This window comes from Mycobacterium sp. NPDC051804, from assembly GCF_044452905.1.
Lineage (GTDB): Bacteria > Actinomycetota > Actinomycetes > Mycobacteriales > Mycobacteriaceae > Mycobacterium.
In genome coordinates, this window is the sequence record NZ_JBITCD010000003.1 from 634935 (window position 1) to 750277 (window position 115343).

Sequence of the window (115343 nt, forward strand, 5' to 3'; positions counted from 1 at the left end):
GGGTCGTCGCGATCGGCGCGACCATGGTGGTCGCGGTCGATCACCGAGGGGTGCTCGACGCGATCTGCTATCCGCGCACCCGGTTCGTCCGCGACGTGCTCGCTGATTTCGCGGGGCTGTCAGCAGCCGTCATGTTCGGCCGAAAGGCGTTGCCGTGAAAGTGATCACATCTCTTCCGGCGAACACTGAGCTCTTCGATGTGGCCGACGAGGCGCAGCGCGTCGAAGAGATGGGCTTCGACGCCGTGCACATCTCCGAGACCGTGCGCGATCCGTTCTCCGTCTGCACCCTCGCGCTGGAGCACACGACGACGCTGACCGTACGGACCAGCATGGTCGTCGCGTTCGCCCGCAGTCCGATGGTGACCGCGTACGCCGCGTGGGAATTGGCCCGCTACTCAGGTGGCCGCTTCGAGCTCGGCATCGCCACACAGGTCAGGGGCAACATCGTCGGGCGATTTTCGATGCCGTGGACCGACCCTGCCGCGCAGCTGCGCGACTACGTCGCATCGCTGCGCGCGATATTCGCCGCGTTCTCCGGCGGTCAGACCCTCGACCACCACGGCAGCCACTACGCGTTCACCCGGCTGCAGCCGTACTTCAATCCGGGACCCATCGACGTGGCTCCCCCGCCGATCTGGACCGGCGGCGTAAACCGCAGGATGTGCCGGCTCGCGGGAGCCGTCGCCGACGGCTTCGTCGCGCACCCCACGAGTTCGCACCCGGCGGTGCTGCGCGAGTACGTTCTTCCGGCGCTTACCGACGGTGCGGCGAAGGAGGGGCGCACCGATGGCGGCCCGGCTCTGATCGTCGTGCCGCGGGTCATCTCCGGACGTGACGCTGCGGCCGTCGCCGCCGCACGCGATGAGCTGCGGACCGAGCTCGCCTTCCTGTACTCCACCCCCGCGTACCAACGCACACTCGAGCTGTTCGGGATGAACGACATCGCCGCCCGCCTCAGCGAGTATGCCCGTCGCAAGGAATGGTCCGCGCTCGCCGATGTGCTCACCGATGACGTTGTGAGCCAACTCGTTCCGCAGGGGACCTACGCTGAACTGCCGGATGTACTCGCGTCCTGGTACGACGGCGTGTGCGACGGGATCTCACTCGACGTGCCGTCGGATCCGGCCGACGATGATCAGTTCACCGCGATGCTCGGTCGTATCAAGGCGATTCCGGCCCGGGTCACGTGAGCGGCATGAACGATGTGCCGATTCGCGACGAGACGATCCGCTTGGGCCAGTTTTTGAAACTGGCGGGGCTGATCGACAGTGGAGCAGACGCCAAGGCAGTCATCGCCGACGGGCTGGTCATCGTCAACGACACGGCCGAGCGCCGCAGGGGCCGACAGCTCCGCTCCGGCGACACCGTCGAATTCGACGGCCGCCGTGCGCGGGTCAGTTGACCTTCGCGATCTCCACCCGCACGCCGTCACCGATCTCGCTGCCGTCGGCGAGTTCACCGAATTCGAAGCTGGTGGCCAGGATTTCACGCGCGATCAGCTCGCTGTGGGTGGAAGCCCAGTCCTGGTGCGCGGCAGGTACCGACATCACGACAGAGATCCGATCCGAGACGTCAAGCCCGGTCGACTTGCGCAGCTCCTGCAGCTCGCGGATGCGGTCCTTGGCCCAGCCCTCGGCTTCCAGCTCTTCGGTGACGGTGCCGTCGAGCACCACCAGTCCGGCGCCGTCCGGTAGCGCGGCGGTGTACTCAGGGTCGGCCGCGACCAGCCGCGAGCTGTACTCCTCGGGGAGGAGGACCGCGGGCCCCGCCTCCAGTGTGCCGTCGGCGTTCGTGACCGCCTCGCCGCCCTTGACGGCCTTGATGGCGGCCTGAACGTCCTTGCCGAGGCGCGGTCCCGCCACCTTGGCATTGACGGTCAGCTCGAAGCGGCCGTAGGTGGCGATGTCGTCGGTCAACTCGACCGTTTTGACGTTGAGCTCGTCGGCGATCAGATCGCGGAACGCCCCGAGCTGCTGCGGATCATCGACTGCCACTGTGAGTTTCGGCAGCGGCAACCGCACGCGCAACTTCTTGGCCTTGCGCAACGACGAGCCGGCTGACGCGACGACACGAACGAGGTCCATGTCGGCCACCAACTGCGGATCCTTCGGCAGCAGATCCGCGTCCGGCCAGTCCGTCAGATGGACCGAACGCTCCCCCGTCACGCCGCGCCAGATCACTTCAGTCACGAGCGGCAGCAGCGGCGCCGCGAGCCGGCACGCCACCTCCAACACGGTGTGCAACGTGTCGATCGCGTCGGGATCCTCTTCCCAGAACCGCGAACGTGACCGTCGCACATACCAGTTCGTCAGTGCATCGGTGAACTGCCGCAACTGGTCGCAGGCACCGGAGATATCGCAGACGTCGAGTGAATCGGTCAGGTCGTCGCGCAGTACCGCGAGCTTGGCCAGAATGTAGCGGTCCAGCACGTTCTTCGAGTCGGTCCGCCACGTCCCCTTCTTGGGCGCGTAGAGCGTTAGGAAGGTGAAGGCGTTCCACAGCGGCAGCAGCACCTGCCGGACGCCTTCGCGGATGCCCTGCTCGGTGACGATGAGGTTGCCGCCCCGCAGGATCGGCGAAGCCATCAGGAACCAGCGCATGGCATCGGAGCCGTCGCGGTCGAACACCTCGGTGACGTCGGGATAGTTGCGCAACGACTTGCTCATTTTCTGGCCGTCGTTGCCCAGCACGATGCCGTGCGCGACACAGGTTTTGAAGGCGGGACGGTCGAACAGCGCGGTCGCCAATACGTGCATGGTGTAGAACCACCCACGGGTCTGCCCGATGTACTCGACGATGAAATCGGCGGGGTTGTGATCGTCGAACCACTCCGCGTTCTCGAATGGATAATGCACCTGCGCATACGGCATCGACCCGGAGTCGAACCACACGTCGAAGACGTCCTCGATGCGCCGCATCGTCGACTTGCCGGTCGGGTCATCAGGGTTGGGCCGGGTCAATTCGTCGATGTAGGGGCGATGGAGATCGTCCGGCCGGACACCGAAGTCGCGTTCGAGTTCGTCGAGGCTGCCGTAGACGTCGACACGCGGGTACGCCGGATCGTCGGACTTCCACACCGGAATCGGGCTGCCCCAGTAGCGGTTTCGCGAGATCGACCAGTCGCGGGCCCCCTGCAACCACTTGCCGAACTGGCCGTCTTTGACGTGGTCGGGATACCAGGTGATCTCTTGGTTGAGCTCGACCATGCGATCGCGGAAGTCGGTCACCTTGATGAACCACGACGACACCGCGCGGTAGATCAACGGATTCCGGCATCGCCAGCAGTGCGGGTAGGAGTGGTCGTAGGTTTCGTGGCGCAGCAGCACCGCACCGTTGACTGCCGCCGACCGTGCCTGGTTCTTCAGATCGCGGATGATCTGCGGGTTCGCGTCGAACACGTGCTGGCCGGCATATTCGGGCACCGTGGCGTCGAACCGCCCTTTGGTGTCGACGGGTGTGACGGCGACGATGTCGGCCGTCTGAGCCGTCGCCATATCGTCCTCGCCGTACGCCGGCGACATGTGAACGATGCCGGTGCCGTCCTCAGTGCTAACGAAGTCGCCGGGCAGCACCTGAAATGCGTTCGCGGAGTCCATGAAATACGGGAACGGCGGTAGGTACCGCATACCGAGCAGATCGCGTCCGGTGTAGGTGGCCAGGACTTCGGGGTCTTCGCCGAGTTCGCGGGCGTAGGCCGCGAGCCGCCCCTGTGCGAGGACGTAGCGGCGGCCGTCCGGCGCCTGCATGCACACGTAGGTGATGTCGGGGCCCACCGCGACCGCCTGGTTCGACGGCAGCGTCCACGGCGTCGTCGTCCAGACGAGCAGGAAGACACCATCCAGGTCGCCGCCCGACACCTTGAAGCCGACGGTGAGCGCCGGATCCTGGCGCATCTGATAGACGTCGTCGTCCATCCGCAGTTCGTGGTTGGACAGCGGCGTCTCGTCGTTCCAGCAGTACGGCAGCACCCGGTTGCCCTCATAGGCCAGGCCCTTGTCCCACAGCTGCTTGAACGCCCAGATCACCGACTCCATGAAACCGAGATCCAGCGTCTTGTAGTCGTTGTCGAAGTCGACCCACCGCGCCTGCCGGGCGACGTAGGCCCGCCACTCGTCGGTGTACTTGAGCACCGACGCGCGGCACGCTTCGTTGAACTTCTCGATGCCCATCTCCTCGATCTGCGCCTTGTCGGCGATGCCGAGCTGACGCTGAACCTCGAGTTCTGCGGGCAGGCCGTGGGTGTCCCAGCCGAATCGGCGTTCGACCTTGAAGCCGCGCATGGTGCGGTAGCGCGGCACGATGTCTTTGACGTAGCCGGTCAGCAGGTGCCCGTAGTGCGGCAGACCGTTGGCGAACGGCGGACCGTCATAGAACACGTACTCCGGCGAACCGTCCCGGCGCGCGACACTGGCGCGGAATGTGTCGTCGAAGTCCCAGTAGTCCAGGACGTCGGATTCCAGCGCAGGGAAGTTGGGCGCTCCGGCGGCCGGCTTCGAATAGGCGGTCACGTGTCTCCTGTGCCTGATTGTCGCCTCCGGCGACGGAAGCCTACAAAGTTCAAGGCACGGGGACGACATTCGCGCGGTGCGCGAGCGCCGCGGTACCACCCCGCTTGCGCACATGATGTACGCCGCTCACTTCAGGCGATGACGGACCTACCCGTTCGGTTCTACTGAGCTGGAATCAGCCGTTCTTCCGAAGGCTCCCCGGTGATGGCCGGATCGACGCCCTTCTTGCCAAGTCTAATGACTAGCGCAAATCACGCGAACCAGCGCGAAGGCGGCTTTCAGACCGCGGGCAGCGCGTCCGTGGTCATCTCGTAGAGCGCGCGCGGGAACTGCTCGGCGAGCTCTTCGACGGTGTACGGCTCAAAATGGCTCGTGTCGTACCACCAGTCGATGTGGACCAGCCCCTGTGTGCGGTAAACCCGCATCTCGAGTGCATGCCCCAGCCCGGGGGGTGTCTCCTGAACCGGCACCGGTATGGAGCTGTCCGGCACCTCGCCCAGATAGTTGAGGTACACCTCTGACATCGCGTCGGCGGTGCGCTCGGTGGCTGAAGCCAGTGCGTTGTGCACGCCACGCAGCACATCGGTGGCGTCGGCCTGTGCGGCCGTCACGCACATGATCGGGACCGCGTCGAGCAGACTGCCTCGTTCGCTGGCAACGTCGATGGGCACGATGCCCTCACCGAGCGTTGTTGCGATAGTCCGGGAGAGCGCTGCCAGAAGCAGTTCGTCGCTCGGCGCACCCAGCCATTCAGAGGCTCCGTCGAGTTCGGCGGTGAGCTCTTCGTTGTCGGGAGTCGACAGTCGCACCATGCCCGCAGGACGAGATGCGTCCGGGATGTCGTAATCGACCACGTGGATCGTTGCTAATGCAAATTCAGTTACGGATTTAAAAGCCTCATTAGCCGTCATAGGCAACTGGGAAGCAACCATGAACCCACGATAGCTCAGGTGTCCCAAATTTGGGATAGGCCTCCCGAAACTGTGACGCCAGTGTCAATAAAGGCAAAGGTTTCCGGTTTGCGGTTCGCACTGCCCATTTCATGAGGATTGCTTTATTGTATGAAGCGTGCCACGTACCGACGAGAACGGCAGACAGCTAAAAGCGCTGCTTGACTACTTACTTGACGGCGACGTTGACGCCAAGGACATTTACGACGCGCTCGGTACATCGAGCAGCACGTATTACCGGCGTATCAAGGAAGCCGACTATCCGGACGCCGAAGAATTGCGCCGGGTATCGGACAGATTCGGTGTCAGCTACCCCGACTTGCAGATCAGGTTTGGCCTGATGAGCGAACAGGAGGTCTGGAGCTACATCGAGTCCACGCCGTTCAGGGGAACCGCTCTGCGCGAGGACACCGCCCTCCACACCAGCCATCGAACCCGCGCGCCGAGGCTTTCCGAGCTGAAACCGCGCAGTGACGCGCCACCGCTGTAGCTTTATACTTTGCTGAGTACACCGCAGCTCGAAAGCGACACTCATGGCTTTGACAACTCTTATTGCGATCACGCTTTGCTGTATCGCGTGGAGTTTGTGGATTCGCCGAGTCACGTGGTCGTCCCGCTGGGAGTTCGCCGCAACTCTGAACATCGCTTTGCAAGGCGGAGCGGTGGCGCTCATGTCGCCGTGGGCCTCCGAGACGTTGGGTGTTTTCCTCCACTCCCTAACAGGTAAGTGGAACCTCGAGGACTACATCGGCCACGATCTGTACATCGTCGCGGCGTCCGCAGTGGTGTACAACGCGCTGGGCCGCTTGCAGCAGGATCACGAATTGCAGCGGTCGTTCAAGCAGTACGTCGAATATCCCGCGACGCTGTGTATCCCGCTTCTGCTGGTGGCATTCACGCTCGGCAATGGCGCCAAGATCTACAAGGCCGACTTCTTCCAGGTGCCCACCGACTTCTGGCTGAACATGTACTGGCTGTTGTTGTGCGGCACCCTGATCTACCTACTGGGCTACGGGTGCAGAGCGCTGCTCGTCTTGCGTAAGGACCCGCGCTCTCGCACCGTCGCCAACATCTATCTCGTGTCGTCGGCCGCGGGCATTGCCGCCTGCATTGTCCGGCTGGCCATCTCGTTCATCCCCCAGCTGCAGACGATCAACGCCGGCACCGCGCTGACGTGGATATTCGCCTGTATGTGCGGCGCTGGCTTCGCCATCACCTCGGCCGAATCCTGGCGCAAGAAGACCAAGTGGTTTTCGACGGCCGACCGCTGAGGTCGAGTTCGACCTAACCCGCGACAGGGCGAATGACCTTTTTGTACGGCGCGCCCAGCGCCGGCATCGTGTCATAACCACGCTTGCGGGCGCGAGCGGCGTCGCGGCGGATCAACGTTTGCAGGCCGGCGAACGTCGCCTGATCGAGCACCATCCGTGTCAGCAGCCGGTTGTGTACGAACCCGAACGACATCCCGGATTCCGGATCAGCCCAACCGACGGAGCCGGCCAGACCCGCGTGCCCGAATCCGGGCATCACGCCGGGGATCGGCACGGAGTGGTAACCGAGGTGGAAGGACAACGGCACAAAGATGTTGCGGTCGGGCGCGAAGCTCGGCTCGCCGGCGAGACCGTCGGTGCGCTCGCGTGACAGCAGTTGTGTGCCGTCGACACGGCCGCCGTTGGCGATCGCGCCGTACATCTTCGCCAGTGCGCGCGCCGTCGTGACACCGTTCGCAGCGGGGATCTCGGCGTCCAGGAACGGGGTGTCCCCCTGAACGACGGCCTTCATGCCGGGGAAATACATCGATCCGAACACGCCGGAGACACCCATGGCGGCCACCCGGGGCGCGACGAAATTGAAAATCGGGTTGGCCAATGTGCCCTGGGGGGCGAGGATCTGCGCGGCACGCGTCGGCGCCGTGGCCGGTGGCCGGCCCAGGTGCAATCCGTCGGTGTTGAGCGGTTCGGCCAGTTCCTCACGGATCAGGTCCCGCATGCCCTTGCCGGTGACGGCGCGGCCCAGCCCGGACATCAGCCAGCCATAGGTGAGCGCGTGGTAGGCCTGATGGCCGTACAGCAGCTTGTTCACCGGCGCGGCGGCGATCCGCTGCTCCATCGTGAGATGGTCGAGCAATTCGGACTTGCTGACCCCGTTGAGCTGAGACAGTCCCGCGCGGTGGCGCATGACTTCGCGCACCGTGATGTCGGCCTTGCCGTTGGCCCCGAAATCGGGCCAGTACTCGCTGACGGGCGTGTCGTAGTCGATCAGACCGCGGTCAGCAAGACGGTGGATCACCGTCGACGCCAGCCCCTTGGTGACCGAGAAGACCATCGTGCCGGTGTCGGCTGTCCAATACTCGGTGCCGCGGCGGTCCGAGTATCCGGTCCAGACGTCGACGACAGGCTCACCGTGGAGATAGACACAGAGCGCACCGCCGCCGAACCGGCGTCCGGGGAACAACTTTGAGAAGGCCCGCAGAGTGCAGGCAAAGTTTGAATCCGCTGCGCCTTGAATCCCATGCGGGAGCGCTGCGCTGCGCTCCGCGGATTTGACACCCGTCACAATGCATACAATTTACCTGCAGCCCCGGCAAATAAACCTGGTGTTACCGAAAAGTTAGGTTAGCGCACGTCAGCGGCGTTCAAGATCTGTTGTGCAGCAAGCGCAGGCGTCAGCTCGCCGTCGCGCACCTGACGCTCCACCTCGGCCCGGATTTCCTTAACCGCGGGATGTGACAGCACACGATCGAGCACCGTGTCGCGGACCATCGACCAGGTCCAGTCGACCTGCTGGGTGCGCCTGCGAGCCTCGAACTCGCCGGCCGCGGTCAGCACCTCGCGGTGCTTGAGCACGGTATCCCATAACTCGACGAGGCCGTCGCCGGTCAGCGCACTCATAGTGAGAACCGGTGGGCGCCAGAGTGTTTCGCGTGGATATATCAGCCGGATCGCACCGGTCAGTTCGCGAGCGGCGGCCTTGGCTTCCACGGCGTGCTCACCGTCGGCCTTGTTGACCACCACGATGTCGGCGAGCTCCAGAACACCCTTCTTGATGCCCTGCAGCTGATCCCCGGTGCGGGCCAAGGTCAGAAACACGAAGGTATCGACCATGTTGGCGACAGTCACTTCGGACTGCCCGACGCCGACCGTCTCCACCAGAATCACATCGAACCCGGCCGCCTCCAACAGCACGATCGTTTCGCGGGTCGCCCTGGCGACGCCGCCGAGGGTGCCTGACGTCGGCGACGGGCGGATGTACGCGTCGGGGTGCACCGCCAGCTTCGCCATCCGCGTTTTGTCACCGAGGATTGAGCCACCGGTCCGGGTCGAAGACGGATCGACCGCCAGCACGGCTACGCGGTGACCCAGCTCGATCAGGTGCATGCCGAGCGCCTCGATGGTGGTCGACTTGCCGACGCCCGGTACGCCGGTAATCCCGACATGCATGGCGTTACCGGCGTCCGGTATCAATTCGAGCAGGAGCTGTTGCGCCTGCTCGCGGTGGTCGGTGCGGGTGGACTCGACGAGCGTGATTGCTTTGGGCAGCGCCGCTCGGTCGCCGTTGCGAATGGCGTTCGCGAGTTCAGAGACCGGTTGGTTCATCTACTACTTCAGGTTGTAGCCCAGCCGCTCGGCGAGCTTGTGCAGCAAGCCGATTGCGGCGTCGGCGATCACGGTCCCCGGCGGGAAGATGGCGGTCGCTCCCGCCGCATATAACTCGTCGAAGTCGCCAGGCGGGATCACGCCGCCGACCACGATCATGATGTCGGGCCTGCCGACCTCGGCCAGCGCCTCACGCAGCGCGGGCACCAACGTCAGATGGCCTGCGGCCAGTGACGACACCCCGACGACGTGAACGTCGTTGTCGGCGGCCTGCCGAGCGACTTCCTCCGGCGTGGAGAACAACGAGCCGACGTCGACGTCAAAGCCGATGTCCGCGAACGCCGTAGCGATCACCTTCTGTCCGCGGTCGTGGCCGTCCTGGCCCATCTTCGCGATCAGGATGCGTGGCCTACGACCGTCGGCCTCGGCAAATTTCTCGACGTATTCGGTTGCAGTGGACACGTTGCTGGCCCTCCCCACCTCGTCACGGTAGACGCCGGCGATGGTGCGGATTTCGGCAACGTGTCTGCCATACACCTTCTCGAGCGCGTCGGAGATCTCGCCAACCGTCGCGTGCGCGCGGGCCGCATTCACGGCAAGAGCGAGCAGATTGTTTCCGAGACCGTCTTCGCCCGCCGGCCCGGATTCACCTGCAGCCCTAGTCAGTTCGGCCAGAGCCGCCTGTGTCGCAGCCTCGTCGCGCTCGGCGCGCAGCGTTTCCAGCTTGGCGAGCTGTTCTGCACGCACCCGACTGTTCTCAACCTTGAGGACCTCGACCTCCTGGTCCTCGTCGACCTGGTACTTGTTCACGCCGATCACGGTCTGAGCGCCGGAGTCGATACGCGCTTGTGTTCGGGCCGCCGCCTCTTCGATGCGCATCTTCGGGATACCCTCACTGATCGCCTGCGCCATGCCGCCGTGTTCAACGACCTCTCCGATATGCATGCGGGCGGCCGTCGCGAGCTGGTGGGTCAGCCATTCGACGTAGTACGAACCGCCCCACGGATCGATCGGACGCGTCGTACCCGACTCCTGCTGCAGCAGCAGCTGGGTGTTGCGTGCGATGCGCGCCGAGAAGTCCGTCGGTAGCGCGAGTGCCTCGTCAAGCGCGTTGGTGTGCAGCGACTGAGTATGTCCCTGGGTGGCGGCCATCGCCTCGATGCAGGTGCGTGCGACATTGTTGAACGCGTCCTGCGCGGTCAACGACCACCCAGAGGTTTGTGAATGGGTGCGTAGCGACAGCGATTTCGCACTCTTCGGGCTGAACTCGGCAACCAACTCGCTCCACAGCAGCCGGCCGGCACGCAGCTTGGCGACCTCCATGAAGAAGTTCATGCCGATGCCCCAGAAGAACGACAGCCGGGGCGCGAACTTGTCGATGTCGAGGCCCGCATCCAGGCCGGCCTTGATGTACTCGACACCGTCGGCCAGCGTGTAAGCCAGCTCGAGATCGGCTGTGGCCCCGGCCTCTTGGATGTGATACCCGGAGATCGAGATCGAATTGAACTTCGGCATCTTCGCGCTCGTGTAGCCGAAGATGTCGGAGATCACCCGCATCGACGGCTTCGGCGGATAGATGTAGGTGTTGCGGACCATGAACTCTTTGAGGATGTCGTTCTGGATGGTCCCGGCCAGCTTCTCCGGCGGCACACCCTGTTCCTCGGCGGCCACCACATAGAGCGCGAGGATGGGCAGCACGGCGCCGTTCATCGTCATCGACACCGACACCGTGGACAGGTCGATGCCGTCGAACAATTGCCGCATATCGAGGATGGAATCGATTGCCACTCCAGCCATTCCGACGTCACCCTGAACGCGCGGGTGGTCGGAGTCGTAACCGCGGTGAGTAGCCAGATCGAAGGCCACCGACAAACCCTTCTGCCCGGCGGCGAGGTTGCGGCGGTAGAACGCATTGGACTCCGCCGCCGTCGAGAAGCCCGCGTACTGGCGGATGGTCCACGGCTGGTTGACGTACATGGTCGGATACGGGCCACGGACGAACGGCGGCGCGCCAGGAAAGCTGTCCAGCGGGTATCCGGCATCGACCACCGCGTCACGGTCTTCGGCGATGTACACCGGTTTGACGTCAATGCCTTCCGGGGTGGCCCAGTCCAGCTGATCCGGGGTATAGCCGTGCGCGGTGGCGGCCGCGGCGACGTGCTCGGTGACCCTGGCCTCGGTCGCAGGCTCGCCGGTCTTCTCGCCGTGCAGGGGTACGTCGGCGAAGTTGGTGATGTTGGGCTTTACGCCCGGAGCCGGCTGGCCGGCGACATTGGACATGGTCATGGTCACGCCCCCAATCGGGTGAGCAGAGTCGCCAGCGCGGCGATCGCGTCGATCTTGGCCGTCAGGTATTCGTCCGGCTTGTTCGCGGCTGGGGTGTCTGGGCTGGCGACCGCCTTCTCCGGACCGGCCAGATAGATGTGCGAAACACCGGCCGCCCGAGCGGCTTCCACCGCGCCCGACGCCTCGTCCGCGTAGCGGGCATCGGTACCGCACACCACCGCGACCGCGGCTCCCCCGGCATCCGAAACCGCCTGTGCGATCCCCGCCGCGTCCAGTGGACCCGGATTGACGGCCTCGACGCCGCCCGATGCCAGCAGGTTGGCTGCGAACGTCGTGCGGATGTTGTGTTCTGAGAGCGGCCCGAGCGGCAGCAGCAATGCAGTGGGCCGCTCACCGTGCTCCGCGAGATACGCGTCGGAGCGGTCCCGCAACGCTTCGAAACCTGCCGCGTAACGCTGCACCGCGGGATCCGGTTCCGAATGGGGCAAAGGCATCTCCGAGAGGTTCGGATATTCGTTGACACCGGTGACGGCGGTCCGCCGATGCGCGATGTCGTCGCTGCGCTTCTCGCTGACTTCCGCGATCTGTGCGGTCAGGTAGTCGATGGCCGACGCGAAACCACCTCGGGATTCGATGTCGCGGAAATGCTTCCACGCTTCCTCGGCGAGTGAGCGAGTGAGGTCTTCGATGAACCACGAACCACCGCCGGGGTCGAGCACCCGTCCGATGTGCGACTCCTCCAGCAGCAGCAGTTGAGTGTTACGCGCCATCCGACGCGCGAAACTCGGAGCGGTGCCGGGCCATCCGCCGGGGATGGCGCTGTCGAATGTGTGGACTTCGACGGTATCGGCTCCTCCGACGCCCGCCGCGAAGGCAGCCACCGTGGTACGAAGCATGTTCACCCACGGATCACGCTGAGCCATCATCGGTTTGGATGTCACGGCGTGCACGGTTGCTGCGCCCGCGTCGGCCGCACCAACCACTTCGGCGACGCGTGCCCATAGCTGGCGCGCGGCGCGCAGCTTGGCGATCGTCATGAACTGGTCGTCATCGGCCGCGAACCGGAAACTGATCTGACGCAACGCGTCCGGCGCCGCGACTCCGCTGTCGACCAGCAAGCGCAGATAGCTGACGCCCGCGGCGATCGCGCCCGCCAGCTCCCATGACGCGTTGGCACCGAGGTTGTGGAATGCCGGGCCGTCGACAGTGATCGCGCGGACACCGCCGTCGTAAGCGACTGTCTTGACGGCGGCGGCCAGCACCTCGTCGGTCGAGGGCGCGACGCGTCCGTTGAGCGGTGCGGTGAGGGGGTCGGCGCCCAGGTCGACCGAAAGACGTGCTCGCCGTTCGTCATCCAGATCGGCCACCAACGCCAGCACCGCGTCGGCAGCTGCGGAGTAGTCGGCGCCCGCGTCGAGTACCACCGGAACCAGCTCGAGGAAAACGCCCTCGAGCAGACGGTCGAGTTCGTCGGCACTCACCGCCGTGGATCCGACCTCGATGATCAGCGCGCTGGTGCCTTCGGTGAGCGCCGTCAATACCGCGCCGTTTCCGTCTACCACCGAAACCTGTCCGGGCGCCGGGAACGACTCGGCGACCTTCCAGCCCGACTTGACGTCGCGCAGCCCGTCGCCGCCGCGGATGTAGGGCCAGCTGCCAGGCAGCGGGGCCTCGGGCTGGGAGTCCAGAATCGTGTACAGCGGCCGGATCGGGAAGCCCTCGTACGTCGGCGAGTCGAGAAGTTGTTCGGGCGCCTCGCCGAGGTCTGCGGGATCTTTCCGGCTGCTCTTGGCGAGCACTCCGGCCACGGCCGCGCGCCACTGCTCGCGATCCGACTCCGACCCCACGGGCGTATCTACCGGCACCGGCATCTCCTGTTGTCGCAACGTGTGACCTCTGTGTCTAACACGACCGCTCACCAGGCTAAATGATCCAGGTCACGGCGTTGACTGCCGGGCAGCCAAGTCACGGGATCGCCGACGAGAGGTACCAGCCACCGCAAAGTAGGCTTGGCGGACGTGAATACCGTCGTCAGCACCTTGCGCGCAGTGCGTGACGCGGTGATCGCGACGGTGTCCGTGATGCCGCGACGGCGGGTGTTCGCGATCCTCACCGTGATTGTGATTCTTGTCGCAATCGCGTTACTGGTTCCCCTGCCCAATGCGGTTCAGCTGCGCGATTGGGCGAATTCGGTAGGCCCATGGTTCCCGCTGGCATTCCTCGGCGCGCACATCGTGATGACTGTCTTTCCGTTCCCGCGTACCGCGTTCACGTTGGCCGCGGGCCTCCTGTTCGGCCCGGTGCTCGGCATCCCGCTCGCGGTCGCGGCGGCCACCGTCAGTTCGGTCATCGCGCTACTGCTGGTTCGTGCGGCCGGCTGGCAGCTCCACAAGCTGGTGCCCCATCCGCGGGTCGAGGCGCTCGACGCTCGGCTCCGGGAACGCGGGTGGCCCGCCGTCGTGTCGATGCGGCTGATCCCTGCCGTGCCGTTCTCGGTGCTGAATTACGCGGCGGGCGCGTCGGGGGTTCGGGTACTTCCCTATACGTTCGCCACTCTGGCCGGGCTCATACCCGGCACCTCGGCCGTGGTGATTCTCGGCGATGCGCTGACCGGTAGCGTCAGCCCGCTACTGGTCCTGATCTCGTTCTGCACCGCGTGCGTCGGCGTAGCCGGCCTGGTGTACGAATTCCGCACCCACCGCCGTCATGAGGAGCGTCAGCAGACCGAGGCCAGCTAGCGGGAGTGAGCGCCTCCTGCGGGGCCCTGTGGCGGCGCGTTGTACTGAGAAGGGGGCTGTTGCTGCTGCGACAGCGGCGGATACTGCGGCGGCGGGTCGATCACACCCTGCACGGGGACACGCGCCTCGGCCTCGGCTTTGGCAACGGCCTGCGCGATCGCCGGATCGGTCTCGGTGGAGAACCAGTCGGCGACCTCGTCGTCATCATCCGCGGCCGGACGGGTCTCCTCGACTGGCGACGGGGTGTAGCGGAACACCCCGTCCTCCCCCGGCGCCCCGAGCAGTTTCGTAAAGCCCTGCAGCGCCGAACCGAAGTCACTCGGCACGAGCCACACCTTGTTGGCCTCGCCTTTGGCCATCTGCGGCAGCGTCTGCAAATACTGATAGGCCAGCATCTCGGGGGTGGGACGCCCGTTCTTGATCGCGGCGAACGTCTTCTCGATCGCCTTGGCCTGGCCCTGGGCCTGTAGGTAAGCGGCAGCCCGTTCACCCTGGGCACGCAGCATGCGGGACTGCCGGTCTGCCTCGGCGGCGAGGATCGCCGCCTGCTTGGCGCCTTCGGCCGCCAGGATCTGGGCCTGCTTCTGGCCCTCGGCCTGTTTGATCGAGGCCTCGCGGTTACCTTCGGCGGTGAGGATCATCGCGCGCTTCTCGCGGTCGGCGCGCATCTGCTTTTCCATCGAGTCCTGAATCGAGGGTGGCGGGTCGATGCTGCGCAACTCGACACGCGCGACCCGCAATCCCCACCGGCCGGTGGCTTCGTCGAGCACGCCGCGCAGCTGGCCGTTGATCGAGTCGCGCGATGTCAGGGTCTGCTCGAGGGTCATGCCGCCCACCACATTTCGCAGCGTGGTGGTGGTCAACTGCTCGACGCCGACGATGTAGTTGCTGATCTGGTAGACCGCCGCCTGCGGATTGGTGACCTGGAAATAGACGACGGTGTCGATGTTGACCGTCAGGTTGTCCTCGGTGATCACCGGCTGGGGCGGGAAGGACACCACTCGCTCACGCAGGTCGACGCGGGCACGAATCTTGTCGACGAACGGCAGCAGCAGCGTCAGCTGCCCCGACACCGTCTTGCTATAGCGGCCGAGCCGTTCGATGACCGCGGCCTCGGCCTGTGGGATCAGCGCGATGGATTTGGCCACGATGATGGCAGCGAACACCACCAGCACAGCCACCAGAATCAAGCCGGCGACAGCACCATCCATTGAACGTTCCTTCCTTAGTTGTCCAGTGTTCTCTAGACGACTTTCTGGACGACGGCGGTCGCGCCGTCGATCTCGACGACCGTCACGTGGTCGCCGGGTTCGTAGACGTCGTTCTCGTTCAGCGGGCGCGCGGTCCAGACCTCGCCATCGAGTTTCACCTGTCCTTCATGGCGGGCGACCCGGTCGAGCACCAGCGCACTTTTGCCCTCTAACGCCTTCGCCCGTTCGGGCAGCCCGGTGCCCGAATTGAAATGCCTGCGCAATGCGGGCCGGACCAGCACCAGCAGCAGCACGGATACGACGGCGAAAACCGCGCCGTGTACCCACAGGTCGTCGAAGACGAGACTCGAACCGGCCGCGGCGAGGGCACCGCCCCCGAGCATGAGCAGGAACAGGTCGCCGGTGAGCGCCTCGGCCCCGGCGAGGGCCAGCGCGGCGATTAGCCAGATCAACGCAGCAGGCATGACGTCAGCCTAGCGCGTAGCCGACTCGATGAGCGGCTAACAACTACACTGCGGGAATCATGTGGTGTCCGAGTGTGTCGTTGTCGATTTGGGCTAACGCCTGGCTTGCCGGTGCCGCCGCGCCCGACGATGTCCTGGATGCGCTATCACAGTGGGCGCCAAGACATTCCGTCACCGCATACGACTCGGTGGCAGCCGGACGCACCGGGCTGCCCTGGCCTGATCTGACCGACGCGGGCGCGGTGTCCCTTCTGCAGACGCTGCGCACCTCGGTGGGCCGGACCAGCGGAGCGCCCGCGATGGGTGTTGCGCTGCCGGTCCCCGGCGATGTCCGCGGGCTGCCTGCGGGCACGCAGTTCCAGCGTGACGCCATCGCCGCGGGCGAGGCGCTCATCGTGGCGGGTGACCCTGCCGAGGCCATCGGCCTGGTGCCCGATTTCGAATACCCCGATATCACCGACGGCGACGACGAACCCGATCTCGAAGCCGATCCGTGCGCGATCTCATGGACGGTGTACTCGGCACCCGGCGCCACGCCTACCGAGGGTCACGACCTCGGCGAGGCGGAGTACGCCATGCGCAACGCGGTCCGCTCCGCCGCCGACGCTTTGGGCGCGCTACACGCCGAAGCGGCAGGCGGGGACATCGAAGACCCACGCAGTCTCGTCGAACAGGTCGTGGAATCCGAACGGCGGCACAGTATTCCGGATCATGCGCCGACACGGGCCCTGCGAGTGCTGGAGAACGCCGCGTACATCGACGCGATCATCACCGTCAGCTCAGGTCTGATCCCGATCGGACTGAACAGCTCGGCGGACGTGCAGACGGCCAGCGAAGCACTGCGACCGCTCAACGGTGTCGTACGGTCGGCGCGGTTGGCCGCCGTCAGCGCGATTCTGCACGCCGCCTGGCAGCACTGACGCTCACCAACGCCACGGCCACCAGGGCCGGTAGAAGCCGTAATCGAAGCCCGGACCGCGGTAACCGTGGAATCCGTGGCCGTAACCGTGGCCGCCGTACCCGTGGCCCCCGTAACCACCGCCACCGTGTCCGCCATAGCCGTGACCGGCCGGAACGATCACCACCGGCGAGGCGGGCGCGGGTTCTGCCACGGCAACGGGGGCCACCGCGATCGTCAACGCCGCGGCGCCCGCTGCAACGCCAGTCGCTATTCGCTTGCACACTGGTCGCATAGCGAAACTCCTTTGAGCATCTATGTTTCTCTTGCTCTTCCAGAGTTGCGCGCCGACTAACCCGCGTCCTTGCGGCAGACACCCAATACGAGCCTCCGGCTAGCTGCTAACGCAGTGGGGTGTGCAGACCACGCCGTCGATCGAGTAGCCCTGTAGCGGCGGCGATTCCGGATCCGGAACACGAATGGGGTCGCGGCCGTTGCGTAGTTCGTCGAGAAGGTCGGCGGCCACGCGCGCAAGATGGGCGTTGGGTGTCGCGGCCCTGGCGAATGCGATGCCGGAGTCCTCCGCCTGTAGGCGCAATTCGTGGTCGAGATCCCACACCACCTCGATGTGGTCGGCGACGAAGCCGATCGGGCATACGACCACCGCGTCTGTTCCCGTTTTCGCCAAAGCCGCGAGATGATCGGCGACATCGGGTTCCAACCACGGAACCTGCGGAGGTCCTGAACGCGACTGCCAGACCTGGTCGTAGTCGTCGTAGCCTGCCGCTGCCGCGACGAGCTTGGCGGCATGCCCAACCTGCCGTGCATAGAGATCTGTGCCGCACCGAGATCTGTTGGACAACGGAATGGAATGCGCGGTGAACACCAAGCGCGCGTGATCGGGCACAGTCTTCGCGGCCGCGATGATCGCGTCGCTGAACATCTGCACGAACAGCGGATGGTCGTAGTACTGACGCAGTTTCACCATCCGGGGCGCCCTCTCACCGGCGGCCTGCCTGGCCCGCGCGATGTCCTCGACGTACTGCGTGCAGCCTGAATAGCCGCCCCACGCCGACGTCGCGAAGACCGCTGCGGTACGCACCCCGTCGGCTGCCATGGCGGCGACGGTGTCCTCGGCGTACGGCTCCCAGTTCCGGTTGCCGAAGTAGACCGGGATGTCGATGAGTCCGCGCAGCTCGTCGATCACCGCGCGGTTGATGCCATTGATCGGCGACACGCCGCCGAAATGCTGGTAGTGCTCGGCAACGGAGGCAAGTCGTTCCGGTGGAATCCCCCGGCCCCGGGTGACGTTCTGCAGGAACGGCATCACCTGATCCGGTCCCTCCGGCCCACCGAACGACAGCAGCAGGACGGCGTCCACCGCGGAGCGATCCATCTAGAGAAGCTGTGTGCTGGCGCCGCCGTCGGCGTAGATGATCGTGCCGGTGGTCGCGGGCAGCCAGTCCGACAACAGGGCGCAGACGGTCTTGGCGACCGGCGTCGGGTCCTTCATGTTCCACCCGATAGGCGCCCGCTGATCCCAACCCTCTTCGAGCAGCTTCATCTGCGCACCGGCCTCCTCGCCCAGCGCGCCGCCGACGATGGCGCTCATGGCCAGCGTCCGGATCGGGCCTGCGGCAACAAGATTCGAGCGCACACCATGTGGACCCGCTTCGCGCGCCACGAACCGGTTCACGGACTCCAGCGCGCTCTTGGCGACCGTCATCCAGTTGTAGGCGGGCATCGCACGCGTCGGGTCGAAGTCCATACCGACGATCGCGCCGCCCGGATTCATGATCGGGAGCACCGCTTTCGCCAGCGAGGCGTACGAATAGGCCGAAATGTGGATGCCCTTGGCGACGTCCTCGTACGGCGCGTCGAAGAACGGGTTGATACCCATGCCGGTCTGCGGCATGTAGCCGATCGAGTGCACGACGCCGTCCAGCTTGTTGCCGTCGCCGATCACCTCGGTGACGCGGTCGGCCAGTGTGCCGAGGTGCTTTTCGTCCTGTACGTCGAGCTCGAGCAGTGGCGCCTTCTCCGGGAGCCGGTCAGCGATGCGCTGGATCAGCTTCATCCGGTCGAAACCGGTGAGGACCAACTCCGCGCCCGCCTCCTGGGCGACCTTGGCGATGTGGAACGCGATCGAGGAGTCCGTGATGATCCCCGTTACGAGGATCCGCTTGCCTTGCAGAAGTGTCATGTGAAGCGCCCTGTTCCTTTCTAGTGGCCCATGCCCATGCCGCCGTCGACCGGGATCACCGCGCCGGCGATATAACTCGCATCCTCTGACGCCAGGAAGCTGACCGCCCCGGCGACCTCCTCGGCCGTGCCGACGCGCTTGGCCGGGATGAAGTCCAGCGCGCCCTCCTGGATCCGCTCGTCGAGCGCGCGGGTCATCTCGGTGTCGATGTATCCGGGCGCAACGACATTCGCGGTGACGCCGGCCTTGGACATCTCGCGGGAGATGGAACGGGCCATACCGATCAGGCCGGCCTTGGCGGCCGCATAGTTGGACTGGTTCCCGATCCCCCACATGCCCGAAACCGAGCCGATGAAGATGATCCGGCCGAATCGCTTGCGCTGCATGCTGCGCGAAGCCCGCTGCGCCACCCGGAATGCACCGGTGAGGTTGGCGTTGATGACGTTTTCGAAGCGCTCTTCGGTCATCCGGATCATGAACGCGTCCTGGGAGATGCCGGCGTTGGACACCAGCACCTCGACCGGACCCTGGTGCTCCTCGACCTCTTTGAACGCGCGGTCGACGGCTTCGTTGTCGGTGACGTCGCACACCACACCGAATAGACCCTCGGGCGCACCCGATCCTCGGTGTGTGATGGCCACTTTGTGCCCGTCGGCTGCGAGACGCTGAGCTATCGCAAGACCGATGCCGCGATTACCACCGGTGACGAGTACGGAGCGGGATACGAATTCCGGCATGCCCGCCAACCTATCGCCTCAACAGCATTCTTAAGAAATCGCCTCAGAGTGGCAGTCGGCGGTTGATCAACAGGCTCGCCACCGCTGCGGCCGCGGCAGCCAGCGCGGCGAGCCGCAGCCAGCCGGTCGTGGCCTCACCCCGAACCGTCTCGTAGCCGATCTGATCCTGCAGCGTGGAGTAGACCTTGTTCAGTTCGTCGATGTTGGAGGCGGTGTAAGCCTCACCGCCGGACAGCTGGGCGATCTTCTTCATCATCGCGTCGTCGACGGGCACCGGCACCTTCTCGTCGTTGACCTCGACTTCACCGTGTTCGGTGCCGAACGAGATCGTCGAGATCGGTACGCCCTGATCCTTCGCGGTGCGTGCTGCGGTGAAGGCACCTTTCGGGTTGTCGGGGTTGGACGGCACGGTCTCCTTGCCGTCGGAGAACAGCACGATGCGCGCGGGCGGCGGTGTGTCACCGCCGCCGATCACGGCGCCAACGGTGGAGATCGACGACAGCGCGGTGAAAATCGCTTCACCGGTGGCGGTGCGGTCGGCCACCTGCAAGTTGTCGATAGCGCGCCGGCTGGCGTCGCGGTTCGTTGTCGGGGAGACGAGCACGGTGGCGGTCCCGGCGTAGGCGATCACGCCGAGGTTGATTCCCGGAGTGAGCTGATCGACGAACTTCTTGGAGGCCTCCTTGGCCGCGGTCAACCGATCAGGTTCGACATCGGTGGCGCGCATCGACTGCGACACGTCGATGGTCAGCATCACGACCGCGCGGTTTCGTGGCAGGCGCTGGTCGTAGGTGGGCCCGGCCAAGGCGATCGTCAAGAACAGCAACGCGATTCCCAGCAGTGCGGCGGGCACGTGGCGCCACACGCTCGGACGTCTGGGCGCCACGCTGTCGAGCAGCTCCGTATTCGCGAACTGCTGCAACCGCTTGCGCCTGGCTCGCTGGGCATAGAAGTACAGCCCGGCCAGCCCCAGCACGATGACGAGGAAGAACAGGAACCAGAAGATGTGGGAAAAGCCGGTGAGAGAGACCGGCCCCAGCAGCGGAAGGTTCATATCAGCTCGTCATCCCTAGTTCGGCAAACGACGGTTGATGAGCAACGCCGACAGCGCGGCTAGCGCCAGCGCCAGCGCACCCAGGCGGAGCCAGCCCACGCTCGCATCGCCCCTGATCGTTTCGTAGCCGATCTGCTGCTGCAGGTTCGCATACACCTGGCGCAGCTGTTCGAGGCTGGACGCGGTGAACGCCTCACCGCCGGACAGGTCGGCGATCTCCTTGAGCATCTCGTCGTCCACCGGCACCGGCTGACGCTGGTCGTTGATCTCGACGTATCCGTACGGCGTCCCGAACGAAATCGTCGAGATCGGCACGCCCTGATCCTTGGCGGTGCGGGCCGCAGTGAACGCGCCCTTGGGATTGTCCGGGTTCGACGGCACCGTCTCCTTGCCGTCGGAGAACAGCACGATGCGCGCGGGCGGCGGTTCGTCGCCACCGCCGATCACCGCTCCCACGGTGGCGATCGCCTGCAACGCGGTGAAGATGCCCTCACCGGTGGCGGTGCGGTCGGCGAACTGCAGCTTGTCAATCGCGGCCTTGGTGGCCTCGCGGCCGGTGGTCGGTGAGACGAGCACGGTGGCGGTGCCGGCATAGGCGATCAGCCCGAGATTGATTCCGGGAGTGAGCTCGTCGGCGAACTGCTTGGACGCCTCCTGGGCCGCGGCCATGCGGTTAGGCGACACGTCGGTGGCGCGCATCGACTGCGATACGTCCATCACCAGCATCACCACGGCGCGGTTTCGCGGAATTCGAACGTCGTGCGTCGGGCCCGCCATCGCCACCGTCAGGAAGACAAGCGCGATGACGAGCAGGATCGCGGGCAGGTGTCGCCTGCGCGTAGGCCGTTTGGGCGCAACACTTTCCAGCAATTCCATGTTGGCGAACCGCAGCATCCGCCGGTGCCGGGCCAGCTGCACGAAGATGTACAGCGCAATCACGCCCAGCACAACCAACAGGAACAGGAAGAACCATGCGTGCTCGAATCCCGAAAGCGTTATAGGTCCAAGTAGCGGTAATGTCATATACGACTAATTTCTTCGCATCCGAGGCTCTTAGGCGCGGCCTGCGAGGGCCAAGCGGCGGGTGGCGACGAACCGAACCACGTCGGCGATCCAGTCCCTGTCGGTGCGCAGCGACAGCAGCGGTGCATCGCAGCGTCGCAGCGTCCGAGCCACCTCGGCCCGATGCGCCGCCGCGGCCTTCGCGAAGTCGTCGCGCAGTTGTTCGTCGATGGTGAACTCGCGAGTCCGACCGGTCTCGGTGTCCTGCAGGATGACGTCGCCGACGGGCGGCAGTTCCACGTCGCGCGGATCAAGCACCTCGATGCCGAGCACCTCGTGCCGTCCGGCGATGGCCCGCAGCGGGCGCATCCAGTTGATGGGGCCGAGGAAGTCGCTGATGATCACGGCCATACCCCGCCGGCGCTCGGGCCTGCGCAGGGCGTCGATGGCGGCGGCCAGATCACCGCGGACCCCCGCGGGCGCCTTCGGCATCGTGGCGATGGCGCGCAGCATCTCCTGCTCGTGCATGCGGCCCGACAGCGCGGGCACGCGACGCACGGTGTCACCGTTGGCGATGATGGCACCGATCCGGTTGCCACCACCGCTGTTGAGGAACGTGATCGCAGCGGCCGCGGCCACCGCCAGGTCACGCTTCTCGCAGCCCACGGTGCCGAAGTCCAGGCTCGCCGAGACGTCGACCACCAACCAGGTCTCCAGCTCGCGGTCGGCGATCATCTGGCGGACGTGCGGATGTGTGGTGCGGGCGGTCACCGACCAGTCCATCCGGCGCACATCGTCACCGGGCTGGTAGAGCCGCGACTCGCCGGGCTCGGACCCCGGCCCCGGCAGCAGGCCCAGGTGGTCACCGTGCAGCACACCGTCGAGCTTGCGGCGCACGGTCAATTCGAGCTTGCGCAGCGCCGCCGTCAGCGCGGGATCGCGGATCTCCCCCCGCTTGAGCGACGGCAGGTCGACTCGCCGCGTCGGTCGGCCCGGTGTCGGAGTCACCGACCGCTAGCCGCAGCCGCAGCGGCAGGCATCACGGGCGGCACCGAATGACCTTGCTGCGGAATCGCATTCACCTGCGGTAGTCCAACGGTCTGCAGAATCCGGTTAATCACCGTCTCGGAGGAGATCTCGTCGGCCAGCGCGTCGTATGTCAGCACGAGGCGGTGGCGCAGCACATCGGGGATGACCTCGACGACGTCCTGCGGGATGACGTAGTCACGTCCGCGCACCAGGGCGAGCGCACGCGAGGCCGCGATGATGCCGAGTGAGGCACGCGGTGAGGCGCCGTAGGCGATCCACGCCTTCGCATCGGGCATACCGAACTTCTCGGGCTCGCGCGTAGCGGTGACGACGCGCACCACATAGTCCACCAGTGCGTGATGGACGAAGTTGTTCGCCGCGACGTCCTGCAGGCGGAGGAGGTCGCCGGGGCCGAGCACCTGCTTGGGCTCCGGCGGCTTCACGCCCATCCGGTAGATGATCTCGCGCTCTTCCTCCGGCGTCGGGTAGTCGATGTTGAGCTTGAACAGGAAGCGGTCGCGCTGCGCTTCCGGAAGCGCGTACACACCCTCCTGCTCGATCGGGTTCTGCGTCGCCATCACCAGGAACGGCGCGGGCAGCGGGAAGGTCTTGCCGCCGATCGAGATCTTGCGCTCGGCCATGACCTCGAGCAGCGCCGACTGGACCTTGGCCGGCGCGCGGTTGATCTCGTCGGCGAGCAGGAAGTTGACCACCACGGGGCCGAGTTCGATGTCGAACTCCTCCTTGCCCTGACGGTAGATGCGGGTACCGACGATGTCGGTGGGCACCAGGTCGGGGGTGAACTGGATACGCGCGAAGGTGCCACCCACGACCTTGGCGAACGTCTCGACGGCCAGCGTCTTGGCGACACCGGGGACACCTTCGAGCAGGACGTGGCCTTTTGCGAGCAGACCGACCAGCATGCGTTCGACAAGCTGGTCCTGGCCGACGATGATCCGCTTGACCTCGAAGATGGCTCGCTCGAGGGTGTGTACCTCCTGCTGGAGGCCTCCGTTGTTGGCCGGTGCGGCGTGCGTGCCGCCCTGTCCCGCGGGGTAACCCTGCGCGGGGCCTGGTCCGGACGGGGCCTGTCCAGGGAACCCTCCGGCGCCCTGCGGCGACCCACTCGGTGACGTCATCAACGGTCCTCCCACATCTGTATTGGCCGATCTCCTGGCCTCTGCGACACCTTGTCCGCCGCACGCTCGTCGTCAACTATTCCAGGCACTCAGGGATACGTCGACGTTGCCCGGCCGCGTGCCGTCCACATGACCAGCATTGCTAGCAGGAGCTCAGGCTTTGCTCAGCCCCGGCTCAGGTTTCGATAATTCGCGCGACATACGGCTGCAGGCCAGCCCTACGCACCTGGCTGACCCCTACCCCGCCCGCGGTGCCGCCGGACTCCAGCATCTTGTCGCCGCCGAGATAGATCGCGACGTGCTGGCTGCCGCCCGGACCCCAGAACAGCAGATCGCCGCGCTTCGCCTGGTTCAAAGGAACCTTTCGACCAGTGTTGTACTGATCGCCGGAATACTTCGGGATCAGCACACCGACACCGGCGAACGAGTACTGGGTGAAGCCCGAACAGTCGTAGCCGACGATGTTGGCGCCGGAGTCGACGCCGGTGCTCGGGCCGGTGGGCTTGCCGCCACCCCAGGAGTACGGGGTGCCGATCTGGGAGCCGCCGCGACGGATGACGTACTCGACGGCCTGCGGGCCGCGCACCCGGCCGGGCGCAACGCTCGCCGAGGCCGGCGGGCCGAAACCGAGGGAGGACAGGAACGAGCGGCCGAGGTTCAACGTCGCTTCGGTGGCCTGAGCGGTCGCCGCCAGTGACGCGTTGGCCACCGACAGTGGATCGCCCGGCGCGCCCGCGGACAGAATCTTGGGCAGAGTGGGGTCCCATTGACCGTCGTCGGGTGCGGCGGTGGCGGGCATGGCCGCGCCGATGGCCACGGCAAGTGCCGCGACCATCAGCAGAAGGCCGCTGAGGAGCCGAAAACGCCTGAAATGCAAAGTAATCCTTCTCGTCACCATTCGATGAGACGGGTTGCGTACGGGGTCATACCGCTGGTGCGGACCGGTGAGACCTTCACGACCGACCCGGTGTAGGGCGCCTCGAGCATCTGCCCGTCGCCGAGGTAGAGGGCTACGTGCTGGCTGGCGTTGGGTCCCCAGAAGAGCATGTCGCCACGGCGAGCCTCGGCCGAGGGGACCTTGCGGCCCGCGTTGTACTGCGAACCCGAGTAGTGGTCGAGTTTGATGCCAACACCGGCGAAGGCGTAGAGCATCAGTCCCGAACAGTCGAATCCGACTGTGTTGGAACCGGAATCGATACCGGTGCTCTTGCCTGCCGCGTTGCCGCCGCCCCATGAATACGGCACACCCCGCTGCGACATGGCGCGCTGGATCACGTACTCGGTGGCCTGCCTGCCGTAGACGCGGGGAATGGCGCCGTTCGTGAAGCCCGAGGCGGGGGTCGGCTGCGGCAGCAGGCCCAGCGATTGCAGGAACTTGCGTCCAAGGTCCTGGGTGACCTGTGCCGAGGTCGACGCATAACCGAGGACCGTGTTGATGATCGCGATCGGATCGCCACTGACGAAAGCGCTCGGGATCGCGGGCAGGGTCGGATCCCAGCCCGTGGCCCAGTTACCGGTGGCCGCATCGACTTTCTGCGGCGCAGCGTCCCAGTTTCCCGCGGGATTCGACGACGGTCCCGTCGGCGCGGAGGCCGGCTGCGCCGGAGCACCCGACGCCGGCGCCGACCACTGGCGAGCCGCGTTCAGCTTGGCCTGGGCGGCCTCTCGTTCGGCCGTTAGCTTGTCGAGTTCGGCCTGCTGGGTGCGGAAGGTCTGCTGAGCTTCGGTCAGCGCCGATACCGCGGTCTGCTGGCTGGCCTCGGCATCGACGACTGCCTGGTCCGCATTCTGCTTGGCCAGCCTCGCTGCGGACTCCTTGTTCACCTGTTCGGTACGCGCCCGCTGCAGATCGCTGATCACCTGCTGCGTGCTCACCGCAAGCGTCTCGCCGGTGGTCGCGGTGTTGAGGATGTCGCTCGGGTCTTTCGCGGTCAGGTATGAGCTGGACGGACCGTTGACATAGGTTGCGACAGCGAAGGTGTCGAAGCGATCCTGCGCCGCCTCGATCGCGGCGTTGGCATCTTTGACGCGCTGCGCGCTGGCGTCGAGTTCGACCTGCGCGGCTGCGGCGGCATCGCGTGCGGTCTGCACGTCGAGGATCGCCTTGTTGACGCCTTCCTGCTTCGCCTGGATCGCGGCACCAAGATCCTGCAGCTTCTGGTTGACGTTGGCGACGGCGGCGACCAGCGCCCCGACGCTGTCCGGGCTGCCCGGTTGAGAAACGGCCAAACCCGGTGTGACAAGCAGCATTCCGGCCGTGAGCGGAATTGCGCAGACCCGCGTGCAAAGCCGCGACGCAGAGGCGCTAGAGGTGCGTCTCATTCGACAAGGTCTCCTATGGCTCACGCGAACGTGCGGGCACATTCGTCGGTCGCTAATGCACAGAAGCCACTTAAGTCACACCTGCAACATCAGCTACAGATTGCACCGTACGTCACATCTGACGCCAAGGAAACTTTAGTCACAAACTACAAGTTTGTAATTGCGAATAGCGTTATGCGGCCGTGACATTACGCTGGCGGCAATTTCGCAAAACCCCAGCGCCAGGCGACTTTTCGCGCGTGTTTACGCGTTCTGTCGTTTGGCGCGGTTTTGCAACATTCGCGTTGCCACTACGGCGGCAATCACTGCTAGAACGACCACAATCGTGAATGTCGTCCAGGGGAAATGCTGATTGGTCAACTCGCTCACGAAATTCTTCGAGCCCTGCACCGGTCCGCGCCCCTCGGCGACATCCTGACCGGCCTCCAGCGTCATCCGGTCATAGGTCGTGCTGAACGTGCCGGACTCGGTCGGGCTGAGCACTAACACCGTCGAACCCGGGTATGCCTCCCCCACCTCGGTGGCGATGTCGCGCAGTGGGGTGTCGATGGGCGGATTGCGATCGACGACGACGATCTTCAGATCGATGCCCTGCTGCTTGGCCTCGGTGACGACGTCGGCCAGGCCTTCGTTCTCCGGCGTGGGCGCGGCGCTCACACCGCCGTCCCTGATATCGGCGATCACGAGGTTCATACACTCGTCGACCGGTGTGGTCGCGGGATCTTTTCCGACCGCCCCGCACACGTCTGGCGGGATATAGGCCGGCAGGAACGGCATGACTTGCGGTCCGATCACAGGTGAAACCGTACGCGATGGGTATCCGACCGGGGTGGCAGCACGCGCACGTTAGGACAAGACTGAAACCACCCCTGGGTGGTTTACAGGACAAGCGTACTGTTAGAATCGACAGCGCCGCCGACACAGCCCGTCGCGGCGATATCTAGCCGGGAGTTGATGTGAGCAGCAAAGATTCGGTCAATTCATTTGGAGCCCGCGACACGCTGAAGGTCGGAGACCAGAGCTACGAGATCTATCGCCTGGACGCCGTGCCCGGTACCGAGAAACTTCCCTACAGCCTGAAGGTGCTCGCCGAGAATCTGCTGCGCACCGAGGACGGCGCCAACATCACCAAGGACCACATCGAGGCGATCGCGAATTGGGATCCTTCGGCCGACCCCAGCGTCGAGATCCAGTTCACCCCGGCCCGGGTGATCATGCAGGACTTCACGGGTGTGCCGTGCATCGTCGACCTCGCCACCATGCGCGAGGCCGTCGGCGAACTCGGCGGCGACCCGGACCAGGTCAACCCCCTGGCCCCGGCCGACCTGGTGATCGACCATTCGGTGATCGCCGACCTGTTCGGCACCGCCAACGCCTTCGAGCGCAACGTCGAGATCGAATATCAGCGCAACGGCGAGCGCTATCAGTTCCTGCGCTGGGGTCAGGGCGCGTTCAACGACTTCAAGGTCGTGCCTCCGGGCACCGGGATCGTGCACCAGGTCAACATCGAGTACCTGGCCAGCGTCGTGATGTCCCGCGACGGCGTTGCCTACCCGGACACCTGCGTGGGCACCGACTCGCACACCACGATGGAGAACGGGCTGGGCGTGCTGGGCTGGGGCGTCGGCGGCATCGAGGCCGAGGCGGCCATGCTGGGCCAGCCGGTGTCGATGCTCATCCCGCGGGTCGTCGGGTTCAAGCTGTCCGGTGAGCGCCCGGCGGGCGTCACCGCGACCGACGTGGTGTTGACCGTCACCGAGATGCTGCGCAAGCATGGCGTGGTCGGCAAGTTCGTCGAGTTCTACGGCGAGGGTGTCGCAGAGGTACCGCTGGCCAACCGCGCGACTCTGGGCAACATGAGCCCCGAATTCGGTTCCACCGCAGCCATTTTCCCGATCGACGACGTCACGATCGACTACCTGCGGATGACCGGTCGCAGTGAACAGCAGCTGGCACTGGTCGAGGCCTACGCCAAGGAACAGGGCATGTGGCACGACCCGTCGCGCGAGCTCGAGTTCTCGGAGTACATCGAGCTCGACCTCGGCGACGTCGTCGCATCGATCGCCGGGCCGAAGCGTCCGCAGGACCGTATCGCGCTTTCCGACGCAAAGTCGGCCTTCCGCAAGGACATTCACAACTACGTGGAAGGTGAAGCGGAGAACCCGCACACCAACCTCGACGAGGTGGTCGAGGAGTCATTCCCGGCCAGCGACCCGGCCTCGCTGTCATTCGCCGACGAGGACGCCGTCGTACCGTCGGCAGCGGCCGGTTCGAATGGCAGGCCGAGCAACCCGGTCGAGGTCAAGAATTCCGAACGCGGCGATTGCATCATCGACCACGGGGCGGTGGTGATCGCGGCGATCACCTCCTGCACCAACACCTCCAACCCCGAGGTCATGCTCGGCGCGGCGCTGCTGGCCAAGAACGCCGTCGACAAGGGTCTGACCTCGAAGCCGTGGGTGAAGACCACGATGGCGCCGGGCTCCCAGGTGGTCACCGACTACTACGACAAGGCCGGACTGTGGCCATATCTGGAGAAGCTGGGCTTCTACCTCGTCGGCTACGGCTGCACGACGTGCATCGGCAACTCTGGACCGCTGCCCGACGACATCAGCAAGGCGATCAACGACGCCGACCTGTCCGTGACCGCCGTTCTGTCGGGTAACCGCAACTTCGAGGGCCGGATCAATCCCGACGTCAAGATGAACTACCTGGCGTCACCACCGCTGGTCATCGCGTACGCGCTGGCGGGCACCATGGACTTCGACTTCGAGTCCGAAGCGCTGGGTAAGGACGAGTCCGGTAACGACGTCTTCCTCAAAGACATCTGGCCGTCGCAGAAGGACATCGACGACACCATCGCGAACGCGATCAACACCGAGATGTTCGTGCAGAACTACGCGGACGTGTTCAAGGGTGACGAGCGCTGGCGCAACCTGCCGACGCCGAGTGGCAACACCTTCGAGTGGGACGACAAGTCGACGTACGTAAGAAAGCCTCCGTACTTCGACGGGATGCCCGCCGAGCCCGAGGCCGTCACGGACATCTCTGGCGCCAGAGTGCTGGCGCTGTTGGGTGATTCGGTGACCACCGACCACATCTCCCCGGCGGGCAGCATCAAGCCGGGAACGCCGGCGGCGCAGTACCTCGACTCCCACGGCGTGGAGAAGGCGGACTACAACTCCTACGGTTCGCGGCGAGGCAACCATGAGGTGATGATCCGGGGCACCTTCGCCAACATTCGGCTGCGCAATCAGCTGCTCGACGACGTATCCGGCGGATACACCCGAGATTTCACCAACGGCGGAGAGCAGGCGTTCATCTATGACGCCGCACAGAACTACGCCGAAAAGGGCATCCCGCTGGTCGTGCTGGGTGGCAAGGAATACGGGTCGGGTAGCTCGCGCGACTGGGCCGCCAAGGGCACCAGCCTGCTCGGCGTGCGCGCGGTGATCACCGAGTCCTTCGAGCGCATCCACCGCAGCAATCTGATCGGTATGGGCGTCATTCCGCTGCAGTTCCCGGAGGGCGAGTCGGCGGCGTCGCTGAAATTGGACGGCACCGAGACGTTCGACATCACCGGCATTGAAGCCCTCAACGACGGCAAGACGCCGAAGACGGTGAAGGTGAGCGCTAAGAAGGAGGACGGCGACACCGTCGAGTTCGATGCGGTCGTGCGCATCGACACCCCCGGTGAGGCGGACTACTACCGTAACGGCGGCATTCTGCAGTACGTCCTGCGCAACATGCTTCGGGGCTAAGGCCGACGAGCGCTCGCGCGAGGAGTCGAAACAATGCCCCGGGTCACCGATGGCCATTTGGCGGCGCGCCGCCGTCAGATACTCGACGGTGCCCGGCGGTGTTTCGCGGAGTACGGATACGACAAGGCGACCGTGCGACGGCTCGAACAGACGATCGGGCTGTCGCGCGGCGCCATCTTTCACCACTTTCGCGACAAAGACACCTTGTTCTTCGAGTTAGCGCGCGAGGACGCCGAACGCATGGCCGACGTCGCTTCGCGGGAGGGTCTCGTCCAAGTGATGCGGGACATGCTGGCGGCGCCCGAGCAATTCGACTGGCTCGCGACGCGGCTGGAGATCGCGCGCAAGCTACGCAACGACCCTGAGTTTCACCGAGGATGGTTGGAGCGGTCGGCCGAACTCTCGGCGGCCACCACCGCGCGATTACGCCGCCAGAAACAGGCTGGCAGGCTACGCGACGACGTGCCGAGCGCGGTGCTGCAGACTTACCTCGATCTCGTACTTGACGGCCTGGTCGCGCGGTTGGCTTCGGGTGACGATCCCGAAAAGCTCAGTGGCGTACTGGACCTGGTCGAGGCATCACTGCGCCAAGCCCAGCCCGACGGTCAGGTGTAGTGTCTGCGGCTGCGGTGGTTCGGGCCGCCGCGACTGCGCATCGTGGTACCCGACTCACGCAACATGCTGTGAATCGATCCGTAAGAGCGACCGGTCGACGCCACGAGCGTTCTGATACTCGCGCCGCCTTCGTAAGCGCTCCTCAGCTCGGTGAGTAGTTCGTCTCGGGCCTTGGTCAGTTTCTTCATCGGCACCTCCCCGCGCGTTTGATTCCCCGACGGATACCCAGCCTAGGAACCGGTTACACCAGCGGGTGAGATTTCGGCGAAACTGTTTGCTCGACCGGCTCAAGCGAGCTCGATGAGATCCCGATAGTCGTTCGACCAGAAGTCTTCGGTGCCGTCGGGCAGTAACACCACGCGTTGCGGATCCAGTGCCTCAGCCGCCCCTGGGTCGTGCGTAACCAACACCACCGCGCCGACATAGCTTCGCAATGCGTCGAGAACCTGCTCGCGCGACGCGGGATCGAGATTGTTGGTCGGCTCGTCGAGCAGCAGCACATTGGCCGTTGACGCGACGAGCCCGGCCAGCGCCAGCCTGGTCTTCTCACCGCCGGACAGCGTGCCCGCGGGTTGTTCGAGCTGCGGACCGCTGAACATGAACGCGCCCAACAGACCCCGCAGATCCTGCTCGCCGGTGTCGGGTGCCGCGTGGCGGATGTTCTCCCACACCGTCGCACGGTCGTCGAGCGTGTCGTGTTCCTGCGCGAAGTAGCCGAGCTTCAGTCCATGACCGGGTTCGAGCGTTCCGGCATCCGCGGTTTCGGCACCTGCCAAAACCCTCAGCAGCGTCGTCTTGCCCGCGCCGTTCAGTCCGAGCACCACGACGCGCGACCCACGGTCGATCGCCAGGTCCACACCGGTGAACACCTCGAGCGACCCGTAATTCTTCGTCAGACCCTTGGCGACCAACGGGACGCGACCGCACGATGCCGGCGTCGGGAACTTTATCCGCGCCACCTTGTCGGCTACCCGTTCCTCGTCCAGCGCAGCCATCATGCGGTCTGCCCGGCGCAACATATTTTGCGCGGCAACGGCTTTGGTGGCTTTCGCCCCCATCTTCGCGGCCTGGGTCCGCAGAGCGCTGGCCTTGCGTTCGGCATTGGCGCGTTCCCGGCGGCGACGCTGCTCATCGGTGGCCCGGGCGTCGAGATACTTCTGCCAGCCCATGTTGTAGACGTCGGCCTCACCGCGCACCGCGTCCAGGAACCACACGCGGTTGACGACGTCGGCAAGCAGATCGACGTTGTGGCTGATGACGATCAAGCCGCCCTTGTGCTGCTGGAGGAATTCGCGCAGCCAACCGACCGAGTCGGCGTCGAGGTGGTTGGTCGGCTCGTCGAGCAACAGCGTGGTCGACGAGCCGGCACCGGATTCGGACGCGGCGAACAGGATTCGCGCGAGCTCCACCCGACGACGCTGACCGCCGGACAGCGTGCGCAGCGGCTGCGTCAGAACACGCTCCGCCAGACCGAGACTCGCGCAGATACGGCCCGCTTCGCTTTCCGCGGCGTATCCGCCGAGCGCGGCGAACCGCTCCTCGAGCTGGCCGTAGCGGCGCACCGCCTTGTCGCGGGCGGTGTCGTCGGCGACCTCGGCCATCAGCGCCTGCTGCTTCTCCAGATCCGCCAGCAAGGAATCGAGGCCGCGTGCCGACAAGACGCGATCGCGGGCGAGGACGTCGAGGTCCCCTTCTCTGGGATCCTGTGGCAGATAACCGACGTCTCCCGCACGAATGATCGTGCCCGCGTAGGGTTCGCCCTCCCCCGCCAGGATGCGCATGGTGGTGGTCTTGCCCGCCCCGTTACGCCCGACCAAGCCGATACGGTCGCCGGGCTGCACCCTCAGCGCAGCGCCTTCAGTGGAGAGCAGCGTGCGCGCGCCGGCGCGGACCTCCAGGTCCGTTGCGGTGATCACGCTGCATTCTCCTCAGTTCTTACTTGTCGTCAGAGGCCGTCGCCTCCTCGCGCTAGCGTTCGTCGGTGAAGACCGGGGCACGCTTCTCCGCGCGCGCTGCAACCGCTTCCTCGAAATTAGCGGTGAGCAATCGGACGAAGAGTTGTCCTAGGCCTTCGGCCTGCATATGTGCCTCCAGGCTACCGGCGTCAAGTCCACTCCAAAGCGTGCGCTTGGTCAACTCGATTCCCGGGCGCGAGAACGAGGCGATGCCCTCGGCCATGTCGTAACACGTCTCGAGCAGATCGGCCTCGGGTACCGAGCGCGATACGAGGCCGATGCGCTGAGCTTCGTCGGCGTCGACGTCGCGGCCGGTCAGCATCAGCTCGAACGCCCGCGAGGTCCCGATCGCGCGAGGCAGGAGGTACGACAGGCCGAGCTCGCTCGCCGTCAGTCCGTTGTTGATTCCTGCGGCGCGAAAGTACGCCCCAGCTGCGGCAACGCGGATGTCACAGGCGAGGGCCAGGCACAGTCCCCCGCCGATTGCCGCGCCGTTCACGGCGGCGATGACGGGCTGGTGCATCTTGCGCAGCGCCAGAATGACGTCATCGAGCACCTGCATCGATCGCAGAGCGAAGCTCGGACGGGTGAGCCCGTCGATGTGGGGCACGGATCCGGCTGACTTGTGATCGGCGCCGGACGAGAAGCCGCGGCCGGCTCCTGTGAGCACGATCACCCGAACCTCGTTGTCGTAGGTCAGCTCGTCGAGCACCTTTTTGAGCGGGACCATGACGTCGAACGCCATGGAATTCATTCGCTCGGGACGGTTCAACGTCACCAATGCCACGCCGGGGCGCGGACGGTCTACTAGGACGAATTGTTCGCTCACGGAGTGCACGCTATCGCGTGCACTCGTTACTCCGGCTGACCGTTCTCCTGCGCGGCCATCGCCGCGTCGACGTCGAACTCCTTGACCTTCTGGACCAGGTCTTCGAGAGCGGCCGGCGGCAACGCTCCAGCCTGGTTGAACACCAGCTTGCCTTTCTTGAAGACCATCAGGGTCGGGATCGAGCGGATATCGGCAGCCGCGGCGAGCTCCTGCTCAGCCTCGGTGTCGACCTTCGCGAACACGACGTCCGGATGCTGCTCCGAGGACGCCGCGAAGGTCGGGGCGAATTGCTTACACGGCCCGCACCACGACGCCCAGAAGTCGACCAGCACGATGTCGTTGTCCGTGATGGTCTCGTTGAATTGTTCGGCGGTGATGTCTTTCGTAGCCACGTTTCTCCTAACGTCAGGCTCCGACAGTCTGTTCCCAGTATGTGGTCATGGCAAAACAGTCGATAGTTCACGACGACCGCGTTCGAAGAATTCGGCTATGCGGCTGGTCAACCTGTCGACATCGAAGCTGCGGTCCAGCGGGTAGCGCGCGCCGAACGACGCGTTCCAGAAGTCGCCGGTGGGCACCGACCCCGGGCCCACGTACGCGTAGGGCATCGGGTGCTCGTCGTCGCCGGCGGACACGCCGTAGTTCACTTCCTCCTCGGTCACCGCGACGTCGAAATGTTCGGGCCACAGCACGGGATGGCAGTCGGGCAGAAAAGTCTTCAGGGCATACCCACCCGCATAGTGGCTGCGGTTGATCCACTCGGTGGCGTGGGCGTCGAGTCTCAGATCGGTGTTGGGCGGCAGCGGGTCGACGATCGTGTAGACCCCCTCGGGTGGGCCCGCGACGATGCCCGCGGCCTCGGCGACCAAACTCATCGGCCCCTCCAACGGCACCGCATCATTCGGTAGCACCAGTTCGGTGCCGTGCACCGCGACGGGGATCGTCATCGCGGCGAAGCCGTCCTGGCGCACCGCGAGCCGGATCGTGCCCGACGATCGGTATTGCGGGCCTGCTATCAGACTCTCGGCGACACCGCGCAGCTGTCGGCGGGTGGCGACGTAGCGATCGTCGAAGCTCACACTGACTGGGTTACCAGATAGGTCCGGCGTTACCGAGACTTTCGTGCCAATGTCGCTGCCTTATCCGCATTGGCCAACAGCCGAGCTTGGTACTTCGGCAACCAGAACACCTCGACGACGAGTGCCACCAGATAGATGGCCGATGCGACCACGTTGCCCCACGCGCCGTACTCCCAGTCCCACACCGCCGTCGCCATCGCGACGACAAGGACGAAGATGAGCACCCAGCGCACCCACCGCCCCGTCTCGGCGGCCGCGTGCAGTCCGCGGCTGTAGTCGATGGCGGACTGTGAGAGGCGGTCGTCGACCGCCTCGCCCTGCCGAACCGCTCGCGCCACCGCGAAGCGGTCATCGCCGGTGAGGTCCTTCGCACTCGGCCAGTACCGGGCCATGCGGCGCGCCATGAAGATCCCGTAGGTCGTGCCGACGATCACGAGCACGATCACGCCGGAAATCCAGAACCCCGAATCGAGCCACGCCAACACACCGACGCACAGGCCGACCGCGCAGCCGGTCGTCAGTGCACGCGACGCGAACCCACCCCGCCACACAGGCGCTGGAATAGTGACCACGCGACACAGTGTGACGGAAGAGCCGTCGGCTCACAGGTCCAATACGACGCCCAAAGTCGGTTTCGCCGAACAGATCAGCACGGCCCCCTCCTCGGGTAACTCCAGTGGCGGCTGCGGGTAGGTGATGGTCCCATCCACCAATGGCGTGACGCAGATGTGGCACACACCGCTGCGGCAGGAGAAGCGCGTAGGAACGTCACACGCCTCGGCGAGTTCGAGAATGCTGCCGTAGTCGTCCGACCACTTGGCGGTGATCCCGCTGCGCGCGAACGACACAGCCGGCCCGGTGCCCGGCAGACCGTCGGGCAGATGCGGTGCCCGGTGCGGCGCATCCGTGATGCCGGGATTGATGGGCGGCAGCGCGCCAAACAGTTCGGTGTGAATGCGGGCCGCGTCGATCCCCGCGCCCGCCAGCGCACTGCGGACGTCGGCCATGAACTGCTCGGGCCCGCAGACATACGCGATCGCGTCACGAGGCAGTCCCAGCGCGGCGACGGCCTCCGCGTCGGGTCTGCCGGTCTCGGCGGTGTAGAACACTCGCTGGCGGGCGTTGGGCAGCGACTCGATGAGCTCGCCGACTTCCGCGCCGAAAGCCAGGCTTTGCGGGTCACGAGTGACGTGTAGCCACCAGACCTCTCGCTCACTGCGCTGCGCCGCCAGGGCGTGCAGCATCGCGAGCACCGGGGTGACGCCGATGCCCGCCGAGGCGAGCACGACCGGACCGGTCTCGTCGCCTAGATAGAAGTCACCACGTGGCGCGGCCGCCTCGAGCACGGAGCCGGCCCGGAGCTTCTCGTGGATCCAGCGGCTCACCCGGCCGTGTTCTTCACGCTTCACGCTGATGCGGTACCGCGTGCCGGCGCTCGACAACGAATAGCTGCGCAGTGGCGCGGGGTCGCCGGCGGATACCCGCAGCGTCAGGAACTGGCCCGGGCGCGGGGCAGGTAGCGCCGTGCCGTCGGTGGTTTCGAACTCGATCGAGACGACGGACGGGCTTTCGCGGCGAGTTTCGGCCACCCGCAATGGGCGGAATCCGTGCCAGCCGGGTTCGACGCCGATCGGCGGCGGTGTTGCGCCGGAGGGGTTTTCGTGGGCGGCGAGTAACTCGACGAAGGACTGCTGCCAGCCCGGGCTGAGCGCAGGAACATCGACCGCCTTGCGCAGCATGTCGATGTCGCGGCCGGGTAGGTACAACAATGCATCGACGTCGGCGACGCTGAGTTCGTGGCGTCCGCGACGTGTCCGCACGATCTGGTCGCCCGCCGCGACGACGCCTTCTTCGATGACGCGGAAGTAGAAGCCTGGACGGTGATGGGCGACAAGGAGATTCGGCATCTCGGGCTCGCCCAGACGCATCCCGACGCGAAAGCACGTCACCCTCGGTTGAGTGACCTCGAATTCGGCCTCCCCGATGCGATACCTGTCCCCGATGCACACGTCCTCGTCGCTCAGACCTGTGATCGTGAAGTTCTCGCCGAACGTGCCCGGCACCAGATCGTCGCGTCCGAAGTGACGCCGCCAATGGTCGTAGGACTCGGTTTGGTAGACCATGACCGCGCGTTGTTCGCCGCCGTGCCCGTTGAGGTCGCCCTGGCCGTCGCCGTCGATGTTCAGTCGTCGCACCATCACCGAACCCTGCACCGGATTCTTGTCGATGCCGGTGTGGACCGTCTTGCCCCGCCACGGCACATCGGCGGGCATACCGACGTTGAGCGAAACCAATGTGGGGATGGCGCGATCGTTCACGCCTCTGCCGTCCGGGCGCGGCGATAGTGTCTGCGGGCTTTCATCCGGTTGCCGCATATGGCCATCGAACACCACCTGGCGGTGTTGGGCTTGCTGCGGTCGATGAGGAACAGCCGGCATTCGTCGTTCGCGCACGGCCGCAGCCGGCCCGGACTGGAGATCCGAAGCGCGTCCCAGGCCAGCACCGCACGGGCCGCGCCGCCCGCACCGTCGACGTCGACCCGCCAGTCCAATCCGTCGGCACCTGCGAGCGGACGCAGGCGGACACCGTCGACGAAACGCTTGAGCGCCCTGGGGCCCGTCTCGCCTCGCACCACCTTCTGCAGCACCGGGCGCACTTCCAGCAGGGCCGCGAGCTCCGCCTTGGTGTCTGCGACGTCGTGTGCGCGCATCCAGGCTTTCGCCGCCGCCGAATCGACGAGGCCGTCGTGCACTGTGCCGTCGACAACAGGCGTTGTGTTGAGCAGATCGAGCAGAAACGCCTCGTCGGAGGGGGCCGCCGCCACCAGATCCATATCTAACCTCCAAATTAATATTGACAGGTTACATCAGAAAGGGTAAGCCTGTCACTAACCGATAAAACCGATCAAAGGAGTTAGTCATGGGAGTCCATGTTCACCACCGCTACGCCACCGTTGACGGCCATCGGATCTTCTATCGCGAAGCGGGTCCACAGGGCGCGCCGACGCTCGTCCTGTTGCACGGATTCCCGACCAGTTCGTTCATGTTCCGCGACCTGATCCCCCGGCTCGCAGACCTCTATCACGTGATCGCGCCGGACCACCTCGGCTTCGGACTCTCCGATGCCCCGTCCGTCGACGACTTCGACTACAGCTTCGATGCGTTGACCGATCTGACCGAAGGACTGCTCGACCAGCTGGGCGTGACCCGATACGCGATATACGTCCAGGATTATGGCGCCCCCATTGGATGGCGCCTCGCGCTGCGGCACCCGCAGGCAATCACGGCGATCGTCACCCAGAACGGCAACGGCTATGACGAAGGCTTCGTCGACAGCTTCTGGACGGCGGTCTGGGACTACCAGCGCGAGCAGACCCCCGACACCGAAGCCGGGGTTCGTGCCGCACTCGACGTCGAGGGCATCCGATGGCAGTACCTGACCGGTGTCGGCGACGAATCCCTCGTCAGCCCTGACACGTGGATCCACGACGCTGCACTGGTGAGCCGACCGGGCAACGACCTGGTTCAGCTCACACTGTTCCGCGACTACGCGACGAACGCGCCGATGTACCCCGCACTGCACGAATACCTGCGCACCAGCAAGGTGCCCGTCCTCGCTGTGTGGGGTTACAACGATCCGATCTTCGGTCCCGACGGCGCCCGCGCCTTCGGCAAGGACGCCCACGACGCCGAGATCCACCTTCTCGACGGCGGCCACTTCCTGCTGGAGACCGCCGGCGAAGAAGTCGCGGACCTCATGCGTTCCTTCCTGCAGCAAACCACCGCATAACGAGAAAGGAGCACGACGATGGGATTGGCATGGCAACAAGGCCCTTTGGCCGCAGGAGCGGTTGGCCGCTTCCTGACCGCGGCATCGCTACCCGAGAAATTGCTGTTCGCCGAACCGCTACGGCGGCGGATGCGGGTGCGCGTGGGTGACGAGTGGATCGCCGACAGCGAGACCGTGCTGGCGCTGCACGAACCGGGCCGCTACCCCGTGGCGTACTTTCCGCGATCCGATATCCGCGAGGGCATCCTCGTCGACGAAGACCGTGTCACTCAACATGGCGATCTGGGCGACATGCGTTGGTACACCGTCGCGGTCGGCGATCGGCAGATCCCGCACGCGGCGTGGCAACACACGTCTCTTCCGGCCCACGCTGCGGAGTTGACCGATCGTGTCGCCTTCGCATGGCGGGCCATGGACGCCTTCTACGAAGAAGACGACCGCATCGTCGGACATGCAGCCGACCCGTACCACCGCATCGACATCCGCAACACCTCACGCCATCTGGTGGTCCGCGACGGCGACCGCGTCGTCGCCGACACCAACCACCCGGTGGTCCTGTACGAATCGGGTTTCGCCCCACGCTGGTACGTTCCCCGCGATGACGTCGACGAGACGCTACTCGAGCATGTCGACGGCCAAACGTTCTGTCCGTACAAGGGTTTGGCCGACTACTACACGATCGGTGAGCGCAAGCGCGCGGCGTGGTCGTACCTCAACGCGTGGCCGGAGTCCGGCCGGGTCAGCGGGCTGGTGTCCTTCGAACCCGACAAGATCGAGGTCTGGCTCGACGATCAGCGGTTGCATCTGGAACCAGGCCAGACCGTGGTCGCCCACGGCATCGACCGCGGCCTCGACTCCGACGAGCTCCTGCAGAACGCGTCGCGGAGCACGTCGTGAAGGCGACACTGGAAGTCGTGATCCTGCCCGTCTCCGACGTCGATAAGGCGCTGGACTTCTACCGCGACAAGGTCGGCTTCACCCTCGACGTCGACTACGCGCCCGCCACGGACTTCCGCGTCGTCCAGCTCACGCCGCCGGGCTCGGACACGTCGATACAGTTCGGCATCGGACTCACCGACGCGCACCCCGGTTCGGTGCATGGTCTGTACCTCGTGGTCGACGACATCAGCGCGGTGCGCGACGAACTCGTCGCGCACGGCGTCGGCGTGACGTCCATCCGGCACAAGGATGTCGACAACGGCCAGTGGCGCGGCCGGTACCGCCTCGGCGCCGATCCGCACAGATCCGACTACGCCAGCTTCGCCGACTTCAGCGACCCCGACGGCAACACGTGGGTGCTTCAGGAACGCGGCGACCGAAATGATTGACCGTCCAACGGTGCTGGTTTTCGACGTCAACGAGACGCTGATCGACATCGAATCGTTGGCCCCGCACTTCGAGCGGATGTTCGGCGATCGCCTGGTCCTTCGTGAGTGGTTCAACCAGCTCGTCATGTATTCGATGGCAGCCACCCTGTCGGGCAACTACGTCGACTTCTTCACCCTCGGTCAAGCTGTTCTACACATGATCGGCGGCAGTCGCCGAGTACCGATCAGCGAGGGCGACCTCGCGGATTTCGCCTATGGCATGCGCACCATGCCCGCACACCCCGACGCCGCCGAGGGGCTCGCCGAGCTACGTGCGCGGGGTTATCGGCTTGTCACCCTGACCAATTCGCCGCCGAAGCCGGGCGTGCCGACACCACTGGAGAACGCCGGCCTTGCACAGCACTTCGAGAAGCAATTCAGTGTCGACACCTGGCGCGTGTTCAAGCCGTCCCCTGAGCTGTATACGGGCGTCGCCGAAGAGTTAGGGGTCGAGGTGTCGGACTGCATGATGGTCGCCGCACACGTGTGGGACACCATCGGCGCTCAGGCGGCGGGGTTCCGCGGCGCGCTGATCACGCGCCCGGGCAACGCACCGCTGCCCACAGTCGCGCTGCCTCAGCCGGACCTTGTCGTCGCAGACATGCTAGAGCTGGTCGGGCGGCTTTCTACAACTTGGGATCGGTAGTACGACTGGCAGTGTGTACTTCGTGCAACGACGCCGCCAACCGGCGCGGCGCACAAACGACAGGACGTACGCAGTGTCAACCAAACGGATTCTCGCGGGGGCGCTGGCCTCGGTCGGTCTCGCGGCGGCAAGCCTCGGCGTGGGCACGGGCACCGCTGTGGCTTCGCCATCGGTGCCGCATCAGTGGTGTCCGGGACAGTCGATGTATCCCCCGAGTGGCCCTGGGGCCGTCTATGTGTGGGATATGAACGTGTGCCACACCTGGCAGTACGTACGCATGGGCATGGGCAATGTCGCCACCAAGAACTTGGACGGCTCTATCGACTACAGCCCCAGCAATGTCTTTGACGGCCCAGTCATCCCGCCAGGCTCGGCTTTCGAGTGCGGCACCGGCCTCTTCGGCGGTGGCATCGTGTGCTGATCACCGACGGGGCGGCCGCCGACCTCAGGGCCTCAGACCGTAAAGCCCAGCGCGCGTAGCTGTTCGCGGCCGTCCTCAGTGATCTTGTCCGGACCCCACGGCGGGTTCCACACCCAGTTGATCTTGATCTCCTTGACCAGACCGCTGCCGACTAGCGCGGTCCGCGACTGGTCTTCGATCACGTCGGTCAGCGGGCAGGCGGCCGACGTCAGCGTCATGTCAATCAACGCGACGTCGCCCTCTTCACCCTTCTCGACGTTCAAACCGTAGACGAGACCGAGGTCGACAACGTTGATCCCGAGCTCCGGGTCGACGACGTCGCGCATCGCCTCTTCGAGGTCGGCGAGCATTTCGTCGCTAGGCACTGCGGTGTCGCTCATCTGAAATCTCCTCATTCATTGGAGCTAGTACTCCGCTTGATGCGCTCGCCTCCGCGAGCGCGGCCTTGAAGGCCATCCAACCCAGCAGAGCGCATTTCACCCGCGCCGGGTACTTCGAGACACCGGCGAACGCGATGCCGTCTCCGATCACATCTTCGTCGCCCTCGACCGCACCGCGCGACGAAATCATCTCGGTGAACGCCGCGATCGTCTTGAGCGCCGTTCCGATGTCCTGCCCGATCACCTGATCGGTGAGCACCGACGTCGAAGCCTGGCTGATCGAGCAGCCCTGCCCGTCATACGAGATGTCGGCGACCCGCTCACCGTCGTCGGACAGCGTCACGCGCAATGTCACCTCGTCGCCGCACGTCGGGTTCACCTGAAAGGACTGCGCGTGGTACGGCTCGCGCAGCCCCCGGTGATGCGGGTGCTTGTAGTGATCGAGGATCACTTCCTGATACATCTGCTCGAGTCTCACGCGAAGAACTCCACCGCGCGTTTGACGCCGGCGATCAGTCGGTCGACCTCATCGTGGGTGTTGTAGACCGCGAACGACGCCCGCGCGGTCGCCGCGATGCCGAACCGGCGATGCAGCGGCCACGCGCAGTGGTGTCCCACGCGCACGGCGACACCTTCGTCATCGAGGACCTGACCGACATCGTGGGCGTGCACGCCGTCAAGCACGAACGCCACCGGCGAGCCTCGATGCTCCATGGATTTCGGCCCGATGATGCGCACGCCGTCGATGGTTGCCAGTCCTTTCAGCGCTGCGGCCACCAACTCGGCCTCGTGCGCCTCGACGGACGGCATCCCGATCTTCGTCAGATAGCGTGCGGCCGCGGCAAGTCCGACGACCTGAGACGTCATCGGCGTGCCAGCCTCGAACCGTTGCGGTGCGGGCGCGTACGTGGTGGCCTCCATCGTCACCGTCTCGATCATCGATCCGCCGGTGATGAACGGAGGCAACTGGTCGAGCACCTCGCGACGGCCGTAGAGTACGCCGATGCCGTTGGGCCCCAGCATCTTGTGGCCGGAGAACGCCGCGAAGTCGACGTCGAGCGCATGGAATTCGACCGGCTGGTGCGGTACCGACTGGCAGGCATCCAGCACCGTCACCGCGCCGACCGCATTGGCCCGCGCCACCAGTTCGGATACAGGTGCAACAGCGCCGGTGACATTCGAATGATGGCTGAAAGCAACCAGTTTCACGCGCTCGTCGAGCTCGAGCGAATCGAGGTCGATTCGGCCGTCGTCGGTGACCCCGTACCACTTGAGCGTGGCACCAGTCCGACGCGCCAGCTCCTGCCACGGAATGAGGTTCGCGTGGTGCTCCAGCTCGGTGGTGACGATGACGTCGCCGGGACCGATAGCTCTTGGGAACCGGTCGTCGCCGACCGCGTAGGACACCAGGTTGATGGCCTCGGTGGCGTTCTTCGTGAACACCAGCTCATCGGTATCGGCGCCGACGAAGGCCGCGATGTCGGCGCGGCCGTTCTCGTAGGCGTCGGTTGACTCCTCCATCAGCTGGTGCGCACCGCGATGCACCGCGCCATTCGACGTGGTCAGAAATTCACGCTCGGCGTCGAGGACCTGCAGCGGTCGCTGCGAGGTGGCGCCGGAATCCAAATACGCCAGCTGGTTTCCGCTGCGCATGACCCGCTGCAGGATCGGGAAATCCGCCCTGATCCCGTTGACATCCAACGTCTTCGTCGACTTCTCGACCGACGTGGTCATGTCAGGCTCCGACCGCCTGGGTGAAGCGTTCGTATCCATTGGCGTCGAGTTCGTCGGCCAGCTCGGGTCCGCCGGATTCGACGATGCGACCGTTGACGAATACGTGCACGAACTGCGGCTGGATGTAGCGCAGGATGCGTGTGTAGTGGGTGATGAGCAGCAGCCCACCGTCGTTCGCCTCGGCGAAACGGTTCACACCTTCGCTGACCACCCGCAGCGCGTCGACGTCCAGACCGGAGTCGGTCTCGTCGAGAATCGCGATCTTCGGCTTGAGCAGTTCGAGCTGCAGGATCTCGTGGCGCTTCTTCTCGCCGCCCGAGAAGCCTTCGTTGACACTGCGTTCGGAGAACGACGGGTCGATGTCGAGGCCTTCCATCGCACCCTTGACCTCTTTGACCCAGTGCCGCAGCTTGGGCGCCTCACCGCGGACGGCGGTGGCGGCGGTGCGAAGGAAGTTCGACATCGACACACCGGGAACCTCGACCGGGTACTGCATCGCGAGGAACAGGCCAGCGCGGGCGCGCTCGTCAATGCTCATCTCGAGCACATCCTGACCGTCCAGCGTGATCGAGCCGGAGGTCACCGTGTACTTCGGATGACCAGCAACGGCATACGACAGCGTTGACTTCCCAGACCCGTTGGGCCCCATCAGGGCGTGCGTCTCCCCCGAATTCACGGTGAGCGTCACGCCTTTCAGGATCGGGATGTCGGTCCCGTCTTCCTTGGAGACGACGCTGACGTGCAGATCTTTGATTTCCAGTGTGGTCATGAGGTGGCTGTCCTCGATTCTGTTATCTCTAGTTCATGTTCGATGGCCTCGGTGAGGCGTTCTCGCACCGCAGGCACAGCGATCTTCTGAATCAGCTCGCCGAAGAAGCCGCGGACGACGAGGCGCCTGGCCTGGTCTTCGGGGATACCGCGCGCCTGCAGGTAGAACAGTTGCTCGTCGTCGAAACGTCCGGTGGCGCTGGCGTGTCCGGCACCGGCAATCTCGCCGGTCTCGATCTCGAGGTTCGGCACCGAGTCGGCGCGGGCGCCGTCGGTGAGCACCAGGTTGCGGTTGGTCTCAAAGGTGTCGGTGCCTGTCGCCGCGGCGCGGATCAGCACGTCACCGACCCACACGGTGTGCGCGTCGGGCTTGGCGGAGTCCGGATCGCCTTGCAGCGCACCCTTGTACGTGACGTGCGAGCGACAATTCGGCTGGGCGTGGTCGACGAGTAGACGCGATTCGAAGTGCTGGCCGTCGTCGGCGAAATACAGGCCGAGCATCTCGGCGTCACCGCCCGGTGCACAGAACCTCGTCCGTGCGGTGAGCCGCACGAGATCGCCGCCGAGGGTGACGGCCACGTGCCGCAGCACCGCGTCCTTGCCGAGGGCGGCGTGATGGCTGCTGACATGTACCGCGTCGTCGGCCCAGTCCGCGATCGAGACGACGGTCAGCCGGGCGGAATCCTCGACGACGAATTCGACGTTGTCGGCATAGGTTCCGCTGCCGCGCTGGTCGATGACGACAACGGCTTCACCGAGCTCGCCCACCCGCACCTGCAGGTGGCCGTAGGCCGTAGCGCCCTCGCCGGGTCCCGTCACGTCGATCTCGATCGGCGCTTCGCAGACGACATCTTTCGGAACGGTGACCACCGTGGCGCTGTTGAAGGACGAGAATGCCTGGGCGGCAACCCGGTCGGCGGGCACACCGCCCTGTCCGAGACGCTCGTCGCCGCGGCGCACCGACTCCACTCTGACACCCGCGCATTCGGAAACCTCGATGCTCGCAGTGCCGTTCGCTAGAGCTGACCCGTCGTGCAGGCCGCGCAGGCGCTTGAGCGGGGTGAAGCGCCAGATCTCGTCGCGGCCGCCGGGCACCTCGAAAGCCTCGACGTCGAACGACGTGAACAACTCCCCTTTGTTGGCGCCCTCGACCGCATTGGTGAGGTTCTGAGTCATCTAGCCGACCGCGCCTTCCATCTGCAGCTCGATCAGACGATTCAGTTCGAGCGCGTACTCCATCGGGAGTTCCTTGGCGATCGGCTCGACGAAGCCGCGAACGACCATCGCCATCGCCTCGTCCTCGGTCAGGCCACGGCTCATCAGATAGAACAGCTGATCCTCGCTGACCTTCGACACCGTCGCCTCGTGCCCCATCGTGACGTCATCCTCGCGGATGTCGACGTACGGATAGGTGTCGCTGCGGCTGATGGTATCGACAAGCAGCGCATCGCATTTCACGCTGGACCGCGAGCCGTGCGCACCCTTGTTGACTTGAACCAGGCCACGGTAGGACGCGCGGCCACCGCCGCGCGCGACGGACTTCGACACGATGTTGCTCGACGTGTTCGGCGCCAGGTGGAGCATCTTCGCGCCGGTGTCCTGATGCTGACCCTCGCCCGCGAACGCCACCGAGAGCACCTCGCCCTTGGCGTGCTCGCCGGTCATCCAGACGGCGGGGTACTTCATGGTCACCTTCGAGCCGATGTTGCCGTCGACCCACTCCATCGTGGCGCCGGCCTCGGCACGAGCCCGCTTGGTGACGAGGTTGTAGACGTTGTTCGACCAGTTCTGAATGGTCGTGTAACGGCAACGCCCACCGGGCTTCACGATGATCTCGACGACCGCGGAGTGCAGCGAGTCGCTCTTGTAGATCGGCGCGGTACATCCCTCGACGTAGTGCACGTAGGCGTCTTCGTCGACGATGATCAGCGTGCGTTCGAACTGACCCATGTTCTCGGTGTTGATGCGGAAGTACGCCTGCAGCGGGATGTCGACGTGGACACCCTTCGGCACGTAGATGAACGAACCGCCCGACCACACCGCGGTGTTCAGTGCGGAGAACTTGTTGTCACCGGCGGGGATCACCGTCCCGAAGTACTGCTTGAACAGTTCGGGATGCTCACGCAGACCGGAATCGGTGTCCAGGAAGATGACGCCTTGAGACTCCAGATCCTCGCGGATCGAGTGGTAGACGACCTCCGACTCGTACTGCGCGGCGACACCGGAGACCAGGCGCTGCTTCTCGGCCTCGGGGATGCCGAGCTTGTCGTAGGTGTTGCGGATGTCCTCGGGCAGGTCATCCCACGTCGCGGCCTGCTTTTCGCTGGACCGCACGAAGTACTTGATGTTGTCGAAATAGATGCCCTCGAGGTTGGAACCCCAGTTCGGCATCGGCTTCTTGTCGAACGTGCGCAGCGCCTTCAGCCGGGTCTCCAGCATCCATTCGGGCTCGCTCTTCTTGGCGGAGATGTCGCGCACCACTGCCTCGGACAGTCCGCGCTGCGCGCTGGCGCCCGCGACGTCGGAATCCGCCCAGCCATAGCCGTATCGACCCAGCGACTCAATGGTCTGCTCCTGGGTCAGGGCCTCTGGGGTGGTCGTCATGTCGACGCTCCTAGCTTGCTGGTGGTGGTTTCGGCGCGGGCTGTGCGCCGAACTGTGGTGTCGGTGAGCGGCACGTGCGTCGTGCACGCGCAGTCACCGTTGACGATCGTGGCGAGCCTTTGTACGTGCGTACCCAGGATCTCGGCGAACGCCTCGCGCTCGGTTTCGCACAGTTCCGGGAATTCCTCGGCGACGTGCGATACCGGGCAGTGGTGCTGGCAGAGCTCTATTCCATGCAGCGGGGCGCTCACCTCGGTGGCGGTGGCAGCGTACCCGGCCGTTGTCAGTGCTTCTGCCACGCGATCGACAACGGATGCAACGTCGTCGGGTCCCTTCGTTACTCCCGAAAGGATGGTGTCGATGCGGCGGCGCGCGAACGTCCGCACGGCGTCGTCACCACCGATCTCGCGCAACTGGCGCATGGCCGCGGACGCGAGGTCGTCGTATGCGTGGCCCATCTTGGCGCGCCCAGCCGACGTCAGGCGGTACCGCTTGGCCGGCCTGCCGCGACCGCTGTGCTGCCACGCCGCCGCGGCGCTGGACTGCGCGTCGCCGGCGTCCATCAGCGCATCGAGGTGCCTGCGTACCCCAGCGGCGGAAATCCCCAGCTGATCGCCGATCTCTGTCGCCGTGATCGGCCCTGCCTCCAGCAGCAGCTGCACGATTGCGCCACGGGTATGGCCCTCCGAACTGGATGTCGCCGCCGTAGCGGCTCCAGCGCTGTCCGGAACGAATTTCACAACACCATTGTGACGGAATTCCGAAACCGGGTCTAGCAAGGGGACCCTTACGTGAGCGCCGTCATACGATCGGCCTGTGAGCAAAGCGAACCGGCGTTTGGTGCTGGCCAAACGCCCCACCGGACTTGTCGACGACGACACCCTGCGCCTGGAGACGGAACCCGCACCAGAACCCGCCGACGGTGAGGCCCTGGTGCAGGTCCGATACCTGTCGATCGACCCGACGATCCGCACATGGATGGACGACGTGCCCAGCTACCTGCCGCCGATACAGATCGACGAGGTCATCCGAAGCGGCGGTGTCTGTGAGGTCATCGAGAGCCGCACGGACGCCTACCAGCCTGGTCAAATGCTGTTCGGCATGCCCGGCTGGCAGGACTACGCGATCGTCGACACGGGCGAGCGGGCGATGCAGGTGCTGCCCGATGGTGTGCCTCCGGGGATCGCCATCGGGATCCTCGGCGTCACCGGCATGACCGCCTACTTCGGCATCACCGACGTCGGCCAGATCAAGGAGGGCGACGTCGTGGTGATCTCGGGTGCGGCGGGCGCCACCGGCTCGGCCGCCGGGCAGATCGCCAAGCTCAAAGGTGCCAAGAAAGTCGTCGGCATCGCGGGCGGCGCCGAAAAGTGCGCCCACATCGTCGGGGAACTCGGTTTCGACGAGGCGATCGACTACAAGAACGAGAACGTTGCGGCACGGCTGCGCGAAGCCTGCCCCGACGGCATCGACCTGTACTTCGACAACGTCGGCGGCTCGATCCTCAACGACTGCCTCGCGAACCTGGCGCTGCGCGGCCGCGTTGTGCTCTGCGGTGCGATTTCCACCTACAACGACGACGGTCCGCCGACGGGTCCGAGCAACTATCTGACCCTGCTCGTGCGTCGTGGGCGCATGGAAGGATTCATCATCCTCGATTACCTCGACCGCTTTCCCGCCGCGCAGCTGGAGATGGCGGGCTGGATCGCCGAGGGCAAGATCAAGTCGTCCGAGCACATCGTCGAGGGTCTTGAGAAGGCGCCCGACGCGCTGAACCTGTTGTTCAGCGGCGGAAACACCGGCAAGGTGATCGTCGCGCTCTAACGATTACGCTGCACTGATGGCCGCGCGCCCCGGCTCCCTCAGCTCGTCGATTGCCAAATGGCACGCCGACGAGCGTGCGGTGGGCTCTCCACTCAACGATGCCGAAGTCATCGCGATGCGTCGGACTCGTCTGTTCGGCGCCACCGGCACGGTGCTGATGGCGATCGGTGCGCTGGGTGTCGGCGCCCGCCCAGTGGTGCAGGATCCGACCTTCGGCGTGCGTCTGCTCAATCTGCCGTCGCGGATTCAGACGGTCTCACTGACCATGACCACCACCGGCGCGGTGATGATGACGCTCGCGTGGCTGATGCTCGGACGATTCGCGCTCGGCAAGCGTCGCATGTCCCGCAGCCAATTGGACCGCACGCTGCTGCTGTGGGTGCTACCCCTGCTCATCGCGCCGCCGATGTACAGCCGCGACGTCTACTCCTATCTGGCGCAGAGCGAGATCGCCGCGAAGGGCCTCGATCCCTACCGCGTCGGGCCCGCGCCCGGACTCGGGCTGGATCACGTCTTCACGCTGTCGGTGCCGAACATGTGGCGCGATACCCCGGCGCCGTACGGACCACTATTTCTGTGGATCGGTGAGGGCATATCGAGCATCACCGGTGAGAACATCGTTGCCGCGGTGCTTAGTCATCGTCTGGTGGTGCTGCTCGGTGTCGGCCTGATCGTTTGGGCCACACCACGTTTGGCGCGGCGATGCGGTGTCGCCGAGGTGAGTGCGCTGTGGTTGGGCGCAGCCAACCCGCTGCTGATCATGCATCTGGTCGCGGGTATCCACAACGAGGCATTGATGCTGGGCCTGATGCTCGCGGGCACCGAATTCGCATTGCGCGGGATCGATGCCGCCCGGCCATTGATTCCCAAGCCGCTGGCTTGGCCGCAGGGCCCGGAAGCCTGGGCCCGGTGGCGACCGTCCCTGATGCTGTTGATCGGCGTTGTCCTGATCACGCTGTCCTCGCAAGTCAAGCTGCCGTCGCTGCTCGCACTCGGCTTCGTGGCGATGGCGCTGGCCTGTCGATGGGGCGGCACGATCAAGGCGTTCATCCTCGCCGGCGGATCGCTCACGGCGGTGTCGGTGGCGGTGATGGCCCTGATCGGCTGGGCCAGCGGCCTTGGGTTCGGTTGGCTCTTCACGTTGGGTACCGCGAACGTCGTGCGCAGCTGGATGTCGCTGCCTACGCTGGCCGCACTGGGCACCGGACAGGTCGGCATCCTGCTCGGGCTGGGTGACCACACCACCGCGATCCTCGGCCTGACCCGTGCCATCGGTGTCGTCATCATCGCGATCCTGGTGACATGGCTGTTGCTCGCGGTGCTCCGTGGGCGCCTGCACCCGGTCGGCGGTCTAGGCGTCGCCCTGGGACTGACGGTGCTGTTGTTCCCGGTGGTTCAGCCCTGGTACTTACTCTGGGCGATCATCCCGCTGGCGGCGTGGGCCACCCGCCCCGCGTTCCGCACGACCACCATCGTGGTCACGCTCGTGGTCGGCATCTTCGGCCCGACGGCGAACGGCGACCGCTTCACTCTGTTCCAGATCCTGCTGGCCGTCGTCGCGAGCACGGTCATCGCGCTGCTGCTCATGGCGATCACGTACAACCATCTGCCGTGGCGCAGCATCCCCCGGGATTTCCACACCGACGACAGCGCCGTAGACACTGCCCGGCCGGCCTCCGAGACGCCGCAACCACCGCCGACCCCACCGGTGAAGCCCGACGCCTACGCTGAATCCCCGTGACTCACCCAGGATCAGGGGCTTCCTCCGTCCCCGTGCGCCTGCGCGGGGTCACCAAGCGGTATGGGTCGACGACGGCGGTGGGTGGTCTCGACCTCGACGTTGGGACGGCCGAGGTGCTGGCGCTGCTCGGCCCCAACGGTGCGGGCAAAACCACAACAGTGGAGATGTGCGAGGGGTTCATCAAGCCCGATTCGGGCACGATCGAGATCCTCGGACTGGACCCGTTCGGTGACAACTCCGCAGTGCGAGAGCGGATCGGCGTGATGTTGCAGGGCGGCGGCGCATACCCCGCGGCGCGGGCGGGCGAAATGCTCGACCTTGTCGCGTCCTACGCCGCGAACCCGCTGGATCCGAAATGGTTGATGGACACGTTGGGTCTGACCGACTCGGCACGCACCACCTACCGCAGGCTTTCGGGTGGCCAGCAGCAGCGACTGGCCCTTGCGTGCGCCGTCGTCGGCAGACCCGAGCTGGTGTTCTTGGACGAACCGACCGCAGGCATGGATGCGCACGCCCGAATCGTGGTGTGGGAGTTGATCAATGGACTACGCCGCGACGGTGTGACGGTGGTGCTGACCACCCATCAGCTGAGCGAGGCCGAGGAGCTGGCCGACCGCATCGTCATCATCGACCACGGTGTCGCGGTGGCCAGTGGAACGCCCGAAGAGCTGATGCGCAGCGGCGCGGAGAACCAATTGCGGTTCCGCGCACCGCGCATGCTGGACCTGTCACTGTTGGTCTCCGCGCTTCCCGAGACGTACAAGGCGACTGAGACGGCCCCTGGCGAATACCTCGTCGAGGGTGACATCGACCCGCAGGTGCTGGCCACCGTGACGGCGTGGTGCGCGCGCGTCAACGTGCTTGCCACCGACATGCGGGTGGAGCAGCGCAGCCTCGAGGACGTGTTCCTCGACTTGACCGGCCGGGAGTTGCGATGACGAATCGCTTTGCGCCAGGGACTTTCACACCGGACCCGCGGTCGGCCACGGTGCAGAAGATGTTGACCGCGCAGTTCGGCCTCGAACTGAAGCTGCTGCTGCGCAACGGTGAGCAACTTCTGCTGACGATGTTCATCCCGATCACCCTGCTCGTCGGCCTCACGCTGCTGCCGTTCGGAACATTCGGCGAGAACCGCGCGGCGACGTTCGTTCCGGCAATCATGGCGTTGGCGGTGATCTCGACGGCCTTCACCGGACAGGCTATCGCCGTGGCATTCGATCGCCGTTATGGCGCCCTCAAACGGCTTGGCGCGACGGCGCTGCCGGTATGGGGCATCATCGCGGGGAAATCGCTGGCGGTGGTGGCCGTCGTGTTCCTTCAGGCAATCGTTCTGGGCGCCATAGGTTTTGCGCTCGGCTGGCGTCCACCCATCGCAGGGCTGGCGCTGGGCGCGGTGATCATTGCGCTGGGGACGGCGGGGTTCGCCGCACTCGGCCTGCTGCTCGGCGGGACGCTGCGCGCGGAGATCGTGCTCGCGGTGGCGAACCTGCTGTGGTTCGTCTTCGCAGGCCTCGGCGCGCTGACGCTGGAGGGCGGCATGGTGCCGACGGCGTTGTCCTGGATCGCGCGGCTGACGCCCTCCGGAGCCTTGACCGAAGCCCTGTCGCAGGCGATGACGCCGTCAGTTGACTGGTTCGGCCTGGCGGTGCTTGCGGTGTGGGGCTCCGTTGCGGCCCTGTGCGCGCTGCGCTGGTTCCGCTTCACCTGACGATTCCAGTTGCGGCAGCAGGTATTCCAGCTGTCCAACCTCTTCTATGTTGTGCTTGACCCAGGCGTGAGCCTTGTCTTCGGAGAACCGGCGACGCAGGATGCGGTTGACCGGCGCCAGCACCGCCACCCGTGGCCCGAGGTCCATCACCGTGACGTAGTGAGCTCCATCGGCTCCCGCTGACCACGTGTGTTCGAGTTGGAAGACGATGACGCCTGCGATCCGCACAACGAGCCGAATCCCCGTCTCGTCGAGTTTCTCTACGCGCGCGATCTCATCGACCAGATACTCGGGCTTGGCGCCGAACGCCTCGACCATGTGAAATCGCGCGCCCTCGGCGGCTCCCCCCGTCGGGGCCGATCGCGCAAGCTCCCACTTGATGTGATCGATGGGGTGCCAGGCCAAATACCTGTCGATGACGACGCCGCCGTAGGACATCGTGCCGCCGAGATGGGTGAACCAGTCGAGCAGCATGGCGGGCGTGACGCCCGCCAACGGCCGATGGTCGATCGTGATGCGCCGCCGGCCGTATGGATGGTCACTGTAATGAACCGTCGCAGTGTCGACGGACCGCAACGGATAAAGCACCGGACGAGCCATGATTACCTCCAAGATACGGTATCGTTTCTTATATTTCCAGACTAAGCTGCTGGCGTAAGATACGCAAGCGTTTCTTTGTTGGGAGGTTCCATGCGGCGACGTCGCGGCGACGAACTGGACACGGCGATCCGGGCCGCGGTCCTGGCGCTGCTGGCCGAACACGGGCCCGCAGGGGTGACCATGGAGGCCGTTGCCACTGCCGCGCAGACCAGCAAGCCGGTGCTGTACCGGCGATGGCCCGATCGCGGCGCGCTGTTGCGCGACACCCTGCTGAGGATCGCAACCACGGCGATCCCACATGAGGACACCGGCAGCTACCGCAGCGACATGCTCGCGATCCTGCGCGGGTGGGCGGCGCTCTTCACCGGACCCGAGTCTTCCGTGCTTCGGGCCGCCGTCGCGGCCGCGGCCCACGATCCGGAGCTCACGGCGGCGTTTCAGGAAGACGTCATCGGCTGGCGCAAACAGGAGATGGCCGCATTGCTGGCCCGCGGTATCGAACGTGGCGATGTGCGGGCCGACGTCCCTGTCGAGATCGCGCGGGAGCTCGGCCAGAGCGTGCTTTGGCACCGGTTGCTGATCACCGGCGACCCGATCACCGATGATCTGGTCGTGCAGCTGGTCGATGAGGTCCTGGTGCCGTTCGTCGCGCCGCGCGAACAAACCGGCCCTACTACAGCGCGTAGTTAAACCTGCTCTACCATCGAGGCCGTGCCCGTCGGACGAATCTTCCTGCGACTGGTCGACCTTCTGCCGTTGCCGAGCCTGCGGGTCCAGCGCGCCATCGCCGCTGCAGTGATCCTGACCCAGGGCGGTATCGCGGTGACTGGCGCCATTGTCCGCGTCACCGCCTCGGGTCTCGGCTGCCCGACCTGGCCACAGTGCTTCCCCGGCAGTTTCACCCCGATCCCCCACCCCGAGGTCGCGGGCATCCATCAGGCCGTCGAGTTCGGCAACCGGATGATCACGTTCCTCGTGGTGCTCACCGCTGCGCTCGCGGTGCTGGCCGTCACGCGCGCCCGTCGGCGCCGCGAGGTGCTGATCTACGCGTGGCTGATGCCGGCCTCGACCGTCGTTCAGGCCGTGATCGGCGGCATCACGGTGCTCACCGGCCTGCTGTGGTGGACGGTTGCCATCCACCTGCTGGCGTCGATGACCATGGTGTGGGTTTCGGTGCTGCTGTACGTGAAGATCGGCGAGCCCGACAGCGGCGTCGTACGACCCAGGATTCCGAAACCGTTGCGTCAGTTGACGATCCTGAGTGCGGTCGCGCTGGCGGCCGCGCTGGTGACAGGAACCCTGGTCACCGGCGCGGGTCCGCACGCCGGCGACAAGAGCATCACTCAACCGGTGCCACGGCTACAGGTCGAGATCACGACGCTGGTGCACATGCACTCGTCGCTGCTCGTGGCGTTCTTGTCGCTGCTCATTGCGCTGGGCTTCGGACTGCTCGCGGTACGCGCCCCGCGGCCGGTCATGCTGCGGCTTGGCGTGCTCGTCGGCCTGGTGTTCACGCAGGGACTGGTCGGCACCGTGCAGTACTTCAGCGACGTGCCCGCGGCGCTGGTGGCCGTTCACGTCGCCCTTGCGGCCACGTGTACCGCAGCGACCGCCGCACTATGGGCGTCGATGCGAGAGCGGGCCGAGTCCGAGCCGCTCGAGGGCACCCTCGACCCCGGAGACGAAGTCGCGTTGCCTACGGCTCCGAGTGGCGGCGTCTAGCTGGCGCCAGCCCAGGGACGGTTCGACGAGTTCGAGTTCAAGCACTTGCGGATCGGTTGGGCCACCGATCACATCGACCCGCGCATACAGCAGTTCGGCCACGTCGATGCGCAGATAGGCGCCCGCGGCGGCCAGCGCCGCATGCCCGATATCCCACAGCTCGAAGTCCGGCTCAGCCGGGGTCAGCGACTCCTCGGCGTAGGTACCCGAGTCGTCGAAGGCGGGTCGGCTCCCCGGTGACGGCAGGATTGGCCCCTTCGTGAACGCGTGCGACTGACGACCGCCCAGAAAGACCATCGCCGTCTCACCGTCCTCGACCCGCCGATCGTAGGGCTGCACCAATGCGGTCCGCCCCTCAACGTGCAGCGCCGCGACATGCCGCCGGGCCGCATCGCGGTCACCGAACCGTTGTGCACCAACAGATCCCGCGCCAACCGAAGGCTTGACCACGACCTCGCCGCTGGGGATGTGCACCCGCTGTCCCGGCTCGATGAACCGGCCGGGGACGACAGGCACGCCGGCCTCGGCGAGGTCGGCCAGATACTTCTTGTCGGTGTTCCACGCCACCACCGCGGGAGCGTTGACGAGATTGCGGACCCTGGTCGTCCAGTCCAGGAACTCGTCGAGCCGCTCAATGTAGTCCCACGTCGCGCGCAGAATCACCAGGTCCGCCCTCAGCGTGTCCGGGTCATCCCAGGGCAACCAGCGGGCATGCAGACCGTGTTTGCTCAGCGCCGCGACCAGTTCGGCATCATCGCCGTCGCCCTCGGGTAACGCCTGGCAGCCGGCCAGCACGATCCGTGGATGGAAGACGTCCGGGCGCGCGAGTTTCATACCAAGGCAGGATAGAAGGATGTACGCCATCGAAGTCGCCGAGACCGGCGGACCAGAAGTGCTGACCTACCGCGAGAAGCCGCAGCCGGCCCCCGGGCCCAACGAGGTACTGATCAAAGCCGAAGCGATCGGCGTGAACTTCCTCGACACGTACTTTCGATCGGGGCTGTATCCGAGGGAGTTGCCGTTCGTCCTCGGCAACGAGGTGTGCGGCACAGTCGAGGCTGTCGGCGACGAGGTCGCGGCCCTGGCGGTCGGCGACCGAGTGGTCACCGCCCAGGCCAACGGCGCGTACGCCGAATATGCCTTGGCGACAGCGGATTTCTGTGCCTACGTGCCCGACGGCGTCAGCGCCGATACGGCCGCAGCAGCCCTGCTCAAGGGGATGACCGCGCACTACCTGATCAAGTCGACGTACCCCGTGCAGCAGGGTGACGCCATCCTGGTGCACGCCGGCGCGGGAGGTGTGGGGCTGATCCTCACGCAGTGGGCCACCAGCATGGCTGCCCGCGTGATCACCACAGTGTCCACGCCGGAGAAGGCAGAGTTGTCACGGCAGGCGGGCGCCGTCGAGGTCCTCGACTACCCCGACGATCCAGCGGAGTTCGGCGCCAAGATCAAGGACCTCACCGATGGCGGAGTTGCCGTGGTGTACGACGGCGTCGGCGCCAATACCTTCGACGCCAGCATCGCCAGCCTCGCCGTCCGCGGCACGCTGGCACTGTTCGGGGCATCCAGCGGACCCGTGCCGCCGCTCGATCCGCAGCGCCTCAATGCCGCCGGCTCACTGTTCTTGACCAGACCGACGCTCGTGCACTACACCCGCACACCTGATGAGTTCGCTTGGCGTGCAGGGGAATTGCTCGAAGCCATCGCCGACGGAACCATCAACGTGACAGTCAGCGAGCGGTATCGTTTGGAAGACGCCCAGCAGGCGCACCGCGACCTACAGGGCCGCAAGACCGTCGGCTCAGTGGTGCTGGTGCCCTAGGCCGGCTCGGCGGCCGGGAACGTCCACGACCCGTCGAGGATCTCCTGCCGCGGACGGTACAGCCGCACTAGGTAGTTCCAGCCGGGCGTGATGGGCAGACAATTGGGTGCGGATCCGTCGCAGCCGCCGAACTGGATCTGCACCGAGCCGTCGTTGTTCTTGGCCGCGGTGATGTTGTTCAGCGAATAGGCGTTCTGTTCGTTGGCGGTGAAGTAGCCGTCCGCGGTGTAGACGGTGATGGACCAGAATCCGTCGACGGGCACATCTGACACCGTGAGCCGGAGCACGGTGGTGCCGTCGTTCTGCGGCGGAGTGACCGGAAGGTACAACGCTTCCTTCTGGGGGTTGCCACCCCAAGCGGCAGCCGATCCGATCAATCGTCGCACCGCGTCCGTGTCCTCTGCGGTGCCGAACATGCCCTTGCTGTCCGGCAGTGTCGCGAACAGGTCAACGAGCGCGTCGCGAACCTGCTTCTGGCTCACCGGGTCCCAGTCGGGGACCTCGAAGCTGCCTTGATCACTCTGGACGGCGGTGATCGCGTCCTGCAACGCGTGCACCTGGCTCATATCGGCGGGATCGTTGGGATCGACGAGCGTGCGTACCGCCAGCATCACGTAGCGCGTGCCGATCTGTTCGCGTGTGTAGGTATGGGCGCCGGCCGCGTAGCTCACCTCGGGCACGTAGTGGTCCTCGGTAATCACCTGCAACGACATGAACCGGCCGCCGGAGTCCGGCAGCGTGACGGTCAGATCCGAGGCGTCGAGGTCGAACACCCCGGCCGAGTACAGGGTGTCCCGGTTCTGGCGAACCACCAACTGGTTGTTGATGGGGCCGAGATCGCGAAAGTGATGGAACGTGCCGAAACCGTCGCCCCTGACAATGTTGCCGAAGTAGAGGTCGCTCTCCGCCCGGATGAAGTTGTCCGGGGATACGTGTGTGGGCACCGTCAGACTGTAAACAGCGTCGGCAGCGCAAGAGCCGAATCGACCGCCAGCGCGAGGAACACCACTGCGAGGTAGTTGTTCGACTGCAGGAACAACCGCAGCGGCTTGACCGGCTCGCCGCGGCGCACGCCGCCGTAGAGCTGGTGGGCCATCACCAGGAACCACGCTCCGGCCAGGATCGCGACGGCGGCATAAAGCCAGCCGGTGGTCAGCGCCAGCGCGAGCGTGGCCGCCACCGTCAGCCACGTGTAGATCAGGATCTGCTTGGTCACCTGCTGTTCGGTGGCCACCACGGGCAGCATCGGCACGCCGGCGGCCGCGTAGTCCTCCTTGTAGCGCATCGCCAATGCCCACGTGTGCGGCGGCGTCCAGAAGAAGATGATCAGGAACATGACCAGTGCGGGCCATTGAATGGTTCCGGTGACCGCCGACCAGCCGATCATCACCGGCATGCAGCCGGCCGCACCGCCCCACACCACGTTCTGCGTCGTGCGGCGTTTGAGCAGCAGCGTGTAGACGAGCACGTAGAACGCGATCGTCGCCCCGGCGAGGTGGGCCGACAGCATGTTCGTCGTCCACCACAGCCAGAAGAACGAACCGGTCGACAGCACGAGCCCGAAGACCAGTGCATGGCTGCGCGGAACGATGTCGCGGGCCAGCGGCCTGCGCTCGGTGCGCTTCATCTTCTTGTCGATGTCGGCGTCGGCCACACAGTTCAAGGTGTTGGCCCCCGCCGCTGCCAGCAAGCCACCGACCAGCGTGTTCAGGATCAGCAGCGGATCGACGGTGCCGCGGTTCGCCAGCAGCATCGCCGGAATCGTGGTCACCAGAAGCAGCTCGATGACGCGCGGCTTCGTCAGCGCGAGGTAGCCCAACAGCGTGGTGCGCACCCGGCCGTGCGTCCCGACGGGGAGCTGGCTCTCGCGAATATCCACGCAGTAACTCCTTGAAATGGCTGCAGCGCGCGCGGCGTCTACTACAGAGGATGGTAGACCGCTGCTGAACGGCCGCCTAATCGTCCCCCAAGCAGCCTGCAACGGATGACGATCCCGCACTAGGGTGGTTGACGAGGCAGCTTTGCCAAGCTCACCCGTCGACCAGGAGAGGGCGCCTGTGACCACGCTCGAAGAGATTTCCACCCTTACCCGTCCCCAGCATCCCGACGATTGGGCCGACGTGGACTCGGTGGCGGTCGACACCGTTCGGGTGCTGGCCGCCGATGCGGTGCAGAAGGTGGGCAACGGGCACCCCGGAACGGCGATGAGCCTGGCGCCGCTGGCCTACACCCTGTTCCAGCGGCAGATGCGCCACGATCCCAGCGATGTGCACTGGCTCGGCCGGGACCGCTTCGTACTGTCCTGCGGTCACTCCAGCCTGACGCTGTACATCCAGCTCTACCTCGGCGGCTTCGGCCTGGAGCTGTCCGACATCGAGTCGCTGCGGACGTGGAAGTCCAAGACGCCCGGCCACCCGGAGTTCCGCCACACCAAGGGTGTGGAGATCACGACCGGCCCGCTGGGTCAGGGCCTTGCTTCGGCGGTCGGTATGGCGATGGCGTCGCGTTACGAGCGCGGGCTGTTCGATCCCGACCCGGCGTGGGGTGAGAGCCCGTTCGATCACTACATCTATGTCATCGCCTCCGACGGAGACATCGAGGAAGGTGTGACCAGCGAGGCTTCCTCACTGGCGGGCACCCAGCAGCTCGGCAACCTGATCGTGTTCTACGACCACAACCAGATCTCGATCGAGCACGACACGAATATCGCTCTCTCCGAGGATGTTCCGGCCCGCTACCGCGCCTACGGCTGGCATGTCCAGGAGGTCGAGGGCGGCGAGAACGTTGTCGGTATCGAGCAGGCGATCGAAGAGGCCAAGAAGGTCACCGACAAGCCGTCGTTCATCTCGGTGCGCACGATCATCGGCTACCCCGCGCCCACCAAGATGAACACCGGCGGGGTGCACGGTTCGGCGCTCGGCGACGACGAGGTGGCCGCCACCAAGAAGGTGCTGGGCTTCGACCCCGACAAGACGTTCGAGGTGCGCCCCGAGGTCATCGAGCACACCCGCAAGCTGGTCGACCGCGGTCGGGAAGCCCACGAGAAGTGGCAGCCGGCCTTCGACGCGTGGGCCGAGCGCGAACCCGAGCGCAAGAAGCTGCTCGACCGGCTGACCGCCGAGGAGCTGCCCGAGGGCTGGGACTCCGACCTGACGTACTGGGAGCCCGGCTCCAAGGCAGTCGCGACCCGCGCGGCGTTCGGTCAGGTGCTCAACGACGTGGCGCCGAAGCTGCCCGAATTATGGGGCGGCTCAGCCGATCTCGCGGGCAGCAACAACACCACGATTAAGGGCGTCAAGTCGTTCGGTCCCCCGTCGATCTCGACCGAGGACTTCACCGCGGACTGGTACGGCCGGGTGCTGCACTTCGGCATTCGCGAGCACGCGATGGGGTCGATCCTGTCCGGCATCGTGCTGCACGGTCCGACCCGCGCCTTCGGCGGAACGTTCCTGCAGTTCTCCGATTACATGCGCCCCGCGGTCCGGCTGGCGTCGCTGATGGATATCGACACCATCTACATCTGGACCCACGACTCCATCGGCCTCGGTGAGGACGGACCGACGCACCAGCCCATCGAGCACCTCGCGGCGCTGCGGGCGATCCCGAACCTCTCGGTGGTGCGGCCCGGTGACCCCAACGAGACCGCCTACGCGTGGCGCAGCATCATCGCGCGCGGTAACGGCAGCGGTCCCGTCGGTTTCATCCTCACGCGTCAGGGCATCCCAGTGCTGCAGGGCACCAGCGCCGAGGGTGTCGAAAAGGGTGGCTACGTGCTCGGCGGCGGCAACCCCGCCGACGATGCCGACGTCATCATCATCGGTACGGGTTCAGAGCTGCAGCTCGCGGTCGAGGCCAAGAAACTCTTGGCCGAGAAGGACATCACGGCATACGTCGTGTCGATGCCCTGCGTCGAATGGTTCGAATCGCAGCCCAAGGAGTACCGCGATTCGGTGCTCCCGCCGACGGTTTCGGCGCGGGTGGCGGTCGAGGCGGCCGTAGCGCAGAGCTGGTACAAGCTGGTCGGTGACACCGGCGAGATCGTCTCGATCGAGCACTACGGCGAATCGGCCGACGACAAGACGCTGTTCCGCGAGTTCGGTTTCACCCCCGAAGCCGTCGCGGCCGCCGCCGAGCGATCCATCGACAACTAGAACTCAAGAGAAGGGCAACAATCATGACGCAGAATCCGAATCTGGCCGCCCTGTCCGCCGCCGGAGTATCGGTCTGGCTAGACGACCTTTCGCGCGACCGGTTGCAGACCGGCAACCTGCAGGAGCTCATAGACACCAAGTCGGTCGTCGGCGTGACCACCAACCCGTCGATCTTCCAGGCGGCGCTGTCGAAGGGCAACGCCTACGACGACCAGGTCAAGGAGCTCGCCGAGCGCGGCGCCGACGTTGACGCGACCATCCGCACGGTCACCACCGACGACGTCCGCAATGCCTGTGACGTACTCGCCAAGCAGTACGAGCTGTCCGACGGAGTCGACGGCCGGGTGTCGATCGAGGTCGACCCGCGGCTCGCGCACGACACCGACAAGACGATCCTGCAGGCGATCGAGCTGTGGAAGATCGTCGACCGCCCCAACCTGCTCATCAAGATTCCCGCCACCGAGGCCGGCATCCCAGCCATCGCATCCGTTCTCGCCGAAGGCATCTCGGTCAACGTCACGCTGATCTTCTCGGTGGAGCGGCACCGTTTGGTGATGGATGCCTACCTCGAAGGCCTCGAGAAGGCCAAGGACGCGGGCCACGACATCTCCAAGATCCATTCGGTCGCATCGTTCTTCGTGTCCCGGGTGGACACCGAGATCGACAAGCGTCTCGAGAAGATCGGGTCCGACGAGGCGTTGGAGCTGCGCGGCAAAGCCGGCGTCGCCAACGCCCACCTGGCGTACGCGGCGTACGAAGAGGTGTTTGTCGGCGGCTCGCGGTTCGAGGCGCTGAAAGCCGACGGAGCACGGGTCCAGCGTCCGCTGTGGGCGTCGACCGGGGTCAAGAACCCGGACTACTCCGACACGCTGTACGTGACCGAGCTGGTTGCACCAAACACGGTGAACACGATGCCGGAGAAAACGATGGATGCCGTTGCCGATCACGGCGTCATCACCGGCGACACCGTCACAGGCAAGGCCGCCGAGGCGCAGGCCGTTTTCGACAAGTTGGATGCGATCGGCATCGATCTGCCGGACGTCTTCAGGCTCCTCGAGGACGAAGGCGTCGACAAGTTCGAGAAATCCTGGCAGGAACTGATCGACGCCACCCAAGAGCAGCTCGACAACAAGAAATGACGAAGTGGCGTAATCCGCTGCGCGACAAGCGCGACAAGCGGATGCCCCACATTGCGGGCCCGTGCGCCGTGGTCATCTTCGGCGTCACGGGCGACCTGGCCCGCAAGAAGGTGATGCCGGCGATCTATGACCTGGCCAACCGCGGCTTGCTGCCCGCCAACTTCGCATTGGTCGGGTTCGCACGGCGCGACTGGGCGGATGAGGATTTCGCGAAGCTGGTCTTCGACTCGGTCAAGGACCACGCCCGCACGCCGTTCCGCCAGGAGGTCTGGGACCGTCTGGCAGAGGGAATCCGCTTCGTACAGGGCACCTTTGACGACGACAAAGGCTACGAACGGTTGGCCGAAGCGCTCGACAAGCTGGATGCCGAGCGCGGGACCGGCGGCAATCATGCTTTCTACCTGTCGATTCCGCCCAACGCGTTCCCGGTGGTGTGCGAGCAGCTGAAGAAGTCCGGACTGGCGAACAAGCCGGAGGGCTCCTGGAGCAGGGTGGTCATCGAGAAGCCGTTCGGCCACGACCTGCAGAGCGCTCAGGAGCTCAATGCAGTGGTCAACAGCATCTTTCCCGAGGATTCGGTGTTCCGCATCGATCACTACCTCGGGAAGGAGACGGTTCAGAACATCCTGGCGCTGCGCTTCGCCAATGAGCTGTATGAACCGATCTGGAACAACAACTACGTCGACAGCGTGCAGATCACCATGGCCGAGGACATCGGTCTCGGTGGCCGCGGCGGCTATTACGACGGAGTCGGCGCCGCACGCGACGTGATCCAGAATCACCTGTTGCAGCTGATGGCGCTCACCGCCATGGAGGAACCGGTCAACTTCGGCCCCGATGAACTGCAGGCCGAGAAGATCAAGGTGCTGTCGGCGACCAAGGTCATGCAGCCGCTGGACCAGACCACCGCACGTGGCCAGTACGCTGCGGGTTGGCAGGGCAGCGAGAAGGTCGTCGGGCTGCTGGAGGAAGAGGGCTTCTCCAAGGACTCGAAAACCGAGACCTACGCGGCGATTGCATTGGAGATCGACACCCGCCGTTGGGCGGGTGTGCCGTTCTTCCTGCGCACCGGAAAGCGGTTGGGCCGCAGGGTCACCGAGATCGCGCTGATCTTCAAGCGGGCCCCGCATCTGCCCTTCGACAAGACGATGACCGAGGAACTCGGTCAGAACGCATTGGTGATCCGGGTGCAGCCCGACGAAGGCATCACCACGCGGTTCGGCTCAAAGGTGCCCGGCAGCGCCATGGAGGTCCGCGACGTGAACATGGACTTCTCTTATGGCTCGGCGTTCGCCGAGGACTCCCCTGAGGCCTACGAGCGACTGATCCTCGACGTGCTGCTCGGCGAACCGTCGCTGTTCCCGGTCAACCGCGAGGTCGAATTCTCCTGGGAAATTCTCGATCCCGTCCTGGAGTACTGGGCGGCGCACGGTAAGCCGGAGGCCTACGAGTCCGGTACCTGGGGGCCCGAGTCGGCAGCCGAGATGCTGCGCCGTATGGGCCGGGAATGGAGGCGGCCGTAATGATCGTCGATCTGCCCGACACGAACACCAACACCATCAACAAGAAGATCACCGGGCTTCGCGAAGAGGGCGGTGCAATCACGCTGAGCCGGGTTCTCACACTCGTCATCTCGCTGCACACTGATGATCTGCTCGAGGATTCGATCGAGGCGGCCAACTTCGCCAGCCGTGAGCACCCGTGCCGGGTGATCGTCGTGGTCGCCGGCGATCGGGATGCCGAACCGCGGCTCGACGCACAGTTGCGGGTCGGCGCCGACGCGGGAGCGGGCGAAGTGGTCGCCCTCCACCTGCACGGCGAGATGGCCGACCACGCCAACAGCGTGGTGCTACCGTTCCTGCTGCCCGACACCCCGGTGGTGGCGTGGTGGCCGGCTGGCGGGCCCGACGATCCTTCACGGGACCGCCTGGGACAGTTGGCGATTCGCCGGATCACTAATGCGACGGATTGCGCCGATCCGATGGCGGCGATCAAGAGCCGGCTGGCCGGGTACAGCTCGGGCGACACGGATCTGGCGTGGGCTCGCATCACCTACTGGCGCGCTCTGCTGACGGCGGCACTTGATCAGCCGCCGTTCGAGCCAGTCACCTCGGCGGTGGTGTCCGGACTTCGCGACGAACCGTCTCTCGACGTGCTCGCGGGTTGGCTGGCCGCCAGGATCGACGGCCCGGTGAAGCGAGAGGTCGGCGAACTCAAGGTCGAACTCATTCGCAGCAGCGAGACGATCACACTGCGGCGACCGCAGACCGGTGTGACGGCGACGATCAGCCGAACCGCGAAACCGGACTCGCTGATCCCGTTGGCCCGCAGGGAGGCCAAGGAGTGCCTCGCTGAAGACCTGCGCAGGCTCGACGCGGACGAGATCTACCACGAGGCACTGAAGGGAATCGAGAAGGTGCAGTACGCATGAGCACTGTCGTCGAAAAGTACCCGGACACAGATGCTTTGGTGGCGGCTGCCGGCGACCGGCTGGTCGCGGCGATCACCGACGCGATCAGCCAACGGGGTCGCGCGCTGATCGTGCTCACCGGGGGCGGCACCGGCACCGGCTTGTTGAAGCGGGTGCGCGAACAGGCCGATGGGATCGACTGGTCGAAGGTCCACCTGTTCTGGGGCGACGACCGCTTCGTGCCCGCCGACGATGACGAGCGCAACGAAAAGCAGGCGCGCGAGGCGCTGATCAATCACGTCGACATCCCGGATGCCAACGTGCACGCGATGGCGCCCAGTGGCGGCGCATTTGGTGACGACCTGGACGCCGCCGCGGCCGCATATGAGCGAGTGCTGGCCGAGAATGCCGACGACGGTCAGCGTGAACCCGATTTCGATGTCCACCTGCTGGGCATGGGCGGCGAAGGCCACATCAACTCGCTGTTCCCAGATACGCCCGCAGTGAAGGAAACGAGCCGGTTGGTGGTCGGCGTGACCGACTCACCCAAGCCACCGCCGCGGCGAATCACGTTGACGCTGCCCGCCGTTCAGCGATCTCGTGAGGTGTGGCTAGTGGTGTCAGGGGAGGCGAAGGCGGATGCGGTCGCGGCAGCGATCGGCGGTGCGAGCCCCGTCGACGTGCCGTCGGCCGGAGCCGTCGGTCGCGATGCGACGGTGTGGCTGCTCGACGAGAGTGCGGCTTCGAAGCTGTAGTCAGACCCGTTCGAGGTAGAAGTACGCGTAGCGGCCGTTGTCGAGGGCGTTCTTGCCGTCCATGATGCCCATCACGGCCCGGTCGTCGATCTTCTTGAAATGATCATGAACAGGCTGTCCGTCGAACACCATCGTCGCGGTGACCTCGCCACGGAACTCCTCCATCCATAGGCTGCCTTCGCCGTTCTCGGTGTTCGAGTACTTGTTACCGTCGGCGTCGAGGCAGATCAGCGGTTTCACGTCGGTCGCCGAAATGAAGGTCTTGCCGAACCAATTGATAAGGGCCAACGTTCCGTTTTCCCGGTGACCGGTGTCGAACTCGCCACCCTCCCATTCACCGATCATGAAGGCGATGGAAACAGGCTCGAGCATGGCCCACAACGCGTCGAGCTCGGCATCGGGGATGAATACCCGATGCGGCCCGCTCACCAAGCGTTGGCCGGCGCGCTCTTTGAGCTCAGTGAACTTCTTCCGGGCTACGTCACCGCTCACGGTGCTCTCCAATCCGGCTGAGATTGAGGATGGGGTCACATTACGACGGCTGAGTTCTTCCCCATCGCGTTTCTATCCACAGTTGGGGTTGAGCTGCTTATTTCGTGTCGGGCGCAGGCTACCGGGCCGACCGGTCCTCGGTTCGAAATGCCTGCGTTGAAACCATTAGCGACTCACGACATTCGGGACGCTCCATGACGCAACCTCGTGCGATTCCGTAACCAGCGCCATAACACGAAACCGAACGCCCCGACGGCGCCGAGCACGAGCGCGACGAACAAGGATTGCAGCGCCCAGACGACCGAATCGTTGAGATCATACGAGCCTTCAGAGCTGACACATTCGTAGTTCACGGTCGATGTGGACTGGCCCGGCCTGTAGCTGTAGCGCGAGGTGTCGTACTCCAAATGAAAGGGACTGCTGCACACGATTCCGCTCATCCACCGCGTGCTCGATGGGAATCCAATGGTCAGGACCATAACGGCCAAGAACAGGAGGCCGAATACGCCGTTGAGCAGCACGATGATGAGAAACCGCCTCTTATGCCCGGCGTGCGTACGCCTCGACTGCGCGTACATGGCCCTGCCCTGTGCGCGAAATCGTGCGTTTCGGCGGGCACGATGCATATCGGGCGTCAGATGTTCCCGTGTCGGCGGCCGCGGCGGTGCGTACTGGCCCGCGCGCCCGTCTGCATTGAAGCCCGGCAAAGAAATTGGTTGTGTGTCAGAGAACTGGGGTGGCGGCTCACCAGCCTGATCCTGACCAGCGGCTAATTTTGCGTCGTTCAGCTGGCGTTCCAACTCAGCGATGCGCTTCTCCGGGTCGACCTGGTCCACCGGCAAATGGTTGCACCACGGAAGGCGCTGCGCGGGAATTCGTGTTCTTCGGCAAAATCGGTGCCATCACTCACGGAGACACGCTCCGGCGTCGTGGACACGGTTGGTTAGGCCGATCAGCAACCCCATCAGGCGATCAGCTTCATCTGCTGAGAACCGCGACAAGCATCCCCGCGAACAATAGGCAGCTGCCCGCGATCACGGGCGTCGAGCCGCCGCCACCGACGGCGCCGAAAACGACCAAGCCCACGCCCACAACCGCTGCAAGTACATAGCCGAGCCAATCTGGCAGATATTCGCCGCCCTGACCGCCGCTCAACACAACGCCGATGAACGTCAGGAACGTCCTGCGTTTCTCGGGGTCTTTCTGTTCCACCGGCAGATCGTCCCACCCCGGAGCGCCTCCGTGGCGGAAGTGCTCTGCAGCCAGGCGTTGCCGTCAATTGCTCAAGACACGGCGGCATGCCGTCGCCGCACCCATCAAACAGGTTCGCCGATAGTCCGATCACTCTCGCCGTCACGAAACCCCGCGTCATAGTCAGCGGTCTGCCTCGCCGAATCCGTTGTGACGGTTCTGCGCCACCGATCACCTAGGTATTGACAGAACGGCGTATCCCCCCGACGCGTCGTCACATCTTGATCAGACGACCAGTCCGCCTCGGCGGTTCCCGCGGGTGTGGTCAAATGACCGTCATGGTTGACAAGGGTGGCGCCAAACCAGCCCCGAGGACTGGCCGGGAGCGGATCCAGAAACTGGCGCAGGCCGCGCTGAACGCTGACGTCACCGTGGAACAGGTCGACACCATCCTCGAGGGCCTGAGTGAGACGCTGGTCGACCTCAACAATTCGACAGGCAAGCTCGACGACACGTTGGAACGCTTCAACGACACCATCAGCCGTATCAACGAACTCGCTCCGCGCCTCATCGCGGTGGTGGACCGTCTCGAAGGCATCGTCGACCGCGTCGAGCGCATCGTGGGTATCGGCGAGTCCGTCATCGGCCCGCTGGCTGCTACCGAGCAGGCCGTCCGCGGCGCGGTCAACAAGGTGCGCAAGACCACCGGCCTCTAGTGTCGGCGAAGCGCCCGGTTCCCGAGCCCCAGGTCGCCGAGGGAGTCGGCCTTCCGTGGGATGTGTCGGTCGACGACGCCGTCGCCGCGATCGCCGCCGCCCGTGCCCGGCACGGCGACACGTTCGCCGTGAGCAGCGGCGATGACAACTACCTCTTCACGTTCTCCCCCGTCGGTGTCGAATCCTTCTACGCCCTACCCGAGGAGAAGGCCAGCAAGGGTGTCGCCGACTACGTGATGCTGCGGCGCAAGCTGCCTGACGAAATCTTCGACGGCAGGCGCCTTCTGCCGACCTCGTTGTTCCGGCGGGACGATGTCGCCTCGTATCTGTCGAACCTCGACCACGCCCTGACCCAGACCGTGGCCGAGCTCGGATCGGAAGGGACTGTGGAGCTGTTCGGACTCACCCGTCGCCTGGGACACCGAATGGGTCTGGCGTCCTGGGCGGGACCAGCTTCCGCAGAAGGAGATTCGTTCGAGCGGTTGGTCCGCGCGTTCGAGACGTTGGACGGGTCGGACGCGTTCGTGCATCCCGATGCGATGGCAGCCGTCGCGGCGTCCGACAAGCGCGCCGAGCGGGCGGCGCTCGAAGACATCGTCGCCGTCATCGAAACTGTCGCTAGCACATCGGATTCCAGCGAGGACGATCTGTTCGGGCGGATCACGGCGGCCTGGGCGTCGGAATCCGATGACTTGCGGCTACGGGGAATCGCGCTCGACGTGGCCCTCATCCACATCGCCTCCATGTCGAACCTGATGGCCGCCCTGGGCTGGGCGCTCGTCGACCTGCTCGAACACCCCATGCAGGCCCAGCGCGTCGCCAACGGCGACCAAGAGTTCGCGCAACGCTGCGCACTGGAGAGCACCCGACTGGCGCAACGGTCGATCATGTCGCGAGCCGTGCTGGCGCCCGTTGACCTCGACACCGGCGACCAGACCTACCGCGTCCCCGCCGGCTGGACCATCGCCACACTGCTGCCGCTGCTCAACACCTCGGCCGCACCGGACCTGCAGGACTGGAAACCCGACCGCTGGCACCGGTACCGCCTCGCCGATGCGGCGTCGCTGCCGTCGCCCATGCTGGTCACCGCATTCGGGCACGGTAAGCATTCGTGCCCGGCACAGCCGTTCTCGCTCGCCGCGATGACGGCCGCGATGACTCGCCTGCTGAACACCTACGAGATGACACCAACGTGGCCGAACTACCCGCGCCCGGTGCCGGCCCAGATCGGCGGCGTCGCGCGGTCCGCCGACCCCTGCCCGGTGGATTACGTCAGCCGCTGATCAGACGAAATCGGAACCACCGTCGACGTTGACGGTTGCCCCGGTGACGTACCCGTTGCGCTTGGACGCCAGATACACCGTGATCGACGCGATCTCCTCGGGCAGGCCCGCGCGTCCGAGATCGCACGGCTGGTGAAAGTTGTTGTCGATCCACGTCATCACATCGGTGGGATCGTTGGCGTCGAGGCCATCCGCGGCCAGGATGTCCTTCAGCACCTCGGTGAAGCTGGCCGTGACGATGGTGCCCGGACACACACAGTTGACCAGGATTCCTTCCTTGGCAAGGCTTTTCGACAGATTCTTGGTGACGCTGCTCAGGGCGGCCTTCGACGCCGTATAGGCGACGATCCGCGGGTTCTGCCGCTGAATCGAATGGGCCGACAGTGTCACGATCCTGCCCCACTCCGCGGCGCGCAGCATCGGCAGCGCCGCCCGGATCGACCGCACCCCAGACATCGTGCCCAGTGCGAACGTCTCGTCCCACTGCGCGTCGTCCATGTCCTCGAAGTAGCCGTCGCCCGGTCCGATCGTGTGAACCAGGCTGTTGAGCTCGCCCCACCGCTGTGCGACGGTCTCGAAGCCCGCGGCGATCGATGAGGCGTCCGACATGTCGACGCTGATTCCAACGGCATCCGGTGCGCCCGCGTCCCGAAGAATGGCCACCGCCTCGTCGAGCGCTTCTGCTCCCCTCGCCATCACCGCGACCCTGGCGCCCTCTTCGGCGAACGTCGTCGCGATCGCCAGTCCCATCCCTTTGCTGCCGCCCGTCACGACCGCCGTCGATCCCGTCAAACCCAGATCCATCGGAACACCTTCCTCACGCCTACGTCACACCGATTCCGCGCAGGCAGAAACGGAAAATCTGCTCACGAACCTCACGCTGATCGCAATCACCGGTCGTCCAATGGCGTTCGGTGCTCGCCCAGATCGCACCATGAATCGACAATGCGTCGGCCTCGGGATCGATGCCGGGGAAAAGCCCTGCGGCCCTCCCCTTCTCGAGCTGTTCGACGAGCGGCTTCAAGATCTCGCCGTAGGCGGCGCTGACCAGCTCAGGCGCGGCGAACATCTGCGACTGTGCCTCCAACGACATCTTCCGCAGATCGGACCGGATGCGTTCGTTGAACGCGAGATCCAACCGGCCATCTATCCACGCCACCACCGCATCGACCGGATCTGACGCCGCCGCCATCTTCCGCTTCAGCCTGCGTACCTCGATCTGCGCCATCTCCAGGAACACCGCCGACACCAATGCGTCTTTCGACTCGAAATGCCGGTAGAACGCGCGGGTGCTCAGCCCAGCATGGTCGAGCACCCGTGCCACGTTGACCGCCGCGATCCCCTCATCGCGCATGACCCTGGTCGCGGCGTTCACGAGCGCATCTCGCACTCCAGGATCGGGGTCCAGCTTCTTGCGCCGCCGCCTCGCTACCGTCTCCATCAGGCGGTCGCGTCGTATGTCGCGAGGTAATCGGCGAACGCCGCGTGCACTTGCTCACGGGTCAGCCCGTAGTCGGCGAGATCGTAGGCATGCTCGCCACGCGAACCGGGTTGGTGCCCGTCTGCCCACTGCTGCACTTGTGCGCGGGCCTCGTCGGTGAACGTCAGACCCAAGCGGTCGTAGCCGGCCTCGAGGGTGCCGATCGCGTCGGTGTTCAAGTCGGCGAAGGACACGTCGACGAACCGGTTGTCTCCAAAGCGCTTTCGGAAGTCCATCGCGCGTCGAACCCCTTCGGCCCAGCACTCCAGCTGCTCGGCGCCCAGCTCGTGTGCATCATCACGATCGCTGCTCCAACTGCGCACGTACTGAATCAGGCTGCACACCGACGCCATGACCTTCGCCGGATCTCTGTGACTCCATAGGAACTTCGCGTTGGGATAAGCCTCGACCAGCGCGTCGAGGGAGAACATGTGCACGGGTGTCTTCAGATGCCACAGGGTCGGCGGGCAGTGCCACTGAAGCAGCTTGAGCACCTGGCGGTGAAAGGTGTACGTCTCGCGCATATCGCACTGCATCAACCACGCCAGGTACCCGGGCACCCGCACCACCCCGTCGAAATGGAACGTGCGAAAGCTCATCCCCATCAGGTCCTGGCACTCGGTCGGGGCCTGCGGCTCGGAGTTGAACATGGTCCGCATACGCGGAAACATGCTGTCCATCATGGCGATTCCCTCGGCCGCCTGCGCGATCCGCGGATCGTCGTGCTGGGTCGCCGCCTCCGGCGGTGGCGTGCACGCCTGCGACTCCCACATCCGCAAAGACCGGAACTGCGGATCGCTGGCGACCAGTTGACTCAGCGCCGTCGTGCCGGTGCGCGGCAACCCGATCACGAACACCGGGCCGCCGATGACCTCGTCGTCGATCTCGGGGTGCTGCTTGTAGGTGTCGATGATCCGCAGCCGCTGTATGAGGGCATTGCTGATCGTCGCGTGCTGGATGACCCCGCCCATCTCGTTGAGATCGGCCTCGTTGTTCAGCGCATCAACGGTCCGCTCCAGTCCCTCGCGGTAGTAGGACGAGCCGAAATCGTCGAGGCCGGTGGCTGTTCGCGCGCCGTCTTGGAGGTCATCCACCGTGAACGTCATGCGGAGAACCTCTCGTGGACGGCGCGCCGGCGCGCCGCGAGAATCGCCGCCCGCTCAGCGACGCTGACCTTCGCCGTGTCCGCAGGCAACGCCGACAAGACGTCGTCGAACTTGACCACCCGCGCCGTCGGTGTGGGTGCCGTCTCGGTGCGCACACAGCGCAGGATCATCGCGCCGTTACTGTGTCCAGCCGTATCAAGCCAATTCGCCACGCCGGGATCGCGCGCGCTGACGACGACGCGGAGGATCCCGTCGGAGTCGACGACAGCCTGATGGGCGTTCAGGCTGGACTGGTGGCGGCCGTAGTGGATGGTCTCCCACCACTGATTGCCGAGCGAGTAGCTCCAGTACACGCCCAGAGGCGGCTCGACCTCGAGGATCAAGGCCTCGTCTGGTTCGAGTTCATAGCGTCCGATGACTGGGCGGTTCTCCGCCGCGGCGCCCATGGCGGAGCGGTCGATCGGGGGCATGAACCCGTTGACCGGCGGGCCTGCGTTGAAGTCGAGGAAGAACTTGAGATTGTCGTGCACGAACTCACCCAGCGCGGAGATTTGGCGCGAGACGGCGACATCCGCAGCGACGGAGCGGTCCTTCGGCGCCACCTCGGCGCCGATCCGCTCGATCTGCAGCACCGACGGCTCCTCGTGGTCCCAGTTGTAGAAGAAGTGCCGCACGATCAGGGTCGGATGATCACCGTCCAGTCGCATCCAATTGCCCTCGTGCTCGTCGGCGGACAGCACCACTTCGAAGTCGCCGTCAGCGCCCACCTCGAGTTCGTCGACCAGAGTGTTGGCCGTGGACGCGATTCCGTTCATGGTCTGCAGGCCGACATATTGCGCGGTTCCCCGATTGCCGAAGAGCCGGTACGTCTCGCCACCCCGCAATGTCGCCCGCAGATAGAGACAGTCGGGACATTCCATGCCCCAGGTGAGGATGTCGTCGGTGCTGGTGCGGTTGACGGCCAGCACCGGATCCGGGTCCACCCGCAGCGCTTCGTCGACGCCGACGCCCAACAGCACCATCAGGTGCCTCATCCCCGACGCGTAGTCGACGTGGTTCCGGTTGACGTCGCTGGACGCGACCAGCTCGGCTGCGGCTTTCAACCGATCCAGCAGGTGTGCCCAGGCCTGTGGCAGCTCTCCGGCGCCGCCACCCTGCCCGGACAGCGCCGCCTCGGCGATCGAGAACGGCAGCCAGGCCATCGGGTTCGCGTCACTCACACGTCTCTCCAGTCCGCTTAAATGAAAACATGGTTTTCAGTTAAGAACCCACTGACTGTGACATCTCCCCGGCGGGGTGTCAACGATAGGATCGCCGAATGTTCCGTATTGACGGCCTCAACGGCGAGAGCATCGTGGTGGACGGCAACTGGGTCGAGAAGCTGCGCACAAACACCTCGCGGGGCCGCAACCCGGCCGACAAGTACGCGGGGACCGACATCAAGGAGATCACGCGCCGCAAGAAGATCTTCGGCGGCGAGAAGGAAGAACTGCTGCAGTTGATCGTCAACGTGGGCACGTTCTACTCGCTGACGGTCCCTGCCGAGCGGCGCTCCGAGGTCGACGCACTGATCGCCGCCCTCGAGAAGGCTCGCGACAGCGCCAGCTCCTAGCCGAGGTCTCAGCCGCTGTTACGCAGCGCGGTCGCGAGCCCACTCATCGTGAGCAGGATGCCCCGCTGGACGAGTTCGTCGTCGTCACCAGAACGGTAGCGGCGCAACAGTTCCACCTGAAGGTGGTTCAGCGGCTCCAGGTACGGGAAGCGGTTGAAGACGGACCGCGCCAGCGCCGGGTTGTCGGCCAGCAGGTCGTCCTGGCCAGTGATGAGCTTGTGCATCCGGATCGTGCGGGTGTGCTCGGCGGCTATCTTGTCGAACACCCGCGCCCGCAACTGCTCGTCGGACACCAACTCCGAGTATCGCGCCGCCAGCCCCATGTCCGACTTCGCCAGCACCTGAGCCATATTCGACAGTACGGTCCGGAAGAACGGCCAGCGGCGGTACAGATCCCGCAGTACCTCGAGACGCCCGTCGCCCTCGTTGATCCATTTCTCGAACGCCGTTCCGGTGCCGTACCAGCCGGGCAGCATCACCCGCGACTGACTCCAGGCCAGCACCCACGGGATCGCGCGCAGATCCGAGATGGCGGTGGTGGGTTTGCGTGAGGTCGGCCGGCTCCCGATGTTCAGCGCGCCGATCTCGCTCACGGGTGTCGACTCCTTGAAGTACTCGACGAATCCCGGTGTGTCATGGACCAACTCGGAGTATGCCCGTTGCGCGCGGGAGGCGAGTTCGTCGAGCACGTCGTAGGCCGGACCGGCGGCATCGCCGAGGCCCTCGATGTCGAGGAGGGTGGCCTCCAGCGTCGCCGCCAACAGGGTTTCGAGGTTTCGATGCGCAATCTGCGGCTCGGCGTACTTCGCGGCGATCACCTCACCCTGTTCGGTGATGCGAAGCGAACCGTTCACCGCGCCCGGCGGCTGCGCCCGGATCGCGTCGTAGCTGGGTCCGCCACCGCGGCCCACCGTGCCGCCGCGGCCGTGGAAGAGCCGCAACCGAATTCCCGTCTTACGTGCGGACTCGACCAGCTCGAGCTCGGCGCGATACAGCGCCCAGTTCGCAGCGAGGTATCCGCCGTCCTTGTTCGAGTCGGAGTAGCCGAGCATCACTTCCTGGCTATCACTGCGCCCCGACACGATGGCGCGGTACACCGGAAGGTCAAGTGCCTGTTCGAGAATCGACGAGCCGCGCTGAAGGTCGTCAATGGTCTCGAACAATGGGACGATCCCGACGGGCGCGTAGGCATGCGGTCCCGAAACGTCGAGCAGACCAACCTCTTTGAGCAGGACAGCTGCTTCGAGCATGTCGGACACCGATTCGCACATCGAGATGATGTAGTTAGGCACAGCCTGCGGACCGAATACTTTCACGGCGCGTGCGGCCGCGGCGACGATGTCGAGTTCTTTGCGCGCCAGTTCGGAGAGTTCGGCACTCTCCCCGATGAGCGGCCGGCGCGTGGCCACTTCGGCCGCGAGCACCTCGATGCGGTCGGATTCGTCCAGCGAACGGTAGTCGGGGTGTACCCCCGCCCATGCCAGCAACTCGGCGATTACTTCCTCGTGCACATCAGAGTTCTGCCGCATGTCGAGCCCTGACAGGTGAAAACCGAAGACGTGCAAGGCTTCCCGCAGCCGGGACAACCGATCGTCGGCCAGTACGGAGCTCCCGTTCGTACGCAGAGACTCGTCGACGATGTCGAGGTCCGCCAGCAGTTCGGCCGGGGTCTCGTAGCGGTCTAGCCCGAGGTCGAGTTCGTGTTCGGGCTGACGGTCGAGGATCTCGAAAGCCGTCGTCGTGAGGCGCGCCTGGATGACCCGCAGCGCTCGGCGGTACGGTTCGTCCATCCGGGCTGGCTCATCGCACTGGCCGGCCAGCGCCTCGAGCGCCTCGCTGATCTTGACCAGCCGCGCCGACATCGACAGTTCCTCTTCGAGCGCGGTGATCTGGGTGAAATAGTGCTCCAGCGCCGTATAGGCGGCGCTGCTGGTCGCCAGCCGGACGACCTCGGCGGTGACGTTCGGGTTGCCGTCGCGATCGCCGCCGATCCACGATCCTGGCCGCAGAAACGGTTCACTCAGCAGATCGGATTCCGGCCACCGCGACCGCAACGCGTTACGTACTTCGGCGTTGACCTGCGGAACGACCTCGAAGAACGCCGAGGGGTAATACCGCAGTCCAGTTTCGATTTCGTCCTGAATCTTCAAGCGGGACAGTCGGATCAGCGCGGTCTGCCACAGCGTGAGAATGTTGCGGCGAAGCTCACGTTCGATCTCAAGCCCGTCGTCGGTGCACTCATGCCCGTTCATCCGCAATCGCATCAGTTGCGTGATGCGGTGCTGGGTGTCAAATATCGTGCGCCGGCGGGTTTCGGTGGGATGTGCGGTGATCACCGGCGAAACCAGCGCCCCGGTCAGCGCATCGGCCACCGCACCCGAATCGAGTCGCGCCAGGTCGAGTTTGGCGTAGGTGGCTGCCAGGCTGCTGTCCTGAGGCGGTTCCCCGGCAGCGACGTGGATGACGCGCCTGCGCTCGCGGTGGATGTCCTCGGCGACGTTCGCCAGCAGCGCGAAGTGGGTGAAGGCGCGGATGACGGGGATGGCCTGATGGATGTCGATGCCATCGAACATCGAGCTCAGCTCGGCACGGTCGATCTCTGAACGCCGCACCCGGAATGATTCGACTCGAGCGCGTTCGACTAGGTCGAAGACATCCTCACCGTTCTGCTCGCGGACGGTCTCACCGAGGATCGCGCCGAGCAATCGGATGTCTTCGCGCATCGGCTCGGTGGCCTCACGGCCCACTTTGGTGCGCTGCACCGCCCCGATGGGTTCTAGTCCGCCGACCTCTGCCATGCCCTCAGTATCGGCGCGAGCCCGGTCGGGTGCAGAACGAGCCAATGGGCTCGGGCGGATCAGCTGTACTTGATCTGCAGAGCGACGCCGACGATCGACACCACCCAGATGCCGACGACGAAGTACGTCAGCCGGTCCAGGTTCTTCTCCACGACCGTCGAGCCGGACAGGCTGGACTGGACGCCGCCGCCGAACAGGGTGGACAAACCGCCGCCCTTGGCGCGGTGCAGCAACACGAGCAGCACCACAAGCAAGCTGGTGATGATCAGCGTTATCTGCAGAGCGAGAACCATGGGCGACAGCCTACAGGCCCAAAAGGGCCGCTACGGCAAGGGCCCACCAGCGGCGATGGCGGAAAGCGTAGCGAACTGCTCGCCATCGAGCGACGCCCCGCCGACCAGTGCACCGTCGACATCCTCCTGCGCGACGATCTCGCCGACGTTCTTCGCGTTCACCGAGCCGCCGTACAGAATGCGCACCCCAGCCGCGAGCTGCGGGGACGCCAGCTTGCCCAGCTCGTCGCGGATGGCCTTGCAGACTTCCTGTGCGTCGGCGGCGCTGGCCACCCGCCCGGTGCCGATCGCCCACACCGGCTCATAGGCGATGACGGCCTGGCCGATCTGCTCGGCTGTGAGACCCGCCACGGAGCCGCGCAGCGACTCCACGTTGTACTCGACGTGGTTGCCGGCCTCGCGGACGTCCAGCTGCTCACCGATGCAGATGATCGGGATGATCCCGTGCTTGAACGCCGCGGCCGCCTTCGCGGCGACCAGGGCGTCGTCTTCATGGTGGTAGGTGCGGCGCTCCGAGTGCCCGACGACGACGTACCTGCAGCCCAGCTTCGCGAGGAAGGCACCGCTGATCTCGCCGGTGTAGGCCCCCGATTCGTGCTGGGACAGGTCCTGCGCCCCGTAGGTGAGCCGCAGCTTGTCACCGTCGACCAGGGTCTGCACGCTGCGCAGATCGGTGAACGGCGGAATCACCGCGACATCGACCTTGTCGAAGTACTTGTCCGGCAGCGAGAACGCGATCTTCTGGACCAACGCAATGGCCTCGAAGTGGTTGAGGTTCATCTTCCAGTTGCCGGCGATCAACGGCGTACGGGACACGTGGTGCGCCTTTCTTAGGTGCTCAAAACTTCGATGCCAGGGAGCGACTTGCCCTCAAGGTATTCCAGCGACGCCCCGCCTCCGGTCGAAATGTGAGAGAAGCCGTCCTCGGGCAGACCCAGCAGGCGCACCGCGGCTGCCGAATCTCCGCCACCGACGACGCTGAAGCCGCCCTTGCCGGTGGCCCCGATTATCGCTTCGGCGACCCCCTTGGTGCCCGCCGCGAACGCGGGGAACTCGAACACGCCCATCGGGCCGTTCCAGAAGATGGTCTTCGCGTTGGACAGCAGGTTGGCGAATCGCTTGACCGACTCGGGGCCGATGTCGAGACCCATCTTGCCGTCCGGGATCTTGTCCGCGGCAACCGCCTCGGCGGGTGAATCGGCGGCGAACTCGTCGGCCACCACGATGTCGACCGGCAGATGGATCACGTCGCCGTAATCCTCGAGCAGCTTGCGGCAGGTGTCGATCATGCTCTCCTCGAGCAGCGATTTTCCAACCGAAACACCTTGTGAGGCAAGGAATGTGAAACACATGCCGCCGCCGATGACGATGCTGTCGGCCTTGGTCGCGAGGTTCTCGATGACGGCGAGTTTGTCCGACACCTTCGAACCGCCGAGCACGACGGCGTAGGGCCGCTCGGTCGAGCTGGTCAGCTGCTCGAGCACGTTGATCTCGGTCGCCACCAGCGTGCCCGCGTAATGCGGCAGCAGGGTGGCGACGTCGTAGACCGACGCCTGCTTGCGGTGCACGACCCCGAACCCGTCGGAGACGAACGCACCGGGCGAACCGTCGGCGCCGCTGACGAGTTCGGCGAGCTGCCGGGCCAGCGCGAGGCGCTCGCTGTCGTCCTTGCTCGTCTCACGGGGATCGAAGCGGATGTTCTCCAGCAGCAGGACGTCGCCGTCGGTGAGACCCTCCGCGCGCGCCAGCGCGTCCGTGCCGACTACGTCACCGGCCAGCTGGACGTGCCTGCCGAGCTGCTCCCCCAGCGCCGTGGCGACCGGGGCGAGCGAGAACTCAGGCGTCGGACCATCCTTCGGCCTGCCGAGGTGTGCGGTGACGATCACCTTCGCGCCGGCATCGGCTAGCGCCTTGAGCGTCGGTACGGAGGCGATGATGCGCCCCGGGTCGGTGATCTTCTCACCGTCGAGCGGGACGTTCAGGTCGGAGCGCACGAGGACGCCCCGGCCCGAAACCCCTTCTGCCAGTAGGTCGTCGAGGTTTTTGACGGCCATTGCGCTAGAGCGACTTGCCGACCAGTGCGACCAGGTCGACGAGACGGTTCGAGTAGCCCCATTCGTTGTCGTACCAGGACACGGTCTTGGCCTGGTTGCCGATCACCTTGGTCAGGCCCGAGTCGAACAGCGAGCTGTGCGGATCGGTGACGATGTCACTCGACACGATCGGTGCGTCGTAGTACTTGAGGATGCCCTTGAGCGGACCGTCGGCGGCGGCCTTGAACGCCGCGTTGATCTCGTCGGCAGAGGGCGACTTCTCCAACTCGGCCGTCAGGTCGGTGCACGAACCCGTTGGGATCGGCACACGCAGGGCGTAGCCGTCGAGCTTGCCCTTGAGCTCGGGCAGCACCAGGCCGATCGCCTTCGCGGCGCCGGTCGAGGTCGGGACGATGTTCAGCGCGGCGGCGCGGGCACGACGCAGGTCCTTGTGCGGGCCGTCCTGCAGGTTCTGGTCCTGCGTGTAGGCGTGGATGGTGGTCATCAAACCCTTGACCAGTCCAAACTCGTCGTTGAGCACCTTGGCCAGCGGGCCGAGGCAGTTCGTGGTGCACGACGCGTTGGAGATGATGTTCTGGCTGCCGTCGTACTTGTCGTCGTTGACGCCCAGCACGATGGTGATGTCCTCATCGCTGGCGGGCGCGGAGATGATGACCTTCTTGGCGCCGGCGTCCAAGTGGCCCTGCGCCTTGGCGCGGGCGGTGAAGATGCCGGTGGACTCGACGACGACGTCGACACCCAGGTCACCCCATGGCAGCGCGGCCGGTCCTTCCTTCACCTCGAGCGCCTTGATCTTGGTGTTGCCAATCACGATCGTGTCCTCGCCCTCGAGGCTGATCTCCTCGGGGTAGCGACCCAGGATCGAGTCGAACTTCAGCAGGTGCGCCAGGCTGGCGTTGTCGGTGAGGTCGTTGACCGCGATGATCTCGACGTCGGTGCTCTTACCCTCGGCCTTCTGCGCCGCCAGGGCCCGGTAGAAGTTGCGTCCGATACGGCCGAACCCGTTAACGCCAACCCGGATGGTCACGTGTTTCTCCCTTTTTAGCCTTGATACTCAACGGCCAGCCTAGTGCTGTGATACATGCCACGCGCGGGCTGGTCAGTGCACGGGCAGCGGTCGGCCTTCGCGGTGACTTCTGGCCGCTGTGCGAATGACGTTCGGCCCTCCCGGAACGACCACAGTGGCGACGATCGTGGACTCATCGCCCGCACCGACAGCTGCGGGACCGGAGGAACCGACATGACATCTGGAACACAAATACGTCCCTCCAGTGAAGTCCGGAGTAAAGACACGGAGACGCGGGCAGCACATGCGCGGGCCCGCAGCGCTCATCTAGCGGCCGCGGACCGTCACGTCGCCGCTGCCGAAGCGCATAACCGCGCCGCCGACACACATCGCAGGGCTGCGGACGCCGGCATCGGCGACGTCGCAACCCATTGGCGAGCGGTCGCGGTACACGAGGCCGCACGCGACGACGATTATCGCGCCGCCGAATTGGCGCGGCGGCTGGCACACGACGAATGATCGCGTCGGGGTCTAGAGAACACCGAGACTCTGATCCGCGTACGGATTGCCCAGCCATTTCCCGCGGATCCGCTGCAGGGCGCCGTCGTCTTCCAACTCGGCTTGCGCGACGGTGAGCCGGCTCAGCAGCGCGAGGTCAGCGAGTGGGACGGCGATCGCGATGTTCTCCACCGAGATATTGCGCTGCACGACCTCGACACCCTGGATCGGCTTCACCAGCTCGGTGAGCACTGGAGCCAGCTTCATGAACGCATCGCATGCGCCGGTGGTCAGGTCGGTGAGCGCGGTGCGAATCGAGCCGTAGTCGTAAACCCGGACGGCCGCCGCCTTACCGTCGGCGACGAGCCGGTCGGCGATGGGTTCGCTGGTGTTGCCCCGTTGCACCCCGATGGTGAGGCCATCGAGGTCGTCAATGGAGCTGACGTGCGGCAGGCGGGTGGTGTCGACGGCCAGCGATTGTCCGGAGATGAGGTAGGGCGGGACGAACGCCGCCAGCTTCTCGCGTTCGGGCGTGACGGTGGTGCCTGCGGTGACGCAGTCGTATTCAGGGCCAAGTCCGTCGAAGACGCCGTTGAAATCGGCGCCTTCGTACGGGATGAATTCGACCGTTGCACCGAGCTTTTCGGCGATCGCTTCCATCAGGTCGATATCCAGACCTCCGCCGTCCGGCATGCCGTTGAACGGCGGATCGGGAAAGGCCGCACCGACTCTCAGTGTCTCCATGTCCTCACCGTAGTGGTTCGAGTTCGGCTCCCATACGGTTCATTTGACGGCGGGAGCGTCAACTGCGTCCGGTTGCAGAGTCCGCGTGTCGGTGCAACATCGCCTGCGTTCTAGCGAACGCCTCGTTGACCCGTTTGCGGTCGCCAGTGGCGAGGAGGTCGAGGAGCAACCCGTTGATGGTGGCGTTGGCGATGGTCGCTGATATCTCGTCAACGGCGGCCAAGGGCTCGTCGAGCCAATCCTGCACCACATGTTGGAGGAACTCCTGATACCGCTCAGGCGAGCGCAGAGCGAGCGCATACGTCTCGAAGAACAAGCGGACGATGTCGAACTGCTCTGGCTCGCTGGCCCATTCCCAAACGGCGTTGAGACCGGCCCGCGTCTGACTGGCCTCAGCAACCCGGCCAAGCGAACGGACCCGGTCCCGGGTCGAGTTGACGATCTGCGCAAGAAGCTGCTCCTTCGACCCGAAGTGGTGCTGAAGAACGGGCGCCTGGGTTCCGAGCGCCTTCGCCAACGGCCGAAGGGACAGGTCGGCAATCCCGTTGGCGGCGGCGTAGTCCACCGCGTCATCGAGGAGTTGCTGCTTGCGCTCGGGATCAGCGGGGCGGGCCATGTGGGAGCTCCCTTGACGTAGTGAAACGGTTCGGAGTTACTATTACGCGTGTAATAGTAACTCATCGAACAAGGAGCACCATGGACATCGACTACGCGGGTGTGATCCGCGCGGAGGCCGGTCGGATTGTCGCGGCATACGGGCGAGACTCTTCCGCCCGAGTGCCCTGGTCTGATCGTTGGACGATCGGGACCGTCGCCCGGCATGTTGCGGGAACCCATTGGGTGGTAGGAGATATCGCGCGTGGCCGTCCGACGGCGGACTTCGGTTTATTCGCGACCCTGAAACCACCCGAGAAAGACGCTCCGGACTTCTCGGAGTGGTTCGCCGACGGGACTACTCACCTACTCGAGGAACTCGCATCGGCGCCGGGGGACGACACGTGTTGGACGTGGTGTCCTTCCGACCAATCGGTCAGTTTCTGGCGGCGCAGGATGGCTCACGAGACCCTCATCCACCGGTGGGACGCGCAAGCAGCACTCGGCGGGGACGTCGATCCGATCGACTCCACCGTCGCAGCCGATGGCATCGATGAGTACCTCGACATCTTCGTGTCGACTTCGCGGGCTGCTGCCGGCGCGCCTGCCGGACCGACCATCGGCATCGAGTGCACCGACGTCGATGCCGCATGGATGCTCGGCCTTCCTGAGCCAGGCAAGAGCACGTTGCTGCGTGGCCGCGCTTCTGCTGACGTCACTATGCGAGCAACCGCTACCGAACTTCTCCTGTTTGCATGGGGCCGCCTTGCGGCGTCAGAATCTGCGGAAATCGTCGAGGGCAGTTTTGAATCGGCCGACATGTGGACCACCTTCATACCGCCGACGTGACTTGAGCAGATCTGGTGTGACAGCCGATTCCGGGTCGGGAATACCGCCCTGCGTGGCGTTGCAGTTGGCCATCTACGGCAACAGCTGAATACGGCCCGCCACAGCATCTTTCGTCATCGCGGGATCGGGAAAGGGTTCTGCCGACAAGAGCTTCTCCATGCATTCACCGTACTTGTGCGAGTTTCGTTCGAGCCAGTTCGATCTGGTCAAATGCGTAGGTCGCGATACCTGCGGATGTCATGGTCTCCCCCTGGCGGGCAAGCGTCTCGTACGTCTCATCACCGAGAACCCGGCGAAGTTGCTCGATGATCGTGTTCATCTCCGGGTAGGCCGCCAACGTCATCGGGCTGATTGCATAGCCGGCGATGGTCGCCGCTTGGGCGTGACATCTGAGTCCAGTTAAGACCTCTGCCAATGCCGCCAGCGGACTGCGTATCGCCATGGCAGACCCCGAATCTCGGTTTATACGAATTGCCAGCGTGAGGTGATCCAGCGCAACGCTCCCGTTGCCGCGTCGAGCTTCGATATAGCCGATGTTGACGGCCAGGTATGCCTCTTCACCCCGATTGCCGCTGTCGTGTGCAATCGCAAGACCACGAAGCATTGCATCGAGAGCCTTCACAGGGTCAACATCGCGAAAAGCGAATCCGTATGCCAACAGCGCTGAGCAGAGCGCATAGGGGTTACCCGTCAATTCCGCTGCGTCGAGGACGCCCGACGCTGCTGCCATCGCTTCGTCGCTGCGGCCTGCCATCACCAGCTGAAGAACCCTATTCGACCTGCACAACGTAATGGGGTCGAAGTACGGATCGAGATATGCGTTCTCCCACTCGACAGCCTTCTCGACCTGGCCCGACAACACATATATGCCGCCCGTCATCCCAACTAGGCCGAACGGAATGTGTTCGTGGCCGGCTCGCACGATTTCCTGAGCGTGCACGGTGTAAGAAAGCGCGTCATCGATTCGACCCGTCATCCAGCACAGCGAGGCCACGATGTACAGCCACCCCAGCCGTGGATGTTCCGCCACACGCGCAGATTCGATCAGCTCTTCGGCCCATGCCGGAGGCTCCTGGCTTTCCAGTGCCATGCCACCCACGACCCCGACGAACGTTGTGATGGTTGCAGCCAAGTCGAGTTCGCCCCGGTCTGCGGCCCATCGAAACGCGGCACGCAAATTGGCCAGTTCCGCAAGGAACCACGTGTACGCGTCACGCTGGCGCGAGCTATCCCATACGCCCAGAACATCGGCTTCCCGGCCGGCGAAGTAGCGAGCGTGTGCGCGACGGGCTTCGTCAGCGACACCATGTTGGGTGAGTTGTTCATCAGCGAACTCGCGGATCGTTTCGAGCATCGAGAAGCGCGTCTTACCCGTTGCCTGCTCAGTGACAATCAGCGATTTGCGCACCAGCGCGTCGAGCAGGTCCACGATTTGGAAACGATCTGCGTCGCTTCCAGCCACAGCGCAGGCACCTTCGAGGTCAAAGCCGCCCGCAAAGACCGAACAGCGTTCCAGCAGTTACCTTTCGGTGTCGCTGAGGAGCTCGTACGACCAAGCCACGGCGTGTCGAAGAGTCTGATGACGTCCTAAAGCGCGCCGTGAGCCGACGAGCAATTTGAATCGGTGATCTAAGTGATCGCGGATCTCGTTTGGGGCCATCGACGATGTGCGTGACGCCGCCAGTTCAATCGCCAACGGTATTCCGTCAAGCCGCTGACAGATTTCAGCGACCACGTCGGCATCATCGAACACTGCAGCGGGAGCGACGTGGCGAGCCCTTTCGGTGAAAAGGTTCACGGCTGCGTCGACATCTAAAGATCGCACCGGCCAGACCTGTTCGTCGGCCAACGCCAAACCCTCGCGGCCAGTCGCAAGGATCTTCACGGTCGCGGAGGTGGCAAGAATGGCCTCGGTCAGATCCCCGACTGCATCAATTACATGCTCGCAGTTATCGAACAGCAACAAGCGAACCCGGCCATCCAGCGCGGTTGCAACCGACTCGGTCATGGTCTGACCAGGCTGCTGCGTGATTCCAAGGACTGCGGCGACCGCCTCCGGAACGACCGTTGGATCACTGACTGCGGCGAGTTCGAAAACCCATATCCCATCAGCGAACTCACCAGCGAGCTGCGCGGCGACTTCGACGGCGAGTCGCGTCTTGCCAACTCCGCCAACTCCGGTCAGCGTGACCAGCCGTCGCGAACGAAGCAATGCTGCGATCTCGGCCACTTCGGTGTCGCGTCCGATGAAGGCTGAGGCTGCTCGTCGCAGGTTCCCGGGAGTCGCGTCTAGCGTTCGCAGCGGTGGAAAGTCGGTGCCAAGCCCCTCTGCCTGCACTTGGAATACGTTCAGTGGATTCGGCAGGTCCCGCAGACGTCGCGGTCCTAGATCGACGAGTTGGACTCCATTCACGAGACTTGCCGTCGAATCAGCCAGCAGGATCTGGCCACCATGGCCGGCGGCCATCAACCGGGCTGCGCGGTTGAGGACGGTGCCAAAGTAGTCGTTGTCCCGCAGTTCAGCTTCGCCCGTCGCAATACCCATGCGGACCGGCAGCTGCAATTCACGCTGCGCGTCGACCGCCGCCCCGACCGCGGACATCGGCGATGCGAACGCCGCAGCCACCCCGTCCCCGGAGTGGCTGAACACAAAGCCGTCATGGGCCTCGATCGCCGACCGCAGCGCCTTGTCATGCGTGGCGAGTGCCACCCGCATCCCGTCCGCGTCTTCCTCCCACCGACGGGTCGAACCCTCAATGTCGGTGAACAAGAACGTCACCACTCCCGACGGCGCGATCACGGTGATGCCACGAGTTCTGCTCTGGCCAGTTCGATCTGGTCAAATGCGTAGGCGACCATCGCCGAGGGGGTCATCGTCTGCGCTTTCCGCACCAGAGTTTCATAGGTCTCAGCACCGAGGCTTTCCCGCAGATGGTCGCTCGTCTCGAGGATCTCAGGCATCGATGTGAGCGTTATGGGGTTGCGCACCGCGTAGCCGATGATGACGGCAGCGGATTCGGAGCGTCCGATCTGGTCGAGAATCATTGCGAGGTTGGCGAGAGGCGAATGCAAGAAGCCGACGCTGCCCGCGTCGCGATAGTTGCCCATCGCCAGCTTGAGGTTGTCCAATGCAGCAAGCGGTTCGCCGAGCTTGATTTCCATGCGCGCCAACGCGCTCGTTATGTGTGACTCGTTGAAGCGATTGCCGCTCTCGCGGGTGGTGACCAGACCGCGGCGCAGCACATCGCGGGCACGCTCCGGATCCGTGCCGCCGAATGCGAAGCCCTGCGAGAGAAGGGCGTACGAGATTGCCCAAGGATTGCCTGTGGCCTCGGCGGCTTCGACAAGGCCATCAGCAGCTAATACCGCTTGCTCCGCTTCACCTGCGAACGCCAGCGCATTCACTAAAGCCGATCTCGTCATGCCGTGGGTATCACGGCCGGCATCAACATATTCGCGGCACCATTCGGCGTACCGTTCGGGCCGGCCGATCATCAGATAGCCGCCGCCCGCCAAACCCTCGAGGCCGAACGGGATATCAACGCAGCCCTCGCGTATCACCGCTGCCATGGCCTCGGCATACGCGATTCCCTGCTGGATACGACCGGTCTGGTAACAAACTGATGCGACCAGGTATAGCCACGGCAGCCGAGGATGCTTTGCTGCTCGGGCGAGTTCGATCAACTCCTCCGCCCACGCGATCGGTTCATAATTCTCGGTGTAAAAGCCGATCAATCCGACGAACGTGGCGATGGCGCTTGCCGTATCGATATCGTTCTGGTCGGCAGCCCAGCGAAAAGCGTTGCGCAGGTTTGCGAGTTCGGTGTTGAACCATTCGTAAGCCTCCCGCTGGCGCGGACTGTCCCACAAGGCCATCATGTCAGCCTCGCGACCGGCGAAATATCGGGCGTGCGCAGTTCGGGCCATCTCTGCTGCGCGAGAGTTGACTAGTTGGTCTTCGGCGAACTGTCGGATCGTTTCCAGCATGGAGTACCGCGTCCGGTCGCCCGTTCGATCAGCAACAAGCAACGATTTTCGAACCAGCGCATCGAGCCGATCCAAGACGGCAAATTCGTCATCGAATCCCGCGACCGCACAAGCGCTTTCGAGCTCGAATCCGCCGGCGAAAACCGAGCAACGATCGAGTAGAGACCTTTCCTCTTCGTCGAGGAGATCGTAGGACCACGCCACCGCATGACGCAGCGTTTGGTGGCGCTCCAAGCCTCTCCGAGACCCGGTCAGCAGCTTGAAACGGTGATCGAGCCGATCCCGCACTTCGGTCGTCGTCATAGCGGCCATCCGGGAGGCCGCGAGCTCGATGGCAAGTGGAATCCCGTCGAGTCGACGGCAGATCTCGTGAACCGCATCGGGGTCGTTGAGGGCGAAACCTGGCATCACGCTGTGAGCGCGTTCGGTGAACAACTCCGTGGCCGGATCGACGGCTAGCGATCGCAACGGCCACACCTGCTCGTCGGGGATGCCCAACCCCTCGCGGCTCGTCGCCAGTATCCGCACTGCGACTGATGCCTCGACGATCATCTGAACGAGATCAGCCGTCGCATCGAGCAGGTGTTCGCAATTGTCGAGAACCAACAGCTGAATCCTGCCTTCCAACGCGGCCGCGACCGATTCGTTAAGACTCTTTTCAGGTTGCTGTGTGATGCCCAGCACCGCTGCAACCGCGTCGGGTAGTGCCGACGGATCGGCGACGGTGGCAAGCTCGAGAATCCATACTCCATCCGGGAATTCGTTAGCCAACCGCGCAGCGACCGTCAACGCCAGTCGAGTCTTGCCCACTCCGCCGACGCCGGTGACTGTGACAATTCGGTGCTCGCGTACCGCTGCCGCAACACTGGAGACTTCCACGTCGCGGCCGATCAAAGTCGCTGATGCGGAGGGCAGATTGCCGTGCGCCGGATCGACTGTTTGCAACGGCGGAAAGTCGCTCCGCAGCCCGTGCGCCTTCAGCTGGAAAACAGTCAGCGGATTAGCGACGTCCCGCAAGCGCCGGAGCCCTAGGTTTTTCAGTTCGACGCCACTAAGCAGACCCGCTGTCGACTCGGCGACCAGGATCTGGCCACCATGGCCGGCGGCCATCAATCGGGCTGCGCGGTTGAGGACGGTGCCAAAGTAGTCGTTGTCCCGCAGTTCGGCTTCGCCTGTGGCAATCCCCATGCGCACCGGCAGCTCCAACTCACGCTGCGCATCGATAGCGGCCTCTACGGCACTCATCGGCGATTCAAATGCAGCAGCCAACCCGTCTCCGGAGTGGCTGAAAACAAATCCTTCGTGGGCCTCGATGGCCGAACGCAACACCTTGTCATGCGCCGCCAACGCCGCCCGCATTCCGGCAGGATCTTCTTCCCACCGCCGGGTCGAACCCTCAATGTCGGTGAACAAGAACGTCACGACTCCCGACGGCGCGGTCATGGCGATCGCTCGAGTTCTGCTCGGGCTTCGGCGATTTGCTCGTATGCGTAGGCGGTGATTTCGGCCATGCTCATCGCCTCGCCAGTTAGGGCGAGCGATTCGAAAGTCTCGTCGCCCAGAGTATCGCGGAGGTGCGCGACGGCGGTAAGCACCTCGGGCACCGCGGCCATTGCCAACGGCGTTAGCGCGTAGCCCGAGATGATGGCAGCGGCTTCCAGGTTACCGAGCCGATCCAGGAACGAACTGAGGGCAGCCAGCGGGCTCCGCAGACTCGCGACGTTGCCGGAATCGTGGTAGTTGCGGGTGACCAAAGTCAGGTGATCTAGCGAAGCCGCGCTGATGAAGTCGTGCGCTTCAAGTCGGGCCAGGTTGAGCGCGAGAATCGATTCGTTGAACCGATTACCGCTGTCCTGAGCGAGGGCCAAACCCTTACGGCAGTCGTCGAGCCCCTGAGCGATACCAGCGGAGACGATGAGCACGTGGCTCGCGGCGCCGACAGCGAACGACTGCATATACGGGTTGTTCGTGGCTACACCCGACTCGATGAGTCCATGGGCGCCTGCAGCCGCCTCCACAAGATCGCCGCTGAAAACGTGGGCGAAAACGCGGCAGGCCCGGATGTACACGTGGTTGTCGCCGCGGCGCGCGAGTTGAGCAGTGCACAGCTCGGCCCACCGCCGAGGCTGCCCCACGGCGACATACGCTGAGCCAATCCAGCCTTCCATCGCGAACGGCGGTGGGTGTTGACTGCTCGCCAATAATGATCCAGCAATATCGGCGTACCGGACCGCCGCATCCGTCCGTCCCGCCATCCAGCACACTGACGCAACGGCATACACGCTCAAACATCTCGGGTGTTCAGCCAAGCGTGCGCAGTCGATCAGTTCCTCCGCCCATGCGAGGGGCTCAAAATTCTCCGCACCAAAGCCGAGCAACCCTACGTAAGTCGTGACGGCTGCGGCAACGTCGAGGTCGCCTTGATCGATAGCCCAACGAAATGCTTTACGCAAATTGGCGAATTCGGTGGCGGCCCATTCATACGCCTCACGCTGACGGGGGCTATCCCACAACTTGAGGACTTCGTTCTCACGGCTTGCGAAGTGATGCGCGTGCGCGAAACTTGCGTCGGCTGCCTGTCCGCGTTCAACCAGTTTCTCTTCAGCGAATTGCCGGATGGTCTCCAGCATCGAAAACCGCGTTCTTCCTGTAGAGCGGTCGGCGCCGAGCAGCGACTTGCGTACCAGTGCGTCAAGTAGATCCAAGACGACATACTCGTCGTCGGCACCTGCTACGGCGTACGCACTCCGCGCTTCAAATCCGCCCGCGAAAACCGAACAACGTTCAAGCAGAGTCTTTTCCGAATCATCCAGGAGGTCATAGGACCATGCGACCGCGTGACGAAGCGTCTGGTGTCGCGCCAACCCTCGACGCGAGCGGACCAGTAGCTTGAACCGTTGATCGAGATGGTCGCGAACCTCGACCGCGGTCATCGACTCCAACCGTGAAGCGGCCAACTCAATCGCCAACGGGATACCGTCCAGACGACGACACACCTCCTCCGCCGCCAGCGATTCGTCGGCCGATAAGCAGCGGGCACGCGCGGCGAACAACGTCGCCGCTGAACCGATATCCAGCGAGGGCACTCGCCATAGCCGCTCCTCCGCTACGCCGAGTCCTTCGCGGCTCGTCGTCAGGACCTTGACGGTTGATGACTGCTCGAGGATGGCTTCGATCAGGTCGGCAGCGGACTCGACCACGTGCTCGCAGTTGTCGAAGACGAGGAGGCGGATTCTTCCGTCCAAGGCCACGGACACCGACTGACCTACGGTCATGCACGGCTGCTGGGTAATCCCCATCGTTGCGGCCACCGCATCAGGAACGGCCGCAGGATCGGATAACGACGCAAGCTCGAAAACCCATACACCATCGGGGAATTCGTCGCTGAGGCGGGCAGCGACTTTGAATGCCAAACGAGTCTTGCCGACTCCGCCGACGCCAGCCAAGGTCACGAGCCGATGGGATCGCATGGCGTCGACAATCTCGGCCACTGCGGATTCGCGGCCGATTAACTCCTCGGGAGACCTGCGCAGATTACCGCGGGTCGTGTCGACCGTACGCAGTGGCGGAAAATCCGCGCGCAAGCCGGGCGCAACGAGCTGGGAGATTGTGACCGGATTTGGTAGGTCGCGCAATCGTCGCGGCCCGAGGTTCGATAGATCTAAACCACTGAGCAGACCCGCCGTTGAATCGGCGACCAGGATCTGCCCGCCATGCCCGGCCGCCATCACCCGTGCCGCGCGGTTGAGCACGGTGCCGAAGTAGTCGTTGTCGCGCAGTTCGGCTTCACCGGTAGCGATGCCCATCCGGACCGGTAACTGCAACTCGCGCTGCGCATCGACCGCGGTATCGACCGCAGCCATCGGCGATGCGAACGCGGCAGCCATCCCGTCTCCGGAGTGGCTGAAAACGTAACCCTCATGTGCTTCGATGGCTGACCGCAGCACCTTGTCGTGCGCTACCAGGGCCGACCGCATCGCGTCCGCGTCTGACTCCCACCGACGGGTCGAACCCTCGATATCGGTGAACAGAAATGTGACCACGCCCGTGGGCGGGTCCCCCGCGAACACAGGCACAGAATCGCACACCCAAGTTCGCTGAGTGGCTAGTTATGACACGCTTTCTATGGATTTACGTGCGATAACTGGCCACTCGGCCGCGAAAGACTATGCGTCTTCAAGTAGATCCGGCGTGACAGCGGACTCCGTGTCGGGAATGCCGTCTTGCTTGGCTTTTCGATCCGCCATTGACAGCAACCGTCGAATGCGGCCCGCCACGGCATCTTTGGTCATCGGCGGATCCGCGAGGCGACCCAGTTCCTCCAATGACGCCTGGCGGTGCTCGACACGCAGCTTGCCCGCTGCTGCCAGATGGTCGGGCACGGTGTCAGCGAGGATCTCCAGCGCCCGCTCCACGCGCGCCGCCGCGGCGACCGCAGCCCGCGCCGACCTCCGCAGGTTCGCATCATCGAAGTTGGCCAGCCGGTTGGCGGTGGCGCGTACCTCGCGGCGCATCCGCCGCTCCTCCCACGTCAGCCTGGTGTCCTGGGCACCCATCCGCGTCAGTAGTGCACCGATGGCCTCACCGTCGCGCACCACCACCCGGTCTGCGCCGCGCACCTCGCGGGCCTTCGCGCCGACACCCAACCGCCGCGCCGCGCCGACGAGCGCCAGCGCTGCCTCCGGCCCAGGACAGCTGACCTCGAGCGCCGACGAGCGGCCCGGTTCGGTGAGTGATCCATGCGCCAAAAACGCGCCACGCCAAGCGGCTTCGGCATCAGCAACGCTGCCGCCGACCACCTGCGCAGGAAGTCCTCGCACCGGTCGCCCGCGCAGATCCAGCAGACCCGTCTGGCGGGCCAGCGCCTCACCGTCCTTGGCGACCCGCAGCACATACCGGGTGCTCTTGCGGATACCGCTCGCCGAGAGCACGTGCACCACGGCGTTGTAGCCGTACAGGTCGTAGATGTCCTTGCGCAGGCGTCGCGCGATGATGCCGAGATCGACCTCGGCCTCGACCACGACCCGTCCCGAGACGATGTGCAGTCCCCCCGCGAACCGCAGCAGCGATGCCACCTCGGCACGGCGCGCGCTCACCGAATTGACCTGAAGACGGCTGAGCTCGTCCTTGACCTCGGCTGTCATCGCCACGAGTCGTCACCTTTCGGTCCGTTCGCTGTCGCTGTCGGCACAGTCGGCGTTGGAGACGCGGGCGGCGCCGCACCGCGCAGCCGCACACCTTCCAGTGCCGCGGCCAACCTCGCCGGGTCATGTAAAGGTGTACCAGGTCTGGACACGTCAGCAAACTCAACTTGGGCATCCAGAATTTTCGCCGTGCGGCGCAATTGCTCACGCTCACGTTCGGTCGGGACGCGGCTGGCGTCGACAATGACCTCGTGCATCGTGAAGCCCGGTGCGTGCTGCGACAACACGTGGATATGACGTTCGGCCGAAAACTCCGCCGTCTCCCCGGGCTCTGCGGCCAGGTTGACCACCAACGCCCGCCGCGCGGCCGTCGCCTGCAGCGCCGCCGCCAGCTGGGGCACCAGGACGTGCGGAATGACGCTGGTAAACCACGACCCCGGGCCCAGCACGACCAGGTCGGCGGCCATGATCGCGTCCACCGCTTGCCGGGTGGCCGGCGGATCGCCCGGTATGAGCCGGACCCGCCGCACCTTCCCGACAGTCGTCGCGAGCGCAACCTGACCCCGGATCACCCGACTCATCCGCGGATCGGATTCCAGACCTGCGACGTCGGCCTCGATCTCCAGCCCCACCGGACACATCGGCAGGACCCGGCCGTGGATGCCGAGAACGCGGCCCAGCTCGTCGAGCGCCGCCACTGGATCTGCCAGCACCTCATTGAGGCCTGCAAGCATGAGATTGCCGATCGGGTGCCCGGCGAGCGCACCGCTACCGCCGAACCGATGTTGCAGGATCGTCGCCCACAATCGTCCGTGTGGAGTGTCGGATGCCAACGCCGCCAGGGCCATTCGCAGATCACCGGGTGGCACCACATCGAGTTCGTTGCGAAGCCGGCCCGATGAACCACCGTCGTCGGCGACCGTGACGATCGCGGTGACATGCGGGGTGAGTCTGCGGGCCGCCGACAGCGTGGCATACAGGCCGTGCCCACCCCCGAGAGCCACGATCCGCGGACTCATTCGCGCCCCAGATCCCGGTGCAATACCCGCACCGTCAGGCCGTCACCGCCCTGCAATCTGGCCGCCAGCGCCTCGGCGATCGCAACACTGCGATGCTTGCCCCCGGTGCAGCCAATAGCAACAGTCATATAGCGCTTTCCCTCGCGGCGATATCCGTCGATGACGAAGTGCAGCAGCCGATGGTAGGTCTCCAGAAACTCTCCGGCGCCCGGTTGGCCGAGTACGTAGTCGCGGACGTCCGGGTGCTGTCCGGTATGCGGTCGCAGCGCGTCCACCCAATGCGGATTGGGGAGGAAGCGCACATCCATCACCGTATCCGCGTCCATGGGCAGCCCGTACTTGTATCCGAAGGACTCGACCGTGACATTTGTGTGGGCGACTGTCTCCCCGCCGAAGGCCCGCTCGATGCTCTCCCGCAGCGCGGGGACGGGAAGCGTCGACGTATCGATGACAAGATCGGCCGCCGCCCGGATGGGCGCGAGCATCGTCCGCTCCGCCGCAATACCCTCTGCAAGAGTCTGATTCCCCTGCAACGGATGGCTGCGCCGGTTCTGCTCGTATCGGCGCACCAGGATGTCGTCGGACGCCTCGAGGAACAGCACCCGCGGCGTGATGTTGCGCGTGGCCAGATCGTTGCGAACCCAGTCCAGGTCTCCAGTGAACCCACGGGAGCGCACATCCATCACCACGGCGAGCTGGGTGATACGCGAACCCGCCGCAAGCCCCAGCTCGACCATCCGCGCGATCAGCTCCGGCGGCAGATTGTCGGCGACATACCAGCCGAGATCCTCCAGCACCTTGGCCGCCGTGCCCCGGCCTGCGCCGGACAGCCCGGTAACCAGTACGACATCGATGCCGGATCCCCCGTGTTCGCCGTTGCCGGCGCCATCCTGCAATTGTTCGTACATGCCCTGATCTGTCATCCGGATGCTCTGCTCTGATCATCGCCGATTACCGGGTCGGGCGCTCCCGAATCGGGCGGGACGCCGAGCGCCTCCAAGACGGCCTTCGCCGTCGCTACCCCGATACCGGGCACGGCGGTGATCTCCTCGACGCTGGCCTCCTTCAATCGCGCCACCGAGCCGAAATGCGTGACCAGGGCCTTGCGGCGATGCTCGCCCAGCCCGCGGATCGAATCCAGTGCCGACGCCGTCATCCGTTTGGACCGCTTGCTGCGGTGGTAGGCGATCGCAAACCGGTGCGCCTCGTCGCGTACCCGCTGCAGCAGATACAAACCTTCGCTGTTGCGCGGCATGATCAGCGGGTCGGGTTCAGCCGGCACCCACACCTCCTCGAGCCGTTTCGCCAGCCCGATGACGGCGACATCGCCGATACCCAACTCGTCGAGGACCGCCTGGGCCGCGTTGACCTGCGGGGCGCCGCCGTCGACGACGAACAGGTTCGGCGGATACGCGAACTTTCGTGACTTCCCTTCCGGGGCAAGCTCTGTCGGGTGCTGCAGGTCGTGTAGGTGACGGTAGAAGCGGCGCCGGGTGACCTCGGCGATCGACGCGACGTCGTCCGAACGGCCCTCGCCCGCGGCCTCCCTGATCGCGTAATGGCGATAGTCGGACTTACGCGGCAGCCCGTCCTCGAACACCACCAGCGACGCCACCACATCGGTGCCCTGCACATGGCTGATGTCCACACATTCGATACGAAGCGGCGCGTCGGCCAGCCCGAGCGATTCCTGAATGCTCTGCAGTGCAGCACTTCTGGCGGTGAAGTCGCCCGCCCGTTTCAGCTTGTGCTGGTTCAGGGCGTCTTGCGCGTTGCGTTGGACGGTCTCGGCCAGCGCGCGCTTGTCGCCGCGCTGGGGTACGCGCACCGCCACCCTCGAACCGCGAAGCTGCGACAACCATGTTTCTATTTCTTCGGCATTGTCGGGCAGACACGGCACCAGTACCTGGCGGGGCACCGGTGTCAACGACATATCGGCCGCACCGTCGAGTTCAGCCTGGTCGCCGTAGAACTGCGTCAGGAATTGTTCGACGAGGTGCTCGAGATCTGATTCGCCTGGCTCTCCGGACTTTTCGACCACCCACCCACGCTGACCGCGCACCCGGCCACCGCGCACGTGGAACACCTGCACGGCAGCTTCCAGGTCGTCGTCGGCGAAGGCGACCACGTCGGCGTCGGTACCGTCGCCGAACACCACCGCCTGCTTCTCCATGGCGCGCTTCATCGCCGAGATGTTGTCCCGCAACCGGGCCGCCCGCTCGAAGTCCAGCAGTTCGGCGGCTTGGTTCATCTGCTGTTCCATATCGCGGATCAACCGGTCGGTCTTGCCCGCCAGGAAGTCGCAGAAGTCCTCGACGATCTGGCGGTGTTCTTCGGCGGTGACCCGCCCGACGCACGGCGCCGAGCACTTGTCGATGTACCCCAACAGACAAGGCCGATCGATCTGCCTGTGGCGCTTGAAAACTCCCGCCGAGCAGGTGCGCGCCGGGAAGACCCGGGTCAATAGATCGAGCGTTTCGCGGATCGCCCATGCGTGCGAGTAGGGCCCGAAGTAGCGGACCCCCTTGCGCCGCGCCCCGCGGTAGACCATCAGCCGCGGATACTCCTCGTTCAGGGTCACGGCGAGCACCGGGTACGACTTGTCGTCGCGGTAGCGGACGTTGAATCGAGGGTCGAACTCTTTGATCCAGTTGTACTCGAGCTGCAGCGCCTCGACTTCGGTGTTGACGACCGTCCACTCGACCCCGGCGGCCGACGTCACCATCTGCCGGGTGCGCGGCGCCAAGCCGGAAAGGTCGGCGAAGTAAGAGTTCAGCCGGCTGCGCAGGCTCTTGGCCTTGCCAACGTAGATCACCCGGCCATGCGGATCCCGGAACCGGTAGACGCCCGGCTGGACGGGAATCGACCCGGGAGCGGGTCGGTACGTCGCTGGATCGGGCACGGATTCCAGGTTACTGCCGCCCTCGGACGGGTCCTGATGAACTACCGTCGGGTCATGCGGATCTCGTCGCTGATAAGAGCGGCGGCCCCGCTGGCCGGGGTCGTCCTGGTGCTGGCTGCGTGCGGCACGGAACACACGACAGAGCCCAGCGCGGCCGAACCGTGCGCCATTGTCGACAACGGATCCCCCAAACCGTCCGGATACCGCACGGACATGACTGCCGTGCGCACCAGCGGCTACTCGGTGGCCACCGCCAACCCGCTGGCCACCCAGGCCGGATGCGAAGTGCTCCGCGACGGCGGGACGGCCGCCGACGCGCTGATTGCCGCGCAAGCGGTGCTCGGCCTGGTCGAGCCGCAATCGTCCGGCCTCGGCGGCGGTGGCTTTCTGCTGTACTACGACGCTGCGGCAGGTTCGGTACAGGCGTACGACGGCCGCGAGGTCGCACCTGCGGCCGCGACGGAGAACTATCTGCGCTGGATTTCCGACACAGACCGCACCAAACCCAAGCCCGACGCCCGCGCATCCGGGCGCTCCATAGGTGTCCCCGGCATCGTGCGGCTCATGCAGGACATCCACGCCGAGCACGGCAAGACCGGTTGGCGCGACCTGTTCGACCCCGCCGTCGCCCTCGCCGACGACGGCTTCGACATCAGCGCTCGGCTGGCCGGAGCCATCGCCGACTCCGCGGAACAACTCAAAGCCGATCCGCAGGCCGCCGAATATTTCCTCAATCCCGACGGCGGTCCCAAGACCGAAGGAACGAGCCTGACCAACCCTGCGTACGCAAAGACACTGGGGGTCATCGCATCTGACCCCCAATCGTTCTATACCGGTGCGGTTGCCGACGCGATCGTCGCTGCTGCGGCCGACACGTCCGGCGGGCGTACCCCAAGTCAATTGACGACCGAAGACCTGGCCGGCTACACCGTCAAGAAACGCGAGGCGCTCTGTTCGCCGTACCGCGGCAAGGAAATCTGCGGCATGCCGCCGCCGTCGTCGGGCGGTATCGCAGTCGCAGCGACGCTGGGCGTACTCGAACACTTCGCTATGGCCGACCACAAGCCCGGGGACATCGACCTCAACGGGGGCAGACCCTCGGTGATGGGCGTCCATCTGATCTCTGAGGCCGAGCGGCTGGCCTACGCCGACCGCGACAAGTACGTTGCCGACACCGATTTCGTGCCGCTACCCGGTGGCACGCCCAACACCTTGATCAACAGCGCCTACCTCACCGGCCGCGCAGCGTTGATCTCCGAGCAGCGGTCGATGGGCACCGCGAAACCAGGCGAGTTCGGTCCGCCGGCGGCCCCGGCGCCCCCGACACCCGAACACGGGACAAGTCAGATCAGCATCATCGACGCGCAGGGCAACGCGGCTTCGATGACGACGACGGTCGAATCCGCATTCGGCTCCTACCACATGGTCGACGGCTTCATTCTCAACAACCAACTCACCGACTTCTCGGCAGACCCGATCGGACCCGACGGCGCCCCGGTAGCCAACCGGATTCAGCCCGGTAAACGGCCGCGCAGCACCATGGCGCCGACCATCGTGTTCGACCAACCCGCACCCGGCCGGCCAGACGCCAAAGGACCGCTGTACGCGGTTGTAGGATCGCCGGGCGGCGGCGTCATCATCCAGTTCGTCGTCAAAACCATTGTCGGCATGCTGGATTGGGGGCTCAACCCGCAACAGGCGGTGTCGATGGTCGACTTCGGCGCCGCGAACACACCGAAGACCAACGTCGGCGGCGAGCACCCCGTTATCGACACCTCCGATAACGGCGACCACGATCCACTCGTGGTCGGTCTGCGAAAGCTGGGACATCAGGTCGATCTCGCCGACCAGTCGAGCGGACTGTCCGCGATCATCCGCGCCGACGACGGCCTTGTCGGTGGCGCCGACCCACGGCGCGAGGGGCTGGTGATGGGCGACACCGGATGACCACCGAGGTCATCCGCTTCACTGAGTCCGACTGGCGAGTCTTCGCCGCGATCCGGTTGCGCGCCCTGATCGACGCGCTCGGCGAACGCGATCCGCAGTACCAGAAGGAGTCCGCGTTCACTGCGGCCCAGTGGCGGCGCCGGATACGCAATCACGCGCAGTTCGCAACGCTGGTCGATGGTCGCCCCGTCGGGTTTATCTCCGCGCAGCAGGAGAACCTCGACTCGGTGTATCTCTACTCGCTGTGGCTGGATCCGGCCGTCCGCGGCAAGGGCCTGGCGCGCCCGTTAGTGGCCGCAGCGGTGGACTGGGCGCGCGACCAACACGTGCAGACCATCACGTTGCGGGTGGTTGCCAACAACCTGGCCGCACGCGCCATCTACGAAAGCCTGGGTTTTGCGTTTGTCGCGACAGCAGAAACCACTGAACCCCGAGACGAAGTGGCGATGACGCTCAGCGTGAGTTGATGCCCTTGTAGCGGCTGAGAAGTCCACGAACGGTGTCCATCGCTTCGACTGCCCGGCCTTTGTCGACAGCCTGAATCGCCAGCACCGGGACGTACTCGTCGTCGGGCAGGTCCACCCTGGCCCAGCGCGCGCCCGGATGGAAGGACACGTCGACAACGTCTGACCACGGAATCAGCCGATAGGTCAACAGGTTCCGCACCGCGACCCCCTGGGCGCCGACGCGGATGCGTGGCCGGGAGAACATCAGCACGAGGGCGGCGATGACGACACCGAGCAGGGCGATCGCCACCTGATCGGCGGTTGTGAAGATCACACCGGTAGACGCAATCTTCAACAGAGCCCCGACAGTCACATGTGCCGCCAGAATGAGCACTGCCGCGCCGTACGCGAAATACGGTGTCAGATGGGGCCGTATCTCGACATCCCAATCGCTCATGATCGCTGCCGCAGGTCGCGCAACGTCAACGCGGTGGATATCGCAGCTGCCGCGGCCTGCGCACCCTTGTCCTCGGCTGAATCGGGCAGGCCCGCACGATCCAGAGCCTGCTGTTCGTTGTTCGTGGTGAGGACGCCGTTGGCGACCGGGGTCGACGCGTCCAAGGACACGCGGGTCAGTCCCTGCGTGACAGCGTCGCAGACGTAGTCGAAATGTGGTGTCTGCCCGCGGATCACGACGCCCAGCGCGACGACGGCGTCATGACTAGCCGCCAATGCCTGTGCGACGACGGGGATCTCGATGGCCCCCAAGACCCGTACTACCGTCGGATCGGTGACCCCGGCGTCCGCGGCGACCTTGAGCGCACCATCGAGCAGCGCATCACAAATGGTTTCGTGCCATGTGCTCGCGACGATGGCCAGACTCAGACCCGAGGCGTCGAGCTGAGGCAGATCGGGAACGCCTGCGCCTCCGCTCAATTCAGGACTCCGTCCTGGCTGCTCAATTCAGAACTCCGTTCTGGCCGCTCAACTCAGAACTCCGTTCTGGCTGCTCACAGGGCTCCACCGAGATCCCGCTCGGGCGGCGTGCGATCACCGAGTAGGTACACACCCTCTTCGTACGAATCCATGGTCACGGCTTCGTGGTACTCGTCGAGGCCTATGAGGTCGTGGCCCATCCGGTCGCGCTTGGTCATCAGGTACCGGATGTTCTCCGCGTTGGCGCGAACGGGTAGCGGAACACGTTCGATGATGTGGAGTCCGTAGCCGTCGAGGCCGACGCGCTTGGCCGGGTTGTTCGTGAGCAGCCGCATCGACCGCACCCCGAGATCGACCAGGATCTGGGCGCCGATGCCGTAGTCGCGCGCGTCGGCGGGCAGGCCGAGCTTCAGGTTGGCGTCGACGGTGTCCTCACCGGCGTCCTGCAGCTGGTAGGCCTGCAGCTTGTGCATCAGGCCGATACCGCGGCCCTCGTGGCCGCGCATGTACAGCACGATGCCGCGGCCTTCGCGGGCCACCATCGCCAATGCGGCGTCCAGCTGCGGGCCGCAGTCGCAGCGCCGGGAGCCGAACACGTCGCCGGTGAGGCATTCCGAGTGCACCCGGACGAGGACGTCGTGTCCGTCACCGTGCGGTCCGGCGATATCGCCCCGCACCAGCGCCACGTGCTCGACGTCTTCATAGATGCTGCTGTAGCCGACCGCGCGGAACTCGCCGTGCCGGGTCGGGATGCGGGCCTCGGCGATGCGCTCGATGTGCTTCTCGTGCTTGCGACGCCACTCGATGAGATCGGCGATCGAGATGAGGGCGAGATCATGCTCGTCGGCGAAGACCCGTAGCTCATCGGTCTGCGCCATGGCGCCTTCGTCTTTCTGGCTGACGATCTCGCAGATCGCTCCAGCAGGCTGAAGGCCGGCCAGCCGGGCCAAGTCGACTGCGGCCTCGGTGTGACCCGGACGGCGTAGCACGCCACCGTCTTTGGCGCGCAATGGCACGACATGGCCGGGGCGAGTGAAGTCATCGGCAACGCTGGTCGGGTCGGCCAGCACCCGCATCGTGGTGGCGCGGTCCGAGGCCGAAATACCGGTTCCGACATCCTTTTTCGCGTCCACAGTAACTGTGTAAGCGGTGCCGTGCTTGTCCTGGTTGACCGCGTACATCGGCAACAGCCCCAGCTTGTCGCAGATCGCGCCGTCGAGCGGCACGCACAGATACCCGGATGTATAGCGCACCATGAACGCCACAAGCTCGGGAGTCGCCTTCTCGGCGGCGAAAATCAGATCGCCTTCGTTCTCGCGATCCTCGTCGTCGATGACCACCACGGCCTTACCCGCGGCGATGTCGGCGACCGCCCGCTCCACGGTGTCAAGCCTCGTCACCACATCAGTATGAACCACCCAGGCCGAACTCTTATTCTCGCTCCCCTGACCTGGGGTTTAAGCCTCTCAATGGCGCTTTTGACAGAGTGCCGGCACCGGTAGATGTCAGTCGCCCGAAGCGTCGAAAGAGCCGTCTTTCGCATCGAGCAGTCGCTCAACATATTTGGCGATGATGTCGACCTCGAGGTTGACCGACGTGCCGACCCCGGCCTGGCCGAGTGTCGTCAGCTCGAGGGTCGTCGGGATCAGCGAGATCTCGAACCAGTCGTGGCCCACGGCGGAGACCGTCAGCGACACCCCGTCAACCGTGATGGAGCCTTTCTCGACCACGTACCGACTCAGCGACATCGGCAACGCGATTCGCACGACCTCCCAGTGCTCCGCTGCAGTGCGCGCGATCACATGGCCGGTGCCGTCTACGTGGCCCTGCACGATGTGACCACCCAGGCGGCTGTTCACGGCGGCGGCGCGTTCCAGATTGACTCGACTGCCCACACCGACACCGCGCAGGCTGGACCTGTTCAGCGTCTCGCCCATCACATCGGCGGTGAACGCACCGTCAGCACGCACCTCGACGACGGTCAAGCACACACCGTTCACCGCGATCGAGTCGCCATGCCCGGCATCGGAGGTGACGACGGGGCCACGGATTTCGAACCGCGCGGCGTCGCCGAGGTCTTCCTTGCCGACGATTTCGCCCATTTCTTCGACGATTCCGGTGAACACGACGCCAGAGTAATCGCCCGAGTCCAGTCAATCGACGACACGCCGAAATACCAGCTCAGGCGCCACATTGCCGGCGCTGCTCGTGACCGGGCACCGCCTCGGCAAAGGCCCACCCACTACGATGCAGTCATGCCGACCCGCCTCTTGGCGATCTTCGCCGCGCTGTTTACTTCCGTCGCTCTGCTCGCAGGGTGTTCCAGCTCCGAGGACAACTCGCCGCTGCCCGATGCCACAACGCTTCTGCAGCAGTCCGCCGAGACCACCAAGGGCCAAACGAGCGTGCACCTCTCGCTATCGGTCCAGGGCGAGATCGCAGCACTTCCGATCGAGTCTCTCGAGGGCAATCTGACCACTGCGCCCGCGGTCGCCGCGGAGGGTAAGGCCAACATCCTGGTTATGGGTCAGCGCTTGGAAGGCGTCAGCTTCGTCGTCGTCGACGGCGATCTATACGGCGCGATAACCGCGGGGGCCTTCCAGAATTTCGGGCCGGCCGCCGAAATCTTTGATGTGTCGGTAATTCTGTCGCCGGACCGAGGTCTGGCCAACGTGCTATCCAACTTCTCCGAGACGAAGGCAGATGGTCGAGAGACCGTGAGCGGTGTCAAGACAGTCCGTGTGACGGGGAAGGTCAGCGCTGACGCCGTGAACAAGATCGCAAACCTCGGAGTCACGGAACCGGTGCCCGGCACGGCGTGGATATCCGAAGAAGGCAAACACGAACTGATGCAAATCAAGTTGGAGCCGACCCCGGGTAACAGTGTCTCGATGACGCTGTCGGACTGGGGTAAGCCCGTAACGGTCACCAAGCCCGCGGTCTGATGCAGACGTCGACCGAAGCCGCCCAACCGGTGACGTCTGGCCGGCGCATCGCGATCAGCGCCGGCAGCCTGGCGGTACTGCTCGGTGCTCTCGACACCTATGTCGTGATCACGATCATGACCGACATCATGAGTGACGTCGGGATCGGTGTTAATCAGATCCAGAAGGTCACGCCGATCATCACGGTGTATCTGCTCGGCTACATCGCGGCGATGCCGCTACTGGGCCGGGCGTCGGACCGCTTTGGCCGAAAGATGTTGCTGCAGGCCAGCCTTCTTGGATTCGCCGTCGGTTCGGTAGTGACAGCGATGTCCACCGATCTCGACATCCTCGTCATCGGCCGCCTGATCCAGGGCATGGCAAGCGGCGCGCTGCTGCCGGTCACCCTGGCGCTCGCCGCCGACCTGTGGTCCAGCCGCAACCGTGCGGCGGTACTCGGTGGCGTGGGCGCCGCCCAGGAGCTCGGCAGTGTGCTCGGGCCCATCTACGGCATCGCCCTGGTCTGGGTCTTCCACCACTGGCAGTCGGTGTTCTGGGTCAACGTGCCGCTCGCGCTGATCGCGATGGTGATGATCCACTTCAGCCTTCCCTCCCGGGAAAAGCCGGAGAATCCGGAGAAGGTCGACGTCGTCGGTGGCCTGCTGCTCGCGCTCACCCTGGGACTGGCGACCTTTGGCCTGTACAACCCCGCTCCCGACGGAAAACAGGTGCTGCCGAGCAACGGCCTACCGCTGCTCATCGGCGCACTGGTCGCGGCCGTGGCGTTCTTCGTGTGGGAGCGGTTCGCGAAAACCCGGCTGATCGAACCCGCGGGCGTGCATTTCCGGCCGTTCCTCGCGGCGTTGGGCGCTTCTCTCGTCGCGGGCGCGGCGCTGATGGTCACCCTGGTCAACGTGGAACTGTTCGGGCAGGGTGTACTCGGTCAGGATCAGATCGACGCCGCCTTCCTCTTGCTGCGGTTTCTCGTCGCATTACCGATCGGCGCTCTGCTCGGCGGCTGGATCGCCACCCGAATCGGCGACAGGCTCGTCGCCTGCGCCGGGTTGCTGATCGCCGCGGGCGGTTACTACCTGGTTGCACAGTGGCCGGCGAATGTGCTGGAGGCCCGCCACGACCTGGGCTTCATCACGCTACCGATGCTGGACACCGACCTGGCAATCGCAGGTTTGGGGCTCGGCCTGGTCATCGGGCCGCTGACATCGGCGACCCTGCGTGTGGTTCCTGCCGCTCAGCACGGCATCGCCTCAGCGGCCGTCGTGGTCGCGCGGATGATCGGCATGCTGATCGGCGTCGCGGCACTGTCGGCTTGGGGTCTGTACAAGTTCAACCAGTATCTGCAGGAGCGGCTCGCAGCACTGCCGCCCGCGGATCCCGATTCCCCGGGCGGCATTCTGGTCGCCGCCTCTCGCCTGGCCGACGCATCCCGCCAGGCATACGTGCTGCAGTACGGCGAAATCTTCAAGATCACCTGTCTCGTCTGCGTGGTCGGAGCAGCACTCGCCCTGCTGATCAGTGGACGTCACGAGCACGCCGATGAGCCGGAGCCCGTAGATGATGCGCCGAAGCGGGTGCGCGTCGGCTCACCCGCCGACGACAACCCGACTCAGGCGCTCGAGACGCCGACCCACCGGATTTCGAGTCAATCCGCGGATGAGACGGCCCGGCTGGAGCAACCCCCAGGCCACCACCGACCCGAATAGGTTCGGGTCAGCAGCGCTCGAGTCCCCGGCCCATCAGGGTGGGCTCAGCTCGTGATTGCGGCTCGTCGGCGGAAATGCCCTTGATCGCGTCACAGATCAACGTCTTGATGTTCCGGGGATCCATTGGGCGATCACTGAGCCAATCCTGCAATGCAGTCATGCTCGTCGTCCTTCGTTCGTGCTCACCCGCGCAGCTCGTCGGTGAAAGCGCGATATTTGGTACGAGTGTACCGACGACGGCACCCCTGTTTGTTGCTCGCCACGCCGGGTATGCGTGGAAAAGCGACGATCAAAGGACGAAAATTCATGGGAACTTCACTGAATGGCAAGGTAATTGCGTTTCTGGTGGCGCCCGAAGGCGTCGAACAGGTCGAGTTGACCGAGCCGTGGAAAGCGGTCGAGGAGGCGGGCGGGACACCCGAACTCGTGTCGACGGAGGTCGGAAAGGTTCAAGGTTTCAACCACCTGACCCCGGCCGACACGTTCGAGGCGGACAAGGCCGCCGACAAGGTGTCGGCATCCGACTATGCCGCGCTGATACTGCCGGGCGGCGTCGCCAATCCCGACTTTCTGCGCACGAACAGCTCCGCCGTCGCCTTCGCCAAGGGCTTCTTCGATGAAGGTAAGCCTGTCGCGGTCATCTGCCACGGACCCTGGACGCTGGTCGAGGCCGACGTGGTTCGCGGCCGCACGATGACGTCGTGGCCGAGCGTGAAGACCGACCTCGTCAATGCCGGCGCGAATTGGGTCGATGACGAAGTCGTCGAATGCTCGCGTGGCCCAAACACATTGGTTTCCAGTCGCAAGCCCGATGACTTACCCGCCTTCTGCAAGTCGTTGGTCGGCGTCATTTCGAAGGTCAATTCGTAGCCAAACCCGACCCGCGAACGTGCAACCGTCGGTAACGTCGCCTCTATGCTGATGGCCGCGCTGCGCGACATGCAGTGGCGACGGCGGCGTTTCGTCATCGCGATACTGTCCACGGCGATCATCTTCGCGATGACACTCGTTCTCACCGGCCTCGCCAACGGGTTCCGGGTGGAAGCCGACAAGACCGTCGATTCCCTCGGCGTGGACCTCTTCATCGTCAAGGCCGGGGCGTCAGGTCCGTTTGTCGGGGCGACGCCGTATGCGCCGGTGGAACTCCGCAGGATCGCAAATGCGCCTGGCGTCGAGGCCGCCGCTCCCCTGGCTTACGCGGGCGGTACCGCCACGCTCGACGGTACGACGCGCAACGTGGACATCTTCGGCGCGCCGGAGCACGGACCGGGTATGCCCGCGGTATCCGAGGGCCGGCCGCCGTCGACGCGGGACGAGGTCGCGGTGTCGAGCACGCTCGGCAAGGGCATCGATGCCGAGGTCGAAATCGCCTCGCGCAAGCTGCGCATCGTCGGCATCGTGGAGAACTCCACCGCGTTGGCGAATCTGCCGAACGTGTTCCTCACCACCGAGGGCGCACAACAACTGGTCTATGCAGGCGAGCCACTCGTCGCATCGATTGGGGTACGCGGCAACCTCGACGAGGCTCCGCCCGGATACCGCGCAATCGATCGCAACGGTGCCGTCGACGATCTGCTGCGGCCGCTGAAGGTAGCCGTCAACTCGATCACGATCGTGGCCGTTCTGCTGTGGGTGGTCGCCGCGCTCGTCGTGGGTTCGGTGATCTATCTGTCGGCGCTCGAACGTCTGCGAGACTTCGCGGTGTTCAAGGCGATTGGCGTGCCCACCAAGGCCATCGCCGCCGGACTCGCGATGCAGGCGATCATCGTGGCGCTGCTCGCAGCGCTTGTCGGCGCCGGACTTTCGATGCTGCTCGGCCCGCTGTTCCCAATGCAGGTCATCGTTCCCGGCGGGGCGTTCATCGCGCTGCCCGCCATCGCCATCCTCATCGGGTTGATCGCCAGCGCAACAGGATTGCACCGCGCAGTCGCCGTCGACCCCGCGCTTGCCTTCGGAGGTCCCTGAGCCGTGGGCGATCTGAGCATTCAGGACCTGGTGGTCGAGTACGCCAGCGGCACCGACACCGTCCGGCCCATCAACGGCTTCAACCTCGATGTGTCCGCCGGCTCGCTCGTGATTCTGATGGGCCCGAGCGGTTGCGGCAAGACGACGCTCCTGTCGTGTCTGGGCGGCATCCTGAAGCCCAGCTCGGGCGCCATCAAGTTTGGCAACGTCGACGTGACATCGCTTGAGGGTCACGAGCTCTCGAACTATCGCCGTGAAACCGTCGGCATCGTGTTCCAGGCGTTCAATCTCGTGCCGAGCCTGACTGCGCTGGAGAATGTCATGGTGCCGCTGCTCGCGGCCGGCCAACCGCGGCGCGCGGCCCACAAGCGCGCCGGACAGCTGCTTGCGCGCGTCGGCCTTGAGGAGCGGATGTCCCATCGTCCAGGTGATCTCAGCGGAGGCCAACAGCAGCGGGTGGCGGTCGCGCGCGCAATTGCACTCGATCCGCCGCTGATCCTGGCCGACGAGCCCACCGCGCACCTGGACTTCATTCAGGTGGAGGAGGTGCTGCGGCTCATCCGCGAACTCGCCAGCGGCGACCGGATGGTCGTCGTCGCAACTCACGACAGCCGGATCCTGCCGCTGGCCGACCGCGTGGTCGAACTCGTTCCCGATTTCGCGTCGACGGATCGCGCTCCCGACACCATCGAATTGGAGGCCGGCGACGTCCTGTTCGAGCAGGGCACGATGGGCGAGCTGATCTACGTTGTATCCGAGGGAGAACTCGAAATTGTCCGCGAATTGGCCAGCGGCGGTGAGGAATTACAGAAGCTGGCCAAGCGCGGCGACTATCTCGGCGAGATCGGGCCGGTGTTTCATCTACCGCGCTCGGCGACGGTGCGGGCGCGCACTGAGGCGACGGTCATCGGCTATACCGTGCGCGCGTTCCGGGAGCGGCTCGGCGTTGGCGGTATCCGCGATCTGATCGAGCACCGGCCGTTGAAGTCCGATCCTGACGCCGAATCCGACCCTGACGCTGAACTCGACCCGGGTGCCGAACCCGACGATTAGTTCGGCACGAGGCTGAGCAGCACGTCGGGTCCGATCGATTCGACGCCGTCGAAGCGCCACCGCTGTGCGTGCGCGATCGACAGCACGCCGACGTCGTCGATCGCGGTGATCGGCCCGCCCAACAGGATTGGCCCCACATACGCCAGGATGCGGTTAATCACACCGGCACGGAGAAACGCGCCGGCGAGCGTCGGTCCACCTTCGAGCAGCACATCGGTGCGGTCCGACAGCGCTTTGAGCACCTCATGCGGATCCCGAGTACGAATCACCATCGTACGCGAATCGTCATTCAGAACCTTTGCCTCAGGGGATATTTCGCGTTCGCCAACAACAACCCGCAACGGCTGGCGTTCAGCGAGAGATCCGTCCGGCAGCCTGGCTGTCAGCAGCGGGTCATCGACGAAAACCGTGCCCGTGCCGACCAGCACCGCGTCCGCGACGGCACGCCTGCGGTGCACGTCGGCGCGGGCCGCCTCACTGGTGATCCACTGGCTCGAGCCGTCCGCCGCGGCGCTACGGCCGTCGACGCTGGTGGCGAATTTCCATGTCACATGCGGCAACCCGGTGCGCTGTTTGTGCAGCCACTCCCTCAGCGGCCCACCGGCGACGTGATCAGCCAGCACCCCGGCTGTCACCTCGAGGCCGATGTCGGCAAGGCGCGCCGCACCACCCGCCGCAACCGGATTCGGGTCGGGGACGGCATACGCCACAGCTGAAACACCGGCCGCGACAAGCGCATCCACACACGGCGGCGTGCGGCCGTGGTGATTGCACGGTTCCAGCGTCACCACCGCTGTGCCGCCGACAGCGCGCTCCCCCGCTCGGCGCAGAGCCAGCACCTCGGCATGCGGTCCGCCCGGCGGATCGGTCGCGCCGACTCCGGCAACGTCGTTGTCGCTGTCCAGGATCACCGCGCCCACCGGCGGATTGGGATATGTCGCACCCTTTACCCGGTCGGCCTGTTCGATCGCCAGCCGCATCGCGGCCTCGAGGTTCATAGCGCCAGGTGCTTGGATGCCACTGCCGCCTGACGGCGCAACGACTCCACGGCGACCGCGGGGTCGGCGGCGCTGTAAACCGCCGAGCCGGCCACGAAGCAGTCCACTCCGGCCAGTGCTGCCTCTTCGATGGTGTCGTCGTTGATGCCGCCGTCGATCTCGACGACGATCGTCAGCTCGCCCGAGTCGACCAGCCGGCGAATGGTCCCGACTTTCGGCAGGACCTCGGGGATGAACTTCTGGCCGCCGAATCCCGGCTCGACGGACATGATGAGCACAGTGTCGAATTCGCGCAGAATCTCTAGGTAGGGCTCGATCGGTGTACCGGGCTTGACGGAGAGCCCGGCCTTCGCCCCTGCGGCGCGGATATCGCGGGCCACCCCGACCGGGTTTTCGGTCGCCTCGGCGTGAAAGGTGACGTTGTACGCACCTGCCTCGGCGTACGGCGGCGCCCAGCGTTCGGGATTGTCGATCATCAGATGGCAGTCCATCGGGATGTCGGTTCGCTTGAGCAACGCTTCGACGACCGGCAGCCCGATGGTGAGGTTTGGCACGAAATGGTTGTCCATCACGTCGACGTGCAACCAGTCCGCACCGGCTACGGCGGCGGCCTCGTCGCCCAGCTCGGCGAAGTCGGCGGCCAGAATCGACGGCGCGATCAGCGGCTTCGGCATGGCCTCACCCTACTTTGAGAGCGGCCGCGAACATCGCATCGGTTCCGTGCCGGTGCGGCCACAACTGCACGTGGGGCCCGTCCCCGAGGCCGTCCACCGGGTCGAAGAGCGGCCGGGTATCCAGCGCGGTCACCGGATGGCGGCGCAGCGCGTCGGCGACGATGCCTACCGTCTCGGCAAGGTGGGGCGAGCAGGTGGCATACAGCACCACACCGCCTGGTCGGGTGAGCCGGATCGCCGACGCCAGCAGCTCGCGCTGGAGTTTGGCCAGCTGCGGTACATCACCGGGCACCCGGCGCCAGCGCGCCTCGGGCCTGCGCCGAAGCGCGCCTAGCCCGGTGCACGGCGCATCGACCAGCACCCGGTCGAAACCGGGGTCGAGCCCCGGATCGCGGCCATCGACACGAAGCACGTCGACCGGGAGCCCCTCGGTGTTCTGCTCGACGAGTTCGGCGCGGCGCTCGGCCGGTTCGACGGCGGTGACCCGGCCGCCATCGGCAAGTGCTGCCAGCAATGCCGTCTTGCCGCCGGGCCCCGCGCAGAGATCCAGCCAGCGACCCGTATCCGGACCGTCCAGCTCGGCGAGAGTCAGCGCCCGGGCCACCAACTGGCTGCCCTCGTCCTGAACGAGTGCGGAGCCGTCTCGGATCGGCGCGAGCTGGCCGGGATCGCCACCGGGCAGGTACACCGCATACGGAGAGTAGCGGCCCACAGTGCCGTCGACCTGCTCGGCCAACTGCGCCGCGCTCAGCACACCGGGGCGCGCGGCCAGATGAACGGCAGGCCGGTCGTCATCGCTGGCCAACAGCGCGTTCAGCTGCCCGGCTTCCGCACCGAGCGCGTCGGCGAAGGCCTGCGCGATCCACCGGGGATGCGCGTGCACGAATGCCGCGTGTCCAATCGGATCGGTCATGGCATCGGGCGCCAGCTCACTGACCCAGCTCGCCTCGTCGCGGCCCGCGATTGTGCGCAGCACGCCGTTGACGAAACCTGCTCGTGCTGAATCGAATTCGATACCGGCCTGTTCAACCGTGGTGGACACCGCGGCGTGCGGCTCGACGCGGGTGCGCATGAGCTGGTACGTGCCCAGACGCAAGAGATCCAGCAGTACGGGGTCGATCTTGTCCGGCGAACGTCCCGCCGCCGCGCCGATGATCGCGTCCAGCAAGCCGCGGCTGCGGCAGGTGCCGTAGGTGAGTTCGGTCGCGAAGGCGGCGTCGCGGCCGGTGATTCCGCGGTCGCGCAGCATTGCGGGCAGCGCCAGGTTGGCGTAGGCGTCCTTCTCCGAAACGGCGCGCAGGACATCGAACGCGGCCTGGCGGGCCGGGTCGAGAGGCTTGCGGCGCGTTTGGCGTTTGGGATTGCGGGGCTTGGTCATTCGCGTGTCACTCGGCTCTTGTCGATTCGTCGAGCCGGGCACCACGCGCCCAATCGGCGGCGTTCATCGGCTTCTTGCCCGGGGCCTGGACGAGACCGAGCGCGACGGGCTGCGATCCGGTGCCGACATGTACGGCTTTGCGTTCGACCCGAATTGCGCCGGGCGCGAGGGTCTCAGCAGATTCCTCGACAGTGACGGGCCCGAGCTTCACTCGCATCTCCCCGATCATCGTCCAGGCGCCGGGGTTTGGGGTGACAGCCCGGATACGGCGCTCGGCGACGTGAGCGGGCAGGTCCCAGCGCACCCGAGCCTCCTCGACGGTGATCTTCGGTGCGATGGTGATCCCGTCGGGCGGTTGCGGTACGGCGGTCAGCGATCCGTCGGCGACGCCGTCGAGGGTCGTGGCCAACAGCGCCGCACCCGAGATCGACAGCCGCTCAAGCAGTTCTCCCGCGGTGTCGGTCGACCGCACGGTCTCGGTGACCACGCCGAAGACCGGTCCAGAGTCGAGCGCAGGTTCGATCTGAAAGGTGGTGGCGCCCGTCATGGTGTCGCCTGCGGCGATCGCCGCCTGTACGGGGGCGGCGCCGCGCCAGGCGGGCAGCAGCGAGAAATGCAGATTGATCCAGCCGCGCTTGGGTACCGCGAGTAGTCCCTCGCGTAGCAGCGCACCGTACGCGACGACGGCACAGCATTCGGGGTCCAGTGCGGCCAGCTCGCCGATGAACTCCTCGGAGTTGGGCTTGCTCGGTCGCAATACCGGGATGTCGTGCTCGAGCGCGAATCGGGCCACCGGCGACGGCGACGGTTTGCCGCGCCTACCGGAGGCGGCGTCGGGTCGCGTCAATACGGCGACAACGTCGTGACGTGGCGATTCGACAAGCCGCGCCAGCGAGGGCACAGCAGGCTCGGGGGTGCCGGCGAAGACAAGGCGCACCGCGCCAGTCTAGAAGTGCCTTACCGGCACCAATTCAACGAGGCGTCTGGTAGTACTCCTGCTCGCCCACGCCGGTCAGCGGCGCGACGAACATCCACGGGATGGTCGTGAGCAACCCGTTCAGAGTGGCCACCGAGTCGTTGTAATACTGACGGGCGAAGGCCAGCTTGTTCTCGGTGTCCGCCAAATTGTCCTGCAGATTCAGGAAGTTGTTCGATGAGTTGAGCTGCGGATAGCTCTGGCCGAGCGCCAGCAGCGGCGCCAGCGCGGAGTCGAGATCCTTCTCGGCGGCGCTGCGCTGGGCCACCGACTTGGTGCCGGTGGCCGTCGTCAGCGCGGCCCGCGCATTTGTGACGTGGTCGAGGATGCCCTTCTCATGCACCGCGAACGTCTGCACCGTATGCACGAGACTGGGAATCAGCGACGCCCGCCGCGTCAGCTCGACGTCGATGCCCGATAACGCCTCGGCGACCCGTACGTGCGCCGAGCGGATCTTGTTGTAGCCCAACACGAAGATGATCAACGCCGACAGCGCCAGCACCAGCACGATGACGAGCAGCAACCTCACCATGATCCGCCTCCTCCTCCACCACCACCACCACCACCGCCGCCAGAGCTGAAGCTGCTACTGCTGCTGCTGCCTCCACTCGATGACGACGACTGCGACGCGGTGTATGCACCGATCGACGATGACAGCGCGGACTCGAAGCTGTCGAAGTCCGGGCCACCGGAGCTCCCAACGAAGCCCGAGCTTCTCGACGACGACGAGTCATACCAATCGGGTTGCGGTGCAACCGTACCCGTCGTCGTCTCGTATTTCTTGGCCCACAACGCCGCGGCTCCTGCCGCCACCGCGAACGGAACGTATGCCATGTAGAGATCCTTGCGGGCCCCGAAGTCGAACCGCGCCTCGGACGAATCGGTGGTCAGCATGCGATGGAATCCGCCTGCGCGCGACCATAGTTCGCGGCCGGTGTCGGTTCGCCTGGTACCCACACCGTCTTTCCAGGACCCCACGGAGAACAGGAAGAACGCCGCGAACGGCAGTGCCCACATGGTGGTCGGAAAGCCCCACCGGAAGAAGCCGAACACCATCAGGATGAAGGCGATCGCGTTCGCGGTGCGCACCCACAGTTCCTTCTTGCGCTTGACCATCAGCCCGTTGTCGAAGGCCCACTTCTGGACCTCCTCGGCCATATCCGACTTGGCCTTGCTGAGCTTCTTACCCGCTTTCGCGGTCTGCTTGGCCTCGAATTCCCTGCCGGGCCCCTGCACGTTGAGCGCCTTCGCGACGGCGACGCTGACAGGGTCGATGGTGTTCCACGCGTCCCAGTCTGAGACCTTGCTGCGGATGTTCCATTGCTTGTCGTTCACCTGCCGCATGTCGATGAGTCCGCGGTCGGCAAGATAGAACAGCGTGGCGGTCAGACCGCTTTTCGGCACGCTCTCGGTGCGGATGTATTCGGTCTGCACCGGCCCCAGACCCGGCGGCGGCCCATACTGCAACGGGAAGCCCGGCGACGGTTCAACGGTGGTGCGGTAGTAGAGGATTGCGCCGAGCGCACCCGCCACGGTGAGGGCGAGTACCCACAGCACACCACCCAATGATTGGCCGAGGACGCGGTCCCACGCGAAGGACCACGGCACCTCGTTGCGGGGCGGCGTCGGCACGTCGACACCGGCGCGCAGCGTCACCGGGGTCCGCGGCGCCAGGTTCGTTGCCGACAACTCGACCCGGTTCCCGCTGACCGTCAGGTCGCCGCACGCCCGGCCGACGCCGAAGCCCACGGAGCACTGCGCCTGGCCGACGTCGCCCGGCAAGGTGACCGAGACATGGGCACGATCGATCTCGTTGTTCCACGCCTGCGCGATGACGTTCCAGAAGAAGACGGACGGTGACCTCGCGTCGTTACCGGTGGAGTCGGCGAATCTCTTGTTGGCGCCGGTTGTCCCGGCATCGAGGACGCCGTCGATGTTGTAGCGGATCTCGAAGACGTGCGTACCGTAGCTCAGGTACTCGTCCGGATCGCCGATCTTGGCGACCCGGAATCGCTCGCCGCCCTCCCAGAGCATCTGGTACGGCGCCGGCTGACCGTCGAGCAGGATCGACGTGATCTCCGGGATCTGACGCACTCCCGGGTCGTTCTGGTTGTCGACCGCCCAGTACTTGAAAAGTCCGTGCCGTCCGCCGGGGAATTCGGCCGTAATCGTCTCCACCGCGTCGAGACGGCCGCCTGCGCTGACGATGAGATCCACGTCGTAATTGCTGAAGACCACCGGATCGTCGGCGTCGGAGGCCTCGGACGACGGGCGGAACACCACCGGCCACAACACCCCAACGGCGATGAGCGCCAACGGAATCAGCATCAGAAAGAAGCGACGCACGCCAACCTCCTGTCCGCAGCGGGCCGGGCTGCCCGCATTACCCTATGTGCAGCGGGTCGATTTGCACACGAACCGCCTCGTGATCGCGCCGCGCGCTCAGCACACCGGAGGCGCGTCGCAGCGCCGCTGCGAGCGGTAGTCCGGCGTCGCGCGGCACTCGCACCAGCATCCGATTGACGGGCTTCTCCGGTGGCGTACCGGGCGGTCGACGGGCGCCGGGCGGCAGGTCGACGGGCCCCAACAGGGCAGCATTGTCAGGCAGTTCGGCGGTGTCGATCATCGCGCGCACGGCGTCGGGCGCTCCGTCGATGGCGGCCATATGCACCGCGGGAGGCAGACCAACCTCGGTGCGGGCATCGAGCTCGGCCTCGGCGTGGCCGACGGGGTCCCACCGGATCAGCGCCTGCACGGTGGGGATCGATGACTCCCCGACGACCGCCACCACGCCGCCGTCGGCGCGGCTGCGGACGAGCGCGGCGGCGGCCATCCAGCGGCGCAGCGCATCCTCGGACGCCCGCAGGTCCTGCCGTCCGAGCAGCGCCCACGTGTCGAGTAGCAAAGCCGCGCCGTAGCCACCGGTCGCGACCGGTTCTGCGCCGGGCGTCGCGACGATGACAGCCGGTTCCGCCGACACCGAAGCGACCATCGAGTCACCGCCCGATGTCACGACTGCGACGCCGGGAAAGGCGCGGCCCAATTCCTCGGCGGTGCGACGGGCGCCGATGACGACGGCGCGTACGGCGTCGGATCCGCAGCGAGTGCAACGCAGTACCGGTTCTTCGCGGCCGCACCACCGGCAGACCGCGCCTGCGGTGTCGCGCGACGGAAGCGACAACGGCCCGGTGCAGTTGCGGCAGCGCGCGATCGTGCGACAGCGATTGCATGCCAGGGCGGGCACATAGCCGCGGCGGGGCACTTGGACGAGCACAGGCATTCCCGACGTCAGCGCCGTCCGCGCGGCCTGCAGCGCCATCGACGGCAGCCGTGCCGTCCGCGCTGCCGGATCGCGTTCCTGGGCGAATCCACTGTCCTCGAGCGCGACCACCCGCGGGGATCGTGCGCGCACCTCCTGCCGGGTGGCCACGAGATCGTGCGCCCAGCCGCTGCGGACCAGCGCCTGCGCCTCGGCGGTCCGCGCATAACCACCGATCAACGATGCGCAACGCAGCTGGTGGGCCCGCAGCATCGCGACCTCCCTGGCGTGCGGGTAGGGCGCACGCGGCTCGGACAGCGTGTCGTCACCGTCGTCCCACACCAGCACCAGACCCAGGTTCGCCATGGGTGCGAACACCGCGCTGCGCGTCCCGATGACAATGCGGGCCGTGCCCCGCAACACCGACAACCACCGCCGATAGCGCTGTGCGGGGCCAAGACCCGCGGACAACGCGACCACATGGGCTTCGTCGACGAGCGCGACAGCCGCGGCGTGCATCGCGTCCACGTCGCGCTGGTCGGGCACGATCACCAGGGCGGCACGCCCGGAGTGCGCGGTCACCGCTGCCAATTCCGCGAGACGCTCGGGCCACCGTTCCCCCGGCAGTGCCTGCCACACCGCACGCGCGGCCCGCCCGTCGTGCAGGGCGGCGACGTACTGCTCGCCGCCCCGGTACGCCGCCCACGGCGAGGTGTCCACCGGCTGCTCCGCCAACGGCGTCTGCTGCGGCGGGGGCTGCTTCTCGACGTTCGCATGGCGCGGCGGGACGGCGAGCCGCAACACGTCGGCCCGGGTGCCCGCATAGCGGGCGGCAACGGCGTCGGCGAGCCTGCGGACGTCGGGCGTGAGCACCGGCTCGGCGGACACCACCCGGTCCAGCCAGCCAAGCTTTCCGACATGGTCTGTCTCTGAACGTCTTTCGAGAACGAACGCGTCGACGAGGCGACCGTGGAACCGCACCCGCACCCGCACGCCGGGCTGCGCATCGTCGGACTGTTCCGCGGAGACCAGATAGTCGAACTCGCGGTCGAGGTGTGGTACCGACAGCATCGGGAGCACGCGCGCGATCGGCTCGTGCTCGGCCTGCTGCCTCGTAACCGTCACCTATGCAGATGTAGCAGACTGCGCCGACGGCACAGGCGCACGACCGAAGAAGAAGCCCGCGGTGATGAGTAGCAGCGACGCCGCGTACGCCCACCAGATCGGTACGGCGAGCACCTCGTTACCCAGTACGAACTTGGAGATGCCGATCATGCCGTCGGAGACCGCGAAGCAGACCGCGCCCAGTGCGGTCCACGGTGTCGGCAGCCGGGCCATCAGCGCGGTACACACCATGGCGCCGAGCACCGCGATGTAGAGCGTCACCGGGATGGCCATACCCTCGGCGATCAGCCGCGGCCAGAACCACACCAACAAGGCGATGCAGGCGGCCACCGTGATCGCGGCGGCCACCAGCCGCGGCGTCGACCGGGCTGCCAACGGGAGGAGAGCGGCCAGGAAGCACAGGTGCGCGACGAGGAATGCTCCGAGGCCGAGCACAAACGACGGCTCCCACCACGGCATCGCCAGCAGGAAGTCGCCCGCGGCCGAGAAGAGCAGCGCGGCGAGGAGCCACCGTCGCTCCCGCGCGATGGGATGGGTCAGCGCAGCGGCCGCGAGCAGTACCGCCGTCGCCGCTTTCACCTCGGGTTGCAGGGCGAACTGGCCGGTCAGGTCGGCGCCGGACGGCAACCGGAGCGCAGTCACGATCAGGAATAAGCCGTAACAGGCGCCGACGACCGCGGCGGTCACCCACAGAAGCCTGGTTCGCGGGTGTGCGTACCGTGTCCCCATGCCTGTCTCCGGGGAGAAGCCGGCCGTCGACGCCATCCTGCTGAAGGTAATGGAATCGGTCCCGTTTCAGTTGACAACTGACGGAGGTGTCGAGGAAGCGCGCCGACGTTTCCGCGATATCCCCCGTGTCGAGGTCCATCCCGAGGTGCGTAGCGAGGACCGCGTCATCGAGGGGCCCGCAGGCTCGATCCCGATCCGGGTGTACTGGCCGGACACTGACCGTGACACACCGTTGCCGGTGGTGGTGTTCATCCACGGTGGAGGATGGTCGGTCGGCGATCTGGAAACCTACGACGGCATCGCGCGTCGGCACGTGGTCGGCGCGAACGCCATCGTCGTGTCGATCGACTACCGGCTGGCGCCCGAACATCCCTACCCCGCGGCTGTCGACGATGCATGGGCCGCAACGCAATGGGTCGCCGAGCACGCAACCGAGCTCGGTGGCGACCCGGATCGTTTGGCCGTTGCCGGCGACTCCGCGGGTGGCAACCTCGCGGCCGTGATCTCACAGCTGGCACGCGATGCCGGCGGACCACGAATTGTGTTCCAGCTGTTGTGGTACCCGGCGACCACCTTCGACACCACGTTGCCGTCGTTCACCGAGAACGCGGACGCGCCGATCCTCGACGTCGACGGATGTAAGGGGTGCACGCGCTGGTATATCGGCGATCTCGACACATCCGACATACCCCCGACACTGGCGCCCGCTCGTGCGACGGACCTGACGGGGTTGCCGTCGGCCTACATCGCCGTCGCGGGCCACGATCCGCTGCGCGATGACGGCATGCGCTATGCCGAACTGCTGGGCGCCGCAGGCGTACCCGTCGAAACGCACAATGCGGAGACGCTCGTGCACGGCTATACCGGGTACGACGGGGTCGTTCCCGCAGCGACCGAGGCGACCAAGAAGGGACTGTCCGCCCTGCGACGCGCGCTGCACCCGGCCTGAGCGGTGTCTTGCACTCCTCGTCGTGGGCCTCCACCATGGGTGGAACGCCCAACGACGGGAGGCTCTATGGCAGCGCCGCAGTACGACACCGTCATCGTCGGCGCCGGTTTCTCCGGAATCGGCACCGCGATCAAGCTCGACAAGTCCCGGATGGGCAACTATCTGGTGATAGAGGCGGGCGACGGACCGGGCGGGACCTGGTACTGGAACACCTATCCCGGTATCGCCGTGGACATTCCGTCGTTCTCCTACCAGTTCTCCTTCGAGAAGAGCCCGGACTGGACGCGTACGTACGCACCTGGACGGGAGCTGAGGACCTACGCCGAGCACTGCGTCGACAAGTACGGACTGCGCCGCAAGATCCGGTTCAACACCAAGGTGCTCGGTGCGACCTTCGACGATGACGACAACCTGTGGCACGTCCACCTCGACACCGGCGACTCGGTGACCGCCAGGTTCCTTGTCAACGCCAGCGGCGTGCTGATCACGCCCAACATGCCCGACATCGACGGTGTCGACTCGTTCGCGGGCGT

General features: G+C 65.3%; 113 protein-coding genes (2 of these 113 cut by a window edge). 40 read left to right on the plus strand and 73 right to left on the minus strand.

The annotated features are described in order from the left end of the window. The 3 genes in view from ACIA48_RS14175 to ACIA48_RS14185 are tightly spaced (at most 5 nt apart) and all read left to right on the plus strand, a layout consistent with a single transcriptional unit that may run on beyond the window. Nucleotides 1-158: the end of a ferritin-like domain-containing protein gene (locus ACIA48_RS14175; RefSeq protein ID WP_396732080.1), read on the plus strand. Its footprint begins 592 nt before the window's first position; 158 of the gene's 750 nt are visible here — the last part of the coding sequence; its start codon lies off the left edge, out of view; the stop codon is at nt 156-158. Continuing rightward, nucleotides 155-1192 (plus strand): TIGR03617 family F420-dependent LLM class oxidoreductase, encoded by a 1038-nt coding sequence (locus ACIA48_RS14180; RefSeq protein ID WP_396732084.1) that lies wholly within the window; start codon nt 155-157, stop codon nt 1190-1192. Before ACIA48_RS14175 ends, ACIA48_RS14180 begins: the two co-directional genes overlap by 4 nt. Nucleotides 1193-1197: 5 nt before the next feature. Next, the gene (locus ACIA48_RS14185) at nt 1198-1404 is read left to right on the plus strand and encodes an RNA-binding S4 domain-containing protein (RefSeq protein ID WP_396732087.1); all 207 of its coding nucleotides are present in this window, start codon (nt 1198-1200) and stop codon (nt 1402-1404) included. Here ACIA48_RS14185 and ileS read toward each other — a convergent pair. Together ileS and ACIA48_RS14195 are read right to left on the minus strand one after the other, a co-directional pair. Continuing rightward, nucleotides 1397-4510, minus strand: a complete 3114-nt coding sequence (gene ileS, locus ACIA48_RS14190; protein WP_396732089.1) for an isoleucine--tRNA ligase — start codon at nt 4508-4510, stop codon at nt 1397-1399. The genes ACIA48_RS14185 and ileS overlap by 8 nt on opposite strands. Before the next feature lie 278 nt (nt 4511-4788). Beyond that, on the minus strand, nt 4789-5364 hold the full coding sequence (locus ACIA48_RS14195) for a hypothetical protein (protein ID WP_396732092.1): 576 nt from the start codon (nt 5362-5364) through the stop codon (nt 4789-4791). A 214-nt stretch (nt 5365-5578) separates the two neighbouring features. Here ACIA48_RS14195 and ACIA48_RS14200 point away from each other — a divergent pair, with 214 nt between their 5' ends. After that, nucleotides 5579-5950 (plus strand): XRE family transcriptional regulator, encoded by a 372-nt coding sequence (locus ACIA48_RS14200; protein WP_396732095.1) that lies wholly within the window; start codon nt 5579-5581, stop codon nt 5948-5950. Nucleotides 5951-5993: 43 nt separating this feature from the next. Then, a complete protein-coding gene (locus ACIA48_RS14205; RefSeq protein ID WP_396732098.1) occupies nt 5994-6731 on the plus strand; it encodes a hypothetical protein in 738 nt (245 codons plus the stop codon). Between the two features lie 13 nt (nt 6732-6744). On the opposite strand, the gene ACIA48_RS14210 is transcribed toward ACIA48_RS14205, so the two are convergent. The 4 genes from ACIA48_RS14210 to mutA are packed head-to-tail and all read right to left on the minus strand — an operon-like array spanning nt 6745 to nt 13213. After that, complete coding sequence (locus ACIA48_RS14210; protein WP_396732101.1) at nt 6745-8016, minus strand: serine hydrolase domain-containing protein; 1272 nt, start codon at nt 8014-8016, stop codon at nt 6745-6747. Nucleotides 8017-8075: 59 nt separating this feature from the next. Continuing rightward, nucleotides 8076-9056, minus strand: coding sequence for a methylmalonyl Co-A mutase-associated GTPase MeaB (gene meaB, locus ACIA48_RS14215; protein WP_396732104.1), 981 nt, complete (start codon nt 9054-9056; stop codon nt 8076-8078). 3 nt (nt 9057-9059) lie between these two features. Continuing rightward, nucleotides 9060-11342, minus strand: a complete 2283-nt coding sequence (gene scpA, locus ACIA48_RS14220; RefSeq protein ID WP_396732106.1) for a methylmalonyl-CoA mutase — start codon at nt 11340-11342, stop codon at nt 9060-9062. A gap of 2 nt (nt 11343-11344) precedes the next feature. Then, nucleotides 11345-13213: a methylmalonyl-CoA mutase small subunit gene (gene mutA / locus ACIA48_RS14225; protein ID WP_396732855.1), complete on the minus strand. Its 1869-nt coding sequence runs from the start codon at nt 13211-13213 to the stop codon at nt 11345-11347. A gap of 147 nt (nt 13214-13360) precedes the next feature. Here mutA and ACIA48_RS14230 point away from each other — a divergent pair, with 147 nt between their 5' ends. After that, nucleotides 13361-14080 carry a TVP38/TMEM64 family protein gene (locus ACIA48_RS14230; RefSeq protein ID WP_396732109.1) on the plus strand — a complete coding sequence of 240 codons (720 nt, stop codon included), beginning with the start codon at nt 13361-13363 and terminating at the stop codon, nt 14078-14080. On the opposite strand, the gene ACIA48_RS14235 is transcribed toward ACIA48_RS14230, so the two are convergent. After that, a complete protein-coding gene (locus ACIA48_RS14235) occupies nt 14077-15291 on the minus strand; it encodes an SPFH domain-containing protein (RefSeq protein ID WP_396732112.1) in 1215 nt (404 codons plus the stop codon). The two genes, ACIA48_RS14230 and ACIA48_RS14235, sit on opposite strands and share 4 nt — an antisense overlap. A gap of 32 nt (nt 15292-15323) precedes the next feature. Then, complete coding sequence (locus tag ACIA48_RS14240) at nt 15324-15755, minus strand: NfeD family protein (RefSeq protein ID WP_396732113.1); 432 nt, start codon at nt 15753-15755, stop codon at nt 15324-15326. A gap of 59 nt (nt 15756-15814) precedes the next feature. On the opposite strand from ACIA48_RS14240, the gene ACIA48_RS14245 reads away from it, so the two are divergent. Next, nucleotides 15815-16675 (plus strand): hypothetical protein, encoded by an 861-nt coding sequence (locus tag ACIA48_RS14245; RefSeq protein ID WP_396732116.1) that lies wholly within the window; start codon nt 15815-15817, stop codon nt 16673-16675. 3 nt (nt 16676-16678) lie between these two features. Here ACIA48_RS14245 and ACIA48_RS14250 read toward each other — a convergent pair whose 3' ends face one another. The 11 genes from ACIA48_RS14250 to ACIA48_RS14300 all read right to left on the minus strand — a co-directional run bounded on the left by ACIA48_RS14250 (nt 16679) and on the right by ACIA48_RS14300 (nt 26934). Then, complete coding sequence (locus ACIA48_RS14250) at nt 16679-16948, minus strand: hypothetical protein (RefSeq protein ID WP_396732119.1); 270 nt, start codon at nt 16946-16948, stop codon at nt 16679-16681. Nucleotides 16949-17047: 99 nt separating this feature from the next. Next, the gene (locus ACIA48_RS14255) at nt 17048-18049 is read right to left on the minus strand and encodes a ferrochelatase (protein WP_396732122.1); all 1002 of its coding nucleotides are present in this window, start codon (nt 18047-18049) and stop codon (nt 17048-17050) included. Further along, nucleotides 18050-18856 carry an NADH-dependent enoyl-ACP reductase InhA gene (gene inhA, locus ACIA48_RS14260; RefSeq protein WP_396732125.1) on the minus strand — a complete coding sequence of 269 codons (807 nt, stop codon included), beginning with the start codon at nt 18854-18856 and terminating at the stop codon, nt 18050-18052. Nucleotides 18857-18876: 20 nt separating this feature from the next. Beyond that, nucleotides 18877-19593, minus strand: a complete 717-nt coding sequence (fabG1, locus tag ACIA48_RS14265) for a 3-oxoacyl-ACP reductase FabG1 (protein WP_396732128.1) — start codon at nt 19591-19593, stop codon at nt 18877-18879. A gap of 43 nt (nt 19594-19636) precedes the next feature. Next, entirely contained in the window at nt 19637-20647 is a 1011-nt protein-coding gene (locus tag ACIA48_RS14270) for a VWA domain-containing protein (RefSeq protein ID WP_396732131.1), read from the minus strand. A 15-nt stretch (nt 20648-20662) separates the two neighbouring features. Next, a complete protein-coding gene (locus ACIA48_RS14275; RefSeq protein WP_396732134.1) occupies nt 20663-21670 on the minus strand; it encodes a VWA domain-containing protein in 1008 nt (335 codons plus the stop codon). A gap of 30 nt (nt 21671-21700) precedes the next feature. After that, nucleotides 21701-22618 (minus strand): DUF58 domain-containing protein, encoded by a 918-nt coding sequence (locus ACIA48_RS14280; protein ID WP_396732858.1) that lies wholly within the window; start codon nt 22616-22618, stop codon nt 21701-21703. A 35-nt stretch (nt 22619-22653) separates the two neighbouring features. Next, entirely contained in the window at nt 22654-23817 is a 1164-nt protein-coding gene (locus tag ACIA48_RS14285; protein ID WP_396732137.1) for an AAA family ATPase, read from the minus strand. A gap of 175 nt (nt 23818-23992) precedes the next feature. Beyond that, the gene (gene ripB / locus ACIA48_RS14290; RefSeq protein WP_396732139.1) at nt 23993-24652 is read right to left on the minus strand and encodes an NlpC/P60 family peptidoglycan endopeptidase RipB; all 660 of its coding nucleotides are present in this window, start codon (nt 24650-24652) and stop codon (nt 23993-23995) included. A gap of 56 nt (nt 24653-24708) precedes the next feature. Further along, nucleotides 24709-26139, minus strand: coding sequence for an NlpC/P60 family peptidoglycan endopeptidase RipA (gene ripA, locus ACIA48_RS14295; protein ID WP_396732142.1), 1431 nt, complete (start codon nt 26137-26139; stop codon nt 24709-24711). Nucleotides 26140-26382: 243 nt separating this feature from the next. After that, nucleotides 26383-26934 carry a DUF6676 family protein gene (locus ACIA48_RS14300; protein WP_396732145.1) on the minus strand — a complete coding sequence of 184 codons (552 nt, stop codon included), beginning with the start codon at nt 26932-26934 and terminating at the stop codon, nt 26383-26385. Between the two features lie 161 nt (nt 26935-27095). On the opposite strand from ACIA48_RS14300, the gene acnA reads away from it, so the two are divergent. Together acnA and ACIA48_RS14310 are read left to right on the plus strand one after the other, a co-directional pair. Beyond that, nucleotides 27096-29900, plus strand: a complete 2805-nt coding sequence (gene acnA, locus ACIA48_RS14305) for an aconitate hydratase AcnA (protein ID WP_396732148.1) — start codon at nt 27096-27098, stop codon at nt 29898-29900. A 33-nt stretch (nt 29901-29933) separates the two neighbouring features. Beyond that, complete coding sequence (locus ACIA48_RS14310; protein WP_396732151.1) at nt 29934-30515, plus strand: TetR/AcrR family transcriptional regulator; 582 nt, start codon at nt 29934-29936, stop codon at nt 30513-30515. Here ACIA48_RS14310 and ACIA48_RS14315 read toward each other — a convergent pair. From ACIA48_RS14315 to ACIA48_RS14350, 8 genes are all read right to left on the minus strand, one after another. Next, nucleotides 30506-30703 (minus strand): helix-turn-helix domain-containing protein, encoded by a 198-nt coding sequence (locus ACIA48_RS14315; protein ID WP_396732154.1) that lies wholly within the window; start codon nt 30701-30703, stop codon nt 30506-30508. The two genes, ACIA48_RS14310 and ACIA48_RS14315, sit on opposite strands and share 10 nt — an antisense overlap. A 99-nt stretch (nt 30704-30802) precedes the next feature. Then, on the minus strand, nt 30803-32431 hold the full coding sequence (locus ACIA48_RS14320) for an ABC-F family ATP-binding cassette domain-containing protein (protein WP_396732156.1): 1629 nt from the start codon (nt 32429-32431) through the stop codon (nt 30803-30805). A 52-nt stretch (nt 32432-32483) separates the two neighbouring features. Further along, a complete protein-coding gene (locus tag ACIA48_RS14325; protein ID WP_396732159.1) occupies nt 32484-33308 on the minus strand; it encodes an enoyl-CoA hydratase in 825 nt (274 codons plus the stop codon). A gap of 17 nt (nt 33309-33325) precedes the next feature. Further along, a complete protein-coding gene (trxA, locus tag ACIA48_RS14330) occupies nt 33326-33691 on the minus strand; it encodes a thioredoxin (RefSeq protein ID WP_396732162.1) in 366 nt (121 codons plus the stop codon). Between the two features lie 45 nt (nt 33692-33736). Then, nucleotides 33737-34378: a hypothetical protein gene (locus ACIA48_RS14335; protein WP_396732165.1), complete on the minus strand. Its 642-nt coding sequence runs from the start codon at nt 34376-34378 to the stop codon at nt 33737-33739. Nucleotides 34379-34407: 29 nt separating this feature from the next. Further along, nucleotides 34408-34950, minus strand: coding sequence for a hypothetical protein (locus tag ACIA48_RS14340; protein ID WP_396732168.1), 543 nt, complete (start codon nt 34948-34950; stop codon nt 34408-34410). A 30-nt stretch (nt 34951-34980) separates the two neighbouring features. Further along, the gene (locus ACIA48_RS14345) at nt 34981-36681 is read right to left on the minus strand and encodes an MOSC domain-containing protein (protein ID WP_396732861.1); all 1701 of its coding nucleotides are present in this window, start codon (nt 36679-36681) and stop codon (nt 34981-34983) included. An 11-nt stretch (nt 36682-36692) separates the two neighbouring features. Continuing rightward, nucleotides 36693-37211, minus strand: coding sequence for a CGNR zinc finger domain-containing protein (locus ACIA48_RS14350; RefSeq protein ID WP_396732171.1), 519 nt, complete (start codon nt 37209-37211; stop codon nt 36693-36695). A gap of 86 nt (nt 37212-37297) precedes the next feature. Between ACIA48_RS14350 and ACIA48_RS14355 the strand changes: the two genes are divergently transcribed. From ACIA48_RS14355 to ACIA48_RS14375, 5 genes are all read left to right on the plus strand, one after another. Beyond that, complete coding sequence (locus tag ACIA48_RS14355; RefSeq protein WP_396732173.1) at nt 37298-38167, plus strand: alpha/beta fold hydrolase; 870 nt, start codon at nt 37298-37300, stop codon at nt 38165-38167. Nucleotides 38168-38185: 18 nt separating this feature from the next. Then, nucleotides 38186-39064, plus strand: a complete 879-nt coding sequence (locus ACIA48_RS14360) for a DUF427 domain-containing protein (RefSeq protein WP_396732175.1) — start codon at nt 38186-38188, stop codon at nt 39062-39064. Next, nucleotides 39061-39495, plus strand: coding sequence for a VOC family protein (locus ACIA48_RS14365; protein WP_396732178.1), 435 nt, complete (start codon nt 39061-39063; stop codon nt 39493-39495). The genes ACIA48_RS14360 and ACIA48_RS14365 overlap by 4 nt, the downstream gene beginning before the upstream one ends. Continuing rightward, on the plus strand, nt 39491-40180 hold the full coding sequence (locus tag ACIA48_RS14370; protein ID WP_396732864.1) for a haloacid dehalogenase type II: 690 nt from the start codon (nt 39491-39493) through the stop codon (nt 40178-40180). The genes ACIA48_RS14365 and ACIA48_RS14370 overlap by 5 nt, the downstream gene beginning before the upstream one ends. Nucleotides 40181-40253: 73 nt before the next feature. Then, a complete protein-coding gene (locus ACIA48_RS14375) occupies nt 40254-40601 on the plus strand; it encodes a hypothetical protein (protein ID WP_396732181.1) in 348 nt (115 codons plus the stop codon). A gap of 32 nt (nt 40602-40633) precedes the next feature. On the opposite strand, the gene ACIA48_RS14380 is transcribed toward ACIA48_RS14375, so the two are convergent. Genes ACIA48_RS14380 through ACIA48_RS14410 form a run of 7 tightly spaced genes read right to left on the minus strand, consistent with a single transcriptional unit; the run spans nt 40634 to nt 46827 of the window. Further along, complete coding sequence (locus ACIA48_RS14380) at nt 40634-40981, minus strand: metal-sulfur cluster assembly factor (protein ID WP_396732184.1); 348 nt, start codon at nt 40979-40981, stop codon at nt 40634-40636. Beyond that, entirely contained in the window at nt 40959-41459 is a 501-nt protein-coding gene (gene sufU / locus ACIA48_RS14385; protein ID WP_396732187.1) for a Fe-S cluster assembly sulfur transfer protein SufU, read from the minus strand. Before sufU ends, ACIA48_RS14380 begins: the two co-directional genes overlap by 23 nt. After that, a complete protein-coding gene (locus tag ACIA48_RS14390) occupies nt 41456-42715 on the minus strand; it encodes a cysteine desulfurase (protein WP_396732190.1) in 1260 nt (419 codons plus the stop codon). The genes sufU and ACIA48_RS14390 overlap by 4 nt, the downstream gene beginning before the upstream one ends. 1 nt (nt 42716) lies before the next feature. Beyond that, the gene (sufC, locus tag ACIA48_RS14395; protein WP_396732193.1) at nt 42717-43484 is read right to left on the minus strand and encodes a Fe-S cluster assembly ATPase SufC; all 768 of its coding nucleotides are present in this window, start codon (nt 43482-43484) and stop codon (nt 42717-42719) included. Next, nucleotides 43481-44659, minus strand: a complete 1179-nt coding sequence (sufD, locus tag ACIA48_RS14400) for a Fe-S cluster assembly protein SufD (protein ID WP_396732196.1) — start codon at nt 44657-44659, stop codon at nt 43481-43483. Before sufD ends, sufC begins: the two co-directional genes overlap by 4 nt. Continuing rightward, the gene (sufB, locus tag ACIA48_RS14405; RefSeq protein WP_396732199.1) at nt 44660-46087 is read right to left on the minus strand and encodes a Fe-S cluster assembly protein SufB; all 1428 of its coding nucleotides are present in this window, start codon (nt 46085-46087) and stop codon (nt 44660-44662) included. Then, nucleotides 46084-46827, minus strand: a complete 744-nt coding sequence (locus tag ACIA48_RS14410; protein ID WP_396732202.1) for a helix-turn-helix transcriptional regulator — start codon at nt 46825-46827, stop codon at nt 46084-46086. The genes sufB and ACIA48_RS14410 overlap by 4 nt, the downstream gene beginning before the upstream one ends. A gap of 76 nt (nt 46828-46903) precedes the next feature. On the opposite strand from ACIA48_RS14410, the gene ACIA48_RS14415 reads away from it, so the two are divergent. Genes ACIA48_RS14415 through ACIA48_RS14430 form a run of 4 tightly spaced genes read left to right on the plus strand, consistent with a single transcriptional unit; the run spans nt 46904 to nt 51360 of the window. Next, nucleotides 46904-47911 carry an NADP-dependent oxidoreductase gene (locus ACIA48_RS14415; RefSeq protein WP_396732205.1) on the plus strand — a complete coding sequence of 336 codons (1008 nt, stop codon included), beginning with the start codon at nt 46904-46906 and terminating at the stop codon, nt 47909-47911. A 16-nt stretch (nt 47912-47927) separates the two neighbouring features. Continuing rightward, nucleotides 47928-49652 carry a polyprenol phosphomannose-dependent alpha 1,6 mannosyltransferase MptB gene (gene mptB, locus ACIA48_RS14420; RefSeq protein ID WP_396732207.1) on the plus strand — a complete coding sequence of 575 codons (1725 nt, stop codon included), beginning with the start codon at nt 47928-47930 and terminating at the stop codon, nt 49650-49652. Beyond that, a complete protein-coding gene (locus ACIA48_RS14425) occupies nt 49649-50590 on the plus strand; it encodes an ABC transporter ATP-binding protein (protein WP_396732210.1) in 942 nt (313 codons plus the stop codon). The genes mptB and ACIA48_RS14425 overlap by 4 nt, the downstream gene beginning before the upstream one ends. Then, nucleotides 50587-51360, plus strand: a complete 774-nt coding sequence (locus tag ACIA48_RS14430) for an ABC transporter permease (protein WP_396732213.1) — start codon at nt 50587-50589, stop codon at nt 51358-51360. Before ACIA48_RS14425 ends, ACIA48_RS14430 begins: the two co-directional genes overlap by 4 nt. Here ACIA48_RS14430 and ACIA48_RS14435 read toward each other — a convergent pair. Then, nucleotides 51274-51960 (minus strand): hypothetical protein, encoded by a 687-nt coding sequence (locus ACIA48_RS14435; RefSeq protein ID WP_396732216.1) that lies wholly within the window; start codon nt 51958-51960, stop codon nt 51274-51276. The genes ACIA48_RS14430 and ACIA48_RS14435 overlap by 87 nt on opposite strands. Nucleotides 51961-52050: 90 nt before the next feature. Here ACIA48_RS14435 and ACIA48_RS14440 point away from each other — a divergent pair, with 90 nt between their 5' ends. Continuing rightward, nucleotides 52051-52650, plus strand: coding sequence for a TetR/AcrR family transcriptional regulator (locus ACIA48_RS14440; protein ID WP_396732218.1), 600 nt, complete (start codon nt 52051-52053; stop codon nt 52648-52650). 48 nt (nt 52651-52698) lie between these two features. Next, on the plus strand, nt 52699-53682 hold the full coding sequence (locus ACIA48_RS14445; RefSeq protein ID WP_396732866.1) for a heme A synthase: 984 nt from the start codon (nt 52699-52701) through the stop codon (nt 53680-53682). Here the strand turns inward: ACIA48_RS14445 and ACIA48_RS14450 are convergent. Continuing rightward, nucleotides 53578-54516, minus strand: a complete 939-nt coding sequence (locus ACIA48_RS14450) for a RimK family alpha-L-glutamate ligase (protein WP_396732221.1) — start codon at nt 54514-54516, stop codon at nt 53578-53580. The genes ACIA48_RS14445 and ACIA48_RS14450 overlap by 105 nt on opposite strands. 19 nt (nt 54517-54535) lie before the next feature. On the opposite strand from ACIA48_RS14450, the gene ACIA48_RS14455 reads away from it, so the two are divergent. Beyond that, complete coding sequence (locus ACIA48_RS14455; RefSeq protein WP_396732224.1) at nt 54536-55507, plus strand: quinone oxidoreductase family protein; 972 nt, start codon at nt 54536-54538, stop codon at nt 55505-55507. Here ACIA48_RS14455 and ACIA48_RS14460 read toward each other — a convergent pair. Beyond that, on the minus strand, nt 55504-56451 hold the full coding sequence (locus ACIA48_RS14460) for a DUF1254 domain-containing protein (protein WP_396732226.1): 948 nt from the start codon (nt 56449-56451) through the stop codon (nt 55504-55506). The two genes, ACIA48_RS14455 and ACIA48_RS14460, sit on opposite strands and share 4 nt — an antisense overlap. A gap of 2 nt (nt 56452-56453) precedes the next feature. After that, nucleotides 56454-57386, minus strand: coding sequence for a heme o synthase (locus tag ACIA48_RS14465; RefSeq protein WP_396732229.1), 933 nt, complete (start codon nt 57384-57386; stop codon nt 56454-56456). 178 nt (nt 57387-57564) lie between these two features. Between ACIA48_RS14465 and tkt the strand changes: the two genes are divergently transcribed. The 5 genes from tkt to pgl are packed head-to-tail and all read left to right on the plus strand — an operon-like array spanning nt 57565 to nt 63962. Continuing rightward, a complete protein-coding gene (gene tkt / locus ACIA48_RS14470) occupies nt 57565-59658 on the plus strand; it encodes a transketolase (RefSeq protein ID WP_396732232.1) in 2094 nt (697 codons plus the stop codon). A 20-nt stretch (nt 59659-59678) separates the two neighbouring features. Further along, entirely contained in the window at nt 59679-60797 is a 1119-nt protein-coding gene (gene tal, locus ACIA48_RS14475; protein WP_396732869.1) for a transaldolase, read from the plus strand. Then, nucleotides 60794-62320, plus strand: a complete 1527-nt coding sequence (gene zwf, locus ACIA48_RS14480) for a glucose-6-phosphate dehydrogenase (RefSeq protein ID WP_396732235.1) — start codon at nt 60794-60796, stop codon at nt 62318-62320. The genes tal and zwf overlap by 4 nt, the downstream gene beginning before the upstream one ends. After that, nucleotides 62320-63228: a glucose-6-phosphate dehydrogenase assembly protein OpcA gene (gene opcA, locus ACIA48_RS14485; RefSeq protein ID WP_396732238.1), complete on the plus strand. Its 909-nt coding sequence runs from the start codon at nt 62320-62322 to the stop codon at nt 63226-63228. The genes zwf and opcA overlap by 1 nt, the downstream gene beginning before the upstream one ends. Beyond that, nucleotides 63225-63962: a 6-phosphogluconolactonase gene (gene pgl, locus ACIA48_RS14490; protein WP_396732240.1), complete on the plus strand. Its 738-nt coding sequence runs from the start codon at nt 63225-63227 to the stop codon at nt 63960-63962. The genes opcA and pgl overlap by 4 nt, the downstream gene beginning before the upstream one ends. Here pgl and ACIA48_RS14495 read toward each other — a convergent pair whose 3' ends face one another. From ACIA48_RS14495 to ACIA48_RS14505, 3 genes are all read right to left on the minus strand, one after another. Continuing rightward, nucleotides 63963-64454: a DUF4334 domain-containing protein gene (locus ACIA48_RS14495; RefSeq protein WP_396732243.1), complete on the minus strand. Its 492-nt coding sequence runs from the start codon at nt 64452-64454 to the stop codon at nt 63963-63965. Between the two features lie 173 nt (nt 64455-64627). Then, nucleotides 64628-65290, minus strand: coding sequence for a hypothetical protein (locus ACIA48_RS14500; protein ID WP_396732246.1), 663 nt, complete (start codon nt 65288-65290; stop codon nt 64628-64630). 142 nt (nt 65291-65432) lie between these two features. Continuing rightward, a complete protein-coding gene (locus ACIA48_RS14505; protein ID WP_396732248.1) occupies nt 65433-65666 on the minus strand; it encodes a hypothetical protein in 234 nt (77 codons plus the stop codon). 317 nt (nt 65667-65983) lie between these two features. Here ACIA48_RS14505 and ACIA48_RS14510 point away from each other — a divergent pair, with 317 nt between their 5' ends. Continuing rightward, nucleotides 65984-66361, plus strand: coding sequence for an ATPase (locus ACIA48_RS14510; protein WP_396732871.1), 378 nt, complete (start codon nt 65984-65986; stop codon nt 66359-66361). Beyond that, entirely contained in the window at nt 66361-67644 is a 1284-nt protein-coding gene (locus ACIA48_RS14515; protein ID WP_396732251.1) for a cytochrome, read from the plus strand. Before ACIA48_RS14510 ends, ACIA48_RS14515 begins: the two co-directional genes overlap by 1 nt. Here ACIA48_RS14515 and ACIA48_RS14520 read toward each other — a convergent pair whose 3' ends face one another. From ACIA48_RS14520 to ACIA48_RS14535, 4 genes are read right to left on the minus strand one after another with little or no spacing between them, the layout of a single operon-like run. Continuing rightward, nucleotides 67645-68448, minus strand: a complete 804-nt coding sequence (locus tag ACIA48_RS14520) for an SDR family NAD(P)-dependent oxidoreductase (protein ID WP_396732253.1) — start codon at nt 68446-68448, stop codon at nt 67645-67647. Between the two features lie 19 nt (nt 68449-68467). Continuing rightward, on the minus strand, nt 68468-69085 hold the full coding sequence (locus ACIA48_RS14525; protein WP_396732256.1) for a TetR/AcrR family transcriptional regulator: 618 nt from the start codon (nt 69083-69085) through the stop codon (nt 68468-68470). Continuing rightward, nucleotides 69085-70230: a sulfotransferase family protein gene (locus ACIA48_RS14530; RefSeq protein ID WP_396732258.1), complete on the minus strand. Its 1146-nt coding sequence runs from the start codon at nt 70228-70230 to the stop codon at nt 69085-69087. The genes ACIA48_RS14525 and ACIA48_RS14530 overlap by 1 nt, the downstream gene beginning before the upstream one ends. Continuing rightward, the gene (locus ACIA48_RS14535; RefSeq protein ID WP_396732261.1) at nt 70227-71450 is read right to left on the minus strand and encodes a DUF1214 domain-containing protein; all 1224 of its coding nucleotides are present in this window, start codon (nt 71448-71450) and stop codon (nt 70227-70229) included. Before ACIA48_RS14535 ends, ACIA48_RS14530 begins: the two co-directional genes overlap by 4 nt. Before the next feature lie 98 nt (nt 71451-71548). On the opposite strand from ACIA48_RS14535, the gene ACIA48_RS14540 reads away from it, so the two are divergent. Next, nucleotides 71549-71842 carry a hypothetical protein gene (locus ACIA48_RS14540; RefSeq protein ID WP_396732264.1) on the plus strand — a complete coding sequence of 98 codons (294 nt, stop codon included), beginning with the start codon at nt 71549-71551 and terminating at the stop codon, nt 71840-71842. 8 nt (nt 71843-71850) lie between these two features. On the opposite strand, the gene ppc is transcribed toward ACIA48_RS14540, so the two are convergent. Genes ppc through gap form a run of 5 tightly spaced genes read right to left on the minus strand, consistent with a single transcriptional unit; the run spans nt 71851 to nt 78014 of the window. Next, the gene (gene ppc, locus ACIA48_RS14545) at nt 71851-74640 is read right to left on the minus strand and encodes a phosphoenolpyruvate carboxylase (RefSeq protein WP_396732267.1); all 2790 of its coding nucleotides are present in this window, start codon (nt 74638-74640) and stop codon (nt 71851-71853) included. A 59-nt stretch (nt 74641-74699) separates the two neighbouring features. Further along, nucleotides 74700-74933: a preprotein translocase subunit SecG gene (gene secG / locus ACIA48_RS14550; RefSeq protein WP_014213547.1), complete on the minus strand. Its 234-nt coding sequence runs from the start codon at nt 74931-74933 to the stop codon at nt 74700-74702. Nucleotides 74934-74963: 30 nt separating this feature from the next. Next, nucleotides 74964-75749, minus strand: coding sequence for a triose-phosphate isomerase (gene tpiA, locus ACIA48_RS14555; protein WP_396732271.1), 786 nt, complete (start codon nt 75747-75749; stop codon nt 74964-74966). Nucleotides 75750-75763: 14 nt separating this feature from the next. Then, the gene (locus tag ACIA48_RS14560) at nt 75764-76987 is read right to left on the minus strand and encodes a phosphoglycerate kinase (protein WP_396732274.1); all 1224 of its coding nucleotides are present in this window, start codon (nt 76985-76987) and stop codon (nt 75764-75766) included. Between the two features lie 4 nt (nt 76988-76991). Further along, nucleotides 76992-78014: a type I glyceraldehyde-3-phosphate dehydrogenase gene (gap, locus tag ACIA48_RS14565; protein WP_396732277.1), complete on the minus strand. Its 1023-nt coding sequence runs from the start codon at nt 78012-78014 to the stop codon at nt 76992-76994. Nucleotides 78015-78227: 213 nt separating this feature from the next. On the opposite strand from gap, the gene ACIA48_RS14570 reads away from it, so the two are divergent. Continuing rightward, the gene (locus ACIA48_RS14570; protein WP_396732280.1) at nt 78228-78512 is read left to right on the plus strand and encodes a hypothetical protein; all 285 of its coding nucleotides are present in this window, start codon (nt 78228-78230) and stop codon (nt 78510-78512) included. Nucleotides 78513-78524: 12 nt separating this feature from the next. On the opposite strand, the gene ACIA48_RS14575 is transcribed toward ACIA48_RS14570, so the two are convergent. Both ACIA48_RS14575 and ACIA48_RS14580 read right to left on the minus strand, forming a co-directional pair. Further along, nucleotides 78525-79235 (minus strand): ABC transporter substrate-binding protein, encoded by a 711-nt coding sequence (locus ACIA48_RS14575; protein WP_396732282.1) that lies wholly within the window; start codon nt 79233-79235, stop codon nt 78525-78527. 58 nt (nt 79236-79293) lie between these two features. Then, entirely contained in the window at nt 79294-79851 is a 558-nt protein-coding gene (locus ACIA48_RS14580) for a TetR/AcrR family transcriptional regulator (protein WP_396732285.1), read from the minus strand. An 80-nt stretch (nt 79852-79931) separates the two neighbouring features. Here ACIA48_RS14580 and ACIA48_RS14585 point away from each other — a divergent pair, with 80 nt between their 5' ends. Beyond that, the gene (locus ACIA48_RS14585; protein ID WP_396732288.1) at nt 79932-80678 is read left to right on the plus strand and encodes a maleylpyruvate isomerase family mycothiol-dependent enzyme; all 747 of its coding nucleotides are present in this window, start codon (nt 79932-79934) and stop codon (nt 80676-80678) included. Between the two features lie 163 nt (nt 80679-80841). Here the strand turns inward: ACIA48_RS14585 and ACIA48_RS14590 are convergent, their stop codons facing one another. The 8 genes from ACIA48_RS14590 to uvrC form a co-directional block, all read right to left on the minus strand. Next, entirely contained in the window at nt 80842-82140 is a 1299-nt protein-coding gene (locus tag ACIA48_RS14590) for a hypothetical protein (RefSeq protein ID WP_396732291.1), read from the minus strand. A gap of 57 nt (nt 82141-82197) precedes the next feature. Continuing rightward, nucleotides 82198-83478 (minus strand): ATP-binding protein, encoded by a 1281-nt coding sequence (locus ACIA48_RS14595; protein ID WP_396732294.1) that lies wholly within the window; start codon nt 83476-83478, stop codon nt 82198-82200. Next, nucleotides 83475-86108, minus strand: coding sequence for an ATP-binding protein (locus ACIA48_RS14600; RefSeq protein ID WP_396732297.1), 2634 nt, complete (start codon nt 86106-86108; stop codon nt 83475-83477). The genes ACIA48_RS14595 and ACIA48_RS14600 overlap by 4 nt, the downstream gene beginning before the upstream one ends. After that, the gene (locus ACIA48_RS14605) at nt 86105-88735 is read right to left on the minus strand and encodes an ATP-binding protein (RefSeq protein WP_396732300.1); all 2631 of its coding nucleotides are present in this window, start codon (nt 88733-88735) and stop codon (nt 86105-86107) included. The genes ACIA48_RS14600 and ACIA48_RS14605 overlap by 4 nt, the downstream gene beginning before the upstream one ends. A 96-nt stretch (nt 88736-88831) precedes the next feature. Further along, nucleotides 88832-89809, minus strand: a complete 978-nt coding sequence (whiA, locus tag ACIA48_RS14610; RefSeq protein ID WP_396732874.1) for a DNA-binding protein WhiA — start codon at nt 89807-89809, stop codon at nt 88832-88834. After that, nucleotides 89806-90828, minus strand: a complete 1023-nt coding sequence (gene yvcK / locus ACIA48_RS14615) for a uridine diphosphate-N-acetylglucosamine-binding protein YvcK (protein WP_396732302.1) — start codon at nt 90826-90828, stop codon at nt 89806-89808. Before yvcK ends, whiA begins: the two co-directional genes overlap by 4 nt. Next, nucleotides 90825-91736 carry an RNase adapter RapZ gene (rapZ, locus tag ACIA48_RS14620; protein ID WP_396732877.1) on the minus strand — a complete coding sequence of 304 codons (912 nt, stop codon included), beginning with the start codon at nt 91734-91736 and terminating at the stop codon, nt 90825-90827. Before rapZ ends, yvcK begins: the two co-directional genes overlap by 4 nt. An 11-nt stretch (nt 91737-91747) precedes the next feature. Next, nucleotides 91748-93730: an excinuclease ABC subunit UvrC gene (uvrC, locus tag ACIA48_RS14625; protein ID WP_396732305.1), complete on the minus strand. Its 1983-nt coding sequence runs from the start codon at nt 93728-93730 to the stop codon at nt 91748-91750. 54 nt (nt 93731-93784) lie between these two features. Between uvrC and ACIA48_RS14630 the strand changes: the two genes are divergently transcribed. Further along, nucleotides 93785-95677: a gamma-glutamyltransferase family protein gene (locus tag ACIA48_RS14630; protein WP_396732308.1), complete on the plus strand. Its 1893-nt coding sequence runs from the start codon at nt 93785-93787 to the stop codon at nt 95675-95677. Next, on the plus strand, nt 95674-96144 hold the full coding sequence (locus tag ACIA48_RS14635) for a GNAT family N-acetyltransferase (RefSeq protein ID WP_396732311.1): 471 nt from the start codon (nt 95674-95676) through the stop codon (nt 96142-96144). The genes ACIA48_RS14630 and ACIA48_RS14635 overlap by 4 nt, the downstream gene beginning before the upstream one ends. On the opposite strand, the gene ACIA48_RS14640 is transcribed toward ACIA48_RS14635, so the two are convergent. The 4 genes from ACIA48_RS14640 to ACIA48_RS14655 all read right to left on the minus strand — a co-directional run bounded on the left by ACIA48_RS14640 (nt 96131) and on the right by ACIA48_RS14655 (nt 99185). After that, on the minus strand, nt 96131-96580 hold the full coding sequence (locus tag ACIA48_RS14640) for a PH domain-containing protein (RefSeq protein WP_396732314.1): 450 nt from the start codon (nt 96578-96580) through the stop codon (nt 96131-96133). The two genes, ACIA48_RS14635 and ACIA48_RS14640, sit on opposite strands and share 14 nt — an antisense overlap. Beyond that, on the minus strand, nt 96577-97059 hold the full coding sequence (gene ribH / locus ACIA48_RS14645) for a 6,7-dimethyl-8-ribityllumazine synthase (RefSeq protein WP_396732316.1): 483 nt from the start codon (nt 97057-97059) through the stop codon (nt 96577-96579). The genes ACIA48_RS14640 and ribH overlap by 4 nt, the downstream gene beginning before the upstream one ends. Nucleotides 97060-97133: 74 nt before the next feature. Further along, nucleotides 97134-98459, minus strand: coding sequence for a bifunctional 3,4-dihydroxy-2-butanone-4-phosphate synthase/GTP cyclohydrolase II (locus ACIA48_RS14650; protein WP_396732318.1), 1326 nt, complete (start codon nt 98457-98459; stop codon nt 97134-97136). A 105-nt stretch (nt 98460-98564) separates the two neighbouring features. Further along, a complete protein-coding gene (locus ACIA48_RS14655; RefSeq protein ID WP_396732321.1) occupies nt 98565-99185 on the minus strand; it encodes a riboflavin synthase in 621 nt (206 codons plus the stop codon). A gap of 129 nt (nt 99186-99314) precedes the next feature. Between ACIA48_RS14655 and ACIA48_RS14660 the strand changes: the two genes are divergently transcribed. Together ACIA48_RS14660 and ACIA48_RS14665 are read left to right on the plus strand one after the other, a co-directional pair. Further along, a complete protein-coding gene (locus tag ACIA48_RS14660) occupies nt 99315-100004 on the plus strand; it encodes an LppX_LprAFG lipoprotein (protein WP_396732323.1) in 690 nt (229 codons plus the stop codon). Further along, entirely contained in the window at nt 100004-101704 is a 1701-nt protein-coding gene (locus ACIA48_RS14665) for an MFS transporter (protein WP_396732327.1), read from the plus strand. Before ACIA48_RS14660 ends, ACIA48_RS14665 begins: the two co-directional genes overlap by 1 nt. Before the next feature lie 7 nt (nt 101705-101711). On the opposite strand, the gene ACIA48_RS14670 is transcribed toward ACIA48_RS14665, so the two are convergent. Next, nucleotides 101712-101864 carry a hypothetical protein gene (locus ACIA48_RS14670; protein WP_396732330.1) on the minus strand — a complete coding sequence of 51 codons (153 nt, stop codon included), beginning with the start codon at nt 101862-101864 and terminating at the stop codon, nt 101712-101714. A gap of 146 nt (nt 101865-102010) precedes the next feature. On the opposite strand from ACIA48_RS14670, the gene ACIA48_RS14675 reads away from it, so the two are divergent. From ACIA48_RS14675 to ACIA48_RS14685, 3 genes are read left to right on the plus strand one after another with little or no spacing between them, the layout of a single operon-like run. Beyond that, a complete protein-coding gene (locus tag ACIA48_RS14675; RefSeq protein ID WP_396732333.1) occupies nt 102011-102574 on the plus strand; it encodes a type 1 glutamine amidotransferase domain-containing protein in 564 nt (187 codons plus the stop codon). 45 nt (nt 102575-102619) lie between these two features. Next, nucleotides 102620-103669, plus strand: coding sequence for an ABC transporter permease (locus ACIA48_RS14680; RefSeq protein ID WP_396732335.1), 1050 nt, complete (start codon nt 102620-102622; stop codon nt 103667-103669). A 3-nt stretch (nt 103670-103672) separates the two neighbouring features. Continuing rightward, nucleotides 103673-104722, plus strand: coding sequence for an ATP-binding cassette domain-containing protein (locus ACIA48_RS14685; protein ID WP_396732338.1), 1050 nt, complete (start codon nt 103673-103675; stop codon nt 104720-104722). Here ACIA48_RS14685 and ribD read toward each other — a convergent pair. Genes ribD through ACIA48_RS14725 form a run of 8 tightly spaced genes read right to left on the minus strand, consistent with a single transcriptional unit; the run spans nt 104719 to nt 113897 of the window. Further along, complete coding sequence (ribD, locus tag ACIA48_RS14690; RefSeq protein ID WP_396732341.1) at nt 104719-105720, minus strand: bifunctional diaminohydroxyphosphoribosylaminopyrimidine deaminase/5-amino-6-(5-phosphoribosylamino)uracil reductase RibD; 1002 nt, start codon at nt 105718-105720, stop codon at nt 104719-104721. The two genes, ACIA48_RS14685 and ribD, sit on opposite strands and share 4 nt — an antisense overlap. Beyond that, on the minus strand, nt 105717-106394 hold the full coding sequence (gene rpe, locus ACIA48_RS14695) for a ribulose-phosphate 3-epimerase (RefSeq protein WP_396732344.1): 678 nt from the start codon (nt 106392-106394) through the stop codon (nt 105717-105719). The genes ribD and rpe overlap by 4 nt, the downstream gene beginning before the upstream one ends. Before the next feature lie 4 nt (nt 106395-106398). Further along, nucleotides 106399-107772 carry an RsmB/NOP family class I SAM-dependent RNA methyltransferase gene (locus tag ACIA48_RS14700; protein ID WP_396732347.1) on the minus strand — a complete coding sequence of 458 codons (1374 nt, stop codon included), beginning with the start codon at nt 107770-107772 and terminating at the stop codon, nt 106399-106401. A gap of 7 nt (nt 107773-107779) precedes the next feature. Then, nucleotides 107780-108709 carry a methionyl-tRNA formyltransferase gene (gene fmt / locus ACIA48_RS14705; RefSeq protein WP_396732350.1) on the minus strand — a complete coding sequence of 310 codons (930 nt, stop codon included), beginning with the start codon at nt 108707-108709 and terminating at the stop codon, nt 107780-107782. Nucleotides 108710-108743: 34 nt separating this feature from the next. Then, nucleotides 108744-109280 carry a LemA family protein gene (locus tag ACIA48_RS14710; RefSeq protein WP_396732353.1) on the minus strand — a complete coding sequence of 179 codons (537 nt, stop codon included), beginning with the start codon at nt 109278-109280 and terminating at the stop codon, nt 108744-108746. Continuing rightward, nucleotides 109274-111094 (minus strand): DUF2207 domain-containing protein, encoded by a 1821-nt coding sequence (locus tag ACIA48_RS14715; RefSeq protein WP_396732355.1) that lies wholly within the window; start codon nt 111092-111094, stop codon nt 109274-109276. The genes ACIA48_RS14710 and ACIA48_RS14715 overlap by 7 nt, the downstream gene beginning before the upstream one ends. A 37-nt stretch (nt 111095-111131) precedes the next feature. Next, nucleotides 111132-113078, minus strand: a complete 1947-nt coding sequence (locus ACIA48_RS14720; RefSeq protein ID WP_396732880.1) for a primosomal protein N' — start codon at nt 113076-113078, stop codon at nt 111132-111134. Between the two features lie 54 nt (nt 113079-113132). Continuing rightward, on the minus strand, nt 113133-113897 hold the full coding sequence (locus ACIA48_RS14725; RefSeq protein ID WP_396732358.1) for a lysoplasmalogenase: 765 nt from the start codon (nt 113895-113897) through the stop codon (nt 113133-113135). Between ACIA48_RS14725 and ACIA48_RS14730 the strand changes: the two genes are divergently transcribed. Both ACIA48_RS14730 and ACIA48_RS14735 read left to right on the plus strand, forming a co-directional pair. Further along, nucleotides 113860-114810: an alpha/beta hydrolase gene (locus tag ACIA48_RS14730; protein WP_396732361.1), complete on the plus strand. Its 951-nt coding sequence runs from the start codon at nt 113860-113862 to the stop codon at nt 114808-114810. The two genes, ACIA48_RS14725 and ACIA48_RS14730, sit on opposite strands and share 38 nt — an antisense overlap. Before the next feature lie 66 nt (nt 114811-114876). Next, nucleotides 114877-115343, plus strand: the 5' end (the start) of a protein-coding gene (locus ACIA48_RS14735) for a flavin-containing monooxygenase (protein ID WP_396732364.1). It continues 1015 nt past the right edge of the window; the window shows 467 of its 1482 coding nt (coding positions 1-467); the start codon lies at nt 114877-114879; the stop codon falls past the right edge of the window.

What these genes read in the sequence shown, in the direction of transcription:
- ACIA48_RS14185 (WP_396732087.1), top strand. Translation starts at nt 1,198, where the DNA reads ATGAACGATGTGCCGATTCGCGACGAGACGATCCGCTTGGGCCAGTTT.
- ACIA48_RS14205 (WP_396732098.1), top strand. Translation starts at nt 5,994, where the DNA reads ATGGCTTTGACAACTCTTATTGCGATCACGCTTTGCTGTATCGCGTGG.
- meaB (WP_396732104.1), bottom strand. Translation starts at nt 9,056, where the DNA reads ATGAACCAACCGGTCTCTGAACTCGCGAACGCCATTCGCAACGGCGAC.
- scpA (WP_396732106.1), bottom strand. Translation starts at nt 11,342, where the DNA reads ATGACCATGTCCAATGTCGCCGGCCAGCCGGCTCCGGGCGTAAAGCCC.
- mutA (WP_396732855.1), bottom strand. Translation starts at nt 13,213, where the DNA reads ATGCCGGTGCCGGTAGATACGCCCGTGGGGTCGGAGTCGGATCGCGAG.
- ACIA48_RS14235 (WP_396732112.1), bottom strand. Translation starts at nt 15,291, where the DNA reads ATGGATGGTGCTGTCGCCGGCTTGATTCTGGTGGCTGTGCTGGTGGTG.
- ACIA48_RS14240 (WP_396732113.1), bottom strand. Translation starts at nt 15,755, where the DNA reads ATGCCTGCTGCGTTGATCTGGCTAATCGCCGCGCTGGCCCTCGCCGGG.
- ACIA48_RS14245 (WP_396732116.1), top strand. Translation starts at nt 15,815, where the DNA reads ATGTGGTGTCCGAGTGTGTCGTTGTCGATTTGGGCTAACGCCTGGCTT.
- ACIA48_RS14250 (WP_396732119.1), bottom strand. Translation starts at nt 16,948, where the DNA reads ATGCGACCAGTGTGCAAGCGAATAGCGACTGGCGTTGCAGCGGGCGCC.
- ACIA48_RS14255 (WP_396732122.1), bottom strand. Translation starts at nt 18,049, where the DNA reads ATGGATCGCTCCGCGGTGGACGCCGTCCTGCTGCTGTCGTTCGGTGGG.
- inhA (WP_396732125.1), bottom strand. Translation starts at nt 18,856, where the DNA reads ATGACACTTCTGCAAGGCAAGCGGATCCTCGTAACGGGGATCATCACG.
- fabG1 (WP_396732128.1), bottom strand. Translation starts at nt 19,593, where the DNA reads ATGCCGGAATTCGTATCCCGCTCCGTACTCGTCACCGGTGGTAATCGC.
- ACIA48_RS14270 (WP_396732131.1), bottom strand. Translation starts at nt 20,647, where the DNA reads ATGAACCTTCCGCTGCTGGGGCCGGTCTCTCTCACCGGCTTTTCCCAC.
- ACIA48_RS14275 (WP_396732134.1), bottom strand. Translation starts at nt 21,670, where the DNA reads ATGACATTACCGCTACTTGGACCTATAACGCTTTCGGGATTCGAGCAC.
- ACIA48_RS14285 (WP_396732137.1), bottom strand. Translation starts at nt 23,817, where the DNA reads ATGACGTCACCGAGTGGGTCGCCGCAGGGCGCCGGAGGGTTCCCTGGA.
- ripB (WP_396732139.1), bottom strand. Translation starts at nt 24,652, where the DNA reads ATGGTCGCGGCACTTGCCGTGGCCATCGGCGCGGCCATGCCCGCCACC.
- ripA (WP_396732142.1), bottom strand. Translation starts at nt 26,139, where the DNA reads ATGAGACGCACCTCTAGCGCCTCTGCGTCGCGGCTTTGCACGCGGGTC.
- ACIA48_RS14310 (WP_396732151.1), top strand. Translation starts at nt 29,934, where the DNA reads ATGCCCCGGGTCACCGATGGCCATTTGGCGGCGCGCCGCCGTCAGATA.
- ACIA48_RS14315 (WP_396732154.1), bottom strand. Translation starts at nt 30,703, where the DNA reads ATGAAGAAACTGACCAAGGCCCGAGACGAACTACTCACCGAGCTGAGG.
- ACIA48_RS14350 (WP_396732171.1), bottom strand. Translation starts at nt 37,211, where the DNA reads ATGGATCTGGTGGCGGCGGCCCCCTCCGACGAGGCGTTTCTGCTCGAT.
- ACIA48_RS14355 (WP_396732173.1), top strand. Translation starts at nt 37,298, where the DNA reads ATGGGAGTCCATGTTCACCACCGCTACGCCACCGTTGACGGCCATCGG.
- ACIA48_RS14360 (WP_396732175.1), top strand. Translation starts at nt 38,186, where the DNA reads ATGGGATTGGCATGGCAACAAGGCCCTTTGGCCGCAGGAGCGGTTGGC.
- ACIA48_RS14380 (WP_396732184.1), bottom strand. Translation starts at nt 40,981, where the DNA reads ATGAGCGACACCGCAGTGCCTAGCGACGAAATGCTCGCCGACCTCGAA.
- ACIA48_RS14390 (WP_396732190.1), bottom strand. Translation starts at nt 42,715, where the DNA reads ATGACCACGTCGGTCGAGAAGTCGACGAAGACGTTGGATGTCAACGGG.
- sufC (WP_396732193.1), bottom strand. Translation starts at nt 43,484, where the DNA reads ATGACCACACTGGAAATCAAAGATCTGCACGTCAGCGTCGTCTCCAAG.
- sufD (WP_396732196.1), bottom strand. Translation starts at nt 44,659, where the DNA reads ATGACTCAGAACCTCACCAATGCGGTCGAGGGCGCCAACAAAGGGGAG.
- sufB (WP_396732199.1), bottom strand. Translation starts at nt 46,087, where the DNA reads ATGACGACCACCCCAGAGGCCCTGACCCAGGAGCAGACCATTGAGTCG.
- mptB (WP_396732207.1), top strand. Translation starts at nt 47,928, where the DNA reads ATGGCCGCGCGCCCCGGCTCCCTCAGCTCGTCGATTGCCAAATGGCAC.
- ACIA48_RS14430 (WP_396732213.1), top strand. Translation starts at nt 50,587, where the DNA reads ATGACGAATCGCTTTGCGCCAGGGACTTTCACACCGGACCCGCGGTCG.
- ACIA48_RS14435 (WP_396732216.1), bottom strand. Translation starts at nt 51,960, where the DNA reads ATGGCTCGTCCGGTGCTTTATCCGTTGCGGTCCGTCGACACTGCGACG.
- ACIA48_RS14440 (WP_396732218.1), top strand. Translation starts at nt 52,051, where the DNA reads ATGCGGCGACGTCGCGGCGACGAACTGGACACGGCGATCCGGGCCGCG.
- ACIA48_RS14450 (WP_396732221.1), bottom strand. Translation starts at nt 54,516, where the DNA reads ATGAAACTCGCGCGCCCGGACGTCTTCCATCCACGGATCGTGCTGGCC.
- ACIA48_RS14455 (WP_396732224.1), top strand. Translation starts at nt 54,536, where the DNA reads ATGTACGCCATCGAAGTCGCCGAGACCGGCGGACCAGAAGTGCTGACC.
- zwf (WP_396732235.1), top strand. Translation starts at nt 60,794, where the DNA reads ATGACGAAGTGGCGTAATCCGCTGCGCGACAAGCGCGACAAGCGGATG.
- opcA (WP_396732238.1), top strand. Translation starts at nt 62,320, where the DNA reads ATGATCGTCGATCTGCCCGACACGAACACCAACACCATCAACAAGAAG.
- pgl (WP_396732240.1), top strand. Translation starts at nt 63,225, where the DNA reads ATGAGCACTGTCGTCGAAAAGTACCCGGACACAGATGCTTTGGTGGCG.
- ACIA48_RS14510 (WP_396732871.1), top strand. Translation starts at nt 65,984, where the DNA reads ATGGTTGACAAGGGTGGCGCCAAACCAGCCCCGAGGACTGGCCGGGAG.
- ACIA48_RS14520 (WP_396732253.1), bottom strand. Translation starts at nt 68,448, where the DNA reads ATGGATCTGGGTTTGACGGGATCGACGGCGGTCGTGACGGGCGGCAGC.
- ACIA48_RS14525 (WP_396732256.1), bottom strand. Translation starts at nt 69,085, where the DNA reads ATGGAGACGGTAGCGAGGCGGCGGCGCAAGAAGCTGGACCCCGATCCT.
- ACIA48_RS14530 (WP_396732258.1), bottom strand. Translation starts at nt 70,230, where the DNA reads ATGACGTTCACGGTGGATGACCTCCAAGACGGCGCGCGAACAGCCACC.
- ACIA48_RS14540 (WP_396732264.1), top strand. Translation starts at nt 71,549, where the DNA reads ATGTTCCGTATTGACGGCCTCAACGGCGAGAGCATCGTGGTGGACGGC.
- ppc (WP_396732267.1), bottom strand. Translation starts at nt 74,640, where the DNA reads ATGGCAGAGGTCGGCGGACTAGAACCCATCGGGGCGGTGCAGCGCACC.
- secG (WP_014213547.1), bottom strand. Translation starts at nt 74,933, where the DNA reads ATGGTTCTCGCTCTGCAGATAACGCTGATCATCACCAGCTTGCTTGTG.
- ACIA48_RS14560 (WP_396732274.1), bottom strand. Translation starts at nt 76,987, where the DNA reads ATGGCCGTCAAAAACCTCGACGACCTACTGGCAGAAGGGGTTTCGGGC.
- ACIA48_RS14570 (WP_396732280.1), top strand. Translation starts at nt 78,228, where the DNA reads ATGACATCTGGAACACAAATACGTCCCTCCAGTGAAGTCCGGAGTAAA.
- ACIA48_RS14575 (WP_396732282.1), bottom strand. Translation starts at nt 79,235, where the DNA reads ATGGAGACACTGAGAGTCGGTGCGGCCTTTCCCGATCCGCCGTTCAAC.
- ACIA48_RS14580 (WP_396732285.1), bottom strand. Translation starts at nt 79,851, where the DNA reads ATGGCCCGCCCCGCTGATCCCGAGCGCAAGCAGCAACTCCTCGATGAC.
- ACIA48_RS14585 (WP_396732288.1), top strand. Translation starts at nt 79,932, where the DNA reads ATGGACATCGACTACGCGGGTGTGATCCGCGCGGAGGCCGGTCGGATT.
- ACIA48_RS14600 (WP_396732297.1), bottom strand. Translation starts at nt 86,108, where the DNA reads ATGACCGCGCCGTCGGGAGTCGTGACGTTCTTGTTCACCGACATTGAG.
- whiA (WP_396732874.1), bottom strand. Translation starts at nt 89,809, where the DNA reads ATGACAGCCGAGGTCAAGGACGAGCTCAGCCGTCTTCAGGTCAATTCG.
- yvcK (WP_396732302.1), bottom strand. Translation starts at nt 90,828, where the DNA reads ATGAGTCCGCGGATCGTGGCTCTCGGGGGTGGGCACGGCCTGTATGCC.
- rapZ (WP_396732877.1), bottom strand. Translation starts at nt 91,736, where the DNA reads ATGTACGAACAATTGCAGGATGGCGCCGGCAACGGCGAACACGGGGGA.
- ACIA48_RS14630 (WP_396732308.1), top strand. Translation starts at nt 93,785, where the DNA reads ATGCGGATCTCGTCGCTGATAAGAGCGGCGGCCCCGCTGGCCGGGGTC.
- ACIA48_RS14635 (WP_396732311.1), top strand. Translation starts at nt 95,674, where the DNA reads ATGACCACCGAGGTCATCCGCTTCACTGAGTCCGACTGGCGAGTCTTC.
- ACIA48_RS14640 (WP_396732314.1), bottom strand. Translation starts at nt 96,580, where the DNA reads ATGAGCGATTGGGATGTCGAGATACGGCCCCATCTGACACCGTATTTC.
- ACIA48_RS14660 (WP_396732323.1), top strand. Translation starts at nt 99,315, where the DNA reads ATGCCGACCCGCCTCTTGGCGATCTTCGCCGCGCTGTTTACTTCCGTC.
- ACIA48_RS14665 (WP_396732327.1), top strand. Translation starts at nt 100,004, where the DNA reads ATGCAGACGTCGACCGAAGCCGCCCAACCGGTGACGTCTGGCCGGCGC.
- ACIA48_RS14670 (WP_396732330.1), bottom strand. Translation starts at nt 101,864, where the DNA reads ATGACTGCATTGCAGGATTGGCTCAGTGATCGCCCAATGGATCCCCGG.
- ACIA48_RS14675 (WP_396732333.1), top strand. Translation starts at nt 102,011, where the DNA reads ATGGGAACTTCACTGAATGGCAAGGTAATTGCGTTTCTGGTGGCGCCC.
- ACIA48_RS14680 (WP_396732335.1), top strand. Translation starts at nt 102,620, where the DNA reads ATGCTGATGGCCGCGCTGCGCGACATGCAGTGGCGACGGCGGCGTTTC.
- ribD (WP_396732341.1), bottom strand. Translation starts at nt 105,720, where the DNA reads ATGAACCTCGAGGCCGCGATGCGGCTGGCGATCGAACAGGCCGACCGG.
- rpe (WP_396732344.1), bottom strand. Translation starts at nt 106,394, where the DNA reads ATGCCGAAGCCGCTGATCGCGCCGTCGATTCTGGCCGCCGACTTCGCC.
- ACIA48_RS14700 (WP_396732347.1), bottom strand. Translation starts at nt 107,772, where the DNA reads ATGACCAAGCCCCGCAATCCCAAACGCCAAACGCGCCGCAAGCCTCTC.
- ACIA48_RS14710 (WP_396732353.1), bottom strand. Translation starts at nt 109,280, where the DNA reads ATGGTGAGGTTGCTGCTCGTCATCGTGCTGGTGCTGGCGCTGTCGGCG.
- ACIA48_RS14720 (WP_396732880.1), bottom strand. Translation starts at nt 113,078, where the DNA reads ATGCTGTCGGTACCACACCTCGACCGCGAGTTCGACTATCTGGTCTCC.
- ACIA48_RS14730 (WP_396732361.1), top strand. Translation starts at nt 113,860, where the DNA reads ATGCCTGTCTCCGGGGAGAAGCCGGCCGTCGACGCCATCCTGCTGAAG.
- ACIA48_RS14725 (WP_396732358.1), bottom strand. Translation starts at nt 113,897, where the DNA reads ATGGCGTCGACGGCCGGCTTCTCCCCGGAGACAGGCATGGGGACACGG.